Source organism: Streptomyces sp. CB02366, assembly GCF_001905905.1.
Classification (GTDB): domain Bacteria; phylum Actinomycetota; class Actinomycetes; order Streptomycetales; family Streptomycetaceae; genus Streptomyces.
The window spans coordinates 339,130-451,193 of record NZ_LIVT01000005.1; the positions used below are offsets into that span (position 1 = coordinate 339,130).

At 73.8% G+C, this 112,064-nt stretch carries 90 protein-coding genes and 1 riboswitch (1 of these 91 running past the window's edge); of the genes, 62 read left to right on the forward strand and 28 right to left on the reverse strand.

What is annotated here, in order from left to right; translation table 11 throughout:
- The 12 genes from AMK24_RS18580 to AMK24_RS18635 form a co-directional block, all read left to right on the forward strand.
- Positions 1–425, forward strand: partial view of a dihydroorotase gene (locus tag AMK24_RS18580; protein ID WP_073769890.1) — the 3' end only. The gene continues 862 nt to the left of window position 1, outside the view; only the last 425 of its 1,287 coding nucleotides appear in the window; the start codon falls outside the window, past its left edge; it ends in the stop codon at positions 423–425.
- Positions 422–1,030: a PH-like domain-containing protein gene (locus AMK24_RS18585; RefSeq protein ID WP_073769891.1), complete on the forward strand. Its 609-nt coding sequence runs from the start codon at positions 422–424 to the stop codon at positions 1,028–1,030. Before AMK24_RS18580 ends, AMK24_RS18585 begins: the two co-directional genes overlap by 4 nt.
- Entirely contained in the window at positions 1,027–2,166 is a 1,140-nt protein-coding gene (gene carA, locus AMK24_RS18590) for a glutamine-hydrolyzing carbamoyl-phosphate synthase small subunit (RefSeq protein ID WP_073769892.1), read from the forward strand. The genes AMK24_RS18585 and carA overlap by 4 nt, the downstream gene beginning before the upstream one ends.
- Positions 2,159–5,467 (forward strand): carbamoyl-phosphate synthase large subunit, encoded by a 3,309-nt coding sequence (gene carB / locus AMK24_RS18595; protein ID WP_073769893.1) that lies wholly within the window; start codon positions 2,159–2,161, stop codon positions 5,465–5,467. Before carA ends, carB begins: the two co-directional genes overlap by 8 nt.
- Positions 5,468–5,767: 300 nt before the next feature.
- Entirely contained in the window at positions 5,768–6,880 is a 1,113-nt protein-coding gene (locus tag AMK24_RS18600) for a quinone-dependent dihydroorotate dehydrogenase (RefSeq protein ID WP_073769894.1), read from the forward strand.
- Positions 6,877–7,722: an orotidine-5'-phosphate decarboxylase gene (gene pyrF, locus AMK24_RS18605; protein WP_073769895.1), complete on the forward strand. Its 846-nt coding sequence runs from the start codon at positions 6,877–6,879 to the stop codon at positions 7,720–7,722. Before AMK24_RS18600 ends, pyrF begins: the two co-directional genes overlap by 4 nt.
- A gap of 236 nt (positions 7,723–7,958) precedes the next feature.
- Complete coding sequence (locus tag AMK24_RS18610) at positions 7,959–8,282, forward strand: integration host factor (protein WP_003970367.1); 324 nt, start codon at positions 7,959–7,961, stop codon at positions 8,280–8,282.
- A gap of 38 nt (positions 8,283–8,320) precedes the next feature.
- Complete coding sequence (gene gmk, locus AMK24_RS18615) at positions 8,321–8,914, forward strand: guanylate kinase (protein WP_073769896.1); 594 nt, start codon at positions 8,321–8,323, stop codon at positions 8,912–8,914.
- A gap of 64 nt (positions 8,915–8,978) precedes the next feature.
- On the forward strand, positions 8,979–9,251 hold the full coding sequence (gene rpoZ / locus AMK24_RS18620; RefSeq protein ID WP_003970369.1) for a DNA-directed RNA polymerase subunit omega: 273 nt from the start codon (positions 8,979–8,981) through the stop codon (positions 9,249–9,251).
- Between the two features lie 174 nt (positions 9,252–9,425).
- Positions 9,426–10,634 (forward strand): bifunctional phosphopantothenoylcysteine decarboxylase/phosphopantothenate--cysteine ligase CoaBC, encoded by a 1,209-nt coding sequence (gene coaBC / locus AMK24_RS18625; protein ID WP_073769897.1) that lies wholly within the window; start codon positions 9,426–9,428, stop codon positions 10,632–10,634.
- A 235-nt stretch (positions 10,635–10,869) separates the two neighbouring features.
- The gene (gene metK / locus AMK24_RS18630; protein ID WP_073769898.1) at positions 10,870–12,078 is read left to right on the forward strand and encodes a methionine adenosyltransferase; all 1,209 of its coding nucleotides are present in this window, start codon (positions 10,870–10,872) and stop codon (positions 12,076–12,078) included.
- A 109-nt stretch (positions 12,079–12,187) separates the two neighbouring features.
- The gene (locus AMK24_RS18635) at positions 12,188–14,332 is read left to right on the forward strand and encodes a primosomal protein N' (RefSeq protein ID WP_073769899.1); all 2,145 of its coding nucleotides are present in this window, start codon (positions 12,188–12,190) and stop codon (positions 14,330–14,332) included.
- A gap of 141 nt (positions 14,333–14,473) precedes the next feature.
- Here AMK24_RS18635 and AMK24_RS18640 read toward each other — a convergent pair whose 3' ends face one another.
- Positions 14,474–15,028, reverse strand: coding sequence for a hypothetical protein (locus tag AMK24_RS18640; protein WP_073769900.1), 555 nt, complete (start codon positions 15,026–15,028; stop codon positions 14,474–14,476).
- A 267-nt stretch (positions 15,029–15,295) separates the two neighbouring features.
- Between AMK24_RS18640 and fmt the strand changes: the two genes are divergently transcribed.
- The 4 genes from fmt (at position 15,296) to AMK24_RS18660 (ending at position 19,816) form a co-directional block, all read left to right on the forward strand.
- Positions 15,296–16,228 (forward strand): methionyl-tRNA formyltransferase, encoded by a 933-nt coding sequence (gene fmt / locus AMK24_RS18645; RefSeq protein WP_073769901.1) that lies wholly within the window; start codon positions 15,296–15,298, stop codon positions 16,226–16,228.
- 113 nt (positions 16,229–16,341) lie between these two features.
- Positions 16,342–17,775, forward strand: a complete 1,434-nt coding sequence (locus AMK24_RS18650) for an RsmB/NOP family class I SAM-dependent RNA methyltransferase (protein ID WP_073769902.1) — start codon at positions 16,342–16,344, stop codon at positions 17,773–17,775.
- A 228-nt stretch (positions 17,776–18,003) separates the two neighbouring features.
- Positions 18,004–18,687 (forward strand): ribulose-phosphate 3-epimerase, encoded by a 684-nt coding sequence (rpe, locus tag AMK24_RS18655; protein ID WP_073769903.1) that lies wholly within the window; start codon positions 18,004–18,006, stop codon positions 18,685–18,687.
- A 133-nt stretch (positions 18,688–18,820) separates the two neighbouring features.
- Positions 18,821–19,816 carry a sugar-binding transcriptional regulator gene (locus AMK24_RS18660; RefSeq protein ID WP_073769904.1) on the forward strand — a complete coding sequence of 332 codons (996 nt, stop codon included), beginning with the start codon at positions 18,821–18,823 and terminating at the stop codon, positions 19,814–19,816.
- 62 nt (positions 19,817–19,878) lie between these two features.
- Here the strand turns inward: AMK24_RS18660 and AMK24_RS18665 are convergent, their stop codons facing one another.
- On the reverse strand, positions 19,879–20,946 hold the full coding sequence (locus tag AMK24_RS18665) for a terpene synthase family protein (protein WP_073769905.1): 1,068 nt from the start codon (positions 20,944–20,946) through the stop codon (positions 19,879–19,881).
- 299 nt (positions 20,947–21,245) lie between these two features.
- Between AMK24_RS18665 and AMK24_RS18670 the strand changes: the two genes are divergently transcribed.
- The 5 genes from AMK24_RS18670 to AMK24_RS18690 all read left to right on the forward strand — a co-directional run bounded on the left by AMK24_RS18670 (position 21,246) and on the right by AMK24_RS18690 (position 27,665).
- Entirely contained in the window at positions 21,246–22,712 is a 1,467-nt protein-coding gene (locus AMK24_RS18670; RefSeq protein WP_073769906.1) for a GuaB1 family IMP dehydrogenase-related protein, read from the forward strand.
- A gap of 174 nt (positions 22,713–22,886) precedes the next feature.
- Positions 22,887–24,344 (forward strand): aldehyde dehydrogenase family protein, encoded by a 1,458-nt coding sequence (locus AMK24_RS18675; RefSeq protein ID WP_073769907.1) that lies wholly within the window; start codon positions 22,887–22,889, stop codon positions 24,342–24,344.
- A gap of 126 nt (positions 24,345–24,470) precedes the next feature.
- Complete coding sequence (locus AMK24_RS18680; protein WP_073769908.1) at positions 24,471–24,929, forward strand: Lrp/AsnC family transcriptional regulator; 459 nt, start codon at positions 24,471–24,473, stop codon at positions 24,927–24,929.
- Positions 24,930–25,112: 183 nt separating this feature from the next.
- A complete protein-coding gene (locus AMK24_RS18685) occupies positions 25,113–25,910 on the forward strand; it encodes a carbon-nitrogen hydrolase family protein (protein WP_073769909.1) in 798 nt (265 codons plus the stop codon).
- Positions 25,911–25,955: 45 nt separating this feature from the next.
- Positions 25,956–27,665, forward strand: coding sequence for a flavin monoamine oxidase family protein (locus AMK24_RS18690; RefSeq protein WP_073769910.1), 1,710 nt, complete (start codon positions 25,956–25,958; stop codon positions 27,663–27,665).
- Positions 27,666–27,805: 140 nt separating this feature from the next.
- Here AMK24_RS18690 and AMK24_RS18695 read toward each other — a convergent pair whose 3' ends face one another.
- The gene (locus AMK24_RS18695; RefSeq protein WP_079190551.1) at positions 27,806–28,516 is read right to left on the reverse strand and encodes a DUF5995 family protein; all 711 of its coding nucleotides are present in this window, start codon (positions 28,514–28,516) and stop codon (positions 27,806–27,808) included.
- Between the two features lie 495 nt (positions 28,517–29,011).
- Here AMK24_RS18695 and AMK24_RS18700 point away from each other — a divergent pair, with 495 nt between their 5' ends.
- The 4 genes from AMK24_RS18700 to AMK24_RS18715 are packed head-to-tail and all read left to right on the forward strand — an operon-like array spanning position 29,012 to position 33,811.
- A complete protein-coding gene (locus AMK24_RS18700; protein WP_073769911.1) occupies positions 29,012–30,283 on the forward strand; it encodes a polyprenyl synthetase family protein in 1,272 nt (423 codons plus the stop codon).
- Positions 30,280–31,797: a phytoene desaturase gene (locus AMK24_RS18705; RefSeq protein ID WP_073769912.1), complete on the forward strand. Its 1,518-nt coding sequence runs from the start codon at positions 30,280–30,282 to the stop codon at positions 31,795–31,797. The genes AMK24_RS18700 and AMK24_RS18705 overlap by 4 nt, the downstream gene beginning before the upstream one ends.
- Entirely contained in the window at positions 31,794–32,810 is a 1,017-nt protein-coding gene (locus AMK24_RS18710) for a phytoene/squalene synthase family protein (RefSeq protein ID WP_073769913.1), read from the forward strand. Before AMK24_RS18705 ends, AMK24_RS18710 begins: the two co-directional genes overlap by 4 nt.
- Complete coding sequence (locus tag AMK24_RS18715; protein ID WP_073769914.1) at positions 32,807–33,811, forward strand: DUF5914 domain-containing protein; 1,005 nt, start codon at positions 32,807–32,809, stop codon at positions 33,809–33,811. Before AMK24_RS18710 ends, AMK24_RS18715 begins: the two co-directional genes overlap by 4 nt.
- A 36-nt stretch (positions 33,812–33,847) precedes the next feature.
- Here AMK24_RS18715 and AMK24_RS18720 read toward each other — a convergent pair whose 3' ends face one another.
- The 3 genes from AMK24_RS18720 to AMK24_RS18730 are packed head-to-tail and all read right to left on the reverse strand — an operon-like array spanning position 33,848 to position 37,355.
- Complete coding sequence (locus tag AMK24_RS18720) at positions 33,848–35,401, reverse strand: NAD(P)/FAD-dependent oxidoreductase (RefSeq protein WP_073769915.1); 1,554 nt, start codon at positions 35,399–35,401, stop codon at positions 33,848–33,850.
- Positions 35,401–36,117, reverse strand: a complete 717-nt coding sequence (locus tag AMK24_RS18725) for a class I SAM-dependent methyltransferase (protein ID WP_073769916.1) — start codon at positions 36,115–36,117, stop codon at positions 35,401–35,403. Before AMK24_RS18725 ends, AMK24_RS18720 begins: the two co-directional genes overlap by 1 nt.
- Positions 36,114–37,355: a lycopene cyclase family protein gene (locus tag AMK24_RS18730; RefSeq protein WP_073769917.1), complete on the reverse strand. Its 1,242-nt coding sequence runs from the start codon at positions 37,353–37,355 to the stop codon at positions 36,114–36,116. The genes AMK24_RS18725 and AMK24_RS18730 overlap by 4 nt, the downstream gene beginning before the upstream one ends.
- A 269-nt stretch (positions 37,356–37,624) precedes the next feature.
- On the opposite strand from AMK24_RS18730, the gene AMK24_RS18735 reads away from it, so the two are divergent.
- The gene (locus tag AMK24_RS18735; RefSeq protein WP_073769918.1) at positions 37,625–38,998 is read left to right on the forward strand and encodes an NAD-dependent succinate-semialdehyde dehydrogenase; all 1,374 of its coding nucleotides are present in this window, start codon (positions 37,625–37,627) and stop codon (positions 38,996–38,998) included.
- A 75-nt stretch (positions 38,999–39,073) separates the two neighbouring features.
- On the opposite strand, the gene AMK24_RS18740 is transcribed toward AMK24_RS18735, so the two are convergent.
- The 4 genes from AMK24_RS18740 to AMK24_RS18755 all read right to left on the reverse strand — a co-directional run bounded on the left by AMK24_RS18740 (position 39,074) and on the right by AMK24_RS18755 (position 43,723).
- Positions 39,074–39,442: a VOC family protein gene (locus AMK24_RS18740; RefSeq protein WP_073769919.1), complete on the reverse strand. Its 369-nt coding sequence runs from the start codon at positions 39,440–39,442 to the stop codon at positions 39,074–39,076.
- A gap of 75 nt (positions 39,443–39,517) precedes the next feature.
- Positions 39,518–40,426: a MerR family transcriptional regulator gene (locus tag AMK24_RS18745; RefSeq protein WP_073769920.1), complete on the reverse strand. Its 909-nt coding sequence runs from the start codon at positions 40,424–40,426 to the stop codon at positions 39,518–39,520.
- Between the two features lie 352 nt (positions 40,427–40,778).
- A complete protein-coding gene (locus AMK24_RS18750) occupies positions 40,779–42,221 on the reverse strand; it encodes a uracil-xanthine permease family protein (protein WP_073769921.1) in 1,443 nt (480 codons plus the stop codon).
- A 272-nt stretch (positions 42,222–42,493) separates the two neighbouring features.
- Positions 42,494–43,723, reverse strand: coding sequence for an MFS transporter (locus tag AMK24_RS18755; protein WP_073769922.1), 1,230 nt, complete (start codon positions 43,721–43,723; stop codon positions 42,494–42,496).
- 249 nt (positions 43,724–43,972) lie between these two features.
- On the opposite strand from AMK24_RS18755, the gene AMK24_RS18760 reads away from it, so the two are divergent.
- Positions 43,973–45,163: an ROK family transcriptional regulator gene (locus AMK24_RS18760; protein WP_073769923.1), complete on the forward strand. Its 1,191-nt coding sequence runs from the start codon at positions 43,973–43,975 to the stop codon at positions 45,161–45,163.
- A 210-nt stretch (positions 45,164–45,373) separates the two neighbouring features.
- Here AMK24_RS18760 and AMK24_RS18765 read toward each other — a convergent pair whose 3' ends face one another.
- Entirely contained in the window at positions 45,374–47,725 is a 2,352-nt protein-coding gene (locus tag AMK24_RS18765) for a chitinase C-terminal domain-containing protein (RefSeq protein ID WP_073769924.1), read from the reverse strand.
- Between the two features lie 297 nt (positions 47,726–48,022).
- Positions 48,023–48,153: riboswitch (FMN riboswitch) on the forward strand.
- A gap of 173 nt (positions 48,154–48,326) precedes the next feature.
- Here AMK24_RS18765 and ribD point away from each other — a divergent pair.
- The 10 genes from ribD (at position 48,327) to AMK24_RS18815 (ending at position 56,918) form a co-directional block, all read left to right on the forward strand.
- The gene (gene ribD, locus AMK24_RS18770; protein WP_073769925.1) at positions 48,327–49,427 is read left to right on the forward strand and encodes a bifunctional diaminohydroxyphosphoribosylaminopyrimidine deaminase/5-amino-6-(5-phosphoribosylamino)uracil reductase RibD; all 1,101 of its coding nucleotides are present in this window, start codon (positions 48,327–48,329) and stop codon (positions 49,425–49,427) included.
- Entirely contained in the window at positions 49,427–50,035 is a 609-nt protein-coding gene (locus AMK24_RS18775) for a riboflavin synthase (RefSeq protein ID WP_073769926.1), read from the forward strand. Before ribD ends, AMK24_RS18775 begins: the two co-directional genes overlap by 1 nt.
- Positions 50,032–50,676 carry a nicotinamide mononucleotide transporter family protein gene (locus AMK24_RS18780; protein WP_073769927.1) on the forward strand — a complete coding sequence of 215 codons (645 nt, stop codon included), beginning with the start codon at positions 50,032–50,034 and terminating at the stop codon, positions 50,674–50,676. Before AMK24_RS18775 ends, AMK24_RS18780 begins: the two co-directional genes overlap by 4 nt.
- Positions 50,673–51,971, forward strand: coding sequence for a bifunctional 3,4-dihydroxy-2-butanone-4-phosphate synthase/GTP cyclohydrolase II (locus AMK24_RS18785; protein ID WP_073769928.1), 1,299 nt, complete (start codon positions 50,673–50,675; stop codon positions 51,969–51,971). The genes AMK24_RS18780 and AMK24_RS18785 overlap by 4 nt, the downstream gene beginning before the upstream one ends.
- Positions 51,972–52,002: 31 nt before the next feature.
- The gene (gene ribH, locus AMK24_RS18790; RefSeq protein WP_003970409.1) at positions 52,003–52,488 is read left to right on the forward strand and encodes a 6,7-dimethyl-8-ribityllumazine synthase; all 486 of its coding nucleotides are present in this window, start codon (positions 52,003–52,005) and stop codon (positions 52,486–52,488) included.
- 35 nt (positions 52,489–52,523) lie between these two features.
- Positions 52,524–52,796, forward strand: a complete 273-nt coding sequence (locus AMK24_RS18795; RefSeq protein WP_073769929.1) for a phosphoribosyl-ATP diphosphatase — start codon at positions 52,524–52,526, stop codon at positions 52,794–52,796.
- Between the two features lie 88 nt (positions 52,797–52,884).
- Complete coding sequence (hisG, locus tag AMK24_RS18800) at positions 52,885–53,733, forward strand: ATP phosphoribosyltransferase (RefSeq protein ID WP_073769930.1); 849 nt, start codon at positions 52,885–52,887, stop codon at positions 53,731–53,733.
- A gap of 38 nt (positions 53,734–53,771) precedes the next feature.
- Positions 53,772–54,242, forward strand: coding sequence for a PH domain-containing protein (locus AMK24_RS18805; RefSeq protein ID WP_073769931.1), 471 nt, complete (start codon positions 53,772–53,774; stop codon positions 54,240–54,242).
- A gap of 193 nt (positions 54,243–54,435) precedes the next feature.
- Positions 54,436–55,794: a hemolysin family protein gene (locus AMK24_RS18810; RefSeq protein ID WP_073769932.1), complete on the forward strand. Its 1,359-nt coding sequence runs from the start codon at positions 54,436–54,438 to the stop codon at positions 55,792–55,794.
- Positions 55,791–56,918, forward strand: a complete 1,128-nt coding sequence (locus AMK24_RS18815; RefSeq protein ID WP_073769933.1) for a hemolysin family protein — start codon at positions 55,791–55,793, stop codon at positions 56,916–56,918. Before AMK24_RS18810 ends, AMK24_RS18815 begins: the two co-directional genes overlap by 4 nt.
- 76 nt (positions 56,919–56,994) lie before the next feature.
- On the opposite strand, the gene AMK24_RS18820 is transcribed toward AMK24_RS18815, so the two are convergent.
- Both AMK24_RS18820 and AMK24_RS18825 read right to left on the reverse strand, forming a co-directional pair.
- The gene (locus AMK24_RS18820; protein WP_073769988.1) at positions 56,995–58,899 is read right to left on the reverse strand and encodes an AAA family ATPase; all 1,905 of its coding nucleotides are present in this window, start codon (positions 58,897–58,899) and stop codon (positions 56,995–56,997) included.
- A 357-nt stretch (positions 58,900–59,256) separates the two neighbouring features.
- On the reverse strand, positions 59,257–59,886 hold the full coding sequence (locus tag AMK24_RS18825; RefSeq protein WP_073769934.1) for a uridine kinase family protein: 630 nt from the start codon (positions 59,884–59,886) through the stop codon (positions 59,257–59,259).
- A gap of 246 nt (positions 59,887–60,132) precedes the next feature.
- Here AMK24_RS18825 and AMK24_RS18830 point away from each other — a divergent pair, with 246 nt between their 5' ends.
- The 5 genes from AMK24_RS18830 (at position 60,133) to AMK24_RS18845 (ending at position 65,184) form a co-directional block, all read left to right on the forward strand.
- Positions 60,133–61,518 (forward strand): peptidase C39 family protein, encoded by a 1,386-nt coding sequence (locus AMK24_RS18830; protein ID WP_073769935.1) that lies wholly within the window; start codon positions 60,133–60,135, stop codon positions 61,516–61,518.
- A 111-nt stretch (positions 61,519–61,629) separates the two neighbouring features.
- Complete coding sequence (locus AMK24_RS34240; RefSeq protein ID WP_199876451.1) at positions 61,630–61,797, forward strand: hypothetical protein; 168 nt, start codon at positions 61,630–61,632, stop codon at positions 61,795–61,797.
- 135 nt (positions 61,798–61,932) lie between these two features.
- Positions 61,933–63,000 (forward strand): potassium channel family protein, encoded by a 1,068-nt coding sequence (locus tag AMK24_RS18835; RefSeq protein WP_073769936.1) that lies wholly within the window; start codon positions 61,933–61,935, stop codon positions 62,998–63,000.
- A 114-nt stretch (positions 63,001–63,114) separates the two neighbouring features.
- The gene (locus AMK24_RS18840) at positions 63,115–64,026 is read left to right on the forward strand and encodes an aldose 1-epimerase family protein (protein ID WP_073769937.1); all 912 of its coding nucleotides are present in this window, start codon (positions 63,115–63,117) and stop codon (positions 64,024–64,026) included.
- Positions 64,027–64,266: 240 nt separating this feature from the next.
- Entirely contained in the window at positions 64,267–65,184 is a 918-nt protein-coding gene (locus tag AMK24_RS18845) for a hypothetical protein (protein WP_073769938.1), read from the forward strand.
- An 11-nt stretch (positions 65,185–65,195) separates the two neighbouring features.
- Here AMK24_RS18845 and AMK24_RS18850 read toward each other — a convergent pair whose 3' ends face one another.
- Both AMK24_RS18850 and AMK24_RS18855 read right to left on the reverse strand, forming a co-directional pair.
- On the reverse strand, positions 65,196–66,476 hold the full coding sequence (locus AMK24_RS18850; protein WP_073769939.1) for a YhgE/Pip domain-containing protein: 1,281 nt from the start codon (positions 66,474–66,476) through the stop codon (positions 65,196–65,198).
- Entirely contained in the window at positions 66,473–67,351 is an 879-nt protein-coding gene (locus AMK24_RS18855) for a 3-hydroxyacyl-CoA dehydrogenase family protein (protein WP_073769940.1), read from the reverse strand. Before AMK24_RS18855 ends, AMK24_RS18850 begins: the two co-directional genes overlap by 4 nt.
- Before the next feature lie 605 nt (positions 67,352–67,956).
- Here AMK24_RS18855 and AMK24_RS18860 point away from each other — a divergent pair.
- Positions 67,957–69,129, forward strand: coding sequence for an acyl-CoA dehydrogenase family protein (locus AMK24_RS18860; protein ID WP_073769941.1), 1,173 nt, complete (start codon positions 67,957–67,959; stop codon positions 69,127–69,129).
- Positions 69,130–69,554: 425 nt separating this feature from the next.
- Here the strand turns inward: AMK24_RS18860 and AMK24_RS18870 are convergent, their stop codons facing one another.
- Positions 69,555–69,953: a hypothetical protein gene (locus AMK24_RS18870; protein ID WP_073769943.1), complete on the reverse strand. Its 399-nt coding sequence runs from the start codon at positions 69,951–69,953 to the stop codon at positions 69,555–69,557.
- A 199-nt stretch (positions 69,954–70,152) separates the two neighbouring features.
- Here AMK24_RS18870 and AMK24_RS18875 point away from each other — a divergent pair, with 199 nt between their 5' ends.
- The 4 genes from AMK24_RS18875 (at position 70,153) to fxsA (ending at position 74,360) form a co-directional block, all read left to right on the forward strand.
- Positions 70,153–70,593, forward strand: coding sequence for an Lrp/AsnC family transcriptional regulator (locus AMK24_RS18875; protein ID WP_073769944.1), 441 nt, complete (start codon positions 70,153–70,155; stop codon positions 70,591–70,593).
- 71 nt (positions 70,594–70,664) lie between these two features.
- Positions 70,665–72,311, forward strand: a complete 1,647-nt coding sequence (locus AMK24_RS18880) for an amidohydrolase (protein ID WP_073769945.1) — start codon at positions 70,665–70,667, stop codon at positions 72,309–72,311.
- Positions 72,312–72,829: 518 nt separating this feature from the next.
- Positions 72,830–73,597: a polyprenol monophosphomannose synthase gene (locus tag AMK24_RS18885; RefSeq protein WP_073769946.1), complete on the forward strand. Its 768-nt coding sequence runs from the start codon at positions 72,830–72,832 to the stop codon at positions 73,595–73,597.
- Positions 73,598–73,751: 154 nt separating this feature from the next.
- Positions 73,752–74,360 (forward strand): FxsA family membrane protein, encoded by a 609-nt coding sequence (fxsA, locus tag AMK24_RS18890; RefSeq protein WP_073769947.1) that lies wholly within the window; start codon positions 73,752–73,754, stop codon positions 74,358–74,360.
- Positions 74,361–74,510: 150 nt separating this feature from the next.
- Here fxsA and AMK24_RS18895 read toward each other — a convergent pair whose 3' ends face one another.
- From AMK24_RS18895 to yczE, 4 genes are all read right to left on the reverse strand, one after another.
- A complete protein-coding gene (locus tag AMK24_RS18895; protein WP_003959706.1) occupies positions 74,511–74,885 on the reverse strand; it encodes an RNA polymerase-binding protein RbpA in 375 nt (124 codons plus the stop codon).
- A gap of 265 nt (positions 74,886–75,150) precedes the next feature.
- Positions 75,151–76,524 carry an MFS transporter gene (locus tag AMK24_RS18900; protein WP_073769948.1) on the reverse strand — a complete coding sequence of 458 codons (1,374 nt, stop codon included), beginning with the start codon at positions 76,522–76,524 and terminating at the stop codon, positions 75,151–75,153.
- Positions 76,525–76,570: 46 nt separating this feature from the next.
- Complete coding sequence (locus tag AMK24_RS18905) at positions 76,571–77,332, reverse strand: glycerophosphodiester phosphodiesterase (RefSeq protein ID WP_073769949.1); 762 nt, start codon at positions 77,330–77,332, stop codon at positions 76,571–76,573.
- Complete coding sequence (gene yczE, locus AMK24_RS18910; protein WP_073769950.1) at positions 77,329–78,048, reverse strand: membrane protein YczE; 720 nt, start codon at positions 78,046–78,048, stop codon at positions 77,329–77,331. The genes AMK24_RS18905 and yczE overlap by 4 nt, the downstream gene beginning before the upstream one ends.
- 102 nt (positions 78,049–78,150) lie before the next feature.
- On the opposite strand from yczE, the gene AMK24_RS18915 reads away from it, so the two are divergent.
- Positions 78,151–79,650: an SCO1417 family MocR-like transcription factor gene (locus AMK24_RS18915; protein WP_073769951.1), complete on the forward strand. Its 1,500-nt coding sequence runs from the start codon at positions 78,151–78,153 to the stop codon at positions 79,648–79,650.
- Positions 79,651–79,855: 205 nt separating this feature from the next.
- On the opposite strand, the gene AMK24_RS18920 is transcribed toward AMK24_RS18915, so the two are convergent.
- Both AMK24_RS18920 and AMK24_RS18925 read right to left on the reverse strand, forming a co-directional pair.
- Positions 79,856–81,541, reverse strand: coding sequence for an ATP-binding protein (locus AMK24_RS18920; protein ID WP_073769952.1), 1,686 nt, complete (start codon positions 81,539–81,541; stop codon positions 79,856–79,858).
- Positions 81,542–81,578: 37 nt separating this feature from the next.
- Positions 81,579–81,773, reverse strand: a complete 195-nt coding sequence (locus AMK24_RS18925; protein WP_030589427.1) for a hypothetical protein — start codon at positions 81,771–81,773, stop codon at positions 81,579–81,581.
- 328 nt (positions 81,774–82,101) lie between these two features.
- On the opposite strand from AMK24_RS18925, the gene AMK24_RS18930 reads away from it, so the two are divergent.
- The 7 genes from AMK24_RS18930 to AMK24_RS18960 all read left to right on the forward strand — a co-directional run bounded on the left by AMK24_RS18930 (position 82,102) and on the right by AMK24_RS18960 (position 95,766).
- Positions 82,102–82,494: an ankyrin repeat domain-containing protein gene (locus AMK24_RS18930; RefSeq protein ID WP_073769953.1), complete on the forward strand. Its 393-nt coding sequence runs from the start codon at positions 82,102–82,104 to the stop codon at positions 82,492–82,494.
- Between the two features lie 290 nt (positions 82,495–82,784).
- Entirely contained in the window at positions 82,785–84,203 is a 1,419-nt protein-coding gene (locus tag AMK24_RS18940; RefSeq protein WP_073769955.1) for a hypothetical protein, read from the forward strand.
- Between the two features lie 271 nt (positions 84,204–84,474).
- Positions 84,475–88,212 (forward strand): hydantoinase B/oxoprolinase family protein, encoded by a 3,738-nt coding sequence (locus AMK24_RS18945; protein ID WP_073769956.1) that lies wholly within the window; start codon positions 84,475–84,477, stop codon positions 88,210–88,212.
- Positions 88,213–88,257: 45 nt separating this feature from the next.
- Complete coding sequence (locus AMK24_RS18950) at positions 88,258–89,793, forward strand: hypothetical protein (protein WP_073769957.1); 1,536 nt, start codon at positions 88,258–88,260, stop codon at positions 89,791–89,793.
- Positions 89,790–89,951, forward strand: coding sequence for a hypothetical protein (locus AMK24_RS33965; protein WP_158072161.1), 162 nt, complete (start codon positions 89,790–89,792; stop codon positions 89,949–89,951). The genes AMK24_RS18950 and AMK24_RS33965 overlap by 4 nt, the downstream gene beginning before the upstream one ends.
- The gene (locus AMK24_RS18955) at positions 89,948–90,892 is read left to right on the forward strand and encodes a hypothetical protein (protein ID WP_073769958.1); all 945 of its coding nucleotides are present in this window, start codon (positions 89,948–89,950) and stop codon (positions 90,890–90,892) included. The genes AMK24_RS33965 and AMK24_RS18955 overlap by 4 nt, the downstream gene beginning before the upstream one ends.
- Positions 90,893–90,993: 101 nt before the next feature.
- Positions 90,994–95,766: a hypothetical protein gene (locus tag AMK24_RS18960; protein WP_073769959.1), complete on the forward strand. Its 4,773-nt coding sequence runs from the start codon at positions 90,994–90,996 to the stop codon at positions 95,764–95,766.
- A gap of 86 nt (positions 95,767–95,852) precedes the next feature.
- On the opposite strand, the gene AMK24_RS18965 is transcribed toward AMK24_RS18960, so the two are convergent.
- Positions 95,853–96,206, reverse strand: a complete 354-nt coding sequence (locus tag AMK24_RS18965; protein ID WP_073769989.1) for a hypothetical protein — start codon at positions 96,204–96,206, stop codon at positions 95,853–95,855.
- 608 nt (positions 96,207–96,814) lie between these two features.
- Here AMK24_RS18965 and AMK24_RS18970 point away from each other — a divergent pair.
- The 4 genes from AMK24_RS18970 to AMK24_RS18985 are packed head-to-tail and all read left to right on the forward strand — an operon-like array spanning position 96,815 to position 101,343.
- Entirely contained in the window at positions 96,815–99,868 is a 3,054-nt protein-coding gene (locus AMK24_RS18970) for a sensor histidine kinase (RefSeq protein WP_073769960.1), read from the forward strand.
- A complete protein-coding gene (locus AMK24_RS18975) occupies positions 99,865–100,308 on the forward strand; it encodes a roadblock/LC7 domain-containing protein (RefSeq protein WP_073769961.1) in 444 nt (147 codons plus the stop codon). The genes AMK24_RS18970 and AMK24_RS18975 overlap by 4 nt, the downstream gene beginning before the upstream one ends.
- An 11-nt stretch (positions 100,309–100,319) precedes the next feature.
- A complete protein-coding gene (locus AMK24_RS18980) occupies positions 100,320–100,754 on the forward strand; it encodes a DUF742 domain-containing protein (RefSeq protein WP_073769990.1) in 435 nt (144 codons plus the stop codon).
- A complete protein-coding gene (locus AMK24_RS18985) occupies positions 100,735–101,343 on the forward strand; it encodes a GTP-binding protein (protein WP_073769962.1) in 609 nt (202 codons plus the stop codon). Before AMK24_RS18980 ends, AMK24_RS18985 begins: the two co-directional genes overlap by 20 nt.
- 287 nt (positions 101,344–101,630) lie before the next feature.
- Here the strand turns inward: AMK24_RS18985 and AMK24_RS18990 are convergent, their stop codons facing one another.
- Together AMK24_RS18990 and AMK24_RS18995 are read right to left on the reverse strand one after the other, a co-directional pair.
- Entirely contained in the window at positions 101,631–102,008 is a 378-nt protein-coding gene (locus AMK24_RS18990; protein ID WP_073769963.1) for a DUF962 domain-containing protein, read from the reverse strand.
- Between the two features lie 125 nt (positions 102,009–102,133).
- Entirely contained in the window at positions 102,134–102,934 is an 801-nt protein-coding gene (locus AMK24_RS18995; protein ID WP_107427421.1) for a M15 family metallopeptidase, read from the reverse strand.
- Between the two features lie 104 nt (positions 102,935–103,038).
- Between AMK24_RS18995 and AMK24_RS19000 the strand changes: the two genes are divergently transcribed.
- Positions 103,039–103,602 (forward strand): NUDIX domain-containing protein, encoded by a 564-nt coding sequence (locus tag AMK24_RS19000; protein ID WP_073769965.1) that lies wholly within the window; start codon positions 103,039–103,041, stop codon positions 103,600–103,602.
- Positions 103,603–103,690: 88 nt separating this feature from the next.
- Here the strand turns inward: AMK24_RS19000 and AMK24_RS19005 are convergent, their stop codons facing one another.
- Positions 103,691–106,075 carry a glycoside hydrolase family 31 protein gene (locus AMK24_RS19005; RefSeq protein ID WP_073769991.1) on the reverse strand — a complete coding sequence of 795 codons (2,385 nt, stop codon included), beginning with the start codon at positions 106,073–106,075 and terminating at the stop codon, positions 103,691–103,693.
- 217 nt (positions 106,076–106,292) lie between these two features.
- On the opposite strand from AMK24_RS19005, the gene AMK24_RS19010 reads away from it, so the two are divergent.
- Together AMK24_RS19010 and AMK24_RS19015 are read left to right on the forward strand one after the other, a co-directional pair.
- Positions 106,293–108,272 (forward strand): acetoacetate--CoA ligase, encoded by a 1,980-nt coding sequence (locus tag AMK24_RS19010; RefSeq protein WP_073769966.1) that lies wholly within the window; start codon positions 106,293–106,295, stop codon positions 108,270–108,272.
- A 79-nt stretch (positions 108,273–108,351) separates the two neighbouring features.
- Positions 108,352–109,299 (forward strand): hypothetical protein, encoded by a 948-nt coding sequence (locus AMK24_RS19015; RefSeq protein ID WP_073769967.1) that lies wholly within the window; start codon positions 108,352–108,354, stop codon positions 109,297–109,299.
- Positions 109,300–109,412: 113 nt separating this feature from the next.
- On the opposite strand, the gene ptsP is transcribed toward AMK24_RS19015, so the two are convergent.
- Together ptsP and AMK24_RS19025 are read right to left on the reverse strand one after the other, a co-directional pair.
- Complete coding sequence (ptsP, locus tag AMK24_RS19020) at positions 109,413–111,083, reverse strand: phosphoenolpyruvate--protein phosphotransferase (RefSeq protein ID WP_073769968.1); 1,671 nt, start codon at positions 111,081–111,083, stop codon at positions 109,413–109,415.
- Positions 111,084–111,159: 76 nt separating this feature from the next.
- Entirely contained in the window at positions 111,160–111,609 is a 450-nt protein-coding gene (locus tag AMK24_RS19025) for a PTS sugar transporter subunit IIA (RefSeq protein ID WP_073769969.1), read from the reverse strand.
- Positions 111,610–112,064 lie beyond the last annotated feature (455 nt).

Genomic DNA, 112,064 nt, shown 5'->3' on the forward strand with positions numbered 1-112,064 from the left:
TGCGCGAGGCGCTCGCCGACGGCACGATCGACTGCGTCGCCACCGACCACGCCCCGCACCCGCACGAGGACAAGGACTGCGAGTGGGCCGCCGCGGCCATGGGCATGGTGGGGCTGGAGACCGCGCTCTCGGTCGTCCAGCAGACGATGGTGGACACCGGCCTGATCGACTGGGCGGGGGTGGCCGACCGCATGTCCTTCCGCCCCGCCGCCATCGGCCGGCTGGAGGGACACGGCCGCCCCGTCTCGGCGGGTGAGCCCGCCAACCTCACCCTGGTCGATCCGGCATACCGTGGAGCCGTGGACCCCGCGGGCTTCGCGTCCCGCAGCCGCAACACCCCCTACAAGGGCCGTGAGCTGCCGGGCCGCGTCACCCACACCTTCCTGCGGGGCCGTGCCACGGTCGTCGACGGGAAGCTCGCGTGACTACTCTGACCCCCCTGTACCACCTGGCCGCCGAGCAGAAGTCGGCGGAAGTGACGGACTGGGCCGCCCGCATCGCCTGGGTGATCGGCCTGCTCGTCCTCATCGCCCTCGTCTACTGGCTGATGCGCCAGGGCTGGAAATGGCGCGCCAGCCTCCAGTCCGGTCTGCCGGAGCTGCCCCAGGCCCCCGAGGACTTCGCCTCCGACGAGCCGCTGCTGACGCTCCGGGGGCGCTACCACGCCTCCACCACCGCCGGGCAGTGGCTCGACCGGATCGTCGCCCACGGGCTGGGCGCCCGCAGCCGTACCGAGCTGACGCTCACCGCCCGCGGCCTGCGCGTCGAGCGCCCCGGGGCCGCCGACTTCTTCGTCCCGGCCGACGCCCTGCGCGAGGCCCGCCTCGACAAGGCGCTCGCGGGCAAGGTCCTCCCCGAGGGCGGCCTGCTGATCATCACCTGGGCGCACGGCGGGACGCTGATCGACTCCGGCTTCCGCTCCGACCGCGCCGCCGAGCACCAGGCCTGGGTCGACGCGATCGGCCGGCTCGCCGGCGCCCCGGCCGCCACGGAACTCACCAGCACCACTACGGAAGGCACCGCACGATGACGATCTCCACCCGGGGGGCCCGCACCCCTGCCGTACTCGTCCTGGAGGACGGCCGCGCCTTCCGCGGCCGCGCCTACGGGGCCGTGGGGGAGACCTTCGGCGAGGCGGTGTTCTCCACCGGCATGACCGGCTACCAGGAGACGCTGACCGACCCCTCGTACCACCGCCAGGTCGTCGTCATGACGGCCCCGCACGTCGGCAACACCGGCGTCAACGACGAGGACCCCGAGTCCGCCCGCATCTGGGTCTCCGGCTACGTCGTCCGCGACCCCGCCCGCAAGCCCTCCAACTGGCGCTCGCGGCGCACGCTCGACGAGGAGCTGGCGGCCCAGGGCGTCGTCGGCATCAGCGGCGTCGACACCCGCGCCCTCACCCGCCACCTGCGCGAGCGCGGCGCCATGCGCGTCGGGATCTTCTCCGGCGAGGCGATCCCCGACGAGGGCACGCTGCTCGCCAAGGTCCGCCAGGCCCCCGAGATGACCGGCGCCGACCTCTCCGCCGAGGTCGCCACCAAGGAGAGCTACGTCGTCCCCGCGATCGGCGCGAAGAAGTTCACCGTCGCCGCGATCGACCTCGGCATCAAGGGCATGACCCCGCACCGGATGGCCGAGCGCGGCATCGAGGTCCACGTGCTGCCCGCCACCGCCACCCTGGAGGAGGTGTACGCGGTGGAGCCGGACGGCGTCTTCTTCTCCAACGGCCCCGGCGACCCCTCCACCGCCGACCACCCGGTCGCCCTCATGCGCGGCGTCCTGGAGCGCTCCACGCCGCTCTTCGGCATCTGCTTCGGCAACCAGATCCTCGGCCGCGCGCTCGGCTTCGGCACCTACAAGCTGAAGTACGGCCACCGCGGCATCAACCAGCCGGTGCAGGACCGCACCACCGGCAAGGTCGAGGTCACCGCGCACAACCACGGCTTCGCCGTGGACGCCCCGCTGGACAAGGTCTCCGACACCGAGTTCGGCCGCGCCGAGGTCTCCCACGTCTGCCTGAACGACCAGGTGGTCGAGGGCCTCCAGCTCCTGGACCGGCCGGCCTTCAGCGTCCAGTACCACCCCGAGGCCGCCGCCGGCCCGCACGACGCCGCCTACCTCTTCGACCGCTTCGTATCCCTGATGGAGGACCAGCGTGCCTAAGCGCTCCGATATCCAGTCCGTCCTGGTCATCGGCTCCGGTCCGATCGTCATCGGCCAGGCCGCCGAGTTCGACTACTCCGGCACCCAGGCCTGCCGCGTCCTGAAGGCCGAGGGCCTGCGCGTCATCCTGGTGAACTCCAACCCGGCGACGATCATGACCGACCCGGAGATCGCCGACGCCACCTACGTCGAGCCGATCACCCCCGAGTTCGTCGAGAAGATCATCGCCAAGGAGCGCCCCGACGCCCTCCTGCCCACCCTCGGCGGCCAGACCGCGCTGAACACCGCGATCTCCATGCACGAGAACGGCGTCCTGGAGAAGTACGGCGTCGAACTGATCGGCGCCAACGTCGAGGCGATCAACAAGGGCGAGGACCGCGACCTCTTCAAGGGCGTCGTCGAGGCCGTCAAGGAGAAGATCGGCTACGGCGAGTCCGCCCGCTCGGTCATCTGCCACTCCATGGACGACGTCCTCGCCGGCGTCGACACCCTCGGCGGCTACCCCGTCGTCGTCCGCCCCTCCTTCACCATGGGCGGCGCCGGCTCCGGCTTCGCCCACGACGAGGAGGAGCTGCGCCGCATCGCCGGACAGGGCCTCACGCTCTCCCCGACCACCGAGGTCCTCCTGGAGGAGTCCATCCTCGGCTGGAAGGAGTACGAGCTGGAGCTGATGCGCGACAAGAACGACAACGTCGTGGTCGTCTGCTCCATCGAGAACTTCGACCCGATGGGCGTCCACACCGGCGACTCCATCACCGTCGCCCCGGCCATGACGCTCACCGACCGCGAGTACCAGCGGCTGCGCGACGTCGGCATCGCCATCATCCGCGAGGTCGGCGTCGACACCGGCGGCTGCAACATCCAGTTCGCCATCGACCCCGCCGACGGCCGGGTCATCGTCATCGAGATGAACCCGCGCGTCTCCCGCTCCTCGGCGCTCGCTTCCAAGGCCACCGGCTTCCCGATCGCCAAGATCGCCGCCAAGCTGGCCGTGGGCTACACCCTGGACGAGATCCCCAACGACATCACCGAGAAGACGCCGGCCTCCTTCGAGCCGACCCTCGACTACGTCGTCGTCAAGGCCCCGCGGTTCGCCTTCGAGAAGTTCCCCTCCGCCGACTCCACCCTCACCACCACCATGAAGTCGGTGGGCGAGGCCATGGCGATCGGCCGGAACTTCACCGAGGCCCTCCAGAAGGCCCTGCGCTCGCTGGAGAAGAAGGGCTCGCAGTTCGCCTTCACCGGCCCGGTCGGCGACAAGGCCGAGCTGCTGGCCGAGGCGGTCCGCCCGACCGACGGCCGCATCAACACCGTCATGCGGGCCATCCGCGCCGGAGCCACCCAGGAGGAGGTCTTCGACGCCACGAAGATCGACCCCTGGTTCGTCGACCAGCTCTTCCTGATCAAGGAGATCGCCGACGAGCTGGCCTCCGCCGAACGCCTGGACGCCGACCTGATCGCCGAGGCCAAGCGGCACGGCTTCTCCGACGCCCAGATCGGCGAGATCCGCGGGCTGCGCGAGGACGTCGTCCGCGAGGTCCGGCACGCACTCGGCATCCGCCCGGTCTACAAGACGGTCGACACCTGCGCCGCCGAGTTCGCCGCGAGGACGCCGTACTTCTACTCCTCCTACGACGAGGAGAGCGAGGTCGCGCCCCGCACCAAGCCGGCCGTCATCATCCTCGGCTCGGGCCCCAACCGCATCGGCCAGGGCATCGAGTTCGACTACTCCTGCGTGCACGCCTCCTTCGCCCTGAGCGACGCCGGCTACGAGACCGTCATGGTCAACTGCAACCCCGAGACCGTCTCCACCGACTACGACACCTCCGACCGGCTCTACTTCGAGCCCCTCACCCTGGAGGACGTCCTGGAGATCGTGCACGCCGAATCGCTGGCCGGCCCGATCGCCGGCGTCGTCGTGCAGCTCGGCGGCCAGACCCCGCTCGGCCTCGCCCAGGCGCTCAAGGACAACGGCGTCCCCGTCGTCGGCACCTCCCCGGAGGCCATCCACGCCGCCGAGGACCGCGGCGCCTTCGGCCGGGTCCTGGCCGAGGCCGGACTGCCCGCGCCCAAGCACGGCACCGCCACCACCTTCGGCGAGGCCAAGGCCATCGCCGACGAGATCGGCTACCCCGTCCTCGTACGCCCGTCCTACGTGCTGGGCGGCCGCGGCATGGAGATCGTGTACGACGAGACCCGCCTGGCGTCGTACATCTCCGAGTCCACCGAGATCAGCCCCACCCGGCCGGTCCTGGTCGACCGCTTCCTCGACGACGCCATCGAGATCGATGTGGACGCCCTCTACGACGGCCGCGAGCTCTACCTCGGCGGAGTCATGGAGCACATCGAGGAGGCCGGCATCCACTCCGGCGACTCGGCCTGCGCCCTGCCCCCGATCACCCTCGGCGGCTTCGACGTCAAGCGGCTGCGCGCCTCCACCGAGTCCATCGCCAAGGGCGTCGGCGTGCTCGGGCTGATCAACATCCAGTTCGCGCTCTCCGGCGACATCCTCTACGTCCTGGAGGCCAACCCGCGCGCCTCGCGCACGGTCCCCTTCACCTCGAAGGCGACCGCCGTACCGCTCGCCAAGGCCGCCGCCCGCATCTCGCTGGGCGCGACCATCGCCGAGCTGCGCGAGGAGGGCCTGCTGCCGAGGACCGGCGACGGCGGCACCCTGCCGCTGGACGCGCCGATCTCCGTCAAGGAGGCCGTGATGCCGTGGTCGCGCTTCCGCGACATCCACGGCCGGGGCGTCGACACGGTCCTCGGCCCGGAGATGCGCTCCACCGGCGAGGTCATGGGCATCGACTCGGTCTTCGGCACGGCGTACGCCAAGTCGCAGGCCGGAGCCTACGGCCCGCTGCCCACCTCGGGCCGCGCGTTCATCTCGGTCGCCAACCGGGACAAGCGCTCGATGATCTTCCCGGCCCGGGAGCTGGTCGCCCACGGCTTCGAGCTGATGGCCACCTCCGGCACCGCCGAGGTCCTCAAGCGCAACGGCATCAACGCCACCGTCGTGCGCAAGCAGTCCGAGGGCCCCGGACCGAACGGTGAGAAGACCATCGTCCAGCACATCCACGACGGCGAGGTCGACCTCATCGTCAATACGCCGTACGGCACCGGCGGCCGGCTCGACGGCTACGAGATCCGCACCGCGGCCGTCTCCCGCTCCGTACCGTGCCTGACCACGGTCCAGGCGCTCGCCGCCGCCGTCCAGGGCATCGACGCCCTCAACCACGGCGACGTGGGGGTCCGTTCCCTCCAGGAACACGCCGAGCGGCTGACCGCGGCCCGCGACTAGGGCGTGTTTCGAAAGTAGCGTCGTCCGCCCGGAGGGCGGGCTCGGCGGCGTCCGGTGCGTGCGATCGCAAGGCGGAGGGCCGCCCCGATACTGGTGGTATCGGGGTGGTCCCGACAACGCGGCGAGCGTGCGTGCCGGGCGTCGCCGAGCAGGCGGGACTTTCGCAACACGCCCTAGGGCGTCGCCGAGCAGGCGGGACTTTCGCAACACGCCCCAGCCGCCCAGCAGGGGGACACCGGAAACGGTGTCCCCCTCTCCGCGAGCACCCCCGAGCCACCCCGCACCCGAGGACACCTCCCCATGTACCAGCTCTTCTTCCGGCTCGTCTTCCGGCGGATGGACCCCGAGCGGGCCCACTACGCCGCCTTCCGCTGGATCCGCCTCGCCGCCCGCGTCCCCGTCCTGCGCACCTACGTCGCCGCCGCCCTCGCGCCCCGTTACGAGGAACTGCGCACCGAGGCCCTCGGCCTGCGGATGCACGGCCCCTTCGGGCTCGCCGCGGGCTTCGACAAGAACGCCGTCGCGATCGACGGCATGGCGATGCTCGGCTTCGACCACATCGAGATCGGCACCGTCACCGGCGAACCGCAGCCCGGCAACCCCAAGAAGCGCCTCTTCCGGCTCGTCGCCGACCGTGCCCTGATCAACCGCATGGGCTTCAACAACGAGGGCTCCGCCGCCGTCGCCGCCCGCCTCGCCGCCCGCAACCCGGTGTTCCGCACCACCGTCGGCGTCAACATCGGCAAGACCAAGGCCGTCCCCGAGGCCGAGGCCGCCGCCGACTACGTGAAGTCCACCGAGCGGCTGGCCGCCCACGCCGACTACCTGGTCGTCAACGTCTCCTCGCCCAACACCCCCGGCCTGCGCAACCTCCAGGCCACCGAGTCGCTGCGCCCGCTGCTCACCGCCGTCCGCGAGGCCGCCGACCGCACCGTCACCACCCGGCGCGTCCCGCTGCTCGTCAAGATCGCCCCGGACCTCGCGGACGAGGACGTCGACGCGGTCGCCGACCTCGCCGTGGAGCTGGGCCTGGACGGCATCATCGCCACCAACACCACCATCGCCCGCGACGGCCTGGGCCTGAAGTCCGCCCCGGAGCTGGTGGGCGAGACCGGCGGACTCTCCGGCGCGCCCCTCAAGGAGCGCTCGCTGGCCGTCCTGAGCCGCCTGTACGCCCGCGTGGGGGACCGGATCACGCTCGTCGGCGTCGGGGGCGTCGAGAACGCCGAGGACGCCTGGCAGCGCATCCTCGCCGGGGCCACCCTCGTCCAGGGCTACAGCGCCTTCGTCTACGAGGGGCCCTGCTACGCCCGCGCGATCCACAAGGGGCTCGCCGCCCGGCTCGCCGCCTCCCCGTACGCCACCCTCGCCGAGGCCGTCGGCGCCGAGACCCGGAAGAAGGCCGCCCCGTGACCCTCGCACCCTTCGGCGCCCGTCTGCGCCACGCCATGGACACCCGCGGGCCGCTCTGCGTCGGCATCGACCCGCACGCCTCCCTGCTCACCTCCTGGGGGCTGGACGACGACATCGCCGGCCTGGAGCGCTTCACCCGGACCGTGGTGGAGGCGCTGGCCGACCGGGTCGCCGTCCTCAAACCGCAGTCCGCGTTCTTCGAGCGCTTCGGCTCGCGCGGCGTCGCCGTCCTGGAGAAGGCCGTCGAGGAGGCGCGTGCGGCCGGCGCGCTCGTCCTGATGGACGCCAAGCGCGGCGACATCGGGTCCACCATGGGCGCGTACGCGGCGGCCTACCTGGACGAGGACTCCCCGCTCTTCTCGGACGCGGTCACCGTCTCGCCGTACCTGGGCTTCGGCTCGCTGCGCCCGGCGCTGGACGCCGCCGCCGCCTCGGGCGCGGGCGTCTTCGTCCTCGCCCTCACCTCCAACCCGGAGGGCGCCGAGGTCCAGCGGGCCGCCGCCGCCGACGGCCGCTCGCTCGCCCAGCTGATGCTCGACCACATGGCCGCCGAGAACGCCGGGGCCGCCCCGCTCGGCTCGGTCGGCGCGGTGGTCGGCGCGACGCTCGGCGACGCCGGGGTGAACCTGGCGGTCAACGGTCCGCTGCTCGCGCCCGGCATCGGGGCGCAGGGCGCGACCCCCGCGGACCTCCCGGCGGTGTTCGGCGACGCGGTGGGCAACGTGGTGCCCAGCGTGAGCCGGGGCGTGCTCCGCCACGGCCCGGACGTGTCCGGGCTGCGCGAAGCGGCCGAACGGTTCGCGGACGAGGTCCGCGACGCCGTGTCCGGCAGCCGACCCTGACATGTTTACAGCGCGTTGACGAATTACTGACGGGAAACCTGGTCGTTATGCCGGAAAAGTCCTGGTCGGCCACAGCTGACCAGGACTTTTCGTCTGTTCTCGCTGACTACGGCGGCCCTGGGCGCTAGTCTCCGTCGAGAGCGGCCGAGCACAGTGTGTTCTCCGCTCACCTGGTGGGGGCGTCCAGCTTCCCGCCGGTCCGTATCCGACAGATCGACATCCGAGGTGACGTAGGCGTGGCTCTTCCGCCCCTTACCCCTGAACAGCGCGCAGCCGCGCTCGAAAAGGCCGCCGCGGCTCGCCGGGAGCGGGCCGAGGTCAAGAATCGACTCAAGCACTCCGGCGCCTCCCTCCACGAGGTCATCAAGCAGGGCCAGGAGAACGACGTCATCGGGAAGATGAAGGTCTCCGCACTGCTGGAGTCCCTGCCCGGCGTCGGCAAGGTCCGCGCCAAGCAGATCATGGAGCGGCTCGGCATCTCCGAGAGCCGCCGGGTCAGGGGTCTTGGCTCCAACCAGATCGCATCCCTGGAGCGTGAGTTCGGCGGCAGCCCCGCCTGACGTTCTCAGGCACCCCTGAGAACCTGGATAATCGCCCCATGGCTGCAACATCCCGGGGGACGTCCCCCGTACCCCCGGACGTACGTCCGCGGCTGACCGTGCTCTCCGGCCCCTCCGGGGTCGGCAAGAGCACGGTCGTCGCCCATATGCGCTCCGTGCACCCCGAGGTCTGGCTCTCCGTGTCGGCGACGACGCGCAAGCCGCGCCCCGGGGAGCGCGACGGCGTTCACTACTTCTTCGTGGACGACGAGGAGTTCGACAAGCTCATCGCCAACGGCGAGCTGCTGGAGTGGGCCGAGTTCGCGGGCAACCGCTACGGCACGCCGCGCCGCGCCGTGCTGGACCGCCTGGAGGCCGGCGAGCCGGTCCTCCTGGAGATCGACCTCCAGGGCGCGCGCCTGGTCCGCCAGTCGATGGCCGACGCGCGCCTGGTCTTCCTGGCCCCGCCGAGCTGGGAGGAGCTGGTGCGCCGGCTCACCGGCCGCGGCACCGAGGCCCCCGAGGTCATCGAGCGCCGGCTGGCCGCCGCGAAGGTCGAACTGGCCGCCGAGGCGGAGTTCGACACGACGCTCGTCAACACCTCCGTCGAGGATGTCGCACGCGAGCTGCTAGCCTTGATGCTTCAGGCCTAGATCTCGCGCGGTCGTTCCCCGATCTCCTTGGTCTTTGATCTACACCCCCTTCGGAAGGCAGAGAGTGTCCTCTTCCATCACCACGCCCGAGGGCATCATCAACCCGCCGATTGATGAGCTCCTCGAGGCCACCGACTCGAAGTACAGCCTGGTGATCTACGCGGCCAAGCGCGCCCGCCAGATCAACGCGTACTACTCGCAGCTCGGTGAAGGCCTCCTCGAGTACGTCGGTCCGCTCGTCGACACCCACGTGCACGAGAAGCCGCTGTCGATCGCGCTCCGCGAGATCAACGCCGGTCTGCTGACCTCCGAGGCCATCGAGGGCCCCGCGCAGTAAGCGCGTCAGCACCACCGCACTCCCACCCCAGGCCCGGCGGCCCGTCCGCCGGGCCTGAGGTGTGTCCGGGGCCGGATGGGCGCGCCGCACGCGGTGAGGCAGCATGGACCGGCAGGCGCAACAGGACGTTGCGCCCTCATGTCGCCGTGACGGCGCCGAGTGCGGGGAGACGCAGTGGACAAGCCGAAGGTGGTCCTGGGGGTCAGCGGGGGCATCGCCGCCTACAAGGCGTGCGAGCTGCTGCGGCGGCTGACCGAGTCCGGCCACGACGTACGGGTCGTGCCGACCGCCGCCTCGCTGCACTTCGTGGGGGCGGCCACCTGGTCGGCGCTCTCCGGCCACCCGGTCTCCAACGAGGTCTGGCAGGACGTCCACGAGGTCCCGCACGTGCGGATCGGGCAGGAGGCCGACCTCGTGGTGGTCGCCCCGGCCACCGCGGACATGCTGGCCAAGGCGGCCCACGGGCTCGCCGACGACCTGCTCACCAACACGCTCCTGACCGCGCGCTGCCCGGTGGTCTTCGCCCCCGCGATGCACACGGAGATGTGGGAGCACCCGGCCACCCAGGAGAACGTCGCCACCCTGCGCCGCCGGGGCGCGGTCGTCGTCGAGCCCGCGGTCGGCCGGCTCACCGGCGCCGACACCGGCAAGGGCAGGCTGCCGGACCCCGGCGAGATCTTCGAGGTCTGCCGCCGCGTGCTGGCGCGCGGGGTCGCCGAGCCCGACCTCGCGGGCCGCCACGTGGTGATCAGCGCCGGCGGCACCCGCGAACCGCTCGACCCGGTCCGCTTCCTGGGCAACCGCTCCTCCGGCAAGCAGGGGTACGCGCTGGCGCGGACCGCCGTGGCCCGGGGCGCCCGGGTCACCCTGATCGAGGCCAACACCGGGCTGGCCGACCCGGCCGGGGCCGACGTCGTGCGCGTGGGCACGGCCGTCCAGCTCCGCGAGGCCGTGCTGAAGGCCGCCCCCGAGGCGGACGTCGTGGTGATGGCCGCCGCCGTCGCCGACTTCCGCCCCGCCGAGTACGCCACCGGCAAGATCAAGAAGAAGGACGGCGAGGAGGCCCCCGCCGTCGCCCTGGTCCGCAACCCCGACATCCTCGCCGAGGTCTCCGCCGAGCGGGCCCGGCCCGGACAGCTGGTCGTCGGGTTCGCCGCCGAGACCGACGACGTCCTGGCCAACGGCCGGACGAAGCTGCGCCGCAAGGGGTGCGACCTCCTCGTGGTCAACGAGGTGGGGGAGCGCAGGACCTTCGGCGCGGAGGAGAACGAGGCGGTCGTCCTCGCCGCCGACGGCCGGGAGACCCCGGTCCCGTACGGTCCCAAGGAAGCTCTCGCCGACACGGTGTGGGATCTGGTTTCGGAGAGGTTCCGGACGCGGTGACCCTCCCTCCTCCGGGCGAGCGAAACCCTTCCGTACGACGCAAATCGACGGTCGGAGCGGTCGGATCGTCCTACCGGTGCGGTGCGTGGCGCACGTCACGAACCTCCCAAAGAGCGAGACACCTGGCCCGGTCGTCGGATGCGACCGATAAGCTGGCGGACGGCACGCGCCGAGCGCAGCTCTCGGACGCGCCACCCATGATCAGCCAGCAGCCGCTGCAACCCCAGGGAGCGATGTGTCCCGCCGTCTCTTCACCTCGGAATCCGTCACCGAAGGTCACCCCGACAAGATCGCTGACCAGATCAGCGACACGATTCTCGACGCGCTCCTCATCGAGGACCCCTCCTCGCGCGTAGCCGTCGAAACCTTGATCACCACCGGTCTGGTGCATGTCGCGGGCGAGGTCACCACCAAGGCCTACGCCGACATCCCCACCCTCGTGCGCAACAAGGTTCTGGAGATCGGTTACGACTCCTCCAAAAAGGGCTTCGACGGTGCTTCCTGCGGCGTCTCGGTATCGATCGGCGCGCAGTCGCCGGACATCGCCCAGGGCGTCGACACCGCGTACGAGAAGCGGGTCGAGGGCGATGAGGACGAGCTCGACAAGCAGGGCGCGGGCGACCAGGGCCTGATGTTCGGGTACGCCTGCGACGAGACCCCCGAGCTGATGCCGCTCCCCATCCACCTCGCGCACCGCCTCTCGCGGCGGCTGTCCGAGGTGCGCAAGAACGGGACCATCCCCTACCTGCGCCCCGACGGCAAGACCCAGGTCACCATCGAGTACGACGGTGACAAGGCGGTCCGGCTGGACACGGTGGTCGTCTCCTCGCAGCACGCCTCCGACATCGACCTGGACTCGCTGCTCGCCCCCGACATCCGCGAGTTCGTCGTCGAGCACGTGCTCGCGCAGCTCGTCGAGGACGGCATCAAGCTGGACACCGAGGGCTACCGCCTCCTGGTGAACCCGACCGGCCGCTTCGAGATCGGCGGCCCGATGGGCGACGCCGGCCTCACCGGCCGCAAGATCATCATCGACACCTACGGCGGCATGGCCCGCCACGGCGGCGGCGCCTTCTCGGGCAAGGACCCGTCCAAGGTCGACCGCTCCGCCGCCTACGCGATGCGCTGGGTCGCCAAGAACGTCGTCGCCGCCGGCCTCGCCGCCCGCTGCGAGGTCCAGGTCGCGTACGCGATCGGCAAGGCCGAGCCCGTGGGGCTCTTCGTCGAGACCTTCGGCACCGCCGCGGTCGACACCGAGAAGATCGAGCACGCGATCGGAGAGGTTTTCGACCTCCGCCCGGCCGCGATCATCCGGGACCTCGACCTGCTCCGCCCGATCTACGCCCAGACCGCCGCCTACGGCCACTTCGGCCGTGAGCTGCCCGACTTCACCTGGGAGCGCACCGACCGCGTGGACGCCCTGCGCGCCGCCGCCGGTCTGTAGGCGAGCGTCCCCGGCAGGACACGGCAGCGGGGCCCGGACACCGAACGCGGTGTCCGGGCCCCGCTGCCGTCCCCCGGCGCTGTCCGCCCCCTCTGGTAGGAATGCAGCTGTGAGCAGCGAGAGCGAGCCGTCCGCCGAGACCGGAGCCGGGGCGCCGGAACAGCTGGCGCTGATCCGCGAGACCGTCCGCCGGGCGAAGGCGCCGCGCGCCAAGCCGCGGACCTGGCGCGGCGCGGCCCTCGCCGGTGAACTGCCCGTCGCCCGCGTCCTGGTGAACAAGGGCGTGCTCCACCTGGACCAGTTCTTCGACTACGCGGTCCCCGAGGAACTGGCCGCCGACGCCCGGCCCGGCGTCCGGGTGCGGGTCCGTTTCGGCGCCGGGGGGCGCAACGTCCAGGGCGGGCGGCGCGAGGGCGGCGGCCTGATCGACGGCTTCATCGTCGAGCGCCGCGCCGACTCCGACTACCGGGGGGCGCTGGCCGCCCTCGCCTCCGTGGTCTCCCCGGAGCCGGTGCTCGGGCCCGACCTGCTCGCCCTCTGCCGCGCCGTGGCCGACCGGTACGCGGGCAGCCTCGCCGACGTCGTCCAGCTCGCCGTCCCGCCCCGTAACGCCCGTGCCGAGTCCAAGCCCTCCCCGGAGCCGCTGCCGCCGCCCCCGCCCCCGCGGCCGGGCGCCTGGGACCGCTACGCGCAGGGCCCGGCCTTCCTACGTGCCCTGGCGGACGGCGGGGCGCCGCGCGCCGTGTGGACCGCCCTGCCGGGACCGCACTGGCCCGCCGAGATCGCCGGGGCCGTCGCGGCGACGCTCTCCTCGGGGCGCGGCGCCCTCGTCGTCGTCCCGGACGGACGGGCCGCCGCACGGGTCGACGCGGCCCTGGCCGAAGCCCTCGGCCCGGGCCGGCACGCCCTGCTGACCGCCGAGTCCGGCCCCGAGAAGCGCTACCGCCAGTGGCTCGCGGTGCGCCGGGGCTCGGTGCGGGCGGTCGTCGGGACCCGGGCCGCCATGTTCGCCCCCGTCCGCGACCTCGGGCTCGTGGTCGTCTGGGACGACGGAGACTCCAGCCACAGCGACGACAACGCCCCCTTCCCGCACGTCCGCGAGGTCCTGGAGCTGCGCGCGGCCCAGGGCCGCTGCGGCTTCCTGCTCGGCGGGACCAGCTGCACGGTCGAGGCCGCCCAGCTCGTGGAGAGCGGCTGGGCGCTGCCCCTCCTCGCGGACCGCGAGCGGCTGCGCCGGGCCGCCCCCCTGATCCGTACGGTCGGGGACGGCGAGCTGGCCCGGGACGGGGCCGCCCGCTCGGCCCGGCTGCCCAGCCTCGCCTGGGGGGCCGTGCGCGACGGACTGCGCAGCGGCCCGGTGCTGGTCCAGGTGCCCCGCCGGGGGTACGCCCCCCGCCTGGCCTGCGAGCGCTGCCGCACGCCCGCCCGGTGCCGACGCTGCGCCGGACCCCTCCAGGCTCCGGACCAGCGGGACCTGGACTGCGTGTGGTGCGGCCGGGCCGAGACGGCCTGGCAGTGCGCTGAGTGCGGCTCCCCCCGGCTGCGCGCCCAGGTCGTCGGGGCCCGCCGCACGGCGGAGGAGCTGGGGCGGGCCTTCCCCGCCGTGCCCGTCCGCACCTCGGGGCGCGACCACATCCTGGACGCGGTGCCCGACGCCCCGGCCCTCGTCGTCTCCACGCCGGGCGCGGAGCCCGTCGCCGAGGGCGGCTACGCGGCGGCCCTGCTGCTGGACGGCTGGGCCATGCTCGGCCGCCCCGATCTGCGGGCGGGGGAGGAGGCGCTGCGCCGGTGGACGGCGGCGGCGGCCCTGGTGCGCGGCCAGGACGAGGGGGGCACGGTGGTGATCGTGGCCGAGCCGACGGAGCGCGCGGTGCAGGCGCTGGTGCGCTGGGATCCGGCGGGGTTCGCCCGGCGGGAGCTGGCGGAGCGGGCCGAGCTGGGCTTCCCTCCGGTCTCCCGGATGGCCTCGGTGACCGGACCGGCCGATGCCCTGGCGGCCTTCCTCCACACCGCGGGACTGCCGCCGGAGGCCGAGGTCCTGGGGCCGGTGCCGCTCCCCGCGGCCGAGCCCGGCAGGCCCCGCAGGCCGGGCGACGCCCCGCCGGGCGAGAGCTGGGAACGCGCCCTGGTCCGGGTGGTCCCGGGCCGGGGGGCGGCGCTCGCTCGAGCCCTGAAGACGGCGCTCGCCGCTCGGATGGCCAAGGGCGCCACGGACCCGGTCCGCATCAGGATCGACCCGCCCGACATCGGCTGAGGCGCCGGCGGCGACGCGGGCGCCTCCGGGGCCCGGGACGGCTTCCCCTGCCCGGGGCCGTCTTCCCCGGGCCCCGGACGGGCGACTGCCCGCCGCGCGACCGGCACGGCGGGGCAGGGGGAGGGAAGAGGGGGTGCGGGGTCAGCCGTTGCGGGGGCCCGGGAAGGCGCCGGGGCGCAGCTCCTCGCGGGCGGCCTGCTGGCCCGTGGAAGGCTGCGGCGGCATCGAACGGGCGGCGGGGACCGAGGGCGCCGGGGAGCCCGGGGCCCCGGAGAGACCGGCGGAGACGGGTGCCGGGCGCGCCACGGACCCCACCTCGCCGCCCGCCTCGGCGGCGGGCTGCGGGGTGGCGCGGCGCGCCCCGTACCGACGGTGCACCGCCTGCTTGGTGACGCCGAGGGCGGAGCCCACCGCGTCCCAGGAGAAGCCCAGCGAACGGTCGAAGTCCACCGCGGCGGTGACCAGGGTCTCGACGCTGTCCCGCAGCTCCTGCGCGAGGCGGACGGTGGGGGCCGGGGCCCTGCCGTAGACGACGAAGCCCGCGGAGGGGCCGGAGCGGCGCGGGCGGTAGACGTTGCCCAGCTGGGCGGTGAGGGTGCGCAGCGCGTCCACCTGCCGCCGGACCCGCTCGATGTCCCGCACCAGAAGATGCAGACTGGCCCGCGCTTGGGCGTCGTGCGTTGCGTGGTCGGCCATGAAGAAGCCTCTCGAACCGGCGTTGAAAGGGATCGGGCCGCGTCGGGGCGGCCCGCTTCGGTCAATCTCCTTTGACCAACGCCCGAGCCGGGTATGTGGTCACGCTGTCGGGGCGTATGCACATATGCGCGGGGCGCGCGCGGCGCGCGTACGCCCCCGTAGTCGCCGCCCGCCCGCAGGGCTGCCCGGGTCCGGCCCGCCCGAAGACTCTAGACTGGTGTGCTGCTCGTCACCGTACGTCTTGGCCCGAGAGGCAGTCAGCCACCCATGAAGCTCGTCTTCGCCGGCACCCCCGAAGTCGCCGTCCCCGCCCTGGACGCCCTGATCGCCTCCGACCGCCACGAGGTGGCCGCCGTCGTGACCCGTCCGGACGCCCCGGCGGGCCGGGGCCGCAGGCTCGTCGCGAGCCCGGTGGCCGAGCGGGCGGAGGAGGCCGGGATCGAGGTGCTCAAACCCGCCAGGCCCCGGGACGAGGAGTTCCTCGCCCGGCTGCGCGAGATCGCCCCGGACTGCTGCCCGGTCGTCGCCTACGGGGCCCTGCTGCCCAAGATCGCCCTCGACGTGCCCGCCCGGGGCTGGGTCAACCTGCACTTCTCGCTGCTGCCCGCCTGGCGCGGCGCGGCGCCGGTCCAGCACGCGGTGATGGCCGGGGACGAGGTGACCGGCGCCTCGACCTTCCTGATCGAGGAGGGCCTGGACTCCGGCCCGGTGTACGGCGTCCTCACCGAGGAGGTCCGCCCCACCGACACCAGCGGCGATCTGCTCACCCGGCTCGCCTTCGCCGGTGCGGGGCTGCTCGCCGCCACCATGGACGGCATCGAGGACGGCACGCTGCACGCCGTGCCCCAGCCGTCCGAGGGCGTCACCCTGGCCCCGAAGATCACCGTGGAGGACGCCCGGATCGACTGGTCCGCGCCCGCCCTGCGGGTGGACCGCGTGGTGCGCGGCTGCACCCCCGCCCCCGGCGCATGGACGCTCTTCCGCGGCGAGCGGCTCAAGCTCGTCCAGGCCGCCCCGGTGCTGGAGCGCACCGATCTGGCGCCCGGCGAGCTGTCGAGCGCCAAGAACAACGTGTACGCGGGCACCGGGTCGCACGCCGTCGAGCTGCTCTGGGTCCAGCCGCAGGGCAAGAAGCCGATGCGGGCCGCCGACTGGGCGCGCGGCGTCCGCATCGCCCACGGCGAACTGCTGGGGGCGTAGCGCCCGGGACGACCGGGGGCCGGCGGGCGCCGGCCCCTCTCGTTCGAAGGGCCGGGAGCGGCGACGTACGCTGGGAGCGTTCGCCCCCTCACCTCCAGCGGAGCACCTTTCACGTGAACGACCAGCCGCGTCGCCGTCCCGCCAAGCCCCACCGCCGGCCCAAGAAGGACCCGGTCCGCTTCCTCGCCTTCGAGGCGCTGCGGGCCGTGGACGAGCGCGACGCGTACGCCAACCTGGTGCTGCCGCCGCTGCTGAAGAAGGCCCGCGCCAAGGGGGACTTCGACGGCCGGGACGCGGCGCTGGCGACCGAGCTGGTCTACGGCACCCTGCGCCGTCAGGGCACGTACGACGCGATCGTGGCGGCCTGCATCGACCGGCCCCTGCGCGAGGTGGACCCGCCGGTCCTCGACGTCCTGAACATGGGCGTCCACCAGCTGCTCGGCACCCGTATCCCCACCCACGCGGCGGTCTCCGCCAGCGTGGAGCTGGCCCGGGTGGTGCTGGGGGAGGGGCGTGCGAAGTTCGTCAACGCGGTCCTGCGCAAGGTCAGCGCGCACGACCTCGACGGCTGGGTGGAGAAGGTCGCCCCGCCGTACGACGAGGACGCCGAGGACCACCTCGCCGTCGTCCACTCCCACCCCCGCTGGATCGTCTCCGCGCTCTGGGACGCGCTGGGCGGCGGCCGGGCGGGCGTCGAGGACCTGCTGGAGGCCGACAACGAGCGCCCGGAGGTGACCCTGGTCGCCCGCCCCGGCCGCGCCACCACCGAGGAGCTGGCCACGGCCCTGGGGGAGGACAACTCCCTGCCGGGCCGCTGGTCCCCGTATGCCGTGCGGATGGCCGAGGGCGGCGAGCCCGGTGCGCTGGCGGCGGTCCAGGAGGGCCGGGCGGGCGTCCAGGACGAGGGCAGCCAGCTCGTCGCCGCCGCGCTGGCCGCCGCCCCCGTCGAGGGCCGCGACACCCGCTGGCTGGACGGCTGCGCGGGCCCCGGCGGCAAGGCCGCGCTCCTCGCCGCGCTCGCCGCCGAGCGCGGCGTCGTCCTGCTGGCCGCCGAGAAGCAGCCGCACCGCGCCCGGCTGGTCGAGCGGGCGCTCGCCGGCAACCCCGGCCCGTACCAGGTGATCACGGCGGACGGCACCCGTCCGCCGTGGCTGCCCGGCAGCTTCGACCGGATCCTGATGGACGTGCCCTGCTCGGGCCTCGGTGCGCTGCGGCGGCGGCCCGAGTCGCGCTGGCGGCGCCGGCCCGAGGACCTGGAAGCCTTCGCTCCGCTTCAACGCGGTCTCCTGCGCGAGGCGTTGAAGGCCGTACGGGTCGGCGGCGCGGTCGGCTACGCGACCTGTTCGCCGCATCTCGCGGAGACGCGGGTCGTCGTCGAGGACGTGCTCAAGGGGCGGGGCGGGGAGCCGGTGGAGGCGGAGTGGATCGACGCCCGGCCGCTGCTCCCCGGGGTGCCCGCCCTGGGGGAGGGGCCCGACGTCCAGCTCTGGCCCCATCTGCACGGCACCGACGCGATGTACCTGGCCCTGCTGCGCCGGACCGGCTGAGCGCCCTTCCGCCCCCGCTCGGCGGCCCCGGCCCTGCTCGCCCGTCCTTCCGGCGGCCGGATCTCGTCGCGCCTGAGGAGGGAGACCGCGCGGGCCCGGCCCCGCCGAGGGCGAAAAGAACGGCAAAGCGCCGGCAAAATGCCCAGAATGCGCGGACTGTGAGGGCCGAGCGCGTTTTCGTGGCGCATCGAGGCGGGGAACCGGGTCCGAACGTGGCAGGCTTGGGTCATGGCGCAGATCAACCCCAGCATCCTGTCCGCCGATTTCGCGCGTCTCGCCGAGGAGGCGAAGGCCGTCGAAGGCGCGGACTGGCTCCATGTCGATGTCATGGACAACCACTTCGTGCCCAACCTGACCCTCGGCGTGCCGATCGTGGAGGCGCTCGGCAAGGCCACGGACACCCCGCTGGACTGCCACCTCATGATCGAGGACCCGGACCGCTGGGCGCCGCGGTACGTGGAGGCCGGGGCCGGATCCGTCACCTTCCACGCGGAGGCCGCGGCCGCGCCGGTGCGCCTCGCGCGCGAGATCCGGGCGAAGGGCGCGCGCGCCTCGATGGCGCTCAAGCCCGCGACGCCGATCGAGCCGTACGAGGACCTGCTCCCCGAGCTGGACATGCTGCTGATCATGACGGTCGAGCCGGGCTTCGGAGGCCAGGCGTTCCTCGACATCATGCTGCCGAAGATCCGCCGCACCCGGGAGCTGATCGCCAAGCACGGACTCGAACTGTGGCTCCAGGTCGACGGCGGGGTCTCGGCCTCCACCATCGAGCGGTGCGCCGAGGCGGGCGCGGACGTCTTCGTGGCCGGATCCGCGGTCTACGGTGCGGCGGACCCGGCGGCGGCGGTGCGGGGGCTGCGGGCGCAGGCGGACGCGGTCACGGCCGTCGCCCCCTGGGCGTGCGACCACTGAACCAAGGGCAGATGAACGCGGTCCGACAGGGCCGATCAAGGATCGCCGGATCTGACAGGATGAGCGGCGTATCGGGCGTGTGAACAGCAGTGAGGAGATCGCGGTGTCTGGCATCTCGGCGGGTCGGTCAGCCATGCGGATGGGGCCCGCGGAGCTGGTGCAGGCGGCGGCCATGGCCCGCCGGTTCTACTTGGAGGGCAAATCCAAGATCCAGATCGCCGAGGAGTTCGGCGTGAGCCGCTTCAAGGTGGCCCGGGTCCTGGAGACCGCCCTCGAACGCGATCTCGTACGGATCGAGATCCGGGTCCCGGCCGAGCTGGACGCCGAACGCTCCGACGCCCTGCGCGCCCGCTACGGGCTGCGGCACGCGGTGGTCGTGGAGTCCCCGGCCGAGGAGCAGGACGACGCCGCCGACCCGGAGAACCTGGGCGAGGTCGCGGCCGACCTCCTGGGTGAACTGGTGGCCGAGGGCGATGTGCTCGGCCTGGCCTGGGGCCGCTCCACCATCCACATGGCGGCCGCGCTGGACAGGCTCCCGCCGTGCACGGTGGTCCAGTTGACCGGGGTGTACGACGCGGGGACCGCGGAGCGCGGCTCGGTCGAGGCGGTCCGCAGGGCGGCCCAGGTCTCCGGCGGGGAGGCGCACCCCATCTACGCCCCGATGCTGCTGCCGGATCCCGCGACGGCCGCCGCGCTGCGCGATCAGACGGGGATCGCCCGCGCCTTCGAGTACTTCGACAAGGTGACGGTCGCCGCCGTCTCCATCGGCTCCTGGGAGCCGGGCATCTCCACCGTCCACGACATGCTCTCGGACGCGGAGCGCGCCCACTACGCCTCGCTCGGCGTCGCCGCCGAGATGTCCGCGCACCTCTTCGACGCCGACGGCCGCCGGGTCGGCCGCGACCTGGGGGAGCGCTGCATCACCGTGGAGGCGGACCGGCTGCGCCGGATCCCCGAGGTGGTCGCGATCGCGGGGGGCCAGCGCAAGGCGGCGGCGATCGGGGCGGTGCTGCGCTCCGGTCTGGTCACCAGTCTGGTGACGGACACGGCCGCGGCCGACTACCTGCTCACCGAGTCCGCGGCGGGCGTCCGCCCGGCGCTGGAGCGCGCCGACCCCGACGGCGAGTGACGCCCCGTACGTGCTGAGGGCCGGGCCCCCTCTCGGGGGCCCGGCCCTCAGCACGCGGTCCCTCAGCCGGCCGGCGGCGCCTTGGCCGCGCACGGGACGGCCTCGCCGCGCGCCGAGGGGATGCCCAGCACGGTCTCCTCCAGATACTCCTCGGGCTCCTCGTACTGGCCCACGTCGGCGGGGTTGTACCGGGGCGTCCGGCGCGACCAGTCCAGGTTGCCCCGCATCCAGCTCCGCATCCCGTCGAGGTAGGGCACCAGCAGCCCGGACAGCTCCGGATACAGCTCCAGCAGCTCGTCCTCGGCGGTCAGGAACCGCTCGGTCTCCATCGCCAGGCGCTCCGCGACGTGGTCCAGCGCCTCCTGCTCGCCGAGGCCCCGGTGGTGGCGGACCAGGTGGACCAGGTTGTGGATCTCGCCGAGCACCTGCTCCTTCTCGAAGGAGTAGACGTCGTTCGCCCAGCACACGTGGTTGCAGGCGGCTTCCAGGGCGGTGATGAAGCGGGGGTCGTTGTGGATCGACTCCGGGGCCTCGATCCGCGCCACGATCTCTATGAGGTCCATGCAGACGTGGATGGCGCCGGTGTGCCGCCGCTTGGCGATGTACGTCTCCTCCGAGGGCACCACCCCGTCGGCGCGGTTTCCCGCCTCCCAGGTCGTGGCGGTCGTGAGGTAGGACACCAGGTGCCAGGCGAACCGGGTCCGCCAGTGCGGGGCGGCGTTCGGGGTCGTACGTTTCCACAGGTCGGCCAGGGCGGTCACGGCGGCCGGGACCTCCTCCCCCGGCAGCGGCTCGGGGGCGGAGCCGTCGACCACCGCGCGCATCCGCTCCACCACGTCCCTCACCCGTTCGGGCGACCGGCCGAGGTGGCCGTCGTCGAGCTGGTCGTCGACGAGGAAGAGCCAGACGAACCAGTCCGCCACCAGATCGAGGTGTTCCGCGTCGGCGGTCGGGTAGACCATGCCGACGAACGCCCCGAAATCGGCTTGTTCGAACCGGTGCCTCGCGGACTCCCGGTGGACCAGGCCGGTCTGTCTGGTCCAGGCGTCCAGATGCTCCCGTGTACGGGCTACGTGCGGGTTGGTCCGCTGCGGGAACGGGCAGTAGATGTCCGGCAGTTCGCTGTCCACAGGCGGATCGGGATCCTCTCCGGTCAAACGGTGTGCCCGGGGGAGCCGCCGAGTCGGCGTCGACGCTTCCGGCACCCCCGAGACCTGCGGCTTTGAAGCTACCTGAGCCCTTGTCACCTGGTCCAGGGATGGTGATCACGAATGATTCGAATCCTGTTCGGGTAAGGTCCGCGGGTAAGGCAGGTTCCACTTGCCCGGGGCCCCCGGCCGCCTCCTCGGAGGAACATACGAACACGGGGGTCCTTTGCTGTGTCTTCGTGGAAACGACCTGCACCGTTTCGTATGAAAAAATGAGTGTTATGCGCTTTCTTGAGCCGGGCACCGGTCGCTACACAGAGTCCCCCGCGGTCCCGTACGACCTCACGTACGACGACGTCTTCATGGTGCCGGGCCGCTCCGCGGTCGGCTCCCGGCAGGGCGTGGACCTCTCGTCGCCCGACGGGACCGGCACCACCATCCCGCTCGTGGTCGCCAACATGACCGCGATCGCGGGCCGCCGCATGGCTGAAACCGTCGCCCGCCGCGGCGGCCTCGTCGTCATTCCCCAGGACATCCCGATCGAGGTCGTCACCGACGTCATCTCCTGGGTCAAGACGCGCCACCTGGTCCTCGACACCCCGATCGAGCTGGCCCCCGGCCAGACCGTCGCCGACGCCCTGTCGCTGCTGCCCAAGCGCGCGCACGGCGCGGGCGTCGTCGTGGACGCCGACCGCCGTCCCGTGGGCGTCGTCACCGACCACGACCTCACCGGCGTCGACCGCTTCACCCAGCTCTCCGAGGTCATGTCCAAGGACCTGGTGGTCCTCGACGCGGACATCGACCCGCGCGACGCCTTCAACAAGCTCGACGGCGCCAACCGCAAGCTCGCCCCCGCCGTCGACGCGCACGGCCGCCTCGTCGGCATCCTCACCCGCAAGGCCGCCCTGCGCGCCACCCTCTACACCCCCGCCACCGACGCCCGGGGCAAGCTGCGCGTCGCCGCAGCCGTGGGCATCAACGGCGACGTGGCCGGCAAGGCCGCACAGCTTCTGGAGGCGGGCGCCGACGTCCTCGTCGTGGACACCGCCCACGGCCACCAGGAGTCGATGATCAGCGCGGTGAAGGCCGTCCGCGCGCTCGACCCCCGGGTGCCGATCGTGGCGGGCAACATCGTCGCCGCCGAGGGCGTGCGCGACCTCATCGAGGCGGGGGCCGACATCATCAAGGTCGGCGTCGGCCCCGGCGCCATGTGCACCACCCGGATGATGACCGGCGTCGGGCGCCCGCAGTTCTCCGCCGTCCTGGAGTGCGCGGCCGAGGCGAAGAAGCACGGCAAGCACGTCTGGGCGGACGGCGGAGTCCGGCACCCGCGCGACGTCGCCATGGCACTCGCCGCCGGCGCGTCCAACGTGATGATCGGCTCCTGGTTCGCGGGCACGTACGAGTCGCCCGGCGACCTCCAGCAGTCCGCGGACGGCCGTTACTACAAGGAGTCCTTCGGGATGGCCTCGGCCCGCGCGGTGAAGAACCGCACCTCGGAGGAGTCCTCGTACGACCGCGCCCGCAAGGCGCTGTTCGAGGAGGGCATCTCCACCTCGCGGATGTTCCTCGACCCGGCGCGCCCGGGCGTGGAGGACCTGATCGACTCGATCATCGCCGGGGTCCGCTCCTCCTGCACCTACGCCGGCGCCGGCTCCCTCGCGGAGTTCGCCGAGAAGGCGGTCGTCGGCGTGCAGAGCGCCGCCGGTTACGCCGAGGGCAAGCCGCTGCACGCCAGCTGGAGTTGATCCCGCCCGGCTCCGACGGCCCTGCCCCCACCCGTGTTCCGCCCGGGCGGGGGCAGGGCCGTTCCGGGTGCTTCCTCCGCGCCCCGGGCGGCCGGGGAGGCGCTACAACTCTGTTGCGATATAAGTAATATGAAGCGCACTCAGCTGCCCGCCCTCTCTGCGGTAAGGGATCTCATGTCCTTCTTCACTGACCTGGCCCACCAGTACATCGACGGCGAGTGGAGGCCGGGGAAGGGTTCCTGGGACATCATCGACTTCAACCCGTTCGACGGGGAGAAGCTCGCCTCGATCCCGGTGGCCACCGCGGACGAGGTCGACCAGGCGTACCGCGCGGCGGAGCGGGCCCAGCAGGCGTGGGCGGACACCAACCCGTACAGCAGGCGGGCCGTCCTGGAGAAGGCGCTGCGCATCGTCGAGGAGCGCGAGCCGGAGATCAGCGAGGCGATCGTCGCCGAACTCGGCGGCACCCGGCTGAAGGCCGCCTTCGAACTGCACCTGGCCAAGGAGTTCCTCCGCGAGGCGATCCAGCTGGCCCTGCGCCCCGCCGGGCAGATCCTCCCCTCCCCGACGGAGGGCAAGGAGAACCGCGTCTACCGGGTGCCCGTCGGGGTCGTCGGCGTGATCAGCCCGTTCAACTTCCCCTTCCTGCTCTCCCTCAAGTCCGTCGCGCCCGCGCTGGCCCTCGGCAACGCCGTCGTCCTCAAGCCGCACCAGAACACCCCGATCTGCGGCGGCACCCTGCTGGCCAAGGTCTTCGAGGACGCCGGGCTGCCCGCCGGCCTGCTGAACGTGGTGATCACCGACATCGCGGAGATCGGCGACACCCTGCTGGAGCACCCCGTCCCGCAGGTCATCTCCTTCACCGGTTCGGACAAGGTCGGCCGCCACGTCGCCACCGTCTGCGCCACCAACCTCAAGCGCGCCGTCCTCGAACTCGGCGGCAACAGCGCCCTGATCGTCCTCGACGACGCGGACGTGGACTACGCCGTCGACGCGGCGGTCTTCAGCCGCTACGTCCACCAGGGCCAGGTCTGCATGGCCGCCAACCGCATCCTGGTCGACCGTGCCGTGGAGGCCGAGTTCACCGAGAAGTTCGTCGCCAAGGTCGCCTCGCTCACCGTGGGCGACCCCGCCGACCCGGCCACCCAGATCGGCCCGCTGATCAACTCCTCGCAGGCCGAGTCCGTCTCCAAGCTCGTCGACCAGACCGTGGCGGCCGGCGCCACCGCCCTCCTGCACGGCCGCGCCGACGGCAACCTGGTCAGCCCCTCGGTGCTCACCGGCCTCGCCCCCGACTCTCCCGTCCTCCAGCAGGAGATCTTCGGGCCCGTCGCCCTGCTGATCCCCTTCGACGGCGAGGACGAGGCCGTCCGCATCGCCAACGACACCCCCTACGGGCTCAGCGGAGCCGTCCACACCGGCAACATCGAGCGCGGCGTGCGGATCGGGCAGCGCGTCCACACCGGCATGATCCACATCAACGACGGCACCGTCCACGACGAGCCGATCGTCCCCTTCGGCGGGGAGAAGAGCTCCGGCCTCGGCCGGCTGAACGGCGACTCGATGATCGAGGCGTTCACCACCCAGAAGTGGATCTCCATCCAGCACGGCCGCTCGCAGTTCCCCTTCTGACCTCCTCCGACCCGTTCACCGCACTGCGCGGGGCCCGTCCGCCCGGCGGCTCGTGGTCTACTGCGGGAGGCGGCACGCGCCGCCTCCCGCCAGCCCGACCCACCGTAGAGAAGTGAACCGCCCGACGTGCGCCTGAACGACCTCGACGAACGCATCGTCCACGCCCTCGCCGAAGACGCCCGGCGCTCCTACGCCGACATCGGCGCCGTCGTCGGCCTCTCCGCCCCCGCCGTGAAGCGCCGCGTGGACCGGCTGCGCGCCGAAGGCGCGATCACCGGCTTCACCGTGCGGGTCGACCCGGCCGCGCTCGGCTGGGAGACCGAGGGGTTCATCGAAATCTACTGCAGCCGCAACACCTCGCCGGACGCCATCAAGCAGGGCCTCGCCCGCTACCCGGAGATCGCCTCCGCCTCCACCGTCACCGGCGACGCGGACGCGGTGGTGCAGGTCTTCGCCGCCGACATGCGCCACTTCGAACAGGTCCTGGAACGGATCGCGGGCGAGCCGTACGTCGAGCGGACCAAGTCCGTCCTGGTGCTCTCCCCACTGCTGCGCCGCTACTCGGCGGAGGCCCCGCCGGTCTGAGGCAGTGGCTCACATCACCCCGCTGACCTGCGGTGATGCCGGACGCAACGATTCGTCGCGGGATGGGCTCGCCACGCAACGAATCGACGGTCGATGCGCAACACTCGCGCCTTGTCCGGGCTGATCGGGGCCGCGTACCTTCGATACGTCTCCCCACCCCGCCCGCACCGCCCGAGGTCAGCCATGCCGTCGTTGCGCACCGCCCTGCTCCAGAGTTCCGGACGGCCCGGCGCCGTCCCGGAGAACCTGAAAGCGCTGGACGAGGCCGCCGCGCGCGCCGCCGGGGCGGGGGCCCGGCTGCTGGTCTCGCCCGAGCTGTTCCTCACCGGGTACGCCATCGGCGACGCCGTCCCCCAGCTGGCCGAACCCGCCGACGGGCCCGGCGCCGAGGCCGTCGCGGAGATCGCCCGCCGCCACGGGCTCGCCGTCCTGTACGGCTACCCGGAGCGCGAGGGGGAGCGGATCTTCAACGCCTCCCAGCTCATCGGCCCCGACGGCGCACGGCTCGCGAACTACCGCAAGACCCACCTCTTCGGCTGCTTCGAGCAGGAGTGGTTCACCCCCGGCGAGCGGACCGTCGTCCAGGCCGACCTGGACGGCGTCCGGATCGGCCTGCTGATCTGCTACGACGTCGAGTTCCCGGAGAACGTCCGGGCGCACGCCCTGGCCGGCACCGATCTGCTGCTGGTGCCCACCGCGCAGATGCACCCCTTCCAGTTCGTCGCCGAATCCGTCGTCCCCGTACGGGCCTTCGAGAGCCAGATGTACGTGGCGTACGTCAACCGGGTCGGACCCGAAGGGGAGTTCGAGTTCGTCGGGCTCAGCTGCCTGGCCGGTCCCGACGGCACCGTGCGCACCCGCGCCGGACGCGGCGAGGAACTCGTGATCGGCGAGGTGGACCCGGAGTTCCTGGCCGACTCGCGCGAAGCCAACCCCTATCTGCACGACCGCCGCCCCGGCCTGTACGGCTCCCTCGCCTGAGCCCGCCCCGTCTCCACCCCGTACCGCGCAAGGAGTCCGCACCCCATGACGTCCACGGTGCCCAACGCCGTCCAGCACACCGACGCCGCCGCCCCGCCGATCACCATGTTCGGGCCGGACTTCCCGTACGCGTACGACGACTTCCTCGCCCACCCGGCGGGGATCGGGCAGATACCGGCGACCGAGCACGGCCAGGAGGTCGCCGTCATCGGCGGCGGCCTCTCGGGGATCATCGCCGCGTACGAGCTGATGAAGATGGGGCTGAGGCCCGTCGTCTACGAGGCCGACCGGATCGGCGGCCGGCTGCGCACCGTCGGCTTCGAGGGCTGCGACCCCGGCCTCACCGCCGAGATGGGCGCGATGCGCTTCCCGCCCTCCTCCACGGCGCTCCAGCACTACATCGACCTGGTGGGCCTGGAGACCCGGCCCTTCCCCAACCCGCTCTCCCCGGCCACGCCCTCCACCGTCGTGGACCTCAAGGGCGAGTCGCACTACGCCGAGACCATCGACGACCTGCCGCAGGTCTACCGCGACGTGGCCGACGCCTGGGCCGCCTGCCTGGAGGAGGGGGCCGACTTCTCCGACATGAACCGGGCGCTGCGCGAGCGCGACGTCCCGCGCATCCGGGAGATCTGGTCCCAGCTCGTCGAACGGCTCGACAACCAGACCTTCTACGGCTTCCTCTGCGAATCCGAGGCCTTCAAGTCCTTCCGCCACCGCGAGATCTTCGGGCAGGTCGGCTTCGGCACCGGCGGCTGGGACACCGACTTCCCCAACTCCATCCTCGAGATCCTGCGCGTCGTCTACACCGAGGCCGACGACCACCACCGCGGCATCGTCGGCGGCAGCCAGCAGCTCCCGCTGCGCCTGTGGGAGCGCGAGCCGCGGAAGATCGTCCACTGGCCGCTCGGCACCTCGCTCTCCTCCCTGCACGGGGGCGAGCCGCGCGGAGCCGTGACCCGGCTGACCCGTACCGCGGGCAACCGCATCACGGTCACCGACGCCACCGGAGACATCCGCACCTTCCGGGCCGCCGTCTTCACGGGCCAGTCCTGGCTGCTGCTCTCCAAGATCGACTGTGACGACGCGCTCTTCCCGATCGACCACTGGACGGCGATGGAGCGCACCCACTACATGGAGTCGTCCAAACTGTTCGTCCCGGTCGACCGGCCGTTCTGGCTGGACAAGGCCGTCGACGACCGGGGCAACCCCACCGGCCGCGACACCATGTCGATGACGCTCACCGACCGGATGACCCGGGGGACGTACCTCCTGGACGACGGGCCGGACAGGCCCGCCGTCATCTGCCTCTCCTACACCTGGTGCGACGACAGCCTGAAGTGGCTGCCGCTCTCGCCGAAGGAGCGCATGGAGGTCATGCTGAAATCGCTCGGCGAGATCTACCCGAACGTCGACATCCGCAGCCACGTCATCGGCAACCCGGTCACCGTCTCCTGGGAGAACGAGCCCTGGTTCATGGGCGCGTTCAAGGCCAACCTGCCCGGTCACTACCGCTACCAGCGGCGGCTGTTCACCCACTTCATGCAGGACCGGCTGCCGGAGGACAAGCGGGGCATCTTCCTCGCCGGGGACGACATCTCCTGGACGGCCGGCTGGGCCGAGGGCGCCGTGCAGACCGCGCTGAACGCCGTGTGGGGCGTCATGCACCAGTTCGGCGGGGCGACGGACGCGACCAACCCCGGTCCCGGCGACGTCTTCGACGAGATCGCGCCGGTCGAGCTTCCGGAGGACTGAACCGGGCCGGCCCCTCGTCGGACCGCCGCCCGCCGCCCGGGGCCCGGCCGCCCGCCGACCGGCTCCCTGCCGACCGCCGCCCGGCCGTCCTTCGGGCGGCGCCGGCGGGATGACGACGGGCCCCGGGGCCGAGACGCGCGTCAGCGGCAGGGGGTGAGCAGCATCCGCCCCACCAGGCCCGCCCCCGCGTCGGTCCGCTGCCTGAACTCCTCGGCCAGCGCGGGGAACGTCCGCAGCCGCCAGAGCACCCGGGCCGCCGACCAGGCCGCCTCCCGGGCCCGCTCCAGACTCCAGGAACTCACCAGGTGGGTCAGCGGGTCCGTGATTCCCAGGGCTTCGGGGCCCGGCATCAGCTCCTCGTGGACGCGCTCCTCCAGCAGGGCGAGGAGATCGCCCACCCGCTCGAACTCCCCCTCCAGCTCCGCCGGATCACAGCCGAGCGTACGAGAGGCGTCCACCACCGCCAGTACCAGATCGTGGCCCACATGCGCCTGCAGACCGCTGAGCGCGAACTGCAGCGGGCGTACGCCGGGATGGCGGCGGTACGGGAGGAGAGGGCGCCAGCACAGGGGCGGCCGACCGCCCGCCGCCGCCGTCTCCACCGCCCACAGATAGCGTTCCGCGCAGCGCACGCCCAGCAGGGCGGCGGTCTCCCGGTCGCCGCAGCCGACCCGGCCGAGGGCCGGGGCCACCCGCTCGACGACGTCCAGATAGGCCGTGTTGAAGACGGCCGCCCCGCCGCCCGCAGGCCACCGGGAACGCCATTCCCGCATACGTTCGATCACCGGGAAGCCGCCCGGAGGCGGGCGGCCGGGGCCGAACGGGACCGCGGACTGCTCGATCTGCGTCATGCGCGGAGCGTCCCAGCCACCGGCCCGCCACGGCGCCGACCGGCTGGAGATTCATCGGAACGGACGAACGAGGGCGCCGGAAGAGGAGGCCGAGGAGCGCCGGACACCCGCCTGTGACGCCGTACCGCTCACCGCGGACGCCGCAGCACGGCCCGCCGCTCCGCCCCGCCGGCCGTCGCCTCGGCGGTGGCGGCGGTCGGAGCCGCGGATCCTCGGCACGGCCCGCCGCCGTCCGGTTCGCCGTCCAAAGCCCGGGCGGGACGGCCGGGCAGGGCCGGCCCCGTCCTCCGGGGCACGGCCGCAGCGGGCCCGGCCCCTGCGCCCGCCGGGTCCTCGCCGTGCCCGCCGGGTCCTGGCCGTGCCCGCCGGGTCCTCGCCGTGCTCGGCGGCCCGTCCGGGCCCGCGCCGGTCCGGCCGGTAGCAAATGGGCTGACGGGGTACCAGTTGCTGCGGGTGGCGAGATCGCGTCACCTTCTTCTACGACAAGGGCGTGAGATGGGCCTTTCGCTGCCCGCGGACCACGCGTTCGCCGAGTCCGTGCCCCGGGGCGCCGCCCGGACCGGACTCCGGGGTTCCGACCCTTCCCCCGAGGAGGCGCAGATCATCGACCGCGACGTGGCCGACGGTGTCCGGCAGATGGCCGAAGCCGTTCTGGCGGAGCGGGTCGCGGAAGCCGCCGCATACGATCCGGTGTTCTCCGAGGAGGTGGCGCGCCGGGTCGCCGACTTCACGCTGCGGGGCGGCAAGCGGATGCGGCCCCGCCTGCTCTGGTGGGCCATGCGCGCCTGCGGTGCGGCCGAGACCGCGGCGGCGTTGCGGCTCGGGGTGGGCCTGGAACTGATCCAGACCTGCGCTCTCATCCAGGACGACGTGATGGACCGGTCGCGCACGCGGCGGGGCAGGCCCGCCGTCCACCTCGCCCTGGCCGAGCGCCTGGGCCCGGCGGCCGGCTCCGGGCGGGGCGAGGCGTTCGGCGCCTCGGCCGCCGTGCTCGCGGGGGACCTCGCACTGGTGTGGGCCGACGACACGGTCGCCGAGACGTTCCTGCCGCCTTCCCGGCAGCGGCAGATCAGGGCCCTGTGGCGGGCCATGCGGGGCGAGATGGTCGCCGGGCAGTACCTGGACCTGCGCGGCCAGGCGGACGGCGCCGCTTCGGCGGCCGGGGCGCTGCGCATCGCCTGCCTCAAGAGCGCCCTGTACTCGGTGGAGCGGCCCATGGCGCTGGGAGCCGCCCTGGCCGGGGCGGACGAGCGGACCGCCGACGGGCTGCGCTCGGCCGGCCGGTACGCCGGGATCGCCTTCCAACTGCGGGACGACCTCCTCGGGGTCTTCGGCGACCCGGAGGTCACCGGGAAGCCGTCCGGGGACGACATCCGCGAGGGCAAGCCCACCTACCTGCTGGCGGTCGCCCGTGCCTGTGCCGCCGCCTCCGACGACCGCCGCGCCCTGGCCGTGCTGGACCGTGCCGTGGGCGACCCGGACCTCGGCGACGAAGGCCTCGCGGAGGTCCGTGCCGTCCTGGAGTCCACCGGCGCCCGCGCCCAGGTCGAGGACAGGGCGCGTCGCCTGGGGGAGCTGGCCGCGCAGCGCCTGGCCGGGGCGGTCGACGTCGACGCGCACGCGGGCGGCCGGCTGCTGGGCCTCCTGCGCACGGTGGCGGGCGGCCGGCCGCCCGTGCCGCCCGTCCCCGTCGCGGCGCACCCCCCGCACCCGGAAGCCGCGGCGTCCTCCGCTCCGGCCGCGATCGAAGGAGGCTGTTTCCCGTGATCACGATCAAGGGGCCCACCGACCACGTGGTGGTGGTCGGGGCAGGGCTGTCCGGGCTGTCCGCCGCACTGCACCTGCTCGGCGCGGGCCGCAGGGTGACGGTCGTCGAACGGGATCCGCTGCCCGGCGGGCGGGCCGGACTGCTGGCGCGGGACGGCTTCCGCATCGACACCGGGCCGACCGTGCTGACCATGCCGGACCTGGTGGAGGACGCCTTCGCCGCCGTGGGCGGACGGATGGCCGACCGCCTGGAGCTGATCCGGCTGGACCCCGCCTACCGGGCCCGTTTCGCCGACGGCTCCCAGCTCGACGTGCACACCGACGGAGCGGCCATGGAGGCGGCCGTCGAACAGTTCGCCGGAGCCCGCCAGGCGGTCGGCTACCGGCGGCTGCGGAGCTGGCTGGAGCGCCTGTACCAGGTGCAGATGCGCCGTTTCATCGACGCCAACTTCGACTCGCCCCTGCAACTCCTCCACCCCGACCTCGCCCGGCTCGCCGCGCTCGGCGGATTCGGCCGGCTCGACGCCCGGATCGGACGCTTCGTCTCCGACGAGCGGCTGCGCCGGGTCTTCTCCTTCCAGGCGCTGTACGCGGGGGTGCCCCCGGCCAGGGCCCTGGCCGCGTACGCCGTGATCGCCTACATGGACACGGTCGCCGGGGTCTACTTCCCGCGCGGCGGCATGCACGCCCTGCCCACCGCGATGGCCCGGGCCGCCGCCGACGCGGGAGGCGAGTTCCGCTACGGGCAGGCGGTGACCCGGCTGGAGCGGTCGGGCGACCGGATCACCGCGGTCGTCACCGACCAGGAGCGCATCCCGTGCGACGCGGTGGTCCTGACGCCCGACCTGCCGGTCGCCTACCGCCTCCTCGGCCGCGCGCCGCGTCGGCCGCTGCCGCTGAAGCACTCGCCGTCCGCGGTGATCCTGCACGCGGGCACCGACCGTACCTGGCCGGACCTCGCGCATCACACCATCTCCTTCGGCGCGGCCTGGAAGAGCACCTTCCGCCAGCTCACCCGCACCGGCGAACTGATGTCGGACCCCTCGCTCCTGATCACCCGCCCCACGGCCACCGACCCCTCCCTCGCCCCGCCCGGCAAACACCTCCACTACGTCCTGGCGCCCTGCCCCAACACCGCGATCGGGCCCGGCGTACGGGAGTGGCGGGAGCTGGGCCCGCGCTACCGGGACGAGCTGCTCGCCTGGCTGGAGCGGCGCGAGATGCCCGGCCTGGGCGCGGCCATCGAACAGGAGGGTCTGGTCACCCCGGTCGACTGGACCGCCCAGGGACACGCGGCGGGCACACCGTTCGCCGTGGCCCACACCTTCCCCCAGACCGGCCCCTTCCGCCCGCGCAACCTGGTGCGGGGCACCGCCAACGCCGTCCTCGCCGGATGCGGCACCACCCCGGGCGTCGGCGTGCCGACCGTGCTGATCTCCGGGAAGCTGGCGGCCCGGAGGATCACCGGCCCGCCCGCCGCCCCGTCCCGACGCACGAGAGGCACCGCCGTATGACCGCCCGTGAACTGGACGCCGCAGGCGTCCACGACCCCGGCCTCCGCGCCGCCTACGCCCGCTGCCGCGCCCTGAACGCCCGGCACGGCAGGACGTATTTCCTCGCGACGCGGCTGCTGCCCCTCGACCGGCGGGCGGCCGTCCACGCCCTGTACGGCTTCGCCCGCTTCGCCGACGACATCGTGGACGACCTCGACTCCACCGCCACCACCGGGCAGCGGGCCGCCGCACTGGCGGCCCTGGAACAGCAGCTGGAGAGCGGGCTGCGGAGCGGGCGGGCCACCGAGCCGGTGATCCGCGCGCTCGCCGACACCGCCGAACGCCACGGCATCGACCCCCGGCACTTCACCGACTTCCTGGCCTCGATGCGCGCCGATCTGACCGTCCCCGGATACGCCTCGTTCGAGGAGCTGGGCGGCTACATGCACGGCTCGGCCGCGGTGATCGGCCTCCAGATGCTGCCGGTGCTCGGGACCGTCGTCCGGCGCGAGGAGGCCGCCGGCCCCGCCGCCGCGCTGGGCGTCGCCTTCCAGCTGACCAACTTCCTGCGGGACGTCGGCGAGGACCTGGACCGGGGCAGGGTCTACCTGCCGGCCGAGCTGCTCGACGCCCACGGCGTGGACCGGACGCGCCTGGAGTGGAGCCGCCGCACCGGTGGGCGCGACCCCAAGATCACCGCCGCGCTGCGGGCGTTCGCCGCCCACACCCGGGCGGTCTACCGGCAGGCCCTGCCCGGACTCGGGATGCTGGACCCGGTGTCCCGGCCCTGCATCCGTACGGCGTTCGTCCTCTACAGCGGCATCCTCGACGCGATCGAGGCCGACGGCTACGCGGTCCTGCACCGCCGCGCCGTCGTCCCGCGCCGGCGCCGGGCGGCCGTGGCGCTGGACGGACTGGCCCGCGCGCTCGCCGCCCGCGCCCGGGCGGGCCGCCGGACGGAGACCGGGACCGGGCCGCGCCCCGCCGCCCCGGCCCCCGCCGCCGCCATGCCCGTCCAGGGGGAGGCGGCATGAGCCCGTTCGCGCGAGGGCGCATCCCGTTGAGCCTGCGGCGCGCACCCGTGCCGTGGGACCGGCAGGAACCGACCTGGCGGGCCGCGAAGCCCTCCCTCATCGCCCAGGCCCTCAAGCGGGCGCAGAGCCGCCCCTCCGGAAACTGGTACGTCATCGGCGCCTCCCGCGAACTGCCCCCGGGGCGGACGCTCGGCCTCACGGTCGGTTCCACCGAGATCGTCGCCTGGCGCGACGGAGAGGGCGGGCTGCGCGCCGGCCCGGGCGCCTGCCCCCACCTCGGGGCGCCGCTGCGGGAGAGCCCCGTGCGCTGCGGCACGCTCGTCTGCCACTGGCACGGTCTCGCCCTGGACGGCGGGCCCTTCGCCGGCTGGGAGCCCTACCCGGCCTTCGACGACGGCGTGCTGCTCTGGGTGCGGCTGGACCGCACGGGCGGGGAGGCCCCCACCGAGCGGCCCCGCGTCCCGGTGCGGCCGCGCCTGCGGGAGGGCGTCGACGCGGTCTACACCGGGGTGGGGCGCTGCGAGCCGGAGGACGTGGTGGCCAACCGGCTCGACCCGTGGCACGGCGCCTGGTTCCACCCCTACTCCTTCGTCGACCTGACCGTGACCGACGCGCCGGACGCCGCCGCCGGGGACGACGACGGGTTCCTGGTGGAGGTGTCCTTCAAGGTGGCCGGGCGGCTGGTCGTGCCGGTGGTGGCCCGGTTCACCGCGCCCGAGCCCCGTACGGTCGTCATGCACATCGTCGAGGGGGAGGGGGCGGGGTCCGTGGTGGAGACCCACGCCACCCCGCTGGCCCCGGACGAGCGGGGGCGGCCCCGCACCGCCGTCGTCGAGGCGCTCGTCGCGGCGTCGGACCGCCGGGGGTTCGCGGTCGCCCGCGCGGTCGCGCCGCTGCTCCGGCCGCTGATGCGGGCCTCGGCCGGCCGGTTGTGGCGCGACGACCTGGCGTACGCGGAACGGCGCTGGGAGCTGCGGGCCGAGGGGCGGTTCCCCGGCTGACGCCCGGCGGCGCCGCCGGGGCCCCGGCCCCGGGTGTCAGCGGCCGAGCGCGGCGAGCCCCCGCAGCGGCAGGGAGCGGCCGGTGCGCGGGACGGTCCACAGCGTCTGTCCGCGCACCCCCCACCGCTCCAGGTGCGCGTTGGCGGCCAGGAACCCGCTGGTGACCGCGCGCTCCATCAGCGCCACCGGAAGCCCGGTGCGGACCATGTCCCCGGCCACCGTGACCGCCGGATCGGGGCTGCGCACCGCGGGCCGGTCCCCGTAGCCGCCGACGGGGAACATCGGGCAGTCGGCCCGCCACTCGTGGCGCTCGTCGACGACGCGGACCCCGCGCGTCTCCGGGTAGATCCGGTGCAGTCGGCGTCGTGCCTCGCTCTGCACGGCGGCCCGGTCGGCGTCCGGGGAGACGGCGTAGGCGTGGAGTTCGACCACCGAGCCGCCGGTGCGCCGCGCCCACCGTGCGGCCTCGCCCTCCCAGCGTTCCAGGACGCTCACGTTGTCCAGGGGCCCGTAGCCGCTGGTGCCGAGGAAGCCGGGGCGGTCGGGCGCCACGGGCTTCTCCAGCCACAGCCGCGACACCAGGAACGGAGGGGCGGAGCGCAACCGGTCGATCGTGCCGCGCCAGTGGGCGTTCCCCAGGCCGGAGGAGGCGCTCACGAGTCGGCGCAGCCCGCCGCTGTCCAGGGCGAGGACGACGGCGTCGTAGCGGGAGGTGCGCTCCTCCGTGCTGACGTCGAGGCCGCCGTCGGGCAGCGGCCGCACCCGGCGGACGGGCGTGCCGGTGCGCACCTCCACCCCGTGGCTCTCCAGGTAGCCGGCGAGGGGGTCCCACAGGGCGGTGGGGAAGGGCTCGGCGGGAACGTCGAAGAGCAGCCCCTCGCTGGAGCCCAGGAAGTAGATGTGGAACATCAGGACCAGCTCGGCGGCGGACAGTTCGCGCGGGTCGGCGAAGAAGCTGCGGGAGAAGACCTCGAAGGCCAGGTGGTGGGCCGCCTCGGGGAAACGGATGCGGGCGAGGAAGTCGTGGGCGCTGACGCCGTCGAGCCGCTCGTAGACGTCGGGCACCCGTACGTCCAGCAGCGGCAGGGCGGCCCGGGGGTTCATCCCGGCCAGGTCGCGGACGCCGAAGGTCGGGCTCAGCGCGACGAAGCCGAGGGCGCTGAACGGAGGCGTACGCGGGATGCGGGCGAAGCTGTCGTGGAGTCCGGAACTGTGTCTCAGCGGATAGTCGGGCAGCGGGACGAGTCCGGCGAGTTCCGGATCGACCCTGCGCAACAGGCCGCGCAGGTTGTAGTACTGGCGGAAGAAGGCGTGGAAGCCGCGGCTCATGGTGACGGTCGAGCCGTCGGCGAGCCGGGTCGGCCAGCCGGCCAGCCTTCCGCCCAGGCTCTGCTCGTTCTCGTAGAGGACGACCCGTACCCCCCGCTCGGCCAGACCGGTGGCCGCCGCGATTCCGGCGAGGCCGCCGCCGACCACCGCGGCGGCGGGGGCCCCGCCGGTGAACCGGTCCCGGCCGCCCGGGGCGCGGACCACGGCGGCCCGCCGGTCCCGGCCGTGCCGGTGGGCTCCGCCGCGCCTCTTCGGCGCCATCACGCCTCCTTCCCGGTGCGGCCGACGAAGGTGTGCGTGATGCCGGTCTGCCAGCCGGGCAGCGGCAGGGCGCGTACGTCCCGGAACCCCGCGCGGCGCAGTCTCCCGGCGAACTCGGGGGCCGTGTCGAAGGTGTTCACACTGTCCTGGAGATGGCGGTAGAGCCGTGCGTCCCCGGTGAGACGCCCGGCCGGCCGGATGATCGCGGAGCAGACCGCGTTCCAGACGGCGCGGTCCACCGGCGACCCGCCGAGGGCGTACTCGTGCACGGCCAGGCGGCCGGAGGGGACCAGGAGGCGGTGCACCAGGCGCAGGGCCGTGTCGGCGTCCCGCAGGTTGCGGAAGAGGTAGCCGGCGAACACCGCGTCGAAGGAGCCCGGGGCCAGCCGGCCGGCCAACTCCTCCACCGGTGCGTGGACGAAGTCGACGTGGGTCAGCCGGGGCTTGGCCGCCGCCCGCTCCAGCATGCCCGCCGAGGCGTCGACGCCGGTGATCCGGGCGAGCGGAGCGGCGGCGAGCAGCGCTTCGGTGGAGGCGCCCGTGCCGCATCCCAGGTCCAGGATCCGCAGCCCCGCCCCGCCGTCCGGCAGCCCGAGCCGGCGGGCGGAGCGGCGCAGGTGCGCGTGGTAGCCGGGGCTGGCCGCGACGAGGCGGTCGTAGGCGCCGGAGCCCCGGTCGAAGGCTTCGGACAGGTCGGCATCGCGCAACAGGGTCATGAGCTGCTTTCTTCCGGGGCGGAGGGCGGGGGAGGCAGGGGACGGGAGGGACGGCGGGGGGTGAAGGGGAGTTCGGCGACGGTTCGCAGCATGGGGGCGACCGGAGTCCGCAGGCCGATGAGCAGGTCCTCGTACCACCGGGAGCCGCCGTCCAGAAAGGCGAGCAGCCGCTCGGCGGGCACCCCGCGGAAGAGACGGCCGAAGAAGTCCGATCCGTCGATCCGGCCGGTGTCCAGCGCCCGCAGCATGACCGCGTCCATCGCGCGCGAGCGGGGGCCGTGGGCGGGCGGCACCCTGAGGGGGCGCCCGGACCGGAGCCGGGCGGCGATGGCACGGCTCTGCCGCTGCACCGCGGCGAAGGTGTAGCCGGTCGAGGGGCGGGTCGCGCCTCCGGCGGTGCCGATGCGGTACACCGACCGCCCGGCGCGGCGCGGGAAACGGCCGTCGGTCATCGGGATGACACCGTACTCGCGCGCCGTCACCTCGAACGCGCCCAGCCGCAGGACCTCCCGCGTGTAGTGGTCCAGCGCCCGCCGGTAGGCGTCGGCGTCCAGCGGCTCGGGGGAGAACCCGGTGTACTCGACGAGCGCCGTGCGCGCGTCCATGGGCAGGACGTATCCGAACGAGAGCCCCCGGGCGGGCTGCGGGGTACGGAAGTCCATCAGATCCGGCACGGCCGGGTCGAACACGGGTCGCTCGGTCCTGACGAACCAGCCGCAGAAGTGCTGGAGGAGGGTGGTGCGGGCGGGCGGCAGCAGCCGGGGCGGGCGGGAGTCGAAGACGTGCCGCCCGCGGATCAGGGTGCGCTCGCCGGCCGTGTCCCGGCCCAGGACCTCGGCCCCGCCGCCGGGGCTGTCGCGCACGCGGTCCACCGTCGCCGCCACCCGGCACAGCCCGGGGGCCCGGGAGAGCCGGCGGTCGACGAGGGCCGCGAAGTCGTCGGAGCGCAGCATCTTGTAACGCAGCTCCGGCAGGCGCGCCGTCACGGCGCCCCCGTCGGCCGTGCGGACCCGCAGCCGGGACCAGGAGGCGGTCAGCGACCCGTCGTAGGGGCCCGTGCCGCGTTCCCAGAAGCACCAGGTCCGCGGGGGAGGGCTCAGCGGACCCGGCGGCGCGTCGACGAGGGCGATGGACAGCGGCGTACGGCCCCCCGGCGCGCACAGGCGGTGGGCAAGGCTCAGGCCCGCCGCTCCGGCGCCGACGATGACCACATCGAAGTCGGGTACGTCAGCCGGCACGGCTCCCTCTCGGTCGGACGTCGGACGTGCACGCGGTCCCCCGCGGGTACTGGCAGGACCGTACCCCCGGACGGCCCGCGCACTCCGGACCATCGCCCCTCCGGGGTGTGACGGTGCGGAGGGGCGGTGGTCCGGCAGCGCCCGCGGAAAGGAGAGATGGGCGAGGTGTGCCCGTCTGTCGGATGGGTACCCGAATGTCCGCCCGGACGTCCGGCGGCTCTCCCTCTGCCGCACGGGCCCCGTCCGGCCGCTCCGCACGGAAGGAACCCATGAGCATCTACCGAGTCGTCAACCCCGCCACCGGCGAGATCGAGAAGGAGTACCCCACCGCCACCGACGGGGAACTGCGCGAGGCTCTCGCCCTGGCCGACGAAGCGCAGCGCGCCTGGGCCGCCCGGGCGCCCGCGGAACGAGCCGGAGTGCTGCGACGGGTCGCGGACCTCTACGAGGAGCGCAAGGACCGGCTCGCCGCCGTCATCACCCGCGAGATGGGCAAGCCGGTCAGGCAGGCGCTCGGGGAGCTGGCCACCGTCGCCTCGATCTACCGCTACTACGCCGAACGGGGCGAGGGCTTCCTGGAGGAGGAGGAGCTCGACGTCGCCTCCGGCGGCCGGGCCGTCGTCCGCAAGGAGGCGGTCGGCGTCCTGCTGGGGATCATGCCGTGGAACTTCCCGTACTACCAGGTGGCCCGGTTCGCCGCGCCGAACCTGATGCTGGGCAACGCCGTACTGCTCAAGCACGCCCCGCAGTGTCCGGAGTCGGCGCTGGCGATGGAGCGGCTGTTCCGGGACGCGGGACTGCCCGAGGGCGCCTACGTCAACATCTTCGCCACCAACGAGCAGATCGAGACGGTGATCGGCGACGACCGGATCCAGGGCGTCTCGCTGACGGGCTCGGAGCGGGCCGGAGCGGCCGTCGCGGAGATCGCGGGCCGCAACCTGAAGAAGATCGTGCTGGAGCTGGGCGGCTCCGACCCGTACCTGATCCTCGGCGCGTCGAACATGGAACAGGTGGTGAAGAACGCGCTGATCGGCCGGATGGGCAACGCCGGCCAGGCGTGCAACGCCGCCAAGCGCATCATCGCCCTGGACGAGCACTACGACGGCTTTTCCGAGCGGTTCACCGAAGCGGTCCGCTCCATCGCCGTCGGCGACCCCGCCGACCCCGGCACCTTCATGGGGCCGCTCTCCTCGGAGAAGGCGCTCGAGACCCTGGACGAACAGGTCCAGGACGCGATCTCCAAGGGGGCCACGGTGCTGGCCGGCGGCAAGCGCATCGACCGCCCCGGCTCCTGGTACGAGCCCACCGTGCTGGCGGGGATCACCCCCGACATGCGGGCCTACAAGGAGGAGCTGTTCGGCCCGGTGGCCCTGCTGTTCAAGGTCGGCTCCGAGGAGGAGGCGGTCGACTTCGCCAACAACTCGCCCTACGGTCTGAGCGCCTCCGTCCAGACCGACGACGACGCCCAGGCCGAACGGGTGGCCCAGCGGTTGCAGACGGGCATGGTGTTCATCGGCGCCCCCTCCGGGACCGCGGCGGAGCTGCCGTTCGGCGGGGTCAAGCGATCCGGTTTCGGCCGGGAGCTGGGCCGGTTCGGCATGGAGGAATTCGCCAACCACAAGCTGGTCAGGCTGGTGCGCTGACGCCCCGCCCGGCGCGCGGCGGCGGCCCGGGCCGTCCGCCCCCGGCCGCCGCCGCGCCCCGTGCCGCCCGGCCGCTCAGGCGCGGCAGAGGCAGAACGGGTGCCCCGCGGGGTCGGCGAAGGCGCGGAAGCCGGCGTGGGCGTCCTCGTCGACGTCCAGTTCGCGCGCGCCCAGCTCCAGCACCCTGGCGTGGGCGGCGTCCATGTCGGTGACGGTGAGGTCCAGGTGGAGCTGCTGGGAGTTGCGGTCGGCGCGCGGCCACTCCGGGGGAGTGAGGTCCTCGGCCCGCTGGAAGGCGAGCCGCCCGCCGTCCAGGTGCAGCTCCACCCAGTCGTCGTCCTCGCCGCCCTCGATGCGGCCGCCGAGCACGGCGGCGTAGAACTCGGCGAGCCGCAGCGGCTGCGGGCAGTCGATGGCGGTGAGCTGGAGTGTGGCGAAACCCATGGGTCCTCCTCGGTGGTGTGAGGGGCGGGTACCTCGTGCGGCCGGGGATCAAACGCGGTGCCGCCGGGGCGTGTTTCAGGTAGCGGGCGGGTCCTGGGCGGAGAGTTCCGCAGCCAGTTCCATACAGCGCAGGCGGGCCGGGGAGAAGTCGTAGGGCATCGTGCCGATGGCTTCGCACACGCTCATGGAGCCGGTCTCCCGCCCGCCGGAGCCGAGATCAGCCTCGTCCTCGCCGTCAGGGACGGGAGCGGGGTGCAGAGCGTCCCAGGCGTCGAAGAGGGCGTCGTCCTCTTCTGGACCGGACTTGTCGATGACGGCGTGCAGGGCGCTTTCGAAGGCGTGCCGTTCGGCGGCCACCCGGGCCACGCGCGGGTCGTCGACGGCGACGCTGTCGTCGAGCGCCTTCTCGGCGGCATCGACGCGGTCGGAGTCCTCCCGCAGAGCCGGGTGCGTGGCCAGGACGGCGAAGCGGGTGGCCTGGAGGGCCGCGCCGAGCGGCCCGAAGATCCGCTCGGTGACCAGCAGGCTGTCCAGGTCCGCCTGACGCAGGGAGCCCTCGGGCAGGCCCTTGAGGCGTTCGGTGACGAAGCCGGAGAGCAGGCCCCTGCGGCTGCCTTCGGCGCGCATCCGCTGCACGGCGGCCCGCCGCCGCCGCACTTCCTCTTCCTGCTCGGCGAGGGTTTCCTCCAGCCGCTCCAGGATGCCCGCGATACCGTCTCCGCTGTCCGCACCGGCGGGAGCCGGGCCGGTGGTGAAGGCGTCGCGGATGTCGTCCAGGGCGATCCCGGCGTCGGTCATCCTGCGAATCCACAGCAGCCGGATCATGTCTTCGTAGCCGTAGCGGCGGCGGCCGTCGCCGCCCCGCTCAGGCTCGGGGAGCAGGCCGATTTCGTGGTAATGACGGATCGCCCGCGGCGTGGTGCCGGCGAAGGCCGCCGCGTCACCGATCTTGACCTGGCGGGGTGGCGTGAAGGACGAATGCATGAGCGGGGATCTCTCCTGAGGGGACCGGGACACAAGTCCACCGGACCACATGCCGCTACGGAAGGTGCAACCCCCTGCGCGCCGCCCCGCGCCGCCCCGCGCCGCCCCGTCATGGGACTCAGGTCCGCACCCGCCACCGCACACCCTCCACCGGTCGCCGACGGTCAGGCCGCCCGCGCCCTGTGCCCGCCGCGGGCAGGGCCGGCTCCGGCGCCGGCCCCGGCCCGTCGGAAAGACCCCCTCGCCCCCGCCTCGGCCATCAGCATGCGGGGCGTGCGGAGGAAACCGAACCCCGGACCCGGCCCGGCGGGGCCGCCCGGCCGCGAGGACGCGCCTCCGGCCGGGCCCGGGATCAGGACTTCCCGGGCTCCGCGTCCCGGCCGCCCGCGTGCCCGTCGCCGCCCGCGCCGCCGACGCCGTCCGTGCCTTCGTCGTACGCGGAGGTGCCGGAGTCCAGCAGGGGCTCCTGGGTCTTGAGGTGGGCCGGGGCGAAGGCGCGCAGCACGTGGTAGCCGGTGATCACGACGAGGGTGCCGAGCGCGATGCCGCCCAGCTCGAAGTTGTCGGTGATCTTCAGGCTGACCCCGCCGACGCCGATGATGATGCCCGCGGCGGCCGGGACGAGGTTGAGCGGATTGCGCAGGTCCACCCGGCCGTTGAGCCAGATCTGCGCGCCGAGCAGGCCGATCATCCCGTACAGGATCACGGTGATCCCGCCCAGCACCCCGCCCGGGATCGCGGCGACGACCGCGCCGAACTTGGGGCACAGGCCGAAGAGCAGGGCGAAGCAGGCCGCCGCCCAGTACGCGGCGGTGGAGTAGACCCGGGTCGCGGCCATCACGCCGATGTTCTCGGAGTACGTGGTGTTGGGCGGCCCGCCCACGGCGGTGGAGAGCATGGAGGCCGCGCCGTCCGCCGCGATGGCGGTGCCGAGCTTGTCGTCCAGCGGGTCGCCCGTCATCTCGCCCACGGCCTTCACGTGCCCGGCGTTCTCCGCGACCAGCGCGATCACCACGGGCAGCGCCACCAGGATCGCCGACCACTCGAAGGCGGGCGCGTGGAAGGACGGCAGCCCGATCCAGTCGGCCTGCCCGACGGCGGAGAGGTCCAGACGCCAGTGGTCCACGGCCCCGGCCCCGCCCGCCGGGGAGTGGATCTTCCCGAACACCTGGTCCAGGACCCACGACAGCGCGTACCCGAAGACCAGTCCCAGGAAGATCGCGATACGGGAGAGGAAGCCGCGCAGGCACACCACCGCCAGCCCGGTGAACAGCATCACCGCGAGCGCCGTCCACTGGTCCTGCGGCCAGTACGTCGAGGCGGTCACCGGCGCCAGGTTGAAGCCGATCAGCATCACGACCGCGCCCGTCACCACCGGCGGCATCGCCGCGTGGATGATCCGCGCGCCGAACCGCTGCACCGCCAGCCCCACCAGGAAGAGCGCCGCGCCGACCACCAGCACCGCGCCCGTGACGGTCGCGCTGTCACCGCCGCTCGCCCGGATCGTGGCCGCGACGCCGACGAAGGAGAGCGAGCACCCCAGATAGCTCGGCACCCGGCCCCTGGTCGCCAGCAGGAAGATCGCGGTCGCGACGCCCGACATCATGATCGCGAGGTTCGGGTCCAGGCCCATCAGGACCGGGGCGACGAACGACGCCCCGAACATCGCGACGACGTGCTGGGCGCCGAGTCCGAACGTACGGGGCCAGGAGAGCCGTTCGTCGGGGCGGACGACCGCCCCGGGCGCGGGGGTCTTCCCGTCTCCGTGCAAGGTCCAGCGCACGCCGAGGCTCATGGTTGCTCCCTGAAGGTCTGCTCGGTGTGCCGACCGGTCTGCGACGCTGCGCGACCCGGCGTTCGGTGTTCACCTGCGGAAAAGATCAGCGCCATGGTAGTGGTGCGGCGCGCGGCGACCACGCCGAGGTCGCCGCGCGCCGCCGCCCCGGCGTGCTCCCGCCCCCGGCGTGCTCCGCCGAGGGCCGCAGGCTTCGCCGCCGTACCGCCCGTCCGCCGCCCGCGCCGCTCCCGCCCCGCCTCCGTCCGGTGCGGCCCGCCCGGCGCGGTCCGTCAGCTGCCGGTCGCGCTCTTCGCCGCCGCACCCTCGCCGACCGTCGAGCCGGCCACCTTGCGGTCGGCCGACCGCAGCACCCCCGCGCCCAGCACCAGGCCGAAGGAGAGCGCCGTCACCACGCCGAACGAGACCATCAGCGAGGTGGCCTCGGCCAGCGAGCCGATCGCGGAGGGCGCGATCAGGCTGGAGGTGTACGTGATGGTGGCGACGCCCGCGATGGCCTGGCTCGGGTTCGGCCCGCTGCGTCCAGCCGCCGCGAAGGCCAGCGGGACCACGACCGCCACGCCGAGACCGAGCAGCGCGAAGCCGCCCATCGCGGCCGCGGGGGAGGGCGAGAGGACGACCAGCAGCCCGCCCGCGGTGGCCATCAGCCCACCGGTCCGTACCGTTCGCACCGCGCCGAACCGGTCGACGACCCGGTCCCCGGCGATCCGGGCCAGCGCCATCGTCAGGGTGAACGCCGTGGTGGAGGCCGCCGCGAGACCGTCCGAGCTGTCGAGGACGTCCCGCAGGTAGACGGCCGACCAGTCCAGGCTCGCACCCTCCGCGAACACCGCGCAGAACCCGACCGCCCCGATGATCAGAGCCGACTTGGGCGGCAGCGTGAAGCGCGGCGGCGGCTCCTCGTCCGGGGCGCTCTGGAGGTCGAGCACCTGGCGGCAGGCGATGAGCCCCAGCACCGTGAGCACCAGGGCGGCGGCGGTGTGGTGCAGCCGGGCGTCGGTCGCGGTGTGGGCGGCGACAGTACCGGCGGCCGAGCCGATCAGCGCGCCCACGCTCCACATGCCGTGCAGTCCCGACATGATCGACTTGTCGAGACGGTTCTCCACCTCGATGCCCAGGGCGTTCATCGCCACGTCGGACATCCCCGCCGTCGCCCCGTAGACGAACAGCGCCGCGCACAGGGTGGCCAGGCTCGGAGCCAGCGCGGGCAGGACGAGCGCCAGCGTCCAGAGCGCCAGCAGCCCGCGCAGGGCGTTCCGCGCGCCGAACCGGTGGCTGATCCGGCCCGCGAGCGGCATCGCGATCGAGGCGCCGATCGCCGGGAAGGCCAGCGCCAGGCCGAGCTGGCCCGCGCTCACCCCGGCGTGGTCCTGGATCCACGGCACCCGGGTGGCGAAGCTGCCGGTCACCGCCCCGTGCACGGCGAAGACGGCGGCGACGGCGTAGCGGGCCCGCCTCACCTGCTGCGTGCTGTAGACCGTGACGGTCGAGTCGTTCGTCATGCCGTCGTGTCCCTCCCCTGGAAATCCTCGGACGCCGGTGGTTCCGCGCCGGTGGTCCGGCGGTCCCGGCGCTTCCGCGCGACGATGCGTGGCGTAAACTATCAGGAACCCTGCCTAATAAATAGTCGCTTTCCGAGCCCGCGGAACTGTCCCGCGGAACCGCCCTGCAGAACTGCCCCGCGGGATTCCCTCGGGAGCGGCGGGGAACGGCTCGAACGGCCCGGTCGGCGGTCTGGAAGGATTCCCGCTATGCGCGCATCTCCGAGCACGGCTCGGGCCATCAACGACCGGCTCGCCCTGCGGCTGCTCCAGCAGCACGGTCCGCTGACGGCCGCCCAGCTCAAGACGGAGACCGGCCTCTCCCGGCCCACCGTCGCCGACCTCGTCGAACGGCTCGGGGCCGCCGGGCTGATCGAGGTCGTGGGGGAGTCGGGCGCCGTCCGGCGCGGCCCCAACGCCAAGCTGTACGGGATCGTCGCCGGCCGCGCCCACCTCGCGGCGCTCGACGTACGCCTCGGCAGCGTCAGCGTGGTCGTCACGGATCTGCTGGGGGCCACCCTCGCCGAGGACGCGCTGCCCATCGGCGGCGACACCGGCACCGGGCCGGCCGTGGAGCGGGCCGTCGCCCTGCTGGAGAGCGCCGCCCGGGCCGCGGGGCCGGTCCCGCTGCACAGCGTCGGGATCGGGGCGCCGGGGCTCATCGATCCCGCCACCGGCGAGCTGCGCGACAGCGCCGGCCTCCCCGCCTGGCACCGGGGCCTGGTCCGGGAGCTCCAGCGGCGGCTGCCCGCCACGGTCCTGGTGGAGAACGAGACCAACCTCGCGGCCGTGGCCGAGCTTCGGGAGGGCGCCGCCCGGGGCCGGGACACCTTCGTCCTGCTCTGGCTCGGACAGGGGATCGGGGCCGCGGTGATGCTCGACGGCAAGCTGCGCCAGGGGGCGTCCGGCGGAGCGGGGGAGATCGGTTTCCTGCCCGTCCCCGGGGTGGGCGGGCTGCCCTCCGCGGTCGACTGCGCGGGAGGTTTCCACTCCCTGGCCGGTTCGGCCGCCCTGTGCGAACTCGCAGCATCGCACGGGCTGTTGGACCTCGGTACGGTGCCGGAGGGCGGCGAGGAGACGGCCGCCGCGGAGACGGTGCGCACCGCGCTGGGGGCGGGGGAGCCGGGCGAGCCGTTCCTGAAGGAGGTGGCCGACCGCCTCGCGCTGGGGGCCGCCGCCGTCGCCTCGGTGCTGGACCCCGGCTGCGTCCTGCTCGCGGGGGCCGTCGGTCACGCGGGCGGGGCCGCGCTCGCCGCCCGGGTCGAGGAGCGGCTGGTCGCGATGTCGCCCCTGCGCACGGAGGTCCGCGCCGGGTCGCTGGGCGGCGGGGCGGTCCTGCGGGGCGCGTTGATCACCGCCCGGGACGCGGCGCAGGACGCGCTGTTCGCGCCGGAGGGCTGACGGGCGCGGCGCTTCGGGGAGCCGCCGGGCCCCGGCGGAGGCGCGTACGGAGGGCCCCGGGCGCGCCGGGGCCCCTCCGTACCACGGGCACGGCCGCCCGGCGGTGGGCAGGGGGTGGAGCCGCTCACCGCCGGGCGGCCGGACGGGTCGCGGCCCGGGGCCGAGGGACGCGGCCGGAGCCGCGGTCCTCAGGCCCCCGGGCCGCAGGGTTCAGCAGGCGCCGAGGTCCTTCCAGACGCCCCACTGCCCGGTCGAGCCGGGCGTCTCGCCCTTCGTCCACCAGGACGCCTTCCACTGGTGGCCGCCGTGGCTGACGGTGGAGCCGCCGCCGTACTCGGTGGCCGCGCTCCAGGCCGGGGCCGTGCAGGTGCCCGGCTGGGTCGGGGACGGGCTCGGGGTCGGGCCGGTCGGGTCGGGCGTCGGCGTGGGGCCGGTCCCGGTACCGGGCTCGACCACGGTGGTGCCGCGGGCCAGGTCACCGGCGAGGGAGTAGGACTTCCCGCCGAAGGTCACGGTCCAGTTCGACGGCGTGGAGGTGGGCAGGTAGTAGACGAAGTCCAGCTCCACCGAGGCGCCGGGGGCCAGCGTCTGCCAGGCCGGGAGCTTCAGCGAGACGCGGTTGTAGTCGCCCTTGAGGCCGCCGATGTTGTTGGCCGCCTTGTGGTCGCTGCGGACGATCGTCGTGCCGAAGCCCGACTGGTCCTTGGCGTTGGCCGGGGCGGAGGTGGAGTAGTCGAACTGGAACTCCGTACCGCCGGGCAGGGTGGCCTTGGTCCGGTTGGTGATCTTCAGCTTGGGGCTGATGGGGTAGTTGGAGTCGCCCAGCGGGAACTGGCCGAAGGAGACGTCGATGTTCACGGCCTGGGTCGGCAGGTCGATCGTGGAGCGCTTCGCGCCGTACGGGGAGGCCGACTTGAACGCGTCGTACATCGCGGTCGTCAGCGTGTCGCCGGTCTCGTACTGGCCCTTGGCCGCGTTCCACCGGTAGTCGCCGGCCAGCTCCCAGATCATCGTGCCGCCGATGCCCTTGTCCACGACGTAGTCGGCCTTGGCCTTCACCGACTGCTCGTCCTCGGTGGAGAGGAACACCTTCTTCTCGGCGTTCCACAGCCACGGGGCGACCAGCGTGGAGTCGTACTTGCGGGCGTACGTGCCGGTCAGCCGGGTGTTCGCCGGGAAGCCGTAGTCGGTGACGTAGTCCCCGACGATGCCCTTCTCCAGGTTCTTCGCGTGCCACATCGGGTTGGAACCGGCGGGCGACTCCTTGCCGTTGGTGTCCTTGTCGTGCCAGAGGTTGTCGATTCCGACCGCGCCGTCGCCGCACTTGGTCAGACCCGCGCCCGCCGGGCAGTCGGCCGTGGCCGCCCGGCCCCACAGCCCGTCGGCGCCGCCCTGCACGTTCTTGAAGCCGCGGGTGTAGTACGGCAGGCCGATGTTGATCCGGCCGGCCGGCATCGAGCCGCGGAAGTAGTGGTAGGCCCAGTCGGTGTTGAGGTAGCCGGTGCCGCCGTACTGCGAGGTGGAGTACACGCTCGCCTGCGCCAGTTCGGCGTCCTTGCCGTCGTCGAACAGGGAGGCGTTCGGGCCGACGTACTCGTTCCAGGCGCCGTGCAGGTCGTAGGACATGATGTTGACGTAGTCCAGGTACTTCTGCATCTGGTACGTCTCCATGCCCCGCAGCAGGTAGCCGGAGGAGGGGGCGGCGACCGTCAGCAGGTAGTGCTTCCCGTCGGCGGCGCCCGCGCGGTCGAGCTTCTCGCGCAGCGTCTTCATCAGGGCGTCGTAGCCCTTGACCAGCCCGGCGCGGCGGCCGTTGGACAGGGTGTGGTCCAGCGGGTTGCCCGCGTCCTTCATCGTGGTCGCGTACTCGTAGTCGATGTCGACGCCGTTGAAGCCGTACTTCTTGATGAAGGCGACGGCCGAGTCCGCGAAGGTGTCGATGCCCGCCTGGTTGACCGAGCCGTCGGCGTTGGTGGCCATCGAGTAGAAGCCGCCGGAGTTCACCCGCTTGCCGTCGGGGCCGAAGTAGCCGCCCGTCTCGGCCCAACCGCCCACGGAGACCAGGGTCTTCACGTTCGGGTGCTGCTTCTTGTACTTCGTCAGCAGGTTGAAGTGCCCCTTGTAGGGGAGCGCGGGGTCCATCTCCGCGCCCGCGACGCCGGGCCAGGTCATGCCGGTGGAGGCGTTGTCGGCGCTGTCGGGGCCGACCGAGAGCTTGTTGGAGCCGTCGACGTGCGCGAAGGCGTAGTTGAGGTGCGTGACCTTGTCCCACGGGATGTCGGGGACGAGGTAGGCGTCCTTGCCGTCCTTGCCGGTGCGCCAGTTGGTGAAGTAGCCGATGACGCGCCGCTGGTGGTCGGCGCCCATCTTCTCGCGTCCGTCCGCGTCGTAGACGGAGCAGTAGGGGACGTCGACGCCGGGGGTCTGGTAAAGCCCGTCGGGACGACAGGAGTTCTGGTCGGCGGCGGCCGAGGGGCCTGCGGCGAGGGAGCTCAGCAGCAGACCGGCGACGGCGGCGCCGGCGGCGAGAAGCGTGGCTCTCGCTCGGGTGGGGGACGGCATGGGGTCGTTCCTCCTGGGGAGGTCGGCAGAACACGACACGACGGGGGATGAGGGGGGGTGGGTCTGTCGGGGTCCTGGTGTGCGCGCACCGTGGGACCGAACCTCGGAGGTGACGCAGAGATTAAGAGGACTAGACCAGAGCGTCAATAGGTCTGGACCTTTAAGGGTCAACTTTCCGAATGACGACGTTGTCGCGTTCGCGCCGAAAGAAACGCGCCAGTCTTTCTGTGACCCAGGACACATCAGTCACCCGCATGGCCGTGCGGCGTCCGTGGCAGACTGGTTGCGTACCAGTAGCAGCGCACTCCGGGGTCGGTGCAATTCCGAACCGGCGGTTACAGTCCGCGACCCGTCCGCAGCCAGCGGCCGGTTGACCAGGTGAAATTCCTGGACCGACGGTTAAAGTCCGGATGGGAGGCAGTGCGCGGCGGTCTGACATCGGTACGCCGCCGTCGGCGGACGCGTGGCCGGGGTTCCCCCGCGGCCCGTGCGTTCCCGGCGTTCCCCGCTCGCGGGGTTTCCGGCGTTTCCGCGGGTGACCGCTTTCTCTGTCGTCATCGACAGGCCCCGGAGTCCGTGCCCGAAGAGGCAGGAGGACCCGGTGGACACCGCAGCCGACATCACCGCCATGCGCCGAGCCGTCACGCTCGCCGCGCGCGGTCTCGGCTCCACCAGCCCCAACCCGGTCGTCGGCTGTGTGATCACCGACGTCTCCGGAGCCGTGGTCGGCGAAGGCTTCCACCAGCGCGCCGGAGGGCCGCACGCCGAGGTCCACGCCCTGCGCGCGGCCGGCGAGCGGGCCCGCGGCGGCACCGCCTACGTCACCCTCGAACCCTGTGACCACACCGGCCGCACCGGCCCCTGCTCCCAGGCCCTCCTGGCCGCCGGGATCAGCCGGGTCGTGTACGCGGTCGGCGACCCGGACCCGCGGGCCACCGGCGGGGGCGACACCCTGCGCGCGGCCGGCGTCCGGGCCGAGCGGGGGCTCCTCGCCGACGAGGCCGAGGCGGGCAACGCCGCCTGGCTGACCTCGGTGCGCCTCGGCCGCCCGTACGTCCTGTGGAAGTACGCCGCCACCCTCGACGGCCGGATCGCCGCCGCCGACGCCACCAGCCGCTGGATCACCTCGCCCGAGGCGCGCGCCGACGTCCACCGCCTGCGCGCCGAGGCCGACGCCGTACTCGTCGGCTCCGGCACCGCCCGCGCCGACGACCCCCAGCTGGGCGTACGCGGCATCGAGGGCGCCACCCAGCCGCTGCGGGTCGTCCTCGACACGGACGCCACCGCCGTGAGACCCGGCGCCCGGGTCCTGGACGGCGCCGCGCCCACCCTGATCGCCGTCGCCGACGACGCCCCGGCCGGCCACCTCCCGGCCACGGCCGTCCTGCGCCTGCCCCGCGCCGCCGCCGGCCGGGGACTGGACCTCGACGCCCTCCTCGACGCCCTGCACGTCCGCGGCGTCCGCTCCGTACTCCTCGAAGGCGGTCCCACCCTCGCGGGCGCCTTCGTCGCCGCCGGGAAGGTCGACAAGGTCGTCGGCTACCTCGCCCCGGTCCTGCTCGGCGCGGGCCCCGCCGCCCTCGCCGACGCCGGAATCACCACCATCTCCCAGGCGTTGCGCCTCGACGTGACGGAGAGCGCGGCGATCGGCCCGGATCTGCGCGTCACCGCCGTCCCCGCCCCTGCTCGGAAGGGAAACTGATGTTCACCGGAATCATCGAAGAACTCGGTGAGGTCACCGCCGTCGAGCCGCTGGCCGACGCCTCCCGCTTCCGGCTGCGCGGCCCCCTCGTCACCGAGGGCGCGAAGCACGGCGACTCCATCGCGGTCAACGGCGTCTGCCTCACCGTCGTGGACGCCGCCGACGGCGAGTTCACCGCCGACGTGATGGCCGAGACCCTGGGGCGCTCCAGCCTCGGCGCCCTCGCCCCCGGCTCCCGCGTCAACCTGGAGCGCCCGATGGCGCTCGGCGGGCGGCTCGGCGGACACCTCGTCCAGGGCCACGTGGACGGCACCGGCGCCATCGTGGAGCGCACCTCCTCCGAGCACTGGGAGATCGTCAAGGTCTCCCTGCCGCCCGAGCTGGCCCGGTACGTCGTGGAGAAGGGCTCCATCACCGTCGACGGCGTCAGCCTCACCGTCGTCGACGCGGCGGCCGACCACTTCACCGTCAGCCTCATCCCCACCACGCTCGCCCTGACCACGCTCGGCCGCAAACAGCCCGGCGACCCGGTCAACCTGGAAGTCGACGTGATCGCCAAGTACGTCGAGCGGATGCTCGGCGACCGGACCGGACAGGACCCGCGATGAACCTCGCGAACTGGCTCAACTCGGAGGCGTTCACCCTCTTCGGCCAGCACATCAAGTGGTCGGACATGATCGGCAACCTCGTCGGCCTGATCGCCCTGGCCCTCGGCTGGCGGCGCTCCATCTGGACCTGGCCCGCCCAGCTGCTCTCCGGCGTGATCCTGCTCGTCGCCTTCGCCTCCGCGCACCTCTCCGGCAGCGCGGGCAAGCAGCTCGTCGTCATCGTCGTCGCCCTGTGGGGCTGGTGGTCCTGGAACCGCGGCAGGCGGCAGGCCCAGGACGGCTCCATCGCCGTCCGCTTCGCCACCTGGCGCGAGCGCGGCGTGCTGATCGGCGCCGCCGCGCTGGGCACCCTCGCCGTGGGCGGCCTGTTCACCGCGGTCCCGTCGCTGTCCTGGGACCCGTGGCCGGACGCGTACATCTTCGTCGGCACCGTCGTCGCGATGTACGCCCAGGCCCGCGGCATGGTCGAGTTCTGGTTCGCCTGGCTGCTGGTCGACCTGGTCGGCGTCCCGCTGAACTTCGCCAACGGTTTCGCCTTCTCCGGTTTCGTCTACGTGATCTACGGCGCCCTCGTCCTGTGGGGGATGCGCGACTGGTGGCTGCGTTCGCGGACACCCGCTCTGGAAGGAGCCACGGCATGACCGACCGGCCCGCCTGGCCGCACCCCGGCCACGACCCGCTGCCCGAGACGTTCTCCCTGGACCCGGTCGAGCAGGCCGTGCGCGACATCGCCGCCGGCCGCCCCGTGGTCGTCGTGGACGACGAGGACCGCGAGAACGAGGGCGACCTCGTCATCGCCGCCGAGAAGGCCACCCCGGAGATCGTCGCCTTCATGATGAGCGAGTGCCGCGGGCTGATCTGCGCCCCGATGGAGAGCGACGAGCTGGAGCGGCTCGAACTCCCGCAGATGGTCGCGGAGAACACCGAGTCGATGCAGACCGCGTTCACGGTCTCCGTCGACGCCTCCGCCGCCCACGGCGTCACCACCGGCATCTCCGCCGCCGACCGCGCCGCCACCCTGCGCATGCTCGCCGGCGGCGTCGCGGGCCCCGGCGACTTCGTCCGCCCCGGCCACGTCTTCCCGCTGCGGGCACGACCCGGCGGCGTCCTCGTCCGCAACGGCCACACCGAGGCCGCGGTCGACCTCGCCCGGCTCGCCGGCCTGCGCCCCGCCGGGGCCATCGTCGAGATCGCCGGCGAGGACGGCGTCATGCTGAGACTGCCCGAGCTGATCCCGTTCGCCCGCAAGCACGGCCTGACGATCATCTCCATCGAGGACCTGATCGCCTACCGCCGCAGCAACGAGCCGGTCGTCCGCCGCGAGGCCGCGACCCGGCTGCCCACCGCCTTCGGCGACTTCACCGCGTACGGCTACCGCTCCATCGTCGACGGCGTCGAGCACGTCGCCCTGGTGCACGGTGAGATCGGGGACGGCGAGGACGTCCTCGTCCGCCTCCACTCCGAGTGCCTGACCGGCGACGTCTTCCAGTCCCAGCGCTGCGACTGCGGCCCCCAGCTGCACGCCTCCATGCGGCGCATCACCGAAGCGGGCCGGGGCGTCGTCGTCTACCTGCGCGGCCACGAGGGGCGCGGCATCGGCCTGCTCTCCAAGCTGCGCGCGTACGAACTCCAGGAGCGCGGCGTGGACACCCTCGACGCCAACCTGGAGCTGGGCCTGCCCGCCGACGCCCGCGACTACGCGGCCGGCGCGCAGATCCTCAAGGACCTCGGCGTCACCGGTCTGCGGCTGATGACCAACAACCCCGAGAAGACCGAGGCCCTGGTCCGCCACGGCCTCGCCGTCACCGGCCGCGAGCCGATGCCCGTCCAGGCCGGCGAGCACAACCTGCGCTACCTGCGCACCAAGCGCGACCGCATGGGCCACGATCTGCCCTGGCTCGACGGCGCCCCGCCGTCGACCTGTGCCGACCAGTGACCACCACCACGCAATCACCATCAGGAGAGACATGAGCGGCAAGGGTGCACCCGAACTGTCCGTACGCAACTGCGGCGACCTCCGCGTGGCCGTGATCGCGGCCCAGTGGCACGAGAAGGTCATGGACGGCCTCGTCGACGGCGCCCTGCGCGCCCTGCACGAGCTGGGCATCGACGAGCCGACCCTCCTGCGCGTCCCCGGCTCCTTCGAGCTGCCCGTCGTCGCCAAGGTGCTCGCCGGACGCGGCTACGACGCGATCGTCGCCCTCGGCGTGGTCATCCGGGGCGGCACCCCCCACTTCGAGTACGTCTCCCAGGGCGTCACCCTCGGCCTCACCCAGGTCACCGTCGACACCGGTGTTCCCGTCGGCTTCGGCGTACTGACCTGCGACACCGAGGAGCAGGCGCTCGACCGGGCCGGACTCGAAGGGTCCAACGAGGACAAGGGGCACGAAGCGGTCACCGCCGCCGTCGCCACCGCGGCCACACTGCGCACCGTCAGCGAACCCTGGCGCTGAGTGCCCCCGTACGACCCCGTATTCTGAGGACCATCATGGGACAGAAAACCTTCGAAGAGCTCTTCACCGAGCTTCAGCTCAAGGCCGCCGAGGGCGACCCCGCGACCTCCCGCACCGCCGAACTGGTGGGCAAGGGCGTGCACGCGATCGGCAAGAAGGTCGTCGAGGAGGCCGCCGAGGTCTGGATGGCCGCCGAGTACGAGGGCAAGGAAGCCGCCGCCGAGGAGATCTCCCAGCTGCTGTACCACGTCCAGGTGATGATGGTCGCCCGCGGGATCTCGCTCGACGACGTCTACGCCCATCTCTGAGCCGGCCTCCCCGCCGGCCCCGCCCGGCCCGGGCGACACCAGCGCGACACCACCCGCACCCTCCCTCCGCACGAAGGAAGCCGACCTCATGCTGCGCATCGCCGTTCCCAACAAGGGTTCACTCTCCGGGCCTGCGATGGCGATGCTCCATGAGGCCGGCTACCAGCAGCGCAAGGAGTCGAAAGAGCTGGTCCTGGTCGACCCCGGGAACGAGGTCGAGTTCTTCTACCTCCGCCCCCGCGACATCGCGATCTACGTCAGCTCCGGCAAGCTCGACATCGGCATCACCGGCCGCGACCTGCTGCTGGACTCCGGGGCCGACTCCGAGGAGATCCTCCAGCTCGGCTTCGCCCGCTCCACCTTCCGCTACGCCACCAAGCCCGGCACCGCGGCGGGCCCGCAGGACTTCGACGGCATGACGATCGCCACCTCCTACGAGGGCATCGTCGCCGCCCACCTCGCCGAGGCCGGGGTGAAGGCGTCCGTCGTCCACCTCGACGGGGCGGTCGAGACCGCCATCGAGCTGGGCGTCGCCCAGATCATCGCCGACGTGGTCGAGACCGGCACCAGCCTGCGCAACGCCGGACTGGAGGTGATCGGAGAGCCGATCATGACCTCCGAGGCCGTCGTCATCCGCCGCAACGGCGCCCCCGCCGACGACCCCAAGGTGCAGCAGTTCCTCCGCCGCCTCCAGGGCGTCCTGGTCGCCCGGTCCTACGTGATGATGGACTACGACTGCCGCGTCGAGCACCTGGAGCGCGCCGTCGCCCTCACCCCCGGCCTGGAGTCCCCGACCATCTCCCCGCTGCACCACGAGGGCTGGGTCGCCGTCCGTTCCATGGTCGCCGCCAAGGAGGCGCAGCGGATCATGGACGACCTGTACGAGCTCGGCGCCCGCGCCATCCTCACCACGGCCATCCACGCCTGCCGTCTCTGACGGCCCCGGCCGCCCGCACCCCCCGAGAGAAGATCCCGATGTCCGCGCCCAGCCCCGAACTCCCCACCCTGCCGGTCACCTTCCGGCCCACCCTCACCCGGGTGGTCCTGCTGAGCGTGGGGCTGGCGATGTTCCTCGTCATCACGGTCGTCGCCCTGATGCTGGAACGGCTCAACCCGGGGGAGCGGACCAGCTTCATCTTCCTCGCGGCGCTCTTCTTCGGCGTCCTGGCCCTGCTCAGCAGGCCCCGGGTCTCCGCCGACGCGACCGGGGTCACCGTCGTCAACCTCACCCGGACCCGCAGGCTGGCCTGGCAGGAGATCCTCCGCGTCAACCTGCGCTCCGGCGACCCCTGGGTCTTCCTCGACCTCAGCGACGGCACCAGCCTGCCCGCCCTCGGCATCCAGCCCGGCCTCGCCAAGCAGCAGGCCATCCGCGACGCCCGCGCCCTGCGCGCCCTGGCCGAGGCGCGCGGCGCCGGAAGCGACGACACCCCCGCCGCGGGCTGATCCCCCGCCCGGCACGGGGCCCTGTTGTCTACTCTGGTGGGCGGCGGCGCCCCGTGCGCCCCGCCCCGCCCGTACCACGGCCCCGACCGGGGCCCGCGGGGTTCCCCCTGCGACCCAAGGAGTGACTCCTTCCAGCAATGGACGGATCGTCCGGTAGTACCTGCGCCGCCCCTTCCCCGGAGGCGGCGGCCTCATGACCACCCCCCTGCTGCTCCTCGCGGCCGCCTTCCTCCTCATCCTCGCCAACGGGTTCTTCGTGGCGGCCGAATTCGGGCTCGTCACCGTGGACAGGCCGGACGCGGAGCGCGCCGCCGCCGAGGGCGACCGACGGGCCCGTACCGTCGTCCGCGCCCTGCGCGAACTCTCCTTCCAGCTCTCCGGCACCCAGCTCGGCATCACCCTCACCTCCCTGGTGGTGGGCATGCTCGCCGAACCGGCCCTCGCCCGGCTGCTCGCCGCACCCCTCACCGCCGCCGGCCTGCCCCAAGGGGCCGTCCCCGGCGCCGGCGTCGTCATCGGCATGCTGCTGGCCTCGGCGGTCCAGATGGTCGTCGGCGAACTCGTGCCCAAGAACTGGGCGGTCTCCCGGCCGCTCCAGGTGGCCCGCTTCGTCGCCGGACCGCAAGCCCGGTTCGCAGCCCTCCTGCGCCCGGTGATCACCCTGCTCAACACCCTGGCCAACCGGCTGGTGCGGCTCCTGGGCGTCGAGCCCACCGACGAGCTGGCCTCCGCCCGCACCCCGGGCGAGCTGGTCTCCCTGGCCCGGCACTCCGCCCGCGCCGGAGCCCTGGAACAGGACACCGCCGATCTCTTCGTCCGGTCGCTCTCGCTGGCCGGGCTCACCGCCCAGCACGTCATGACCCCCCGGGTGAAGGTCAGCGCCCTGCACTCCTCCGCGACCGCCGAGGACGTCCTCAACCTCACCCGTGCCACCGGCCTCTCCCGCTTCCCGGTCTACCGGGACCGCATCGACGAGGTCGTCGGCATGGTCCACCTCAAGGACGCCCTCGCCGTCCCCGCCGCCGAGCGCCTGCGCACCCCGGCCGGACTGATCGCCGTCGCCCCGCTCCTGGTGCCCGGGACGCTCCCGGTGGAACACCTGCTGCGGCGGCTGCGCCGCGAACAGCCGATAGCCGTGGTCGTCGACGAGTACGGCGGCACCGCCGGCGTCGTCACCCTGGAGGACATCATCGAGGAACTCGTCGGCGAGGTCCGCGACGAGCACGACGCCGAGGTCGCGGGACGCCCCGAGCTGACCGCCACCACCGCCGAGGACGGGCGCCCGGCCTGGGACGCCGAGGGCAGCTGCCGGGTGCACACCCTGCGCCGCGGCGGCCTGGAGGTGCCCGAGGGGCCCTACGAGACCGTCGCCGGGCTCGTCGCCGGGCTGCTGGGCCGCATCCCCGCCCCCGGCGACGTGGCCGAACTCCCCGGCTGGCGGATCTCCGTCCGCCGGGTCGGCCACAACCGCGCCGAACGGGTCCGGTTCACCCGGACGCCCGGCCCGCAGCCGGACCCGGCCGCCCGGACCCTGCTGGAGGCCGCGCGATGAGCATGCTCCACCTCCTGCTCGCCGTCCTCCTGGTGCTGGCCAACGGCTTCTTCGTCGGCGCCGAGTTCGCCCTCGTCTCGGTCCGCCGCAGCCAGGTCGAGCCGCTGGCCGCCCAGGGCTCCACCCGGGCCCGCACGGTCCTGCACGGCCTGGAGAACCTGCCGCAGATGATGGCCGCCGCCCAGTTCGGCATCACCGTCTGCTCCCTCACCCTCGGAGCCGTCGCGGAGCCGGCCGTCGCCCGTCTCCTGGAGCCGGTCTTCCACGCCGCGCACCTCCCCGAAGGGCTCGTCCACCCCCTCGGCTTCGCCCTCGCCCTGCTGTCCGTGGTGGTGCTGCACCTGGTCATCGGCGAGATGGTCCCCAAGAACCTCGCGATGGCGGCGCCCGAGCGGACCGCGCTGTGGCTCAGCCCCGGCCTGGTCGCCTTCGCCCGGCTCTGCCGCCCGGTCACCAGCGCGCTCGGCGCCTGCGCGGCCCTGGTGCTGAGGCTGTTCGGCGTGGAGCCGAAGGACGAGGTGGAGGCCGTCTTCACCAGCGAGCAGCTCAACCGGCTCGTGGAGGACTCCGGCCAGGCCGGCCTCCTCGCCCCGGCCGCGGCCGAACGCCTGGAGGACGCCCTCGAACTCGGCAGCAGGCCCGTCCTCGACGTCCTGCTGGAGCGGGCGTCTCTGGTCACCGTCGACCCGTCGGTGACCCCGCGCCGGATCGAGGAGCTGACGGTACGCACCGGCTTCTCCCGCTTCCCGGTCTGCGCCGAGGGCGGCGGCCCCTTCATGGGCTACCTGCACGTCAAGGACGTCCTGGAGCTGGAGGACGCCGACCGCGCGGTCCCGCAGCAGCTCTGGCGTCCGATGACGACCGTACGGGCCGAACTGCCGCTGGACGACGCCCTGACCGTGATGCGCCGCGCCGCGACGCACCTGGCGCAGGTGGCCGACGCCTCGGGCCGGGTCCTCGGCCTGGTCGCCATGGAGGACGTCCTGGAGACGCTGGTGGGGGAGGTGCGCGACCCCTCCCACCGGGTGGTGTCGGTGCCCCGCCGCACGGTGGACGTGCCGAAGGGGCCGGCGCTGCCGGGGGCCGGGGTGCTCGCGCACGGACGCCCGGCGCGGGTCTCCTGAGCACGGCCGCCCGCGCACGGACGCTTCCCGCGCACCGGCGCCGGGGCCGCGCCGGGGGTCCGCCCCGGGCGCGGCCTCACACCGCGCCCGGCTCCTGCTTGCCCCGGCCCACCGGGCCGCGCCCCGACAGCACCTCGCCGTACGCCTGCATCAGGTCCGGGAGCCGCAGCGTCGACAGGTCCTCCCGGGTCAGCGCACCCGAATAGCCGGAGAGCCGCAGATCGCGGTAGGCGCAGCTCTTCTCGTACAGCGTCCGCAGGAAGCGGCCGTTGCCCAGCTCGTCGATCCACCCCTGGTCCACCACGTGGCCGCTGATGGACCGCAGCTCCTCGACCGCCTCCTCGTCCCACACGTCGTCGTTCTCGGCGGCCAGGACGCCGCCGATCGCGGTGAGTTCGAGCGGGCGGTAGCTGGGGAAGTCGACCCGGGTGGTGAACCGGGAGGAGAGGCCCGGATTGGTGGCGAGCAGCCGGTCCATGCCCTCCGGGTACCCGGCGAGGATGACGACGAGGTGGTCCCGGTTGTCCTCGGCCCGCTTGAGGAGCACCTGCAGTGCCTCGTCGCCGTACGCGTCGCCCTTGCTGTAACCGGAGTTGGCCAGGCTGTACGCCTCGTCGACGAAGAGCACCCCGCCCAGCGCCGAGTCGATCAGCTCATTGGCCTTCACCGCCGTCTGGCCGAGGAACTCCCCGACCAGATCGGACCGCTGCGCCTCGATCAGGTGATCGCCGCCGAGCAGCCCGAGGGCGTAGAAGACCCGGCCCAGGATGCGCGCCACCGTGGTCTTGCCGGTGCCCGAGGGGCCGGAGAAGACGAAGTGGCGCTTCGGCGGCTGCACGGGGAGCCCCTGCTCGGCCCGCAGCCGGGCCATGTTCAGCTGCGCCGAGAGGGCCCTGACCTGCCGCTTCACCGGCTCCAGGCCCACCATCCGCTCCAGCTGCGCCAGCGCCTCGGCCAGCAGGGCGGGATCGCTGGGCCCCGCAGGGAAGGACGGGGGTCTACGGCTCCTGGTGCGGCGGGCGCCCTCGACGGGGACGGGCGGACCCGGCACGGGCTCGTCCCCGAGCAGCCCCGCGTCGCCCAGCGGCCAGGACTCGCGCCCGTCCGCCGGATCGGCCCCGAGCAGCGCGTCCCCCTCCGGCAGCGCCTCCCCGCCCGGGGCCCCCGCCCCGAAACCCGACAGGGCCGCCGGGGCCAGGCCCACCGACTCGTCGAAGCCGTCGCCCTCCACGAGCGCCGCGAGCCGGGCGGAGGTGTCCATGAAGGCCGGATCGACCCGGTGCACCGCCCGGTACAGGGGCAGAGCGGCGGCGCTGCGCCCGGTGCCCTCATGGGCCCGGGCCAGCCAGTAGCGCAGCTCCTTGCGCTGCGGCTGCTCGCTGCGACATCGCATCAGCGCGGCCGACAGCAGCGGTTCCGCCTGCCCGAACATCTCCAGCCGCACCCGGGCCATCCCGCCGAACAGGCCCGCCTCGATGCCCAGCACCGGGTCGTCGACGAGCTGCTCGGTATACCGCACCAACTGCTCCCAGTCCTTGACCAGATAGGAGCGGCAGGCGTGCAGGAACCGCACCTGCGGGTCCGCGTCCACCGGCGGCAGCCCGGCCAACGCCCGGTCCAGCTCGGGCACATGGCGGCCGTCCAGCCAGTGCGAGGCGTGCGCCAGCAGCAGGTCCCGGCCGCTCTCCAGCACCGGCTGCACCCACCAGCCCAGCCAGTACCAGGAATTGAGCGTACGGCGGTGGCGGGCACGCTGCTCGCCGAAGCGGTCGCGGTGCTGGTACATGCGCAGCAGGGCCGTGGTGGTGTCGACGCGCAGCGCGTGGAGACCGAGCCAGCCGTCCGCCATGCCCGGATCGATGCGCACCGCGGCTCGGAACTCCTCCTCGGCCTGCGGGTAGGCGCCCATCGTGTAGGCGTCCATGCCACGCAGCCAGGCGAGGTCGGCAGGGGCGCCGGCGCCCTGTGTGCCGATGTTCATCAGGTCCCCCACAAACCGTGCCCCCAGGATGTCCCGCCCGCACAGCATGCCCACCGGAGCGTGCTGAATCACGGCGCGGGGGAAGGGAATTGACCACACCGAGGTGCATCGTACCCGCGCAGGGGGGAGCGTCCGCCCGGTGATCGAGCGCCGGGTTGATGACCGAGAGTGAGCGAGTTGCTCTGCGTGGTCGCCGGAACGGCGGGGGGAGCGCAGGGCGAAGCCCCCGATCACGGGGGAACAACCGGGGGCTTCGCGTCCGCGGGGGCTCCGAAAAGCCGCACAATGAGAACGTAAGACCAGTAAGGGCCCTCGGTCAAGCAGAGTTGGGGCCCTTCGGAGCCGAAATCCGACGGCTCAGCGGGGCGGCCCGCTCCGGCTACCCTCCGTGACGGAGCGGTTCGCTCCCGCTGTCGCCCCCGGCCCCGGCAGCCACACGTACCCCTCCGGCAACTGGCGTACCAGGGCGTCGGCATGGGGACGCGAAGGGTCTTCGGCGAAATGCCGGTCCTCGGCACGCGTCCACCCGTCCCAGAACCGGGTGAGCGCGACGCCGTCCCGCCGCCGGCCCCGCTCCCAGGACGCCTCGCGCCCCCCCTCCATCCAGCACAGCGCCGCCAGCCACGGGCGCACCTCCCGGCGCCCCGCGCCGACCCCCTCCACCAGCACCACGGGGGCCGGCTCCAGGGTCCGCTCCGGGCCGAAGCGGCGCTCCGTCCAGTCGTAGGGGGCGTAGCGCGCGCACTCGCCGCGCGAGAACGGCAGGAGTACCTGGCCCCGCAGCCGCCCCGTCCAGCCGAACAGCTCCTCGTGCGTGGCGAGATCGTCCAGATGGAGGACCGGCGCACCGCCCAGCGCCGCCGCGAGGCGGGCGGCGAAGGTGCTCTTGCCCGACCCGGCGTGCCCGTCCACCGCGACCAGCCGGACCGGCCCGCACGAAGGGGGCAGCGAAGCGAGCTCATCGGCGTGGCGGGCCAGGTCGTCCATGGCCCCAGGGTACGTTCCGGCACGCGGGTTCCCGGGTGCCTGCGCAGGTCACGCCCGTGGCCCTGGGCGACAGGTCTGCCAGTGGTCCAGACCCATATTGGTCCGGTGGCCCCCGCCGAACCGCTGGCCCGACCCGCCCGCCACCCGGGATAGTTGGCGCACCGCACCGCATCACCTCGCACCGCACCGCACCACTTCGCACGGCGCCCGCAGTCCACCTTCCGCATCCGACCGGGGGTCACGCCCATGACCAGTCCGACTTCGCGCAGAACCGTCCTGACCGCCGCGATCGCCGCCGCGGCCGGCGCCGGCACGGTGGCCTCCGCCGCGTCCGCGGCCTCCGCCGCCCCGCCGGCGTCCCGCGCCCCCTCCGTGCCCGCCGGCCCCTCCGCCGCTCCGAAGGCATCCGTGGACAACCGCTTCTGGCACACCTACACCGACTGGCGCTGCGGCGACGGCGACGGGACCCGGGTGCTCCCCGGCCCCCGGCCCGGCCTGGCGATCGCGGCCCCGGCGGGCCGCACCGACTACACCGACCCGCACACCGGTACGACGACCGCGTGGGAGTACGCCACCTGGACCTCTCCCGTGCACCGCTCCGCCGTCCCCGCCACCGAGGTGATCGCCTCCTGGAACGCCCGTACCCCGGCCGGCACCTGGATCCAGGTCGAGCTCAGCGGCCGGTACGCGGACGGCGCCGCGACCCCCTGGTTCGTGATGGGCCGCTGGGCGTCGGGCGACGGAGACATCCGGCGGACCTCCGTGGACGGCCAGGGCGACCCGCACAGCTCGGTGTGGACGGACACCTTCTCGGTGGACGACCCGGCGAGCGGCGTGCGCCTGGTCTCCTACCGGCTGCGACTCACGCTGTACCGCACCCCGGGCAGCCGCCTCACCCCGACCGTGTGGCGGGTCGGGGCGATGGCCTCCGACGTGCCGGACCGCTTCACCGTGCCCGCCAGCACCCCGGCCCTCGCCCGTGAACTGCCCGTGCCCCGCTACTCGCAGAACGTCCACATCGGGCAGTACCCCGAGTACGACAACGGCGGCGAGGCATGGTGCAGCCCCACCTCCTCGCAGATGATCATCGAGTACTGGGGCCGCCGGCCCACCGCCCGGGATCTCGCCTGGGTCAAGCCCGGCCTGCCCGACCCCCAGGTCTGCCACGCCGCCCGGCACACCTACGACTACCAGTACGAGGGCTGCGGGAACTGGCCGTTCAACGCCGCGTACGCCGCGACGTACCGCGACCTGAACGCCGTCGTCACCCGGCTCGGCTCGCTGACCGACGTGGAACGGCTGGTCCGCGTCGGCATCCCCGTCATCACCTCCCAGTCCTTCCTGAAGGAGGAGCTGACCGGCGCCGGATACGGAACGGCCGGTCATCTGATGACCGTCATCGGTTTCACCCGTGAGGGTGACGTCGTCGCCAACGACCCCGCGTCACCCGACAACGAGGCGGTGCGCCGGGTCTACCGACGGCGCGAGTGGGAGAACATCTGGCTGCGTACGAAGAGGTACGACGCGAACGGCAACGTCCGAAGCGGCACGGGCGGGGTCTGCTACCTCTACTGGCCCACGGACGTCTCGCCGTCCCGGCGGCGCGTGCTGGCCTCCCTCGGTATCGGCTGACCGCACCGGCTGACCGCACCGGCCGGGAGGGCTCCACCGGTCGTGCGGCGCGGGCGCTCGTGCGAAGCTCGATGCGTCCGGCCCGCCGCCTCCGAGAACAAGGAGCGACCGATGGCTCACCACCACCACAAGTCGAACGAAGAGGTCGAGGGCGACCCCGACACCGGTCACGGGCGCGGGATGCCCCGCCGCCCCGACGAGAGGAAGCTGGAGGAGCGTCTGGCGGAGGACCGCGAGGAAGCGGACCTCCCGCCGGACCCGGGCAGCCGCGACGACTGACCGGCGCGCTTCCGACACGGCCGCCCCCGCCGCCGCCCCCCGGCGGGGGCGGCCACGCGCGTACGGCCGGTTCGGTCCGGTCCGCCCCGCGTTCTCCGGTGGTCGCCGGTCCGGTCGTGGCGGAGACTCGGCCCTGTGGACGTTCAGGGCGAGGACCAGGCCGATCGGCAGTCCCGGTTCGGGTTCCCCCATCGCGTACGCGGACCGTTCTCGATCATCGTGTCGCGGCTCGCGCTCGCCTTCGGGTTCATCGTCCTCGCCACGGTGGTGGTCTTCCTCGGCCGCAGCGGCTACCGGGACTCCACCGGGCACCCCCTCGGCCTGCTGACGAGCTTCTACTACTCGGCCGTCACCCTGACCACCATCGGCTACGGGGACGTCGTCCCGGCCAGCGACTCGGCGCGCGTCGTGAACACCCTGGTGATCACACCCCTGCGCCTCGGCTTCCTGCTGGTCCTGGTCGGCACCACCATCAGCGCCCTGACGGAGCGGACCCGGGCCGAGTGGCGCGAGCAGACCTGGAGGAGAAAGGTGCGACAGCACACCGTGGTGGTCGGCTACGGCACCAAGGGCCGGGCGGCGGTGGCCACGCTGCGGGAGCGGGGCACGCGGCCGAGGGAGATCGTCGTGGTCGACATCGGCGCGGACGCCGTCGGGGAGGCGAACCGGCACGGCATCGTCGGCATCGTCGGCGACGGCACCCGCTCCGAGGTGCTGGCACGGGCGGAACTCGGCAAGGCGACGCACGTGCTGATCGCCACCGCGAGCGACGACACCGCCGTCCTCGCGGCTTTGACCGCCCGCCGGATGAACGCCACCGCCGTCATCACCGCCTCCGTGGCCCGCGCCGAGAACGTCGCGCTGCTGCGCGAAGGCGGCGCGGACAACGTCATCACCTCCTCCGAGACGGCCGGGCACCTGCTCGGCGTCGCGTCGCTGAGCCCTTCGGTCGGCACCGTGCTGGAGGAACTGCTCTCCGCCGGACTCGGGCTGGAGGTCGCGGAACGCTCCCCGGACCGGGCGGAGGTCGGCCGCGACCCCCGGCAGATCTCCGAGCCCGTGCTGGCCGTGGTCCGCGACGGCGAGCCCCTGCGCTACAGCGACCCCCGCCTCGGCGCCGTCCGCGCCGACGACCGCCTGGTCATCGCCCGCGAAACGCCCCGGCCCCGCCGGCGGGGGACCGGCCGGGACGAGAAGGGCTGAGCGGCGCCCGGAGAGCGCCGGAGCGGAGCCGTACGGAGCAGGAAGTCCGCCCGATCGGCCGACCCCGGACCCCGACCGGTACCACCCCGCCCCCGGGTGGACAGTCATGAGCCCATGAGCGAGAACACCACGGGAGAGCAGTACCGGCTGACGGCGGGCGACTACGCGGCGACGGTCACGGAGACGGGCGCGGGCCTGCGGGAGCTGAGCCACCGCGGCGAACCGCTCCTGCTCTCCTACGGCCCCGACGAACCGGCCCCGGCGGCCTTCGGCCAGTTGCTGATCCCCTGGCCCAACCGGGTCGACCGCGGCCGCTACACCTTCGACGGCACGGAGTACCAGCTCGACGTCTCCGAACCCGAGCTGGACTGCGCGATCCACGGCCTCGTGCGGTGGACGACCTGGCGGCCCGTCCGGCAGGACCCGCACGCCGTCACCCTCGCCTACGGCCTGCACGGTTCGACGGGCTACCCGTTCCGCCTCGACCTCGCCGTCACGTACACCCTGGACGCGGACTCCGGCCTCACCGTCCGGGTCGTGGCCCGCAACGCCGGCACCCGCCCCGCCCCGTACGCCCACGGCGCACACCCCTACCTGACGGTCGGCGAACCGCTCGACGACTGCGTGCTGACCCTGCCCGGCCACCGCTACCAGCCGGTCGACGAGCGGATGCTTCCCTCCGGCCCGACGCTCGGCGTCACGGGCACGGAGTACGACTTCACCGCCCCGCGCCGCATCGGGGCGCAGAGCGTCGACGTCGCCTTCACCGGTCTCGACCGCGACGCCGACGGGCGGGCCTGGGTCCGCCTGGAGGGCTCACGCCGCGCCACCCGCTTCTGGCTGGACGAGGCCCAGCCGTGGCTGGAGGTCTACACGGCGGACCGGGCGCCGGCCGCCTCGCACCGCCGCGGCATCGGCGTCGAACCGATGACGGCCCCGCCGAACGCCCTGGCCACCGGCACCGACCTGATCACGCTCGCCCCGGGGGAGTCGTACACGGGCGGCTGGGGCGTCGTCCGCGGCTGACCCCGGCCTGCCCGTCCACCCGTCCCCCCCCCCGGGTTGCCGGGGCCCGGCCGGTCCCGTTCCCTGGAACAGGGGCCGCCGCACGGCGGCGCCGAGCGGGGTCGCCTCCCCGCGGCGGGCAGCGGCCTCGGTGGCCGCCGCGGCGATCGCCGGGGCGGGCGTCGCCGCACCCCCCGCGCGGTGACACACCCCCGGCCGGAGAACCGAGGGCCCGGCCGCTCCGGAAGAGGGACGGTCATCATGGCGCGAGAACTGCTGGCACTGCAGGTGACACCCGCGAAGGTGCTGCGGATCAGCGCCTCCGACGGCCGGGTGGACACCTTCGTCGAGGATGCGGGCGACGCGCCCGACGGCATCGTCGTGGACTCCCGTACCGCCTACTGGACCACCATGGGCGAGCCGTTGACGGACCCCGGCGTCCCCGGCGAGGAGGGGCAGGACTTCTCCCGCCGCAACGGCGGCGTCCACGCCGTGGGCCTGGACGGCGGCGCCCGGTGCGACGTGGTCCCGCCGGGGGCGATCACGACCGGCAAGCAGCTCACCGGCGACGGAGCCGGCACGCTCTACTGGGGGGACCGGGAGGGCCGCCGGGTCAGCCGGGTCCGGGTGGACGGCGGCGGCCTGACCGACCTCGTGGTGAACCCCGCCGCCGACGGCATCATGGCCGAGTGCGTCGGGGTGGCGGCCGACCCGGCCCGGGGCTTTCTGTACTGGACCCAGAAGGGCCCGGCCAAGGGCGGTCGGGGCCGCATCCTCCGTGCGGGGCTGGAGATCCCGCCGGGCGAGAGCGCCGCGGACCGTTCGGACGTCGAGGTGCTCTGGGACGGGCTGCCCGAGCCCATCGACCTCCATCTCGACGGCGACCGGCTGTACTGGACCGACCGCGGCGCACCGCCCTCCGGCAACACCCTCAACCGCGCGCCCGTCCCGGAACCCGGCGGGCGAGGACGGGACCCCGAGATCCTCGCGGACGGGTTCGCCGAGGCGATCGGCCTCGCCGTCGACCGGGAAGAGGGCATCGCCTACGTCTCCGACCTGGGCGGCTCCCTCCGCGCGGTGCCCCTGCCCGACGGCCGCGCCGCAGGCCGGGCCCCGTACACGCTCGCCGCGCCGGGCCGCCCGCTGACCGGGCTCTGCCTCCTGCCCGGAGGGTCCTGACGGACCTCCCGTCAGCTCGGCTGCGGCACCATGCGGTGCAGGCCCTTGCGGTCGTAGTAGCGGGTCATCAGGAAGCCGAAGACGAGCGCGAGAACGAACCCGACCGCGAGCATGATCCAGGCGCGGGCCAGACCGGCGTCGGCGCGGGCGTCGAAGTACAGGATGGCCCGGACGCCGGAGACGAGCTGGCGCATGGGCTCGAATGCGCCGAGGAACCGGTAGAAGCCGGGTACGGCCTCCAGCGGGATCGTGGCCCCGGAGGACGGCAGGGCCAGGGCGATGAACACGAACATCGACACGATCTGGCCGATGCTGCCGAAGGCCGCGTTGATGGCCTGGACGCCCAGCCCCACGCTCAGGCACGAGCAGTACGAGAACAGCGCGAGCAGCGGCACGTGCGAGGCGTCCATCCCCAGCACGGTGATGCACGCGAGCATCACCAGGGCGGTCATCGGCAGGCACAGCACCGCCGTCATGACCGACTTCAGCAGCAGGGTCTCCGTGCGGTTGACGGGAACGGTGCGGTGGCGCGTGTGCCACGGCCCGATCTCCGCGTCCGCGTACCCCAGGGCGGTGTCGACGCCGTTGTGGATGATGTTGCCGCCGAGGAACCCCGCCAGGACGAGCAGCAGCGTGTAGTAGAACGCGCTGAGCCCCAGCCCGCTGTGGCCGCCGATCGGATGCCCCGTCCTGGTGACCACCGCGACCGGGTCGTCGAGCAGCAGGTTCTCCACCGCACCGGCGTCGGCGAAGGCCGGTGAGGAGCTGAGCTGCTTCCCGATCCCCCTCGACGCCTTCTGCGCGGCCTGCTGGGCGATCCGGGACGCGAACGACGAACCGAAGCTGCCCATGCCGGGGTTGGTGAGCACGGTCAGGGTGGGCCGCTCGGCGTCGCGCCCGCCGAGCGACCGGACGTCGTCCGTGAAGCCCTTCGGGATGACGAGGGCTCCGTAGACCTTCCCGGAGGCGAGCTCGTCCTCGAGTTCCGCGGTGTCCAGCCGCCGCCACCGCACCTCGTCGGACGAGGTGGCGTCGATGACCTGAGCGCTGATCAGGGCGCCCAGGTTCCGGTCGGCCCCCGGCAGCGGCCTGCCCGCGTCCTCGTTCACCAGGGCGACCGGGAACTTGTGCAGACGGTCCTCCGGATCGAGGATGCCCCCCATGTAGAGCAGGGACAGCACCAGGGCGACCAGGGCGGTGAGCAGTCCGGGGACGAGCCACAGCTTCGGGCGTCCGAGCAGCGCCCGGAGCCGCCCGGCGTCGACGGCCGTCCGGTGGCGTCCGGCGGTCATGCGGGCGCGTCGGGCCGGTCGTACGTGTAGAAGCCCCGGCCCGTCTTGACGCCGAGGTGACCCGCGTCCACGTACTTCCCGAGCAGCTCCCGCGGGCCGGGGGAGAGGTGGGGGTTCTCGTCGGCGTAGTGGTTCTCGATGTCCAGGACCACGTCGAGTCCGACCTGGTCCATCATGCGGAAGGGGCCGGCCTCCAGACCCATGTTGATCTTCCACATCTCGTCGACGTCCTGCGGGGTGGAGACCCCCTCCGCCACCACCGAGAGCGCCTCGCGTTTGATGGCGGCCCAGATGCGGTTGAAGATGAAGCCGGTCGACTCCTTGTGCGCCTCGAACGGGAACACCCCGTACTTGGGCAGCTCCTTCTTCAGCAACTCCATGACGGCGGGGTCGGTCGCGCCGTCCGACATGATGTCGACGGCGTTCTGCCGCGGCGGCATGTAGAAGTGCATGTTCAGCACCCGCTCGGGGTGCGTGACCCGGTCGATGAACTCGCTCGACGCGTACGAGGAGGAGTTGCTCGCCAGGATCGCGTCGGACGCCGCCGTGCGGTCGAGCTCGCCGAAGATCTCCTTCTTCAGGTCGAGGTGCTCGGGCACGGCCTCGACCACGAGCCAGGCGTCCGACAGGGCCTCGGCCAGATCGTCGGTGACGACCACCCGGCCCGCCCTGCCGCCGTCGATGCGCGCGACGAGGTCGGGAAGCTGCTCCTCGACGTAGCTGCGTGCGGCGGCGCCCGCCTGGCCGGATTTGTCGTGGATGCGGACCAGCCCACCGCGGTCGGCGAACATCAGCGCGATCCGGCGCCCGAGGGTGCCCGCGCCGATGACCGCCACCGGCCGTTCCTCGATGTTCCGGGGAAGCGTGAAGGACATGGGTGCGCCTCTTCTCGTACGGATGCCGCTGCCGCGCGTCGGCTGCCGGATCAGTCTCGGCCAGGGGCGGGCGGGCGGCGAACGGAGGCCGCCGTACGGGGGACACGGCACGGCGGGGGCCACGGGGCGCACGCGGGGCACGCGCCCAGCCGGGGGCGACCGCGCACGAACGGGCGGGCGCCGGTCCGGCATCCGCCCGTCGGCCCCCGGTCCGCGCCGGGAGGCCGGACCCTCGCGGTCCGGATCGGGTGCGCGGGCGCGCCGTCCGGACTCCGGGCGGACGGTACCCGGTCGGCGTGCACGTGTCCGGCCTTCGGGGAAGCCGGGGAAGGACCGGTCCCACAGGGGCAATGGTGTGGACCAATTCACCGGCCCCGCAGGGCTCGTCGGGCCCTTGACCTGCTCCGTCACCCCGTGACGGGAGCCGTCCGATCGGGCATACTCAACGCGCCACAGCCGATGGCCGTGCCCCCTGCGATCCGGGCGGGCGGGGTCGGCCGGGCAGTCTGTTTTTCCCGGGTCATTTCCGGGGGATCACCCGGCGGCGCCTCTCCCACCCCGAGCGCGCGACCGCCGCAACGCCCGACAGGGAGGAGAGCGCCGTCATGACCGACCGTGCCCCGCAGCCGGTGGAACGCCGTCTGCCCACCGAGGAATCCCGGCAGCTCGTCGAGCTCGTCCGCGACATCGTGTCGAAGGAGATCGCTCCCCGGGCGGCCGAGGAGGAGGAAGCGGGCGTCTTCCCGCGGGAGGTCTTCTCCCTCCTGTCCGAGTCCGGACTCCTGGGCCTGCCGTACGACTCCGCCCACGGCGGCGGTGACCAGCCCTACGAGGTCTACCTCCAGGTCCTGGAGGAACTGGCCGCCGCCCGGCTCACCGTCGGACTCGGCGTCAGCGTCCACTCCCTGGCCTGCCACGCCCTCGCGGGCTACGGAACCGACGAGCAGCGGGCCGCGCACCTGCCGGGCATGCTCTCCGGCGGCCTGCTGGGCGCCTACTGCCTCTCCGAACCCGCCTCCGGCTCCGACGCGGCCTCGCTGCGCACCAGGGCCGTGAGGGACGGAGACGGCTGGGTCCTCACCGGCACCAAGGCGTGGATCACCCACGGCGGCGTCGCGGACTTCTGCACCGTCCTGGCCAGGACCGGCGTCGAGGGCCCCCGCGGCATCACGGCCTTCCTCATCCCCGGCGACGCCGAGGGGCTGAGCGCCGCGCTCCCCGAGAAGAAGATGGGGATGAAGGGCTCGCCCACCGCCCAGCTCCACTTCGACGGCGTACGGGTCGGCGACGACCGGCGCATCGGCGAGGAGGGCCAGGGCTTCGCCATCGCCCTGTCCGCCCTCGACTCCGGCCGGCTCGGCATCGCCGCGTGCGCCGTCGGCGTCGCCCAGGCGGCCCTGGACGAGGCCGTGCGGTACGCCACCGACCGGCGGCAGTTCGGCCGTCCCGTCGCGGACTTCCAGGGGCTGAGGTTCATGCTCGCCGACATGGCCACCCAGATCGAGGCAGGCCGGGCGCTGTACCTGGAGGCGGCGCGGCTGCGGGACGCGGGCAAGCCGTTCTCCCGGCAGGCCGCCATGGCGAAGCTGTTCTGCACCGACGCGGCCATGCGGGTCACCACCGACGCCGTCCAGGTGCTCGGCGGCTACGGCTACACGCTCGACTTCCCGGTCGAACGGCTGATGCGCGAGGCGAAGGTGCTCCAGATCGTGGAGGGCACCAACCAGATCCAGCGCATGGTCATCGCGCGCCACCTCGCAGGTCCCGAAACGCGCTGAACCGGGGCGCCCCCTCGGACCAGGAGGGGAGTGCCGCGGCCTGGTTCCACTCCGCGTCGCGGCGGCCCGGCACCGTACGGCCGGCGCCCTCCCACTGCTTGAGCAGCGCGCTGTAGATCGGCGGGTCCGCGGGGGAGCCCATGGGGGAGGCCCCCGTGGCCCGGGGCAGCGGCTGAGCGGGCGCTCCCGGCTGCGGAACCGATTCTTCGGGGGTGGGAGAGGCGAGTCGGCGGCGACCCGAACCGACGGGCGAAGGCAGCGTGGTCATACCGGGCCAACGCGGCGGGCCGGGCCGGGGTCACTGCCGGGCCGATTCGGCCGCCCGTTCGTGGGCGTCCGCGCCGCGCGCCGGCGGCCGGGGAAGGGGCCTCCGGCACCACGGCGGCCGGGCCGTCGCGGTGCGGGGCTTCTCCAGGTCGTACGGGTCAGGCGGCGTCGCGCCGCATGCGCGGTACGCGCAGCGGACGGGAGCCGGGCCCGCCGGCGTGCGAGAAGGGCTGCATCCGCCAGTCGAGGCCCTGAGGGAGCGTCAGCAGCAGCCCGGCCTCCTGCTCCTGGAGCTCCAGCGTCTCGTCCGCGGGCCTGGCGTCGGCCACACCGCGGCCGGTCCCGGCGCAGACGGTGAGGACGAAGGGGTTCCACGGGGAGGGGCACCGGGCGTGTTCCGGCAAGGCGTCCTCGTCGGCCAGCAGCGCGATGGGCTGGGCGCAGTCCGGGCAGATCACCCGGACCATCTCGAACATGTCGTACGCGTCGGAGTCCCCGTCGTCGTCCGGTTCGACAGGCTCCGGTTCGGTACGTCCGGTGAGCTTCAGACTCTGCATGAATTCCCCCTCGGGTGGGCCGACAAGGCGCCGTGGCCTCGACCACAGCAAGCACTTCCCGCGGCGCGTGGCCGGTAACCGCGAGGCGGCCCCCTACCGACCCGTAGACATGTGGCATTCGTCACATGCCCCCCGCAGGTGCCCTCCGGGGGGCCCTGCGACTGTGCCGACCGGCTCCCGGGGCCATAGGTTGATCCGTATGGAGGAGCTGGACCGTCAGATCGTCGATTTGCTCGTCAAGGACGGGCGGATGAGCTACACCGACCTGGGCAAGGCCACGGGCCTGTCCACCTCGGCTGTTCATCAGCGCGTCCGCCGACTGGAGCAGCGCGGGGTGATCCGCGGTTACGCCGCGGTCGTCGATCCCGAGGCCGTCGGGCTGCCGCTCACCGCGTTCATCTCGGTGAAGCCGTTCGACCCGAGCGCCCCCGACGACATCGCCGAGCGGCTCTCCGGAGTGCCGGAGCTGGAGGCGTGCCACAGCGTCGCCGGGGACGAGAACTACATCCTCAAGGTGAGGGTGGCGACCCCGTTGGAGCTGGAGCACCTGCTCACCCGCATCCGCACGCTCGCGGGCGTCTCGACCCGGACCACGGTCGTGCTGTCCACCCCCTACGAGGCCCGCCCCCCGCGGATCTGAGCACCGGACGACGCCTCCGCCGGAGGGGGGCCGGGGGCCGGACCGCGGGCGGCAGGCGCGAGACTGGTCCCATGAGCCAGAGCACCGCCCCCCAGAGCGCCCCCGACCACCGCACCGTGCTGCTGCGCGGCGGCGACGTCCACAGCCCCGCCGACCCGTTCGCCACCGCGATGGTCGTCGAGCGCGGCCATGTCGCCTGGGTGGGGTCCGAGGGGGCGGCGGACGCCTTCGCGAGCGGCGTGGACGAGGTGGTCGACCTCGAAGGCGCCCTGGTCACCCCGGCGTTCACCGACGCCCACGTGCACACGACCGCCACCGGCCTGGCCCTGACGGGGCTCGACCTCTCCGGCGCCCGCACCCTCGCCGAGGCCCTCGGCCTCGTCCGCGCGTTCGGCGCCGGCCGCCCCGCCGGGGACGTCCTGCTCGGACACGGCTGGGACTCCGCCCGCTGGCCCGAGCGGCGCCACCCCTCGCGCGCCGAACTCGACGAGGCGGCCGGCGGCCGGGCCCTCTACCTGCCGCGGATCGACGTCCACTCCGCCGTCGTCACCACGGCCCTGCTGGACCTGGTCCCCGGTGTCACCGCGATGCGCGGGTACCACCCGGAGGGGCCGCTGACCGGCGACGCCCACCACGCGGTCCGGGCCGCCGCCCACGGCGCGCTCTCCGCCGCCCAGCGGACCGCCGCCCAGCGCGCCGCCCTCGACCACGCCGCCTCCCTCGGCATCGGCAGCGTGCACGAGTGCGGCGGCCCCGAGATCTCCGACGAGGAGGACTTCACCGCCCTGCTCGCGCTCGCCGCCGGCCGTCCGGGGCCGCGCGTCCTCGGACTCTGGGCCGAGGAGGTCGGGAACGAGAAGGACGCCCGGCGCATCCGCGACCTCGGCGCGATCGGCGCGGCCGGCGACCTCTTCGTCGACGGCTCCCTCGGCTCGCACACCGCCTGCCTGCACCAGCCCTACGCCGACGCCCCGCACACCGGCACCGCCCACCTGGACGCCGCGCGGATCGCCGCCCACGTCACCGCCTGCACCGAGGCGGGCCTCCAGGCCGGTTTCCACGCCATCGGCGACGCCGCGGTCACCGCGGTCGTGGACGGGATCAGGTCCGCCGCCGAGGAGCTCGGCCTCGACCGGATCCGGGCCGCCCGGCACCGCGTCGAGCACGCCGAGATGCTCACCCCCGAGACGATCGCCGCCTTCGCGGAACTGGGCCTCACCGCCTCCGTCCAGCCCGCCTTCGACGCCGCCTGGGGCGGGCCGGAGGGCATGTACGCCGAGCGCCTCGGCGCGGAGCGGGCCGCCGGACTCAACCCGTACGCGGCGCTGCTGCGCGCCGGGGTGCCGCTCGCCTTCGGCTCCGACAGCCCGGTCACCCCGCTCGACCCGTGGGGCGCGGTGCGGGCCGCCGCCCACCACCGCACCCCGGAGCACCGCGTCTCCGTCCGCGCCGCCTTCACCGCCCACACCCGGGGCGGCTGGCGGGCCGTGGGCCGCGACGACGCGGGCCTGCTGGTACCGGGCGCCCCGGCCGACTACGCCGTCTGGCGCACCGCCGAACTCCTGGTCCAGGCCCCCGACGACCGGGTCGCGCGGTGGTCCACCGACCCCCGCTCCGGGACGCCCGGCCTGCCCGATCTGACGCCCGGAGCCGACCTCCCGGTCTGCCTGCGGACCGTGGTCCTCGGACAAACGGTCTACGTGCGACCGAACGAGTGACGTCAGGGCATGTCGCGCCGCCGGCCGGCGGCGCGACCACCGGTCCGCGACCTGCGCCCCTGCGGCGCTGACCAGGTGGTTCCGGAAGAATCCGCAGGTCGCACGGCTGTTGACAGAAAGCGGCCGGAGGCCGGTAGGTTCGGCCGGGTCCACCACAGGACGTCCGACCGGTCGAACCTCCACGCAGTCGTCGAACGCCGCTGGGTCATGAGGTGGTGTGCCGCACCGGCCCACCGCCACTGACAGCCAGGTTCAGCGCCCGCGCCTCGGGGGCGAGGGAAGGTCTCGGCCGGACGGAGGGTGGGATCCGGGTGGGGCCCGGACGCTCAGTAGACAACGGCTTTCGGGCGACCCGCAGCCAGCGGGCCCCGGGCCGGCCCGAAGGGCGCCGGGCCCCGATCCGCAGTCGTCCGGCGGAACCCGGGGGTGCGCCGCGGCGGTTCCGCGGTGGGCGCGGCTCCCGGCGGTCCGTGTGCTGGATATGGTGTCCCCCTGTGTACGGACTCTAAGGGGCAGTAGTGAACGACGGCGGTCAGAGGCGGTTCGGCCCGCTCGGCAAGGTCCTGGTGATCATTCCGACCTACAACGAGGCCGAGAACATCGGACCGATCGTCGCCCGGGTGCGCACCGCCGTCCCGGACGCCGACATCCTGGTGGCCGACGACAACAGCCCCGACGGCACCGGCAAGGCGGCCGACGAGCTCGCGGCCGCCGACGACCAGGTCCACGTCCTGCACCGCAAGGGCAAGGAAGGGCTCGGCGCCGCCTACCTCGCCGGTTTCGCCTGGGGACGCGAGAACGGTTACGGCGTCCTCGTCGAGATGGACGCCGACGGCTCCCACCAGCCCGAGGAGCTGCCCCGGCTGCTCACCGCGCTCAAGGGCGCCGACCTGGTCCTCGGCTCCCGCTGGGTGCCCGGCGGCCGGGTGGTCAACTGGCCCAAGAGCCGCGAGGTCATCTCGCGCGGCGGCAGCCTCTACTCCCGGCTCGCCCTCGGCCTCTCCGTCCGGGACGTCACCGGCGGCTACCGCGCCTTCCGCACCGGGACGCTCGACGGCCTCGGGCTGGGCGAGGTCGCTTCGCAGGGCTACTGCTTCCAGGTGGACCTCGCCCGCCGCGCGGTCGAGGCCGGCTACCACGTGGTCGAGGTCCCCATCACCTTCGTCGACCGGGAGATCGGCGACTCGAAGATGAGCCGGGACATCCTCGTCGAGGCGCTGTGGCGGGTCACCGGCTGGGGCATCACCTCCCGCACCAACAAGGTCCTGGGCCGCAAGAACCCCTGACGTCCCGGGCGGGGGATGCGGGCCGGGCCACGGGGGCGGCGGCCCGGGGCCGGATCCGGGAGGCGCGGACCGCGAGCCGGAGAAGGCCGGGTCCGGACCGCTTCATGATCACCCCCTTACGCGGCCCGCACCCCGGTACGGGCACACTGGGAGCATGACGACCGGCACTCCGCCCCCGACCCGTCCCCGACGCTCGCGCATCCGCAGATTCCTCCCGCCGGCCCTGGCCGCCTGGCTGGTCCTGGAGGTCTGGCTGCTGACCCTGGTCGCCTCGGCCGCGGGCGGCCTCACCGTCCTGCTGATCCTGGTGGCCGGCGCCGTGCTCGGCTCCGTGGTCATCAAGAGCGCCGGCCGGCGCGCCTTCAAGAACCTCACCGAGACCCTCCAGCGGATGCCGGGGCAGCCCGGCGCGTCCGCCGAGCCCGCGGGCGCGATCGCGGGCGGCAAGGGCTCCCGGGGCAACGGACTGCTGATGCTGGGCGGGCTGCTGCTCCTGATCCCCGGGCTGATCTCTGACGCGGCTGGCCTGATCCTGCTGGTGCCGCCGGTGCGCACCCTGATCAGCCGCTCCACGGAGCGCTCCCTGGAGCGCCGGATGCGGGCCGCGGCGCCGGGCGCCTTCTCGGACGCCTTCCAGCAGGCGAGGATCCACCGGCCGGACGGAAAGGTCGTCCAGGGCGAGGTCGTCCGCGAGGACGGCCCCCGGCCGCCCGCCGGGCCGGACGACGGCCCCCGGGGGCCCCGCCCGCCCCTCGCTCCCTGAGACGGAACGCGCCCCCGGTCCCGCCGGGGTCCGCGCCGCCCGCCGTCCGGAAGCCGTGTCCCGGGACATGGAAGAGCCGCGGGCCGTGACACCCGATCGGTGTCACGGCCCGCGGCTCTCGTCGCTGTGCTGCTGTGCGGTGCTCCGCGGTCAGGCAGACTTCCTGCTGTCCCGCGGGTGCACGGCGATGTTCATGGCTCCGGAGCGCAGAACCGCCAGCCTCTCGGCCAGCACCTCCTCCAGCTCCTCGCGGGTGCGCCGCTCCATGAGCATGTCCCAGTGCGTGCGCGCCGGCTTGCCCTTCTTCTCTTCGGGGCCGTCCCCGTCCACCAGGAGTGCCTGGGCGCCGCACGCCTTGCACTCCCACTCCGGCGGAATTTCCGCCTCCACCGAGAACGGCATCTCGAATCGATGTCCGTTCTGGCATGCGTACTCCACCGCCTGGCGCGGGGCCAGATCGATGCCGCGGTCCGTCTCGTAGCTGGTAACCACAAGTCGCGTGCCGCGGAGAGCTCGCTCACTCATGAATCGTGCCTCCCGGGCTTGTCGCCCACAGGACAAAATGTCGCTGTCGTCGTCATCCGGTCAACGTCCGGTCGGCGGCAAAGATTCCCGTTGCCGGTCATGCGTCGCCCGTCGTGCCGCTGCCTTGTCTGGGTTGAGTACCCGCCCATGCCCGGTTTGTCACCTCTCGTGGATGTTGTCACTCAACGGTAGAGCTGCTTCCACTGGCAGTAACGGTCCTCCGGGCAGGCCAAAGACGTATACTACCGCCCTTTGACTTCAACGTCTAAATCCGTTCCGGCACGGGGTTTCCCGCGGCCTCCACCGCGCGCCGCACCGGCACCCGCGCGAGCAGCACCGCGCCGAGGGCGAAGAACACGATCAGCGAGATGATCGCGTCCCGGTAGCTGCCGGTCACCTGGTAGGCCAGGCCGAACACCAGGGGCCCCAGCCAGCTCAGTCCCCGGTCGCTCATCTCGTACGCGGAGAAGTACTCCGCCTCCTTGCCGCGCGGTACCAGATGCGAGAACAGCGACCGCGACAGGGCCTGGCTGCCGCCCAGCACCAGGCCGATCGCCGCCGCCAGGACGAAGAAGGACACCGGCGCGCCGGCCGGCAGCAGATAGGCCGCGACCAGGATCAGGGTCCACACGGCCAGCGACCCCAGGATCGTGCGCTTGGCGCCGTGCGTCCGGGCGAGTCGCCCCATGCCCAGGGCCCCCGCCACCGCCAGGACCTGTACCAGCAGCACGGCGACGATCAGCGTCGTCTGGTCCAGGCCCAGCTCCTCGGAGCCGTACAGCGACGCCTGCGAGATCACCGTCTGGATGCCGTCGTTGTAGACGAGGTAGGCGAGCAGGAAGGCGAGCGTCAGCGGATGGCGGCGCATGTCGCGCAGGGTCGCCCGCAGTTGCTTCCACCCGGAGCCGACCGCCCCCTCGGCGCCGGGAGCCACCCGGCGGTCGCGCAGCCGCCGCAGCGGTACGAGCGTGAACGCGCCCCACCACACCCCGGCCGAGGCGAGGCAGATCCGTACCGCGTCGGACTCCGCGAGCCCGAACGACGCGTGGCCGGTGTACAGGATCAGGTTGAGGACCAGGACGAGCGCCCCCGAGGTGTAGCCGAAGGCCCAGCCGCGCGAGGAGACCGCGTCGCGCTCCTCCGGCTCGGCGATCTGCGGCAGGTACGCGTTGTACAGGACCATCGACACGGAGATCGAGGCGTTCGCCACGATCAGCAGGAACGCGCCCAGCAGATAGCGGTGGCCGTCCAGGAAGAACATCCCCGCGGTCGCCGCCGCCCCCGTGTAGGCGGCCGCCGCCAGCAGCGGCTTCTTGCGCCCCGTGCGGTCCGCCGCCGCTCCGACGAGGGGCATCAGGACCACGGCCACCACGATGGAGGCCGAGACGGAGTAAGCGAACAGCGAGCCCGCCCGCACGGGTATGCCCAGCGGGTGCACGAACCCGTCGGGGCCGGCCGCCGCCTTGGCGATCGAGGTCAGGTACGGACCCAGGAAGACGGTCAGCACGCTGGTGGAGTAGACGGAGCACGCGAAGTCGTAGAAGTACCAGCCGTGCTGCTCGCGCCTGCGCGCGGCGGCCGTCCCCCCGCCCGGCGGGCGCCCGGACGGGTCGGCCTTCCCTGCGGTGCCGGTGCTCATGCCGCGCCCCCTCGCTCGTCCCCTGCGGACGCGGACGGGCCGGGCGTCAGGACCAGGCCCCCCGCTCGCTCAGCACCGTGCGCAGCGTCTCGATGTGATCGGTCATGATGCCATCCACCCCGAGGTCCAGGAGCGCCGCCATCCGTTCCGGCTCGTTCACCGTCCACACGTGGACCTGGAGCCCGAGCGCGTGCGCCGTGCGGACGAAACGGGCGTCCACCACCGGGACGCCGCCCTGGCGCTCCGGTGCCTGGGCGCAGACCGCGCCCGCCCGCAGCGGGGCCGGGACGCCGTACGAACGCAGCCGCAGCGCCAGCACACCGCGCACCCCGTACGAGGTGGCCAGCCGGGGCCCTGCCAGGCGGTGCGCGCGGGCCACCCGGGCCTCCGAGAACGAGCCGACGCAGACCCGGTCCCAGGCGTCGGTGCGGCGGATCAGGTCCAGCAGCGGCTCCAGCGCCGACCCGGCCTTCAGATCCACGTTCCAGCGGGCCTCGGGGAACTCCTCCAGCAGCTCCTCGAAGAGCGGCAGCGGTTCGCCGCCCCCCACCCTGGCCCGTCGCACCTCGCTCCACGGCAGCTCGCCGATCCGGCCCCGGGCGTCGGTGACCCGGTCGAGCGTCGCGTCGTGGAAGGCGACCAGCCGGCCGTCCGCCGTGGTGTGCACATCGGTCTCGAAGTAGCGGTAGCCCGCGTCGGCCGCCCGGCGGAAGGCGGTCGCGGTGTTCTCCACGCCGTCCGCCGCCCCGCCGCGGTGGGCGAAGGCGATCGGCGTCGGATGGTCCAGGTAGGGGTGGCTCGGTCTCACTGCGGCAGTATGGCCTGCCCGGACGCCGGGGAGGCGCCGGGGCCGGAACCGGCGCCCGGCGCGGGGGCGGACGGCCGGCCCGCAGCGGCGGCGGCAGCCGGGACGGCGGGCTCCGGGAGCGCGAACATCCGCAGGAAGAGCTGGGCCAGCGGCCCGATGGCCAGGGCGTACGCCACGGTGCCCGCCCCCAGCGAGCCGCCCAGCAGGAAGCCGGTGGCCACGACCGCCACCTCGATCGCCGTGCGGACCAGCCGGATGGAGCGCCCGGTGACCCGGTGCAGCCCGGTCATCAGGCCGTCGCGCGGCCCCGGTCCGAACCGGGCCGCGATGTACAGGCCGGTGGCCGCCCCGTTGAGCACGATGCCCAGGGCCATCACAGGAACGCGGAAGCCGAGCCCGTCCACGTCGCCGACCAGGGCGAGCGTCCCGTCCATCGCCAGCCCGACGACGAAGACGTTCGAGACGGTGCCCAGCCCCGGCCGCTGGCGCATCGGGATCCACAGCAGCAGCACCACCGCCCCGACGGCGATCGACACCAGGCCGATCGAGATCCCGGTCAGCTCCGCGAGCCCCTGGTGCAGCACGCCCCACGGTTCCAGGCCCAGCCCGGCCCGGACCAGGAGCGCGGAACTCGCCCCGTACAGCGCCAGACCGACGTACAGCTGGACCAACCGCCGGGTGAGGCGGGTGGTGCTCCGGTCCGTGGTCCTGGCCACGTGGGGCCTCCTGACGTAGTGATGGTGGACTGCTTCGTGTCACTCTGTGGCAGGGGATCGGCCACCAACTATGGCCAATTCGAGGAAGGTGGACTGATTTCAATGGTGCAGTGGACATCGACCGTGGGAGCGGCCCAGCTCGCCCGTCAGCTGCGGTCCCAGCAGCCCCGGCCCACCGGACCCGGCGGCCGCAAGCCGCCCGCCTACCGCGCGCTCGCCGACGGCGTGCGCCTGCTGGTGCTGGAGGGCCGCGTCCCCGTCGCCGCCCGGCTCCCCGCCGAACGCGAACTGGCCCTCGCCCTCTCCGTGAGCCGCACCACCGTCGCCGCCGCCTACGAGGCGCTGCGCGCGGAAGGGTTCCTGGAGTCGCGGCGCGGCGCGGGGAGCTGGACCGCCGTCCCGGCCGGCAACCCGCTGCCCGCCCGCGGCCTCGAACCGCTGCCGCCGGAGTCGCTCGGCTCGATGATCGACCTGGGGTGCGCGGCCCTGCCCGCGCCCGAACCGTGGCTGACCCGCGCCGTCCAGGGCGCGCTGGAGGAGCTGCCGCCGTACGCCCACACGCACGGCGACTACCCCGCCGGACTGCCCGCCCTGCGCCGGAGGATCGCCGACCGCTACACCGCCTTCGGCATCCCGACCATGCCCGAACAGATCATGGTCACCACCGGGGCGATGGGCGCCATCGACGCCATCTGCCACCTCTTCGCCGGCCGCGGCGAGCGGATCGCGGTCGAGTCCCCGAGCTACGCCAACATCCTCCAGCTGATGCGCGAGACCGGCGCCCGGCTGGTCCCGGTCGCCATGGAGGAGGGGCTCGGCGGCTGGGACATGAACCGCTGGCGCCAGGTGCTGCGGGACGCCGCGCCCCGGCTCGCCTATGTGGTGGCCGACTTCCACAACCCCACCGGAGCGCTCGCCGACGAGCAGCAGCGCCGGGACCTGGTGGACGCGGCCCGGTCCGCCGGGACGGTCCTGGTCGTGGACGAGACGATGAACGAACTCCGCCTGGACCCCGGCCTCGCCATGCCGCGCCGGGTCTGCGCCTTCGACCCGGCCGGCAGCACGGTCCTGACCGTCGGCTCGGCCAGCAAGGCGTTCTGGGCCGGGATGCGCATCGGCTGGGTGCGCGCGGCCCCTGACGTCATCCGCAGCCTGGTCGCCGCCCGCGCCTACGCCGACATGGGCACCCCCGTGCTGGAGCAGCTCGCCATCAACTGGCTGATGGGCGGGGGCGGCTGGGAGGAGGCCGTCGAGGTCCGCCGCGACCAGGCCCGGGAGAACCGGGACGCCCTGGTCGCGGCGGTGCGCCGCGAGCTGCCGGACTGGGAGTTCGCCGTGCCGCGCGGTGGCCTGACGCTGTGGGTGCGCACCGGGGGCCTCTCCGGTTCGCGGCTGGCGGTGGCGGGCGAACGCGTCGGCGTCCGGGTGCCGTCGGGCCCCCGCTTCGGGGTGGACGGGGCGTTCGAGGGGTACGTGAGGCTGCCGTTCACGGTGAGCGGGCCGGTCGCCGACGAGGCGGCGGTGCGCCTGGCCGCGGCGGTGGAGCTGGTGCGCTCCGGGGCGGGCGCGGGGGCCGACGCCCCGCGCAGCTTCGTGGCCTGAGCCCCGGCCGGGGTCCCCGGGGCCACGGGGCCTCCCCGGGTTCCTCACGGCTCCCGTGGCCGCCCGGCCGCCCCCGGGGCACGAGGGGAGGCGGACCCGGAGCCTCCGGTACAACCGGCTTCCGAGGGGCCGGGGGCGGCGGCGGGCGGGGGACGGACCGTGGTGGTCCGCTCCCCGCCCGCGGGGTCGCCGCACCGCTCCCCGCTCAGCTCTCCGCGCCCGCCGGCTGCGCCTTCGCCGGCGGCTCGGACGGCCCGGGCCCGCCCGCCATCGCCTCCGCCGGGATCATGCCGCCCCGCCGGTCCGCGGCCTCCACGGGTACGGGGGTCTGCTCCGTCGCGGGGCCCTCGTCGGCGCTCTCCGGCGCGGGACCGGCCTGCGCCGGGGCGGGCCGACCGGGCAGCAGGCCGAGCACCGCCTGCCGGTGCGCGTCGCTCGTGTCGTCGTCGTACGGGTCCGGGGTGGCGGGGACCTGGAGGCGCAGGACCGGCCCCGGGCCGAGGCGGGCGTAGCCGCGGCCTGGGGGGACCTGGGGCGGCGGGGTGGTGTGCGGTCCGGCGCCCAGGACCGCGGCGATCTGCTCGCGGGCGGCCGGGCCGAGCACCACACGGGCGCGGGTGTGGGTCAGCACGGTCTCGGTGAGGGTGTCCAGCGCGTCGAACTGTTCGGCCAGCACGACGGTGACCTGGGCCGCCCGGCCGTGCCGCAGCGGGATGCGGAGCAGTTCCTGCGGGTCGGGCCTGCCCTCCGCCGCCGCGAGGTGGCCCAGCACGCCGGGGCGGTCCAGCAGGATCCACAGCGGTCGCCGGATGTCGTCCGGTACGGGGCGGCCGCTCTGCCGGGCCCGGTTGGCGGTGATCAGCCGGCGCTCCGTCTCGTGCGCCGCCCACTCCAGCGTGGCCAGCGCCCCGCCGGGTCCGGACTCCACGGCGAGGACCCCGGCGCGTCCGGCGAGCGCGGCGTACTCCCCGGTCCCGCTGCCGTCGATGACGATGACGTCCCCGCCCTGGAGGGCCTGCAGGGCGATCGAGCGGACCAGGGTCGTGGTGCCTGCGCCGGGCTGCCCGACGGCCAGCAGGTGGGGTTCGGTGGAGCGGGCGCCGGTCCGCCAGAGGACGGGCGGGGCGTCCAGGTCGGCGTCGCCGGCGCGCACGGGGACGGTGCGGGACACGGCGTCGGGGTCCGTGAAGCCGAGGACCGTCTCGCCGGGGGCGGTGACGAAGCGCTGGGCGGCGATGCCGGTGGGGAGCGGGTCCAGCACGGTCATGACCAGGCGGTTGGCCTCCTCGTCCCAGGTGAAGCGGTACTCGCGGCCCCGCCCGGACTTGGTGTGGAGCAGCTGCTCGATCCGGGAGCGGGCGGCGGCCTCGCCGTCCGTGAAGTACGCCGGGTAGGCGATCCGGAGTCCGCTGAGCCGTCCGTCCCGGTCGAAGGCGTACGCGTCGAACGCCTTCGTCCAGTCGCCGCCGTGGGCGAACAGGGGCTCGGGGTCGTCGGCCCTGGAGAAGTACGGCACGAGCGCCTCGTACAGCGAGCGCAGCCGGGCGCTCTCCGTCTCGTCGGGCCCGGTCCGCACGGGGGTCCGCTCCCGCCCCTTCCACGCGGCCGCGCCCATCAGGGCGACCAGGGCCAGGATCGGCCCGAACGGGACGAGCGCCGCCGCGAGGACGCAGGCCGCGGCGAGGAACAGCTTGGGACCACGCCGCTCCTTGGGGGTCGCGACCCAGTTCTGCCGGCCGGCCACGGCCAGCAGCCGCAGGCCGCGGACCACCGTGATCAGCGGATGGAGGACATCGGTGGCGCTGTCGGCGGCCGTGCGCGCGATCTCTCTGCCACGAGAGATCGAAGCGCTGCCGCTGCTCAGAATGCGGGGGAGTGGTCGCCGGGCCACGTCGGTCTCCTGAAGGGGTGGGAGCGGTTGCGGAGGGTCAGAACTTGATCCCGCCCAGCAGGCCGGCGAGGCTCGCCCCGCCCGCCGTGATGCTCGGGGCGATGGCGGTGCCGGCCAGGTAGAAGCCGAACAGTGCGCAGACGATGGCGTGGGACGCCTTGAGCCCGTCCTTCTTGAAGAACAGGAAGACGATGACGGCGAGCAGTACCACGCCCGAGATGGAAAGGATCATGAGCGGTTCTCTCCTGGTCGAAGGGGACGGTCACCATGAGTTCTTCCAGGATCACGCGAAGTATCCATATGACAAAAGGTGCAATCGGGTGAATATCCTGCGCTTTCACTTGACCAGCCCAGAGGACGGGGCTCCCGGGGAGCGGTATCACCCGGCCCGTGCCGGGAAGGATCAGCCGCGGCGATCCCTCGCCGGATCGGGACCGGGTCATGCGGGCCCGGGAGCAGTACCCTGTCGATTCACTCGTACGGCCCCCGCGCCGTACGCCCGACCAGGCCGATCGCGGCGGTGACCGCCGCGGCGGCAGACGAGGAAGGCGGCCCGTCCGATGAGCGAAACCCCTGATCCCGAGGTGGTCGAGTTGGCGACCAAGGTGTTCGACCTGGCCCGCGCCGGCGAGACCGAGGCGCTCACCGCGTACGTCGAGGCCGGGGTTCCCGCCAACCTCACCAACGACCGGGGCGACACGCTGCTGATGCTCGCCGCCTACCACGGGCACGCCGCCACGGTCGCCGCCCTCCTCGCCCGCGACGCCGACCCGGACCGGGCCAACGACCGGGGCCAGACCCCGCTGGCCGGAGCCGTCTTCAAGGGCGAGGACGCCGTCGTCGAGGCCCTGCTCGCCGCCGACGCCGACCCTGCCGCCGGAACGCCGTCCGCGCTGGACACGGCCCGCATGTTCGGCAAGTCCGACCTGCTGGAACGCTTCGGTGCGCGGTGAGGCGACGGCGGGTCCGCTCCCCGGGGCGTCCGCCGTGGGGTCCGCTGACCGGTCCGTCGTAAATGTGGTCGCGGTGGCGAAATGGCTGGGTCATCATGACGTCGCGGGTCCGCTCAGGGCCACCGACGAGAGGCAGAGGAAGATGCTCTACACCAGGCGAAAGACGGCGGTCGGCCGATCATGTCACTGCGCGGCGTAGCGGTGTCCCCCCGGACACCCCCGCGTGCCGAGAGGCACAGGGCACTGCACGGTCCCGGTTGCGTCGACAGCTTGATGTGAGGCTTTCTCCCATGTTCGATCCGTTCATAGCGCCGAGCGGCACCCTGCTCGGCCTGCTGCAGAGGGGCCGCGGCGACGGCACGCTCCACGCGCTCGCCGCACCGCGCCCCGAGGCCCTCGCGGCCCTCAACCACTGCGTCGTGAGCGACCCACGCCACGACTGGCAGGTGGAGAACCGCTCCCTCTACTACGCGCGCCTCTACCTCGACCTCGACGGCGGAATCGAGGAGATCGAGCGGCATCTCCTCGACCCCGACGACCACACCGACACCGACGACTCCCGCACCGGGCTGGCGCTCTCCGTCCTCGGCCACCTCGCCTCCTACGGGCGCGACGACGCCCTGGCCCTGCTCCGCCGCTACGCGGCGAGGGGCGCCAACTGGGCCTGGGCCCTGGACGAACTCGCGCTGCGCGACGACGACGCCGGCCTGCGCTCCCTCGCGCTGCCCGTCCTCGCCCGCTTCCCGGCCACCGACCAGGGCGCGGCCGACCTCGCCGCCGCCGTACGCGACGCCTTCGAGCCGCGCCCCTGGCGGCTGTGGGCCGACGACCCGCGCGAAACGGTCGGCACCCGCGTCCGGGCCGCCGGCGAACAGGGATCGTTCGACCGGTGGCAGCGCCAGATGCGCCCCGGGGGCCCCCGCCCCGGCTGGAGCGTCCAGGCCGTCTTCGACTGGGCCCAGCAGGCCCTGGAGCGCGGCAGCGAACTGCACGTCCCCGCGGCCCGCTGCCTCACCGCCGTGGCCGGACCCGACGACCTCCCCCGGATCGTCGAGGCCGCCCGCAGCGGACCCGACGGCGCCCGCTGCGCCGCCCTGCACTACCTCGCGGAAACCGGCGAACCCGTCGTCCTCGACCTCATCGAGGCCGCCGCGACCAGCCCCTCCCGCACCGTCGCCGACACGGCCCTCGCCGCCTTCGAGCGGATGACCGCCGACGACGCCGTGCGGCGGGCCCGGCGCTGGGCCCACCGCCCCGACGCCCTCGGAGCCTCCGCCGCCGGAGTGCTCGCCTGCCGAGGCGCCGCCCAGGACGCTCCCCAAGTCCTCGGCGCGCTGCGGGAGGCCGTACGCGGCGACGGGCCCGACGCCCCCCGGCTGTGGCCCCTGGTCGACGGGGCCGGCCGCCTCGGCATCGCCTGCGCCGCCCCCGTGCTGCGCCACGTCTACCGCGAGACGTCCTCCTCGCACCTGCGGGGCAGGGCCGCCCGCGCCCTGGCCGCCACCGACCCGTCCTTCGCGACCGGGTTCGCGGTGGAGTGCCTCTGGGACTGCGAGGAGACCACCCGGGAGGTGGCCGCCCGGCACGCCGAGACCGGTGACATCCGCGTCGCCGAACGGCTGCGCCGCCTCGCGGCCGACCCGGCCGAGGAGGCCGAGGTCCAGACCGCGGTACGCAGCCGGATCGGCCCGGACGCGTCGGCGGTCTGAGCGCACGGTCTCCCGGAGGAGGGCCCTCGTCGGACCCTCCTCCCGGCCTTTTTGGCAGGGACTCCACCGCGTGCCGGGGCTCGCCGGAGGAGCCCCCGGCACGCGGTGGAGGGGGACGACCGGGGCCGCGTACGGACCGCGGGGGCCGGACGCCCGGAGGGCCGCACGCCGAGGGCGGCGAGGTGAACCGGAGGCGCACGCCCCGCCCGGCGGCTCCCTCCCGGACGGAACCGGCCCTGCGGGCTCGCGGCCACGGGCACACAATGACGCCATGACCGGACGCTGGGAGTTCTGGATCGACCGGGGCGGCACCTTCACCGACGTCGTGGGCCGCCGCCCCGACGGCCGCCTGGTCACCCGCAAGCTCCTCTCCCACGACCCCGGCCGCTACGACGACGCGGCCGTCGCCGGAATCCGGCTGCTCCTCGGCCTGGGCCCGGACGAGCCGGTGCCCGCCGACCGGGTCGCCGCCGTCCGGATGGGCACCACCGTCGCCACCAACGCCCTGCTGGAGCGGCGGGGCGAGCCGACCGTCCTGCTGATCACCGAGGGCTTCCGGGACGCGCTGCGGATCGCCTACCAGAACCGGCCCCGCCTCTTCGAGAGGCACATCGTCCTGCCCGAGGCCGTCCACGAGCGCGTGATCGAGGTGCCCGAGCGCCTCGACGCCTCGGGCCGCACCGTACGCCCGCTGGACCTCGGCCCCGTACGCGAAGAGCTGCGCGCCGCCCACGCGGACGGACTGCGCGCCGCCGCCGTCGTCCTCATGCACGGCTACCGCCACCCCGCCCACGAACGGGCCGTCGCCGAAGCGGCCCGGGAGGCGGGCTTCACCCAGGTCAGCGCCTCCCACGAGGTCAGCCCGCTGATCAGGCTCGTGCCCCGCGGCGACACCACCGTCGTCGACGCCTACCTCTCACCCGTACTGCGCCGCTACGTCGACGAGGTCGCCGCCCGCCTCGACGGGATCCGGCTGACGTTCCTCCAGTCCAACGGCGGGCTGCGCGAAGCCGCCCGCTTCCGCGGCAAGGACGCCGTCCTCTCCGGCCCGGCCGGCGGAGTCGTCGGCATGGTCCGCACCTCGCGGCAGGCCGGGTACGACCGCGTCATCGGGTTCGACATGGGCGGCACCTCCACCGACGTCTCCCACTACGCCGGCGCGTTCGAACGGGAGCTGGGCACCGAGGTCGCCGGAGTACGGATGCGCGCCCCGATGATGTCCATCCACACCGTCGCGGCCGGCGGCGGCTCCGTCCTGCACTTCGACGGCAGCCGCTACCGCGTCGGCCCCGACTCGGCCGGCGCCCACCCCGGCCCCGCCTGCTACCGCCGGGGCGGCCCCCTCACCGTCACCGACGCCAACGTGATGCTCGGCCGCGTCCAGCCCGCCCACTTCCCGGCGGTCTTCGGCGACGACGCGGACCTCCCGCTCGACGCCGCCGCGGTCCGCGAACGGTTCACCGCCCTCGCCGACGAGGTGGAACGCGCCACCGGGCGGCGACCGGACGAGGCGGAGGCCGCGGCGGGCTTCCTGGAGATCGCCGTGCTCAACATGGCCAACGCCGTCAAGAAGATCTCCGTGCAGCGCGGCCACGACGTCACCCGCTACGCCCTCACCGGCTTCGGCGGGGCGGGCGGCCAGCACGTCTGCGCGGTCGCGGACGCCCTGGGCATCGACACCGTCCTCGTCCCCCCGCTCGCAGGGGTCCTCTCCGCGTACGGCATCGGACTGGCCGACGCCACCGCGATGCGCGAACAGTCGGTGGAGGAACAGCTCGACGCGACCCGCCCCGGGCGGGTGGAGAGGCTCTGCGCGGAGCTGGCCGACCGTACCCGCGACGCCCTGCGCGCCGACGGCGTCGAGGACTCCGCGATCACCACGCGGGCCCGGATCCTGCTGCGGTACGCCGGTACGGACGCGTCGCTTCCGGTGGACCTGGACACGGAGGACGCCATGGCCGAGGCGTTCGCCGCCGCCCACCGGGCCCGGTTCGGCTTCACCATGGACAAGCCGGTCGTCGTCGAGACCGCCGTCGTCGAGGCCACCGGGGCCACCGGCACGACAGCCGCCGACGCGAGCGACGGCGCCGCGCCCGGCCCCTGCTCCGGAACAGGCTCCGGTTCCGGTTCCGGTTCCGAGGGCGCCGGCCCCGCCTCCCGCTCCCGTGTCCGCCCGGCCGCCTCGCCGCGCCCCCTCGACACCGTGGACCTGTACGCCGAGGGGCGATGGCGCCGGGCTCCGCTGTACCGCCGGGCCGGCCTGCGTCCGGCCGACGCCGTCACCGGGCCCGCGATCGTCGCCGAGGAGGACGCGACCACCGTTGTCGACCCCGGCTGGCGGGCCGAAGCGGCCCCCACCGGCCACCTCGTCCTCACCCGCACCGGCCCCCGGCCCGAACGCACCGCCGTGGGCACCCGGGTGGACCCGGTGATGCTGGAGGTCTTCAACAACCTCTTCATGTCGATCGCCGAGCAGATGGGCGTCCGCCTGCGGAACACCGCCCACTCCGTCAACATCAAGGAGCGCCTGGACTTCTCCTGCGCCCTGTTCGACGCCGAGGGCAACCTGATCGCCAACGCCCCGCACATCCCGGTGCACCTCGGCTCGATGGGGGAGTCGATCAAGGAGGTCCTGCGGCGCAACGAGGGCGCGCTGCGCCCCGGCGACGTGTACGCCGTCAACGACCCGTACCACGGCGGCACCCACCTGCCCGACGTCACGGTGATCACCCCCGTCTTCGACGAGGGCGAGGGCGACGGCGACGGCGGGCGCGTCGGGGACCGGCTGCGCTTCCTGGTGGCCTCGCGAGGGCACCACGCCGAGATCGGCGGCACCACCCCCGGCTCCATGCCCGCCTTCAGCCGCACGATCCACGAGGAGGGGGTGCTCTTCGACAACTGGCTCCTCGTCCGCGACGGCAGGCTGCGCGAGGCCGAGACCCGCGAACTGCTCGCCTCCGCCGCGTACCCCTCCCGCGACCCGGACGCCAACCTCGCCGACCTGCGCGCCCAGATCGCCGCCAACGAGAAGGGCATCGCCGAACTGCGCCGCGTGACCGGCCAGTTCGGGGCCGACGTCGTGGACGCCTACATGGGCCACGTCCAGGACAACGCCGAGGAGTCCGTCCGCCGCATCCTCGCCGGACTCCACGACGGCCACTGCCGCTACACCACCGACGACGGGGCCGTGATCGAGGTCCGGCTCACCGTCGACCGCAAGGCCCGCGGCGCCCACCTCGACTTCACCGGGACCTCGCCCCAGCAGCCCGGCAACGCCAACGCGCCCCGCTCCGTCGTCATGGCCGCCGTCCTCTACGTCTTCCGCACGCTCGTCGGGGAGGACATCCCGCTCAACAGCGGCTGCCTCAAGCCCCTGGAGGTGACGATCCCGCCCGGCTCCCTCCTCGACCCCGCCCACCCGGCGGCGACCGTCGCGGGCAACGTGGAGACCTCCCAGGCGGTCACCGGAGCGCTCTACGGGGCGATCGGCGGCCAGGCCGAGGGCTCCGGCACCATGAACAACCTCACCTTCGGCAACGACCACGTCCAGTACTACGAGACGATCGCGAGCGGTTCCGGAGCGGGCGACGGCTTCGACGGCGCGGACGCCGTGCAGACCCATATGACCAACTCCCGGCTCACCGACCCGGAGATCCTGGAGTGGCGGCTGCCCGTCCGGCTGGAGTCCTTCGCGGTCCGGGAGGGCAGCGGGGGAGCGGGCCGGTGGCACGGCGGCGACGGCGTCGAGCGCCGCATCCGCTTCCTGGAGCCCGTCACGATCGCCCTGCTCTCCGGACACCGCCGCGTCCCGCCGTACGGAGCGGGCGGCGGGGAGCCCGGAGCGCGCGGGGAGCAGCACATCGAGCGGGCGGACGGTTCGACGGTCCCGCTGGCGGGACGCGACACCGCCGAACTGGACGCCGGGGACGTGCTGGTGGTGCGCACCCCGGGCGGCGGGGGGTACGGCCCCGCGCGGACGGAGGAGCGCGGTACCGGACCGGTCGCATAAACGCCGTTTCGACCGTTGTCCGTGCGAGGACCTAATCTGTCCCACGTGACTTCGCCTGCCTCCCCGGACACCGCCTCGCCGCAGCTCGGCGCGGGGCCGCGGCCTGCCCCGGGCCCCGCCGCCGACGAGGGGCTCTCGCGGCGGCTGCGCGCGCTCGCCTGCACGGCGCCCCTGCACGACCTGGACGTCCGCAAGGCGAATCTGGCCGGCGAGTACACGGTGTACGCCATGGCGGAGGTCGCCCTCGCCGCGATCGACCACGTCACGCTCAACATGGACTTCGACACCGGGGCCGACCACGACCAGATAGTCGCCAGGCTGCTGCCCCGCATCGGAGCCCAGGCCCCCGACCGCCCCGTCGCCGAACACGAACGGGTCGCCCGCTGGGTCCTGGAGAACCTGGTCAACGTCGGCAGCGTCGACCGCGGTTTCCGCGCGGTCTACGGCACCTTCGGCCCCGACGGCGTCTACGTCCGCCGGGACTACGACTTCAAACTCATCGAGGAGGTCCCGGGCCACGGAGGCGCCGTCTACCTCCGTGCCACCGACGAAGCGGTCAACGTCCTCGTCGGCGCCCTCGACACCGATGTCACCAGCGCCCAGATCGCCGCCGAGGTCAAGCTGGAGGTCCTCATCAGCCGGGGCCGCCTCGCGGACGCCCAGCTCGCCGCCGAACAGGCCCGCTACCGCACCGTGCAGTACGCCGAAACCCTGCGCCGCACCCTGGAGGCCACCCGGCGCAACGTGCGCGCCGTCGACTGGCTCCACACCGTCCCGGACATGATCGCCGAGGCCCTGGAGCACGTAGCCGACCGCTACCGCCACGAGAACGCGATCCTCACCAACATCCGCAAGGCGCGCGACGAGGCCGAGGAGCCCGAGCACAAGCGGCGGGCCGCCGAACTGGTCGACATCGTCAAGGACTGCATCCGCCGCCACACCCAGCTCCAGTCCCGGCTGCTGGAGGCGGGCCCCCTCTTCCGCGCCGAGCAGGACCGCCAGGCGTTCGCGCCGCCCGCCGCCCACACGGGACTCGACCTGTACGGGCAGCTCCTCGCCCCGCTCCTCCCGCTCCCCGTCGAACAGGCCGGCCGGGCCACCGACGCCTTCTTCGCGCACGGCACCGGACTGCGCACCCCCACCGCCGTACGGGTCGGGGACCTGGTCGACCTGCTGCTCGCCCCGCCGCTGGAGCGCGAGCACCTGGGCGCGGAGATGCCCGAGCCCGACCTGATCGCCACCCCCGACGACAGCCGGTTCAGCGAGGAGCAGCTCGCCCGCGCCACGACCCTGCTGGACCTGGAGCACGACGCCCCGCGCCGGCTCTCCGGACTGCTCGCCGAGGCCCGCCGCAGCGGCGGCGACGGCGAGGAGCTCGCCTACCTGGTCGCCCTGCTCGCCGTGCACGCCGCGAGCCCCCCGGTCGGCACCGCCTACCGGCAGGGCGAGCGGCGGCTGCTGTTCGCCGTCGACGACGGCGCCGAGTTGGAGGACCCGGCGTTCGGCGGCGCCGACCTGATCGTGGGCACCGCCCTGCTGGACGCCGCCGGGATGGCCGCCGACCGCAAGGACGCCTCGTGACCGCCCGCGCCACGCCCCCGGCGACCGGCCCCGTGCCGCCCCCCGCCCGGTCCGTCACGGCCGGCCCCGCGCCCGCCGCCTCTTCCGGTACGGCCGGCCTCGTCCTCCCTCCGCACCCGCACCCGCACGTCTTCCGTACCGAGGAGTCCCAGCCGTGAGCGACCACGACGCCGAGCACCCCGACGCGTGGACCGAGCCCTCCGCGTACGCCGATCCCCCCACTCCGTACGCGGGCGACTCCACCCGCCCCGGCGCCGCCGAGCCCGCCGGGCACAGCGCCGTCACCCCGGCCGACGCCGCCGACGCGGCCCGCCTGGTCTCCTTCGGACTCCAGCCCAAGCTGCTGCCCGCCCGTGACGCCGAATACGCCGACCTGCTGCGGCGCTACCGGGAGGAGAGCGCCTTCGCCCGGCTCGCCGACGCCGTCGCCACCGGGCTCGGCCTCGTCGTCCTGGAGGTCTCTCCGCGCGCCGGAATGGCCGTGACCGCCGGTGAGGACTCCGTCTTCGCCGTCCGCATGGGCGACTACGCCCGCCGCGCCTCCTCCGACTCCGCCGACCGCTTCCTGCACGGCCTCGCCCACCTCGCCGTCGCCGCGATGGCCTTCCCCCGCCCCGAGGACCTGGCCGACGACGCGTACATCGGCCGCATCACGGTCAACGGCGTCGACGCCTTCGTACGCCAGGCCTGCAGACGGCTGGAGGAACGGGCCGAGGAGCAGGGCGACAACACCGACCCCGCCAGCGACGCCCCCGGACTCGAAGCGGGCTGGCGGATCTACGCCCGCCGCAGCGCCACCGGCGCCACCAAGGACGCCCGCCGGCTCGCCGGGTCCACCACCGGCATCATCGGCAAGGCCGTCGCCTTCCTCACCGACTCCGGTTTCCTCCAGCGCACCGGCGACGACGCGGGCGGCGCCTACCGCACCACCGCCCGCTACCAGCTCCAGGTCCGCGACCTGGCGGGCAGCGCCGCCATGGCCGAACTGCTGGAGCTCGGCGTGGTCCCGGTCACCGACGGCTCGGCCACGCTGCTGCCGCCGCCCGACCCCGACAGCACGGAACTGGTCGCCGACGCGGGCCTGCCCTTCCACTCCTGATCCGCGCCCCGGCCCGCACCGTCCCGAGGCCCCGCCCGCCGGGCGGCCGGCCCCATCCCTGCCGCTCCGCCCCCGCTCACGAACGACGAGAGTCCGCCGCCATGTACGAGTTGTCCCGGGTCCGCCTCTACTCCATCGGGCCTGCCGGTGCGCGCTACGCCGACACCGTCCTCGACCTGCGCGGCGTCGGCGCACCCGTCCCCGACCCCGCCCCCGCCCAGGCGGAGTTCTTCGAGGACGAGCCGGTCGGCCCGCCCCGCCGCCCCGCCCCCGCGGGCGTCCTCTTCCTGGAGAACGGCGGCGGCAAGTCCGTCCTGCTGAAGCTGATCTTCTCGGTGATGCTCCCCGGCCACCGCAACACCCTCGGCGGCGCCAGCTCCGGCGTGCTGCGCAAGTTCCTCCTCGCCGACGACTGCGGCCACGTCGCCCTGGAGTGGCAGCACACCCTCACCGGTGAGTGCGTCGTCGTCGGCAAGGTCAGCGAATGGCGGGGACGGCAGGTCTCCAACGACCCGCGCAAGTTCGCCGAGGCGTGGTACTCCTTCCGGCCCGGCCCCGGGCTCAGCCTGGACAGCCTGCCCGTCGCGGAGTCCTCCGCCGTGGGCCGCCCCGCCGAAGGCGTCTCCGGCGCGCGCGGCAGACGGCGCACCATGAAGGGCTTCCGCGACGCGCTGATGGACGCGGGCAAGTTCTACGCGCATCTCGACGTGCACTGGGAAGAGATCCACGACCGGTGGAACGAACACCTCGGCGACCTCGGCCTCGACCCCGAACTCTTCCGCTACCAGCGCGAGATGAACGCCGACGAGGGCGAGGCCGCCGGCCTCTTCGCGGTGAAGAAGGACTCCGACTTCACCGACCTCCTGCTCCGCGCCGTCACCGACACCCGCGACACCGACGGGCTCGCGGACCTGGTCAGCGGATTCGGCAACAAGCTGGGCCGCCGCGCCGAGCTCACCGCCGAACGCGACTTCACCGCGGGCTCGGTGGACCTCCTCGGCCGGATCGTCGAGGCCACCGACGCCCGCGCCCGCGCCCGCGACGTCCACGCCGGGGCCGAACGCCGCACCCGCACCCTGGCCCGCCGCCTCTCCGCGCGCGCCGCCGAGGAACGCGGCCGGACCGCGGAGCTGGCCGAGCAGGTCACCGCCGCCGCCCACACCGTCACCGAGGCCGAGTCCGCCCGGGGCCGCCGCGCCCTGATCGCCGCCGAACTCGCCTACCGGCACGCCTCACTGGCCCTGACCGCCGCCGAGAAGAGCGCCGCCGCAGGCCGCAAGGAGCTGGCCGAGGCCCGCACCCTGCACTCCGCCTGGCAGGCCGCCGAAGCCGTGCTGCGCCACCGTGCCGCCGCCGACCGCTCGGCCCGGGTCGCCGCCGCCATCCGCGAGGCCGAACGCGACGCCGCCCCCGCCCTCGCCGCCCGCACCGCCGCGGCGACCGACCTCGTCCGCGCTCTGCACCGCGCCGCCGAGGAGGGCGAACGCCTCGCCAACGAGGAGGAGGAGCGCTCCGGACGCCTCCAGGCCACCGGCGAACGCGCCCACCGCGACGCCACCGTCGCCGCCACCGAGGCCCAGCGCGCCCGCAGCGAGGCCGGGCACCTGCGCCAGCGCCTGGCCGAAGTGGGGCAGGAGACCGCCGAAGCCGTCCGGGCCGGCTGGCTCGACGACACCGCGCCCGACGCCGATCCCGCCCGCGCGGCCCTCGCCGCCAGCGACGCCGAGCAGACCGCGGTCGCCGCCTGGGACACCGCCCGCGAAGCCGCCCGCTCCGCCGCCGACACCGCCCGCGAGGCGGCCGCCGCCGAGAGCCGTGCCGAACTGGCCGCCGCCCGCGCCGCCGACGGGGCCAGGGCCGCCGAACAGTCCTACCAGGACGAGCTGCGCGCGGCCGAGTCCATCGCCGCCGACCCCCGCCTAGCGGAGCTGCTGGGCCTCCCCGCCCCCTCCGGCGTCCCGCACCCCCGCCGGGAGAACGGCGAGGAGACCCACGGATCCGGCCGGGGCGCCGCCACGGGCGCCGGCCGACCGGGCGACGACGGCGCCGCCGTGGACGCCGGCCCCGGTGCGGCCGCCGACCGGACCGTGGCCCTGGCGGATCCGGCGGCCGCCCCACGGCCGCTGACCGCCGAGGAGTTCGACCGCAGCGCCGACGAACTGCGCGACCTCCTCGACCAGTCCGTCGCCGCCGCCGAACGCCGCCTCTTCGACCTGCGCACCGCCGCCGCCGACGACGCCCGCATCCTCGGCGCGCTCGGCGAGGGCGGGCTGCTGCCCCCCGGCCCGGACGTCCTCGCCACCGTCGAGTACCTGGGCGAGCACGGCATCCCCGCGCTGCCCGGCTGGCGCTACCTCGCGCAGGCCGTCGATCCCGCCGACCACGCCGCCGTCCTCGCCGCCCGCCCGGAACTGGTCGACGGCGTCGTCATCACCGACCCCGACGCCCACACCCGCGCCCGCGAGGTCCTCGGCGGCGCGGCCCTGCTGCCCCGCTCCGCCGTGGCCGTCGGCACCGCCGCCGCCCTCCTCGCTCCCGTACCGGCCCCCGGGGCGGGAGACCGGGGCGAAGACGTCTTCCTCGTCCCGCCGAACCCGGCCATGCACGACGAACACGCCGCCGACGAGGAGCGCCAGGCGCTGCGCAGCCGCGCCGCCGTCCGCGACGAGGACATCAGGGCCCTCGCCGCCCGCCTCTCCGGCGACCGCGCACTCGCCTCCCGCATCGGCTCCTGGCGCGCCGACTGCCCGCCCGGCATGCTCGCCGAACTGGCCGAGGCCGCCGCCACCGCCCGTACGGCCGCCGAGAGCGCCGAAGCCGTCCTCGTCGAGGCCCGCACCGCCCGAGCCGAGGCCGACGAGGCCGCCGCCGACACCGCCCGGGTCCGCGACGAACGCCAGGAGGCCGCCCAGCGGGCCCGTCGCGCCGCCGACGCCCTGGCCGGACTCGCGCACCGGCTCCGCGAGCGGGCCGGCTGGCAGGCCAGGCTGCGCGAACTGGCCGACGAGGCCGCCGAGTCCGAGGCCCGCGCCGCCGTCTGCCTCGACCTCGCCCGCGCCGCCGACGAGGACCGCCGGGCCGCCCAGCGCGCCGGGGACGACGCCCGCCGCACCGCCCGCGCCCTGCGCGCCGAACGCGCCGAGATCGCCGGGGTGCCCGAAGTCCTCCCCGAGCCGGACGCATCGCGGACCCGCGTCGCGCTGCCCGCCCTGCGCGAGGCGTACCGGGCCGCGTCCCAGCTGTACGAGAAGGTCGGCGTCGGCGCCGACCTGCGGGCCGAACAGGCCCGGGCCGAGAGCGACGAGAGCGCCGCCCTGGCCGAACTGGACCGCCTCACCAACAAGGTCCGCACCCGCGCCGCGCAGCTCCTGGAGGGCACCGACGGGGCCGACGGCCCCTCCCGCCAGGCCGCCACCGCCCGGGCCGAAGCACACGTCCAGCTCCTGGAGACCCGCGCCTCCGCCGCCAGCGAGCACCTGGGCCGCCTGCGCGGCGAGGCCGAACGGCTCGCCCCCGACGACGAGCGCCCGCACCACACCGAACTGCCCGACGAGCTGGTCCCGGCCGACGCCGAGAGCGCCCAGGCCCTGCTGCGTACCGCCACCGCCGAGCTGGCGGACGCCACCGCGGCCCTGGACACCGCCCGCGCCGCCCACGGCGAACTGCTGCACGCCCACCGCACCGCCGAGGACTCCGCCGGGGGCTTCGACGAGACCGCCGCCCTGCTGCGGGACCTCCTGCGCGACCACGGCGCGGAGGAAGGAGCCGAGGACCCCGACCCCTACCCCGGCACGCTGGCCGAGGCCCGGCAGTCCGCCGCCGAGTCCCGCCGCTCCCTGCGCGGCTGCAACGCCGACCTCTCGGCGGCCGAGAGCGCCGTGCGGGAGGCGAGCGACATCCTCGTCCGGCACGCCAACTCCACCCGTTACGAACAGGTCCGCACCCCCGCCCGCCAGCAGATCCGCGAGCTGCCCGCGTCCGCCCTGCCCGACCACGCCCGGAAGTGGGCCGACGCCTTCGCCCCCCGGCTCCGCGTCCTCACCGACGAACTGGTCCAGCTCGAACGCAACCGCGACTCCATCGTCGACCGGCTGCGCGGGCTGGTCGAGTCGGCGCTCACCACCCTGCGCTCCGCCCAGCGGCTCTCCCAGCTCCCCGAAGGACTGGGGGAGTGGTCGGGGCAGGAATTCCTCCGGATCCGCTTCGAGGAGCCGGACCAGGCCACCCTCACCGAACGCCTCGGCGAGGTCGTCGACGAGGCCACCCACGCCGCCCTCAAGAAGAACTCCGACCTGCGCCGGGACGGCATGTCCCTGCTGCTGCGGGGCGTCGAGGCGGCGCTGCGGCCCAAGGGCATCGCGGTGGAGATCCTGAAGCCGGACGCCGTGCTGCGCGCCGAGCGCGTCCCGGTCGGTCAGATGGGCGACGTCTTCTCCGGCGGCCAGCTCCTCACGGCGGCCATCGCCCTCTACTGCACGATGGCCGCGCTGCGCAGCAACGACCGGGGCCGCGACCGCCACCGGCACGCGGGCACCCTGTTCCTCGACAACCCGATCGGCCGGGCCAACGCCACGTACCTGCTGGAGCTCCAGCGGGCGGTGTCGGACGCGCTCGGCGTGCAACTGCTGTACACGACGGGCCTGTTCGACACGACCGCGCTCGCCGAATTCCCCCTCGTCATCCGGCTGCGCAACGACGCCGACCTGAGGGCCGGACTCAAGTACATCAGCGTGGAGGAGCACCTGCGCCCCGGCCTGCCCCAGCAGGACCCGGAAGGGGAGACGGTCCACGGGGAGATCACGGCCACCCGGATGTTCAGGCGGAACGAGCAGGACGCCGTCGAGCGTCCGGCCGCACCGCGGCCCCGGGCGTAACCGCCGGGGCCTGTCGAGGGACCGCCGCCTGCGAGGCGACGACGACAGGCCCTCGGCCGGTCCGCTCGGCCCGGGAGGGCCGGACGTCAGGCCCGGGAGAGGTCTCCGGCGCTTTGACGGCTGCCTATGCCGCCGCTCGTGCCGTCCCGCTCGGCCGCCCGCTCGGCCCGGCGGGACCGGCGCCGCTCGCGGCGTATCTGCCGGGCCGTGCTGCTCGGCACGGACACCACGCCGTGGCGCTGGTTCCACACCTGCCGGGTCACCCAGACGTCGAGGACCGCCCAGGTGGCGACCACCGTGCTGGCCACACTGCTGAGCACCATGGGGAAGGCCAGCCAGGAGCCGGCCAAGGTGGTCAGAAAAGCGACCATCGCCTGGATGATCGTGAACGACATGATCAGAACGGCGCGCACGGCGGCCGTCCGCACCGCGTCGGGCATCCGCGGCTTCGCGGCCGGCTCCTCCACCCACAACTGCCGCGGCGCCCGCGCCTCGTCCCCGGCGGCCGCCCGCGCCGCCGTCGACGCCGCGGCGCTCCCGCGTTCCTGCGTACTCAAGGTCTTCAACTCCCCACCACTGTCCGACTCCAGGGTGGCTGCCCGGCTTGCGCCGGTTCTACGCGGGCGGAACACGTCCGTCCTGCCGCGCACGACCCCACCGTGCGCCTACCCCGTACATAGGGACGAACCGCCCGTCCCGAAAATTCCCCGGAAAAAGCACGCGCAGCGCACAGAAGCCGACGGGGCGAAGAATTCCAGCCAACTGATACGTGCCGGTACCGAGGAGTCCGGCCGGGGCCCTCTGTCGCTTTCGCGAATTTCATCTCCGGGAAATAAGGGGACAACTCATGATCAAACATGGGTCGGTCGGCTGAAAACCATCCGGACGTGCCTTCGAGTTGTCTCTGTGTCAGTAGTAGGCTCGCGCCGTTTATGGACGCAGGACGGACCTCGTCCGCCTCCGCCCCGAGCGCACCGGCGCACGGCGGGGCGCGGGAACGGCCGGGAGAAGAACACCCCCGCGACGCGGGGCCGATCTGGGGGAGGCCATGCGCTTTCGCGGGAAGTCCATCCGCAGGAAGATCGTGGCGTTGCTGCTGGTGCCGCTCGTCTCCCTCACGGGCCTCTGGGTCTTCGCCACCTACGTCACCGGCCGCCAGGCCGACGAACTGATGAGCGCGGGATCGATCGTCAAAGAGGTCGGCCACCCGCTGGAGGACGCCGTCCGCGCCGTCCAGGCCGAGCGGCGCCAGACCCTCATCTTCCTCGCCGACCCCCGCGCCTCCGACGCCCTGCCCCTCCTCCTGCGCCAACGCGCCGCCACCGACCGCGTCGTGGACCGCGTCAGGGGCAACTCCCGGGCCGAGGACGTCCGCGACGCGCTGAGCACCGCCGACGCCCGCCGCCTGGACGCAATCCTCGGCGCCGTGGACGGTCTGGGAGCGCTGCGCGCATCGGTGGAGAAACGCACCATCAGCCGGGCGAAGGCGCTGGACTTCTACAACGGGCTCATCGACCCCTCCTACCGTTTCCTCAGCGGGCTCCACGCCCTGGAGAACGTGGCGCTGGACAAGCAGATGCGCGCCCTGGTCGGGGCGTCCCGGGCCCGGGAGATGCTCTCGCGCGAGGACGCGCTGATCGCCTCCGGCCTCATAGCGGGCCGCTTCACCACCTCCGAACTGCGTTACATATCCGGTCTCGTCGCCCAGCGGGAGCTGCTCTACGAGGTCAGCCTGGAGAACCTCCCGGCCGACGAACGCCGCCGTGTCGAGCAGTTCTGGGGCAGCCCCGACACCGAACCCCTGCGGACCGCCGAGGACGCCCTGATCTCGGCCGGCCCGGCCAAGCGCCCCGACACCGTCGACGCCGAGCGCTGGGAGGAGGCGGCCGTGCCCGTCCTCGACCGGCTCGGGGGCGACGCCGTGGAGATGGGCAACCGCTTCCAGGACCGCGCCGAACCGGTCGGCCGCCGGGTGCTCGCCCAGGCCGGAATCGCCGGGGTCCTCGGCTTCGCGGCCCTGATCGTCTCGGTCTTCGTCTCCGTACGGATCGGCCGGGAACTCGTCCGCGACCTCTCCCGGCTGCGCAAGGACGCCCACGAGGTCTCCGGTGTACGCCTGCCGAGCGTCATGCGCCGGCTGGCGGCGGGCGAACAGGTGGACGTCGAGACCGAGGCCCCGCACCTCAGTTACGGGCCCGACGAGATCGGCCAGGTCGGACAGGCCCTCAACACCCTCCAACGGGCCGCCGTCGAGGCCGCCGTCAAACAGGCGGACATGCGGCGCGGCGTCTCCGAGGTCTTCGTCAACCTCGCCCGCCGCAACCAGGTGCTCCTGCACCGCCAGCTGACCCTGCTCGACGCCATGGAGCGCCGCACCGAGAACAGCGACGAACTGGCCGACCTGTTCCGCATCGACCATCTCACCACCCGTATGCGGCGGCACGCGGAAGGGCTCGTGATCCTCTCCGGCGCCGCCCCCTCGCGCCAGTGGCGCAAGCCCGTCCAGCTGATGGACGTGGTGCGGGCCGCCGTCGCCGAGGTCGAGGACTACGAACGCATCGAGGTCCGACGGCTCGCGCGGATCGGCGTGGGCGGACCCGCCGTGGCCGACCTCACCCACCTGATCGCCGAACTCCTGGAGAACGCCACCGTCTTCTCGCCCCCGCACACCGCGGTCCAGGTGCACGGCGAACGGGTCTCCAACGGCTTCACGCTCGAAATCCACGACCGGGGGCTCGGCATGGCTCCGGAGCTCCTCCTCGACGCCAATCTGCGGCTCGCCGAGACCCCCGACTTCGAGCTGTCCGACACCGACCGGCTCGGCCTGTTCGTCGTCAGCCGGCTCGCCCAGCGGCAGAACGTCCGGGTCTCCCTGCAGAAATCGCCCTACGGAGGCACCACCGCGGTCGTCTTCATCCCGGCCGCCCTGCTCACCGACGCCCCCGAGACCCACGGCACCGGGTTCCGCCTCGACCGCCGGGCCGAGCGCGCGATCGGCGGCGGCCCGGAGGCGGCGCCGGGCACGCAGGCTACGGCCACGGGCGGGGAGCGCCGCGGCAACGGCAGGCCCGCCGTCCTGGCGCCCGTGCCCACCCGGCCCACCGGACCGGCGGTCCTGGACGGACCGGTCGAACTGGAGGCCCCGGTCAGTCCCCTCGACTTCACGGACGACCCGCTGGACCGTTCGCCGGACCCCGCACTGGACCCGGCTCTCGGCCCCGTCCTGGACGGCGTGTCCGACCTGGAGGACACCGAGAGCGAGCGCGGCGGGATCTTCCGCGCCCGTGACCTGCGCCGCGACGGCGACCGCGAGTCCGGCGGCCCGCGCCCGCCCGCCGACCGGGACCAGCACCAGCAGGCCCGCGACGGCGACGGCCCCTCGGCGGAGGTCCGCCCGATGCGCCCCACCGGCCCCCACCCGCTGCCCCGCCGCACCCCGCCGACGCTGGTCAGCGACCGGGGCCGCCGCGTCGGCGCCCCGGGCTCCCCGGCAGCGGCCCCCGCGAAGGCCACCGGGCCGGTTCCGCACGCCTCCGCCCGGCGGACCGGCGAACCCGCCGGCGAGCCCGGCGCCCCCGAAGCGCCCTGGACCACGCGAGCCGCCGCCCGCCGCACGCCCGGGACGCCGCACACCGCGCGGACGCCTCCCACCGCGGAGACCTCCCGCGTCCCGGAGTCCCGCACCGTGGACCGGGCGTACGCCGCGGAAACGTCCCGCCCGACGGAGCCGCCGCAGGCCCCCGCGGCGCGGCACGACGGCGCCCCCGCCCCGGCCGCCCCCGACACCGTGGGAGGACTGCCCCGTCGCGTCCGGCAGGCCAGCCTCGCCCGCCGGCTCCGTGAAGAAGCCGCGGAGCGGCCCCCGCACCGGGCGTCCGTGGACACGTTCGACGACGCCGAGCGCGACGCGGACGAGGTACGCGCCCGCATGGCGTCGCTCCAGCGCGGCTGGCAGCGCGGCCGCAGGGAGAACGCCGAATCCGCCGAGGGCGACGGGACCACCGCGCACACGGCGGCCACCGACACCACCGAGAACGCCGGGAACACCGGCGGTCCCGGTGGCACAGCACCAGGAACCACTCCGGGAGGGGACGGTCGATGACCGCACCGAACGCCGCAGCACACAACCCCGCACGCCACGGCTCGGGTGAACTCAACTGGCTGCTCGACGAACTCGTCCAGCGCGTCGCCAGCATCCGCAAGGCGCTGGTGCTCTCCAGCGACGGACTCGCCACCGGCGCGTCGGCGGACCTGACCCGCGAGGACAGCGAGCATCTCGCCGCCGTCGCCTCAGGGTTCCACAGCCTCGCCAAGGGGGTGGGCCACCACTTCGACGCGGGCCGGGTGCGCCAGACCGTCGTCGAGCTGGACGAGGCGTTCCTCTTCGTCACGGCCGCCGGCGACGGCAGCTGTCTCGCCGTCCTGGCGGAAGCGGACTCCGACGTGGGCCAGATCGCGTACGAGATGACGCTGATGGTCAAGCGTGTGGGGGCTCACCTGGCCAACGCCCCGCGGACGACCGGTCAGCCCGCCGGAGGGTGAGCGTGGCGGGCATGAGCGCCGATTCCCCGGGCACCGGCCCCGGCTCCCCGGACGGGACCGTCGATCCGCAGGTCTCACGGTGGTACGACGCGGAGGCGGGACCGGTGGTCCGCCCGTACGCGATGACCCGGGGGCGTACCGGCAGCGCCTCCCGGCACCGCCTCGACCTGATCGCGCTCGTCGTGCCGGAACCGGCCGCCGACGACCCCGGCCGGGACCAGACGCTCGCCCCCGAACACGTGGCGATCGTCGAACTCTGCAGCGACACGCCCCAGTCCATCGCCGAGCTGGCCGCCGAACTCGACCTCCCCGTAGGGGTGGTGCGGGTCCTGGTCGGCGATCTCGTCGAGGACGAGCTGGTGCACGTCACCCGTCCCGTTCCGCCGGCCGAGCTGCCGGACGTGAACATTCTTCGCGAGGTTATCCATGGCCTTCGGGCGCTCTAGGCGCGACAAACGACGCCCCGTCGAGCCCGTCACCCTGAAGATCCTGGTGGCGGGAGGATTCGGGGTCGGTAAGACGACCGCGGTCGGCGCGGTCAGCGAGATCAGACCCCTGCGCACCGAGGAGCGGCTCACCGAGGCGGGCCGCCCGGTGGACGATCTGGAAGGCGTCGAGTCCAAGACGACCACCACGGTCGCCATGGACTTCGGCCGGATCACGCTGCGGGAGGACCTGGTCCTCTACCTGTTCGGCACGCCGGGCCAGGACCGCTTCTGGTTCCTGTGGGACGAGCTGGCGCAGGGCGCGCTGGGAGCGGTCGTCCTCGCCGACACCCGGCGTCTGGAGGACTGCTTCGCCGCGGTCGACTACTTCGAGCGCCGGCGCATCCCCTTCACGGTCGCGGTCAACGTCTTCGAGGGGGCCGAGCGGTTCCCGGCGCAGACCGTGCGGGCCGCCCTCGACCTCGACCCCGAGGTCCCCCTGCTCGTCTGCGACGCGCGCGACCGGTCCTCCGTGCGCGACGTCCTGGTCGCGGTCGTGGAGCACGCCCTGGAGCGCTCGGCACGGACCCGCGAGCCCGTCGCCACCTGAGCCGGACGGTCCCGCCCCCGACGTACGGCCCGGCACGCGTACGGCCCGTACCCCCGCCGACAGGGGTACGAGCCGCACGCTGTCCGGCGCGCCGGGCCCCGAGTGTTCTGCGGCGGTGACGGTCAGTCAAGACAGCGGCGGGAAAAATCCTGTGGGACGGCGTGCGCGCGGGGGCCGGGGCCACCGCGGCGGACGAGGCGAGACCCCCGATCACGTCGGCCCGGGCCCGGCCGCCCGGACCGGTGTCATCCGCCCGCCGGTTCCCCGGAGGCGCCGGCCCGCCGGGCTCAGCCCCGCCCGCTTCCCCCGTGCCCGTCCCCGCCGTTCTCCGCGAGCCACTTCGCCGCGGTCTCCGCCAGTTCGGCGTCCCGGCCCGCGAGCATCATCCGGATCATCCGCGCGTCCCCGCGCAGCGACCACGCCGGGTGTCCGAACGTCGCCGGGTTGTTCTTCTCGATCAGGAAGTGCGCGGGCCACGCCGTGCCGTAACCGATCAACGGCAGGGCCGCCAGATACCGTTTCCGGCCGCGCGCGAGCCCGTAGGCGGAGATCGCGAGCCCGGTCAGCGTGCCGGTCAGATGGACCCAGCGGGTGGCGGCACGGGAGTGCATCGCCACGTAGTAGGGCCAGAATTCCTCGTACGTGTCGAACGTCTGCTGTGGCATACGGGCACCGTAGCCGCCCGAACCGCAACCGGACACGCCCCTTTCGCGTCCGAGAGGGAGAACGGGCGGCCGGAGCCCACGGGGGTGGCCCCGGTCGCCCGTTCTCCGTCTCCGGGCCGCCCCCGTCAGCGCCCGGCCACCGACCGGCGGTGCACCGGGAAGTCGAAGTAGGTGTCCGGGAACGGCTCCGGCCTGTACGTGAAGTGCCACCACTCCTCCGGCAGGTTCACGAATCCCACGTCGGCCAGCGTCCGCTTCAGGAGCTGCCGGTTGGCGCGCTGGACGCCCGTGATCCGCGGGTCGTCGGTGTGCGACAGGGTGTCGAAGCAGTCGTAACCCGTGCCCATGTCCACCGAGTTGTCGGGGAACCGCTCCTCCTTCGGCGCGAAACAGGGGGCCAGCCGCTCACCCGGCCGGTACGGCCTGGTCGGCGGCGCGGGGAGCCGGACGAGCGTCAGGTCCACCGTGCTGCCCCGGCTGTGTCCGGACTTCTCCGCGATGTAGCCGTCCTCGAACAGCCGGGACTTGTCGACCCGGGGGTAGAACTCCTCCTTCATGGACTGGTCGTCCACATCCTTCGCCCACCGCACGAAGTGGTCCACCGCCCGCTGCGGGCGGTAGCAGTCGTACACCTTCAGCGCGTACCCCTGGCGCAGCAACCGCTTCTGCGCCAGGTGCAGGGCACGGGCGGCGGGCCGGGTCAGGACGCAGAGCGGCTGCCGGTATCCGTCCACCCGCTCGCCCATGAAGGTGTGCGCCGTGGTGTAGCGCATCTCCTCGATGACGGTCGGGTCCACCGAGCGCAGTGCCACGAACTCCTCGGGCGCTTTCGGTTCGGCGGGGTGCGCCCGCGCCGCGGGGGAGAGGGCGGTCGTGGAGAGGAGGGCGGCGGCCGTGGCGGCCAGGGCGCGCAGAGCGGTACGCATTCCTGTCATGGGCACACCGTCTATCAGCTTCGCGGCCTCCGGGAAAGGACCCCGACGCACGGTCCCCGCCGCAGGGGGACGGGACGGTCCGGTACAGTCCGCCCGTGTCCGAACCCGGCAACAGCCCTTCCCCGGCCGCCCCGCCGCCACCCCGGTACGTACGGGACTCCCACTGCGCCGCCTGCGGAGCCCCGTACCCGGCCCTTCCGTCCGCCGACGCCTGGCCCCGCACCTGCCCGCACTGCGGAACGACCGCCTACCGCAACCCCCTCCCCGTCGCGGTGGCTCTGCTCCCAGTCGCCGGCCCCGGCGCCACCGGACTCGTCGTCATCACCCGCACCATCGAGCCGCAGAAGGGCGGTTCGGCGCTGCCCGGCGGGTTCATCGACCACGCCGAGGACTGGCGTACGGCGGTCGTCCGCGAACTGCGCGAGGAGACCGGCATCGGGGCCGCTCCCGGGGACGTCCGCCTCGCCGACGTCCTCAGCGACACCGACGGGCACCTCCTGGTCTTCGGCCTCCTCCCGGCCCGCCCCCTCGCGAGCCTGCCGCCCTCGGCGCCGACCGACGAGACGTCCGGCTACGAGGTCCTGTACGGCCCCGGGCCCCTGGCGTTCCCGCTGCACACGCAGGCCGCCGACGCCTGGTTCGCCGGCCGCTACGGCTGAGCCGGCCCAGGCCGGGCGCACGCGCGGGCCCCGGCGCCCGCCCCCGCGCACCGAGGGTCCGGCCGCTGGCGGCGGGTCCACACAGCCGCTACGAGGCGTCCAGAGCCTCCGCGGCGTCCGACAGACCCCGCACCCGCACGGGGCAACCGGCCTCCCCTTCCCCGCCGCCGTCCCGCTCCACCACCACCCGGCCGCCCTCCCACCGCGTCACATAGCGCTCGACCTCCGCCTCCCCCCACCCGTCGCCCGGATCCCGCACCACCAGCCCGCCGCCGGTCCGCCCCGGCACGGGCGCCCACACCTCCAGCTCCGGCCCGCCGTCCGCGCCCCGCACCGGAATCACCGCGCCCGCCCGCGCCAGCACCGGAACGCCCGCCAGCGGCGCGTCCACCAGGACCTGGCCCGGCCCCTCGTACGCCCGCCCGGTCGCCGTGTCGTACCAGCGCCCCCTCGGCAACCGCACCGCCCGCCGCCGCACCCCCGGTTCCAGCACCGGAGCCACCAGCAGCGCGTCGCCCAGCAGGAACGCGTCCTCGCACTCCCGCAGCGCCCGGTCGCCCGGCGCACCCCACCACACCGGCCGCACATAGGGCGCGCCCGTCAGCCGCGCCACATGCGACAGCGACACGAAGTACGGGTGCAGCCGCTCCCGCTCCAGCAACGCCCCGCGCGCGTGCTCCAGCACCTCCGGACCGAACTCCCACGGCTCCCGCCGCCCCGCGTCGATCGCCGCGTGGGTACGGAACAACGGCAGATACGCCCCCAACTGGAACCACCGCAGATACAGCTCCGGCGAAGGGAACCCGTCGAACCCGCCCACATCCGGACCCGAGTACGGCACCCCGCACAGCCCGAGCCCCACCACCAGCGACAGCGACGCCCGCAGCCCCGGCCACCCCGTCGACACGTCCCCCGACCAGGTGCCCCCGTACCGCTGCATCCCCGCCCAGCCCGACCGCGAGAAGAGGAACGGCCGCTCCTCGGGACGCCACCGCAGCAGCCCCTCGTACCCGGCGCGCGCCATCGCCAGCGCGTACACGTTGTGCGCCTCCCGGTGGTCGCCCCCGGCACCCTCCAGCACGTGCCGGGCCGAACGCGGCAGCGACGGATCGCCGAACGCCGCGAACGACACCGGCTCGTTCATGTCGTGCCACACCCCCGAAAAGCCCTGCGCAAGCCGCTCCTCGTACAGAGATCCCCACCAATCCCGCACAAGCGGATCAGTGAAGTCCGGATAGACACAGGCCCCCGGCCACACCTCTCCGACCACCACCCGGCCCCGCGCGTCCCGGACGTACGCACCGCGCTCCCCGACCGCGCGCCCCGCCTCGAACACCGCGCCGCCCGGCTCCGCCTTCACCGCCGGATCCACGATCGACACCAGCCGCACCCCGTCCTCGCGCAACTCCTCCGCCAGCGCGGGCAGCCCCGGGAACCGCTCCCGGTCCACCGTGAACACCCGGTGCCCGTCGAAGTGGTCGATGTCCAGATGGAGCACGGACAGCGGCAGCCCCCGCTCCCGGTACCCGTCGACGACCCGCCGCACCTCCTCCTCGCTGCCGAACCCCCACCGGGCGTGCTGCGGCCCCAGCGCCCAGGACGGCGGCGTCGCCGGCGCACCCGTCAGCGCCGTCCACCCCCGCAGCACCCGGGCCGGCGTCCCCGCCACCACCCAGCAGCGCAGCGGCCCGCCCTCCATCCGCACCTCGCACCTCCCCGGCCGGTTGTGCCCCGAACCGGCCCCCTCCTCGCCCTCCCGCAGCACCACCCGGCCCGCCCAGCTGTTGTCGTGGAACACCAGATGCGTCCCCGCGTCCGACACCACCACCTGCACCGGCATCGTCAGAGAGAGCGGATCGTCCCCGGGACCGAACCGCCCGCCCGGGTCGGTGTTCCACAGCCCGTACACCCCGTCCCGCAGCCGCGGCCCGCCCGCCCGGCCGCCCAGTCCGAAGAACCGCGCGTCCGCCGGCACCTCCGAGCGCTGCACCCACCGCACCGGCCCCCCGCCCGCCGGCTCCCACCAGCGCGGGGGCAGCTCACGCCGCAACAGCACCCCGCCCGGCGTCCGCAGCTCCACCGCGCCGGTCCGCGACACCACCACCGTCAGCCGCTCCGAGACCACCTGCCAGCCGCCGTCCTTGCCCGGCTCCAGCACCGCCCGCTCGTCCGGCGCGGGCGCCTCGCCCGCCAGCGCGTACGACGGCAGGGGCTCCGCCCCGTCCCACGCCCAGAACACCGCACCGCCCACCGACACCCGAATCCGCAGATCCGAGCGGGCGAACCGCACCACACCCCCGCCCGGACCCGGCTCCGCCCCCCTCAGCGCACCGGGCACCCGGGCCCGTTCCGGGCCGCGCGCCGGCAGCGCCGCCGCATCCGCCGCCCTGCGCCGCCAGGCCGAACGCACCGTGCGCAGCCCCCGCACCGAACCGACCAACCTCACTCGACGCACCAGGTCACGACCGTCCATGGCGCACACCCTGCCACCCGCCGGACCCGCAGAACCCTCCGTTCAACTCCCGTTCACCCACGCCGGACGCCGCACCCCCGAGCCCCCGGGAGCGGGCCGCCCTGGTGCCGAGGACGATCACATGGCATCGTCCGTGTCAGCCGCTCACGCGCACACCCCGGCCCGTGCGCGTCGACACGCCCACCCCGCGTACCCGTACAGCCAGGGAGCAGCACTCATGACCGCAGCCACGCCCGACGCCCCCCTCTGGCAGCCCGGCCCCGACCGCATCGAGGCCGCCGCCGTCACCCGCTTCCAGAACTGGGCCGCGAACCGGTACGGCGCCCCGGCCGAGGGCGGATACGCGGCCCTGCACCGCTGGTCCGTCGACGAACTCGACACCTTCTGGCGCGCCGTCGCCGAATGGTTCGACATCCGCTTCTCCACCCCGTACGAGAGCGTCCTCGACGACCGTGCGATGCCCGGGGCCACCTGGTTCCCCGGCGCCACCCTCAACTACGCCGAACACGCCCTGCGCACCGCCGAGGACCCTTCCCGCGCCGACACCCCCGCCCTGCTGCACGTCGACGAGACCCACACCCAGGCCCCCGTCAGCTGGGCCGAACTCCGCCGCCAGGTCGGCGCGCTGGCCGCCGAACTCCGCGCCCTCGGCGTCACCCCCGGCGACCGCGTCAGCGGCTACCTCCCCAACGTCCCGCAGGCCGTCGTCGCCTTCCTCGCCACCGCCGCCGTCGGCGGCGTCTGGACCTCCTGCGCCCCCGACTTCGGCGCCCGCAGCGTCCTCGACCGCTTCCAGCAGATCGAACCCGTCGTCCTGTTCGCCGTCGACGGCTACCGCTACGGCGGCAAGGAGCACGACCGCACCGGGACCGTCGCCGAGCTGCGCCGCGAACTGCCCACCCTGCGCGCCGTCGTCCACATCCCGCTGCTCGGCACCGACACCCCCGAAGGCGCCCTCGCGTGGGCCGCCCTCACCTCCGCCGACACCGAACCGGTCTTCGAGCAGGTCCCCTTCGACCACCCGCTCTGGGTCCTCTACTCCTCCGGAACCACCGGCCTGCCCAAGGCCATCGTCCAGTCCCAGGGCGGCATCCTCCTCGAACACGTCAAGCAGCTCGGCCTGCACTGCGACCTCGGTCCCGAGGACCGCTTCTTCTGGTACACCTCCACCGGCTGGATGATGTGGAACTTCCTCGTCTCCGGCCTCCTCACCGGCGCCACCGTCGTCCTGTACGACGGCAGCCCCGGCTACCCGGACGTCAGCGCCCAGTGGCGGGTAGCCGAACAGACCGGCGCCACCTTCTACGGCACCTCCGCGGCCTACGTCATGGCCTGCCGCAAGGCCGGCGTCCACCCGGGCCGCGACTTCGACCTCTCCCGCGTCCAGTGCGTCGCCACCACCGGCTCCCCGCTCCCGCCCGACGGTTTCCGCTGGCTCCACGACGAGGTCGCCGACGACCTCTGGATCGCCTCGGTCAGCGGCGGCACCGACGTCTGCTCCTGCTTCGCCGGAGCCGTCCCCACCCTCCCCGTCCACATCGGCGAACTCCAGGCCCCCTGCCTCGGCACCGACCTCCAGTCCTGGGGCCCCTCGGGCGAGCCCCTCACCGGCGAGGTCGGCGAACTCGTCGTCACCAATCCCCTCCCGTCCATGCCGATCCACTTCTGGAACGACCCCGACGGCAGCCGCTACCACGACAGCTACTTCGCCATGTACCCCGGCGCCTGGCGGCACGGCGACTGGATCACCATCACCGACCGCGGCTCGGTGATCATCCACGGCCGCTCCGACTCCACCCTGAACCGCCAGGGCGTCCGCATGGGCTCCGCCGACATCTACGAGGCCGTCGAACGGCTCCCCGAGATCCGCGAATCCCTCGTCATCGGCCTCGAAGAACCCGACGGCGGCTACTGGATGCCCCTCTTCGTCCACCTCGCCGACGGCGCCGCCCTCGACGACGACCTGCGCGCGGCGATCAAGCAGACGATCCGGGACAACCTCTCCCCGCGCCACGTACCGGACGAGGTCATCGAGGTCCCCGGCATCCCGCACACCCTCACCGGCAAGCGCATCGAGGTCCCGGTCAAACGCCTCCTCCAGGGAACCGAGCTGGCCAAGGCGGTCAACCCCGGCTCCGTCGACAACCTCGACCTCCTCCACTTCTACGCCGACCTGGCCGCGACCCGCCGCCGCTGACCCCCCCCCGGGGCGCCCCGCCTGTCAGTCCCCCTGATTACGCTGAGTGAGCAAGGATTCACCGCGCACAGGGGGACACATGGCGCAGACCGACCGCACCGGCAACAACACCGCCCACCGCAGGAACCGCACCAGGAGGCACGGCACCCCGCACCCCACCACCCTGCGACGCACCCTGCGCCGCGAAGCCCCCAGTACCGTCGGACTCCTCGTCGACGCCCAGGACTTCGCCGCCATGCGCCGCTACCGCAGCTTCCCCTTCGACGATCACGCCGCCTACCTCCACCAGGTCGAGGGCCTGCTCAAGACGCTGAACGCCCAGGGCACCCACGCCACCGTCGCCCTCTTCGACCCCGAGGACTACGCCGAGTTCTGCGCGGAGTCCGGAATCGACGCGGACACCGGAGCCGGACGCAGCCGCTTCACCGCCGAGATCGCCGCCGCCGGCGCCACGGTCGCCTACACCGGCCAACGCCTGAGCGACCTCATCCCCATCCTCGTCTCCCGCGCGGTCCGCCGCGCCACCTGGGAGTACGCCACCCTCCGCCTCACCGGTCTCGGCGACTGCGCCGACTGCGGCCAGGACATCGGACGCGCCGCCTTCGACCGCGCCTCGCACCTGATCCTGCGCCTGCTGGACACGGCGGGGCCCGGCAGCCACCACCTGGTGTGCAGCGTCCCGACCGACCAGGACCAGCTCCTGGCCGTGCTCCGCGTCCACCGCGACACCACCGGGCCGGCCCGCCTCGACAGCACGGAGGGCGCGGAGTTCGCCACCGTCCTCGCGGTGGCCCTCGCCCTGGAAGCACGCGCGGGCGTCGTCCTGCGCACCAGCGCCCCCGACAGCCCGGACCGCGTCCACGGCTGGCGGCTGGCCGAGGGCGGTCTCGCGCCGCTCACCGCCGGCGAGGTCTTCAACGCCTACTGCACGGACGCGGACACCGGGGAACCGGTCTCGCCGGAATCCGGCGTCGAGTACTGCGCGGGGTTCGACATCGGAGCCGACGCACCGGAACCCCACCACTGACCACCGGAAGGACCGACGGCACCACGCCTTGCACACACAAGGGGAGGGGCTTCCCGCCACCGGCGGAAAGCCCCTCCCCGAAAACCCCTCGGACCCAGAAAACCCCTCGGGCCCTACTCGCCCGACAGCACGGCCTGCGCCGCGCTGCGCGCCTCCTCGGCCGAGTCGGCCGAACGGGCCGCGTTCGCCGCCCGCTCGCACTGCGCCAGCGAGTACTTGGCCAGCGTGGCCCGTACATAGGGAATGGACGCCGCACCCATGGAGAGCGAGGTGACGCCCAGCCCGGTCAGCACACACGCCAGCAGCGGATCCGCCGCCGCCTCACCGCACACGCCGCAGCTCTTGCCCTCGGCACGCGCCGCCTCGGCGGACAACGCCACCAGATCCAGCAGCGCCGGCTGCCACGGGTCCTGGAGCCGCGACACCGCGCCGACCTGGCGGTCGGCCGCGAAGGTGTACTGCGCCAGGTCGTTGGTGCCCAGCGAGAGGAACTCCACCTCCTGGAGGATCGACCGAGCCCGCAGGGCGGCCGACGGAATCTCCACCATGGCGCCGAACTTCGCCCGCAGCCCGGCCTCGCGGCACGCGTCCGCGAACGCCTTGGCGTCGGCCCGGTCGGCCACCATGGGGGCCATGACCTCCAGGTACACCGGCAGCCCTTCAGCGGCCTTGGCCAGGGCGGTCAGCTGGGTACGCAGCACCTCGGGGTGGTCCAGCAGGCTCCGCAGGCCCCGGACGCCCAGCGCCGGGTTCGGCTCGTCGGCCGGCGTCAGGAAGTCCAGCGGCTTGTCGGCGCCGGCGTCCAGCACCCGCACGACGACCCGCCCCTCGGGGAACGCCTCCAGCACCGCGCGGTAGGCCGCGATCTGCTTCTCCTCGGAGGGAGCCTGCTTGCTGTCGTCGAGGAACAGGAACTCGGTGCGGAACAGCCCCACGCCCTCCGCCCCCGCCTCGACCGCCGCGGGTACGTCGCCCGGCCCGCCGACGTTGGCGAGCAGCGGCACCTTGTGCCCGTCCGAGGTGGCCCCGGGCCCCGTCGAAGCGGCCAGCGCCGCCTTGCGGGCCGCCGCGGCGCCCTCCAGTTCGGCCCGCTTCTCGGCGCTCGGCTCCACGAAGACCTCGCCCGTGCTGCCGTCCACCGCCACGACCGTGCCCTCGGCCAGCTCACCGGCGCCGGGCAGCGCCACCACGGCCGGAACACCGAGCGCCCGTGCCAGGATCGCGCTGTGGCTGGTCGGGCCGCCCTCCTCGGTGACGAAGCCGAGCACCAGCGCCGGGTCCAGCAGCGCGGTGTCGGCCGGAGCCAGGTCGCGTGCGATCAGCACGTACGGCTCGTCGCTGTCCGGCACACCGGGCATCGGCACACCGAGCAGCCGCGCCACGATCCGGTTCCGTACGTCGTCGAGGTCCGCGACCCGCCCCGCCAGGTACTCCCCGGCATTGGCGAGCAGCGCCCGGTAAGCGGCGAACGCGTCGTACACGGCGCGCTCGGCGGTGCTGCCCACGGCGATACGCCGATCTACGTCGGACATCAGCTCGGGGTCCTGCGCCATCATGGCCTGGGCCTCGAGCACGTGCTGTGCCTCGCCCCCGGCCAGATTGCCGCGCGCGACGAGATCGGCAGCCACGGCCTCGACCGCCTGCCGGGCGCGCCCCTGTTCGCGCTCGGCCTCCTCGGCGGGAATCGATTTGGCGGGCGGTTCCAGCACCGCCGTGCCCATGTGCCGAACCTCGCCGATGGCCACACCGTGGCTCACGCCGACGCCTCGCAGCGTTGTCTCCATTTCACCCGTCTCCGGTTGTGCGGCGACCGAGTCACCGCGGTGGTTGTGCAACTGGCCCGTCACTGCGCCCGCGGCGTCACTGCCAGCCGAACAGCGCGTCGCCGACCTTCACGTCCCCGTCCTCGCGGAGGTCGGACAGCGAGTCGGCGGTGGCCTCCAGAGCCACGATGGGACAGACGGGTGACTTGCCGGCGGCCTCGACGGCGACCGGATCCCAGCGCACGATGCCCTGGCCCCGGGCCACCGTGTCCCCCTTGTTCACGAGCAGCTCGAAACCCTCGCCGTTGAGCTGGACGGTGTCGATGCCGAGGTGCGTCAGCACCCCGTGCCCCTCCGAGTCGACGACGACGAAAGCGTGGGGGTGCAGGGAGACGACGATGCCGTCTACGGGGGACACAGCCTCGGAGGGCTCGCGTACCGGGTCGATGGCGGTGCCGGGACCGACCATCGCGCCGGAGAAGACCGGGTCGGGAACCGCGGTGAGTCCGATGGCGCGTCCAGTAAGAGGGGACGTCACGTTGGTCATGGGGAGCCTCCCAGGGGGTGGAGATTCAGGTGTCGCCGCCGCGACTGATGGGGGACGGCGTACTGCTCAGCAGCGTAAGTCATATGAAGTCCCGGTTCCGCCCGAGACCTACCGCTTGGCGGACCTGGGGTGCACCGGAAACGATTTGCCTCGGTCGCCGACGGCCTGTACTGTCGTATCCCTGCCTGGCCCCAACGCGACTTTGAGTCGGGGGTCGGCGGCGACCTTCAAGCCCAGATCCTAACCAAGAACACTTCTTCGGCATGCCCGCAAGACGTGGTCAAGGGAAAAGGAAAAGACTGATAGAGTCGGACTCGCCGGAAAGGGAGAACGCGGAAGCGGGGAACCTGGAAAGCGAAAAGGCAGGGCCCGCTTCGACCGGGAATCGGACACGGAAGAGTCTGATAGAGTCGGAAACGCAGGACAGCAAGACAAAAAAGAAGTGAAACGAAGGG

Bases quoted from the DNA above. Each gene is read 5' to 3' on its own strand.
- AMK24_RS18690 (WP_073769910.1), top strand. From the start codon at position 25,956: ATGACGTCCACGGTGCCCAACGCCGTCCAGCACACCGACGCCGCCGCC.
- AMK24_RS18795 (WP_073769929.1), top strand. From the start codon at position 52,524: ATGGGACAGAAAACCTTCGAAGAGCTCTTCACCGAGCTTCAGCTCAAG.
- AMK24_RS18875 (WP_073769944.1), top strand. From the start codon at position 70,153: ATGGAGGAGCTGGACCGTCAGATCGTCGATTTGCTCGTCAAGGACGGG.
- AMK24_RS18675 (WP_073769907.1), top strand. From the start codon at position 22,887: ATGTCCTTCTTCACTGACCTGGCCCACCAGTACATCGACGGCGAGTGG.
- fmt (WP_073769901.1), top strand. From the start codon at position 15,296: ATGAAGCTCGTCTTCGCCGGCACCCCCGAAGTCGCCGTCCCCGCCCTG.
- AMK24_RS18810 (WP_073769932.1), top strand. From the start codon at position 54,436: ATGACCACCCCCCTGCTGCTCCTCGCGGCCGCCTTCCTCCTCATCCTC.
- AMK24_RS18870 (WP_073769943.1), bottom strand. From the start codon at position 69,953: ATGCAGAGTCTGAAGCTCACCGGACGTACCGAACCGGAGCCTGTCGAA.
- AMK24_RS18820 (WP_073769988.1), bottom strand. From the start codon at position 58,899: ATGAACATCGGCACACAGGGCGCCGGCGCCCCTGCCGACCTCGCCTGG.
- AMK24_RS18825 (WP_073769934.1), bottom strand. From the start codon at position 59,886: ATGGACGACCTGGCCCGCCACGCCGATGAGCTCGCTTCGCTGCCCCCT.
- AMK24_RS18720 (WP_073769915.1), bottom strand. From the start codon at position 35,401: ATGGCGCCGAAGAGGCGCGGCGGAGCCCACCGGCACGGCCGGGACCGG.
- AMK24_RS19005 (WP_073769991.1), bottom strand. From the start codon at position 106,075: ATGGACGGTCGTGACCTGGTGCGTCGAGTGAGGTTGGTCGGTTCGGTG.
- AMK24_RS18725 (WP_073769916.1), bottom strand. From the start codon at position 36,117: ATGACCCTGTTGCGCGATGCCGACCTGTCCGAAGCCTTCGACCGGGGC.
- AMK24_RS18940 (WP_073769955.1), top strand. From the start codon at position 82,785: ATGTTCGATCCGTTCATAGCGCCGAGCGGCACCCTGCTCGGCCTGCTG.
- AMK24_RS18710 (WP_073769913.1), top strand. From the start codon at position 31,794: ATGACCGCCCGTGAACTGGACGCCGCAGGCGTCCACGACCCCGGCCTC.
- AMK24_RS18780 (WP_073769927.1), top strand. From the start codon at position 50,032: ATGAACCTCGCGAACTGGCTCAACTCGGAGGCGTTCACCCTCTTCGGC.
- AMK24_RS18880 (WP_073769945.1), top strand. From the start codon at position 70,665: ATGAGCCAGAGCACCGCCCCCCAGAGCGCCCCCGACCACCGCACCGTG.
- AMK24_RS18990 (WP_073769963.1), bottom strand. From the start codon at position 102,008: ATGCCACAGCAGACGTTCGACACGTACGAGGAATTCTGGCCCTACTAC.
- AMK24_RS18850 (WP_073769939.1), bottom strand. From the start codon at position 66,476: ATGACCGCCGGACGCCACCGGACGGCCGTCGACGCCGGGCGGCTCCGG.
- carA (WP_073769892.1), top strand. From the start codon at position 1,027: ATGACGATCTCCACCCGGGGGGCCCGCACCCCTGCCGTACTCGTCCTG.
- fxsA (WP_073769947.1), top strand. From the start codon at position 73,752: ATGACGACCGGCACTCCGCCCCCGACCCGTCCCCGACGCTCGCGCATC.
- AMK24_RS18965 (WP_073769989.1), bottom strand. From the start codon at position 96,206: ATGCCCGACGCGGTGCGGACGGCCGCCGTGCGCGCCGTTCTGATCATG.
- AMK24_RS18670 (WP_073769906.1), top strand. From the start codon at position 21,246: ATGCGCTTTCTTGAGCCGGGCACCGGTCGCTACACAGAGTCCCCCGCG.
- AMK24_RS18925 (WP_030589427.1), bottom strand. From the start codon at position 81,773: ATGATCCTTTCCATCTCGGGCGTGGTACTGCTCGCCGTCATCGTCTTC.
- rpe (WP_073769903.1), top strand. From the start codon at position 18,004: ATGGCGCAGATCAACCCCAGCATCCTGTCCGCCGATTTCGCGCGTCTC.
- AMK24_RS18745 (WP_073769920.1), bottom strand. From the start codon at position 40,426: ATGCATTCGTCCTTCACGCCACCCCGCCAGGTCAAGATCGGTGACGCG.
- AMK24_RS18765 (WP_073769924.1), bottom strand. From the start codon at position 47,725: ATGCCGTCCCCCACCCGAGCGAGAGCCACGCTTCTCGCCGCCGGCGCC.
- AMK24_RS18970 (WP_073769960.1), top strand. From the start codon at position 96,815: ATGCGCTTTCGCGGGAAGTCCATCCGCAGGAAGATCGTGGCGTTGCTG.
- AMK24_RS18660 (WP_073769904.1), top strand. From the start codon at position 18,821: ATGCGGATGGGGCCCGCGGAGCTGGTGCAGGCGGCGGCCATGGCCCGC.
- AMK24_RS18785 (WP_073769928.1), top strand. From the start codon at position 50,673: ATGACCGACCGGCCCGCCTGGCCGCACCCCGGCCACGACCCGCTGCCC.
- AMK24_RS18830 (WP_073769935.1), top strand. From the start codon at position 60,133: ATGACCAGTCCGACTTCGCGCAGAACCGTCCTGACCGCCGCGATCGCC.
- AMK24_RS18895 (WP_003959706.1), bottom strand. From the start codon at position 74,885: ATGAGTGAGCGAGCTCTCCGCGGCACGCGACTTGTGGTTACCAGCTAC.
- AMK24_RS18740 (WP_073769919.1), bottom strand. From the start codon at position 39,442: ATGGGTTTCGCCACACTCCAGCTCACCGCCATCGACTGCCCGCAGCCG.
- AMK24_RS18975 (WP_073769961.1), top strand. From the start codon at position 99,865: ATGACCGCACCGAACGCCGCAGCACACAACCCCGCACGCCACGGCTCG.
- AMK24_RS18985 (WP_073769962.1), top strand. From the start codon at position 100,735: ATGGCCTTCGGGCGCTCTAGGCGCGACAAACGACGCCCCGTCGAGCCC.
- AMK24_RS18715 (WP_073769914.1), top strand. From the start codon at position 32,807: ATGAGCCCGTTCGCGCGAGGGCGCATCCCGTTGAGCCTGCGGCGCGCA.
- AMK24_RS18600 (WP_073769894.1), top strand. From the start codon at position 5,768: ATGTACCAGCTCTTCTTCCGGCTCGTCTTCCGGCGGATGGACCCCGAG.
- ptsP (WP_073769968.1), bottom strand. From the start codon at position 111,083: ATGGAGACAACGCTGCGAGGCGTCGGCGTGAGCCACGGTGTGGCCATC.
- AMK24_RS18695 (WP_079190551.1), bottom strand. From the start codon at position 28,516: ATGACGCAGATCGAGCAGTCCGCGGTCCCGTTCGGCCCCGGCCGCCCG.
- AMK24_RS18700 (WP_073769911.1), top strand. From the start codon at position 29,012: ATGGGCCTTTCGCTGCCCGCGGACCACGCGTTCGCCGAGTCCGTGCCC.
- AMK24_RS18855 (WP_073769940.1), bottom strand. From the start codon at position 67,351: ATGTCCTTCACGCTTCCCCGGAACATCGAGGAACGGCCGGTGGCGGTC.
- AMK24_RS18775 (WP_073769926.1), top strand. From the start codon at position 49,427: ATGTTCACCGGAATCATCGAAGAACTCGGTGAGGTCACCGCCGTCGAG.
- AMK24_RS18860 (WP_073769941.1), top strand. From the start codon at position 67,957: ATGACCGACCGTGCCCCGCAGCCGGTGGAACGCCGTCTGCCCACCGAG.
- ribH (WP_003970409.1), top strand. From the start codon at position 52,003: ATGAGCGGCAAGGGTGCACCCGAACTGTCCGTACGCAACTGCGGCGAC.
- AMK24_RS18755 (WP_073769922.1), bottom strand. From the start codon at position 43,723: ATGACGAACGACTCGACCGTCACGGTCTACAGCACGCAGCAGGTGAGG.
- AMK24_RS18945 (WP_073769956.1), top strand. From the start codon at position 84,475: ATGACCGGACGCTGGGAGTTCTGGATCGACCGGGGCGGCACCTTCACC.
- AMK24_RS18840 (WP_073769937.1), top strand. From the start codon at position 63,115: ATGAGCGAGAACACCACGGGAGAGCAGTACCGGCTGACGGCGGGCGAC.
- AMK24_RS18845 (WP_073769938.1), top strand. From the start codon at position 64,267: ATGGCGCGAGAACTGCTGGCACTGCAGGTGACACCCGCGAAGGTGCTG.
- AMK24_RS18915 (WP_073769951.1), top strand. From the start codon at position 78,151: ATGGTGCAGTGGACATCGACCGTGGGAGCGGCCCAGCTCGCCCGTCAG.
- AMK24_RS18640 (WP_073769900.1), bottom strand. From the start codon at position 15,028: ATGGCCGACCACGCAACGCACGACGCCCAAGCGCGGGCCAGTCTGCAT.
- gmk (WP_073769896.1), top strand. From the start codon at position 8,321: ATGGCTGCAACATCCCGGGGGACGTCCCCCGTACCCCCGGACGTACGT.
- AMK24_RS18735 (WP_073769918.1), top strand. From the start codon at position 37,625: ATGAGCATCTACCGAGTCGTCAACCCCGCCACCGGCGAGATCGAGAAG.
- AMK24_RS18760 (WP_073769923.1), top strand. From the start codon at position 43,973: ATGCGCGCATCTCCGAGCACGGCTCGGGCCATCAACGACCGGCTCGCC.
- AMK24_RS19010 (WP_073769966.1), top strand. From the start codon at position 106,293: ATGACCGCAGCCACGCCCGACGCCCCCCTCTGGCAGCCCGGCCCCGAC.
- AMK24_RS18685 (WP_073769909.1), top strand. From the start codon at position 25,113: ATGCCGTCGTTGCGCACCGCCCTGCTCCAGAGTTCCGGACGGCCCGGC.
- hisG (WP_073769930.1), top strand. From the start codon at position 52,885: ATGCTGCGCATCGCCGTTCCCAACAAGGGTTCACTCTCCGGGCCTGCG.
- AMK24_RS18930 (WP_073769953.1), top strand. From the start codon at position 82,102: ATGAGCGAAACCCCTGATCCCGAGGTGGTCGAGTTGGCGACCAAGGTG.
- AMK24_RS18960 (WP_073769959.1), top strand. From the start codon at position 90,994: ATGTACGAGTTGTCCCGGGTCCGCCTCTACTCCATCGGGCCTGCCGGT.
- AMK24_RS18995 (WP_107427421.1), bottom strand. From the start codon at position 102,934: ATGCGTACCGCTCTGCGCGCCCTGGCCGCCACGGCCGCCGCCCTCCTC.
- AMK24_RS19025 (WP_073769969.1), bottom strand. From the start codon at position 111,609: ATGACCAACGTGACGTCCCCTCTTACTGGACGCGCCATCGGACTCACC.
- AMK24_RS18900 (WP_073769948.1), bottom strand. From the start codon at position 76,524: ATGAGCACCGGCACCGCAGGGAAGGCCGACCCGTCCGGGCGCCCGCCG.
- AMK24_RS18805 (WP_073769931.1), top strand. From the start codon at position 53,772: ATGTCCGCGCCCAGCCCCGAACTCCCCACCCTGCCGGTCACCTTCCGG.
- AMK24_RS18980 (WP_073769990.1), top strand. From the start codon at position 100,320: ATGAGCGCCGATTCCCCGGGCACCGGCCCCGGCTCCCCGGACGGGACC.
- AMK24_RS34240 (WP_199876451.1), top strand. From the start codon at position 61,630: ATGGCTCACCACCACCACAAGTCGAACGAAGAGGTCGAGGGCGACCCC.
- AMK24_RS18815 (WP_073769933.1), top strand. From the start codon at position 55,791: ATGAGCATGCTCCACCTCCTGCTCGCCGTCCTCCTGGTGCTGGCCAAC.
- AMK24_RS18750 (WP_073769921.1), bottom strand. From the start codon at position 42,221: ATGAGCCTCGGCGTGCGCTGGACCTTGCACGGAGACGGGAAGACCCCC.
- AMK24_RS19015 (WP_073769967.1), top strand. From the start codon at position 108,352: ATGGCGCAGACCGACCGCACCGGCAACAACACCGCCCACCGCAGGAAC.